Source organism: Bacillus sp. BB51/4 (assembly GCF_008368845.1).
In the GTDB taxonomy this organism is placed as follows: Bacteria; Bacillota; Bacilli; order Bacillales; family Bacillaceae_G; genus Bacillus_A; species Bacillus_A wiedmannii.
Window position 1 is genome coordinate 401760 of record NZ_QOSC01000005.1, and the last position, 115343, is coordinate 517102.

A 115343-nucleotide genomic window follows, 5' to 3' on the forward strand; every position below is an offset into this window, starting at 1 on the left:
GAATGGGTAGAGGCGTCAAGTGAACTTCCTGTTTTCGTGACGATTGCAAGTGGACTGCCAAAAGGAGACAAGCTAGAGTTAATTTTCCAAAAAGGAACTGAGCTTGGGGCGGCCGCATTTTTACCATTTCAAGCATCTCGCTCTATTGTAAAATGGGATGCGAAAAAAGCTGATAAAAAAGTTGAGCGTTTAAGAAAAATTGTGAAAGAAGCTGCGGAACAATCGCATAGAAGCGAAATTCCAGAAGTGCATGCTCCGGCATCATTTAAGCAATTGCTTTCAATGAGTAATGAGTATGATGTATGTCTTGTTGCGTACGAAGAGGAAGCAAAACAAGGTGAGAAATCCAATTTTGCTAAAGCTTTAACGACGATGAAACCAGGTCAAAAACTATTGATTGTATTTGGACCAGAAGGTGGTTTAGCGGAGGAAGAGATTACTACGCTTCGTGAACATAAATTTGTACCATGTAGTTTAGGACCAAGAATTTTAAGAACAGAAACGGCGCCGTTATACGCGTTAAGTGCTGCTTCGTATCATTTTGAATTGATGGGGTGATGATCAATGTCAACTGTTGCGTTCCATACGTTAGGTTGTAAAGTAAACCACTATGAAACAGAGGCCATTTGGCAATTGTTTAAACAAGGTGGATATGAAAGAACTGAATATGAAAAGAAAGCTGATGTATATGTTATTAATACATGTACAGTAACGAATACGGGAGATAAGAAAAGCCGTCAAGTTATTAGACGTGCTGTTCGTCAAAATCCGGATGCGGTTATTTGTGTAACGGGATGTTATGCACAAACATCTCCAGCGGAAATTATGGCGATTCCAGGCGTAGATATTGTAGTTGGTACACAGGATCGTGAAAAGATGTTAGGATACATCGAAGAATTCCGCAAAGAGCGTCAACCAATTAATGCTGTCCGCAACATTATGAAAACACGTGTATACGAAGAACTGGATGTACCTTATTTCACGGATCGTACACGTGCATCTTTAAAAATACAAGAGGGTTGTAATAATTTCTGTACATTCTGTATCATTCCTTGGGCACGTGGTTTAATGCGTTCTCGTGATGGAAAAGAAGTTATTAAACAAGCGCAGCAATTAGTAGATGCAGGTTATAAAGAAATCGTATTAACAGGTATTCATACAGGTGGGTACGGTGAAGATATTAAAGATTATAACTTAGCTGGATTACTTCGTGATATGGAAGCGGAAGTAGGCGGATTAAAACGTCTACGCATTTCTTCTATTGAAGCGAGTCAGATTTCAGATGAAGTAATTAAAGTGTTAGATAAGTCTGAAGTAGTTGTACGTCACTTGCACATTCCATTGCAATCTGGATCTAATACTGTATTAAAGCGTATGCGTCGTAAGTATACGATGGAATTTTTCCAAGAGCGTTTAGATCGATTGAAAGAAGCGTTACCAGGCCTTGCGATTACATCGGATGTAATTGTTGGTTTCCCAGGTGAAACAGAAGAAGAATTCATGGAAACATACAATTTCATTAAAGAGAATCGCTTCTCTGAGTTACACGTATTCCCTTACTCAAAGCGTACAGGAACACCTGCAGCGCGTATGGAAGATCAAGTTCCTGAAGATGTGAAGAATGATCGTGTTCATCGTTTAATTGAACTATCTAACCAATTAGCGAAAGAGTATGCATCACAGTTTGAAGGGGAAGTGCTTGAAATCATTCCGGAAGAGCAATTTAAAGAGGGCGACCGTAAAGGGTTATATGTAGGCTATACGGATAACTACTTAAAAATTGTATTTGAAGGATCAGAAGAGTTAATTGGTAAGCTAGTGAAAGTGAAAATTACGAAAGCTGGTTATCCATATAACGAAGCGCAATTTGTTCGTGTTCTTGAAGATGATGTAAAAAAAGAATCAGCAAGCGCATAAAATGAAACTTTAATGAGTGAGGTTTTTGTTCCTTCCCACTAATTATCAGCCGGATTACTACCTAAGTTCTTTGCTTTTGCTGAATTTTGAGGTGGGGGTCTTACTGCCCGGAAAATAGTGGGATAAAAAAAGCATGCAAACGGAAACGATTTGCATGCTTTCTTTTTTTCGTGGAGAAGTTAAGTACTGAAAAGACAGGTACGTCGAATGAGTAGTTGTTTCGTACATTCCTGCATTAAAAAAGATGTAATGATAAAAATATAGTTGTTTTCAGGGGAAAAGGATAATAGCTATCTACATAGCTTTTGAACAGGAAAGGGCATCTATTCTTCTTTTATTCTGCCAAATAGTTGACCTGAAGTGATAAAATGTATTATAATCGTAAAAGACATGCTGAAGAAGGGTTTCTTTTTGCATGCTGAAATTAGTATGTAAGTGTGATGTTTCGGAGGGAGGGAAAGAGAATGTCAAAAACAGTCGTTCGTAAAAACGAGTCTTTGGAGGATGCACTTCGCCGTTTTAAAAGATCGGTTTCTAAAACTGGTACACTTGCTGAAGCAAGAAAGCGCGAGTTTTATGAAAAACCAAGTGTAAAACGTAAGAAGAAATCTGAAGCGGCAAGAAAGCGTAAATTCTAAGAGAGGGTGTAAGTTATGAGTCTTCTCGGTCGTTTAAACGATGATATGAAACAAGCGATGAAGAATAAACAAAAAGAAAAATTAACCGTTATTCGTATGGTTAAGGCTGCTTTACAAAATGAAGGTATTAAACTGCAACATACTCTTACTGAAGAAGAGGAATTAACAGTTTTAGCTCGTGAAGTAAAACAGTATAAGGACTCCCTCCTTGAATTTAAAAAAGCTGGTCGTGAAGACCTTGTTAATAAACTGCAAAGTGAAATTCAGATTTTAAGCGCATATTTGCCGGAGCAATTAACAGAAGAAGAACTAGCGAATGTAATTAAGCAAGTTATTTCTGAAGTTGGTGCAACTTCTAAAGCAGATATGGGTAAGGTGATGACTGCTGTTATGCCGAAAGTAAAAGGTAAAACAGACGGATCACTTGTGAATAAGTTGGTTATCCAGCTATTAGCATAAAAAAACGTCTCATTTCGTATGAGACGTTTTTTTATGCTTTTTTTCAGTTTGGACGTGATATTACAAGCTCTTTTTTCATACATATGGGATGAGAGGGGGTCTTTTGAGATGAAAAAATTAGAACAAATGAAGAATTGGTTAACAAAGCAAATAGACCTGCCAGTGGATGTGCTAATGGATCTACCTCGGATCACGCTTGTTGGGCAAGTGCATATCTATATAGAAAATCATCGGGGTTTATTAGTGTTTTCAGATAAAGAAGTAAGATTGTTATTAAAGCACGGTCAATTATTAATTAAAGGGCAATCCTTTATTATTAAAACAATCCTTCCAGAAGAACTTTTGCTTGAAGGAATAATTGAGCAAGTGACGTTTTTAGAAAACGAAAAAAAAGAGGAGTGAGGGAAACTTCCATATGTGAAGTTTTTCTTCGTTATTTTCGTGATTCGACCTTACTATTCAGTTTATCTCGCTATTTATGGGCGGTAGAACTCTTTATTTCATTTTCGTACGAGCTATTTTGATAATTAAAGTGAAAAAAGTAGTGTGTATACTTTTGGAAAGGTAGTGGAGATAGTAGATGAAAAATAAATGGTTTATAAAGTGGCTTGGATATGTAAAAGTACGAATTGAAGGTAGAGGTGCGGAACGGTTCGTTAACGAATGTGTACGTAGAAGATTATTAGTTTGGGATGTTAAGAAGATTGCTGATGAAACGTTAGTTTTTTGTATGTTATTACGAGATGTGAAGAAAATAAAACCAATTTATAGAAAAAATGAATGTAAACTATATTTTATTGGGCGTTACGGTTTTCCTTTTTTGAATAAGCGTTTAATTAAAAATAGTGGATTCTTAATTGGTTTTTTAATTTTCTTTTTTGGCATGATTGCATTATCCAATATGGTTTGGAAAATTGAAATTACAGGAGCGAAACCTGAAACAGAATATATATTGATGAAAGAATTGGACAAAATGGGTATTAAAAAAGGAAAATTACAATTCCAAATGCCTAATGTAGAAGATGTACAACGTCATTTGACAGACAATATTAATGCGATTACTTGGGCGGGATTAGAAATAAGAGGAACGACGTACCATTTTAAAATTGTTGAAAAAAACGAGCCGAAAAAAGAAAAGGAACAAAGGCCGCAAAATTTAGTTGCAAAAAAAGAAGCGATTGTGACAAAAACATTTGTTGAAGTAGGAAAACCAGTTGTCTTGAAAAATGACCATGTCGAAAAAGGACAGCTTCTCGTATCAGGGATATACGGTAATGAGGAGAGTCCGACGATTGTTTCGGCGAAAGGTATTGTATATGGAGAAACGTGGTACACATCTGAGGTGAGTGTACCACTAAAGACGCAATTTCAAGTATATACTGGCAATGCATATAATGAGCATTACCTTACATTTGGGAGTGCGAAAATAAAAATATGGGGATTTCAACATGATAAGTATAAACGCTCTCGTACTGAAAGTGTAAAACACGATGTGAAACTATTTGGTTTTACACTGCCGATCGCGTATGAAAAAGATATTGTACGAGAAGAGGAAGAAGCGAATCGGGAATATACAGAAAAACAGGCAATGAAAGTAGCGAAAGAGATGGCTGAAAAAGAACTAAAGAAAAAATTGGATGAACATGCTATGATTGTAAGTGATAAAATTTTGAGTAAAGAGGTTGAGGCGGATCAACTAAAAGTCACATTGCATTATACTGTGATCGAAAATATTGCAGAGCCACAACCAATATCCGAATCCGATATTCAAGGAGACTGAGTAATGGCAGAACAATTAGTAGAAATGAACCAACAATTGGAAAATGCTAACGAAGCAATCGCTCTTTTTGGAGTCAATGATGCTCATTTGAAAGTAATTGAACGGGAATTGAATGTATCGATTGTAACTAGAGGTGAAACTGTTCATGCATCTGGAGCAGTTGAAACTGTGACACTCGTAGAAAAAATCTTACAGCAATTACTTGTTGTTATTCGAAAAGGTATATCAATTACAGAAAGAGATGTTGCGTATGCAATTCAGCTCGCACAACAAGGGAAAATTGCTCAATTTGAAGAGTTATATGAAGAAGAAATCTTTAAAACGGCAAAAGGTAAATCCATTCGTGTAAAAACAATGGGGCAAAGAAGATATATTCATGCAATGAAGAAGAATGATATTGTATTTGGAATGGGACCTGCTGGGACTGGGAAAACATACTTAGCTGTAGTAATGGCTGTGAGAGCTTTAAAGCAAGGGTATGTAAAGAAAATTATTTTAACGAGACCGGCTGTAGAAGCTGGAGAAAGTTTAGGTTTTTTACCAGGAGATTTGAAAGAGAAGGTAGATCCGTATTTACGTCCATTGTATGATGCTTTGCACGATATTCTTGGACAAGAATATACGCAACGTATGATGGAGCGAGGGGTAATTGAAATTGCACCTCTTGCTTATATGAGAGGGCGTACGCTCGATGATTCATTTGTTATTTTAGATGAAGCGCAAAATACAACGGGTGCACAAATAAAAATGTTTTTAACTAGATTAGGTTTTAGTTCTAAAATGGTTATTACGGGGGACCCTTCACAAGTAGACTTACCAAAAGGGGTAAAATCAGGGCTTTCGCTAGCTTCTAACATTTTATCTGGTGTATCAGGTCTTTCATTCATTACATTAGAACAAACGGACGTTGTGAGGCATCCGCTGGTGCAACGTATTATTGAGGCATATGATAAAATGGAATGATCCTATTTGTCAGGATCATTTCTTTTTGTATTAAGGTTGGCGAACGGCATATTTTTTACTATCATAAAAGATAAGAGAAATAAACTATAGGTGCTGGTGTATCAAAATGTTACTTAAAAGTATCGTTGGCTAGAAGAAATGAAAGCTATAAATAGTTTCACTTTATTTCTGGAGAGGAGAAGGTATTGAAATCATGTTAAGATCTGAAGAAGTTTCTAAGTGGTTTCGTAATTTACAACATTCGAAAAAACTAAGTTGGATTTCTTACGTTTTATTAGGAGCAGTGCTGTTTTTTGCACTTATGAATAATGTAAAACCAGAGCAATTAGATGTTGATATGTATTCTATTGCGAAAAAAACAATTCATTCTCCTATTAAAATTGAAGATAAGGTTATAACGGACAGAAAAAAACAAGAGGTCGCTCAAAAAGTTGGGGATCAATATACATATAGAAGTGAATATAAACAAAATAGAGTAGATATTGTAAATGATGTTTTTGCTAAGGTAAATGAAGCAATTCAAGAGATGAAAGCTGCTGGACCTGAAGAGCAAAAAAAGATGACCGATGCAAATAAATTAGAAAAATTGAAGAAGAAGTTGCCATCTAATTTAACAAAGGAATTATCGGATGAGAATTTATTATATTTTATTAATGCAGAACCGGATCAATTAGAATTAGCAAAGAACGCGGCTCTAACGTCTATTAGTGTTATTATGGGTGGAAATATTAAAATGTCCGAAGAAATAGCAGCAAAAGAGCGATTTGTTAATGAAATGAAAAGCCTCAATGTGAATAGTGGATTGAAGGAAGCTGTGAACGCGCTAGGATCATATGCGATTACAGCAAATTATTTTTATGATCCGGCTGTAACGAAAGAGAAGAAGAAAGCGGAAGAAGATTTAATTCCACCTGTTTATATTCTTCAAGGACAAGTTATTGTTAGAGAAGGTGAAACAATTTCAAGTGATATGTATAATCAGTTGAAATTAGTCGGTTTATTAGAGAAAGGTAATAGTTTTCAGCCTTATGTTGGATTAGCAGTGCTCATTGGTGTGTTACTGTACTTTATGCATAAGCAGTTTGAAGTATTTTTACAGCGTAAAAGAGAAGATAGACCGTATATTTTAGCGTATATTACAATTTTATCTATCACGATTGTCTTAATGAAAACGATTAGTTTGTTTCAAAAGCTTGAATATGCAGGAATTGCGTATGTTGTTCCGGTTGCGATGGGAACAATACTTGTAAAACTAATGATTGGCGATCGGTTTGTATTTTTAACAAGTATGATTTTTTCTGTGTGCGGAAGTATTATGTTTAATGAAGGGGTAACAAGTACACTGAATTATAGTGTAGGTATTTATGTGTTGTTAAGTTCATTATCAGTAAGCATTTTCTTAAGAGAAAAAAATCGTCGTACGATGATTTTGCAAGCTGGTATACTCGTTTCTATCTTAAATGTGGTCGTCTTAGCTGCGTTATTATTATTACGTAATGGGAATTTTTCACCTCTTGAAATTGGAACGCAACTATTGATGGCTTCCGTTTCAGGAATTATCTCATCCGTTTTGGCTATGGGGATATTACCGTATTTAGAGAGTGGACTTGGAATTGTATCAAGCATGAAGCTTATGGAACTATCAAGTCCGAATCATCCGCTTTTACGTAGAATTTTGTTAGAAGCGCCAGGAACGTATCACCACAGTGTAATGGTAGCGAATCTTTCTGAGGCAGCGTGTGAAGCGGTTGGAGCAAATGGTGTATTAGCACGTGTAGGGGCGTATTATCATGATGTAGGAAAAACAGTACAACCGCAATTCTTTATTGAAAACCAGATGGGAATTGAAAATCCACATGATAAATTAGATCCTGTGACGAGTAAAGATATTATCATTGCTCATGTAACAGATGGAGTCAGAATGCTCGAAGAATACCATATTCCGCAAGAAATTATCGATATTGCTGGACAACACCATGGTACAACATTACTTAAATATTTTTATTATAAGGCGATTAAAGAAGATAAAGAAAAATATACAGAAGAGATGTTTCGCTATCCGGGATCAAAAGCAACTTCTAAAGAGTCGGCAATTGTTGGTATTGCTGATAGTGTTGAGGCGGCGGTACGTTCTATGAATCACCCAACGCCAGATCAAATTAATAATTTAGTACAAAGTATTATTAAAGATCGCCTGCAAGATGGGCAATTTAGTGAATGTGATTTGACGTTTAAGGAACTACAAATCGTTGGAAAAACGTTATGTGAAACGTTAAATGGTATTTTCCATTCGCGTATTACATATCCGGAACCACCGGAAGAGAAGGAGAAAGAATGAGTTTATTAATTGATTTCATTGATGAAACAGAAGAAGTGAAAGAAGAATATGTGAATTTAATTCGTGAGATATTAGAAAAAGCAGCTCAAATGGAAAAAATAGAGGATGGTGCGGAGTTATCAGTGACATTTGTAGATAACGAACGCATTCGCGAGATTAATCGTGATTACCGAGATAAGGATCAGCCTACTGATGTCATTTCCTTTGCTATGGAAGAAATGGGAGAAGGAGAAATGGAAATTGTAGGTGCAGAGATGCCTCGTATGTTAGGTGACCTTATTATTTCTATTCCGAGAGCGAAAGAACAAGCTGAAGAGTATGGACATTCTTTTGATCGTGAACTTGGCTTTTTAGCGTTACATGGCTTTTTACATTTACTTGGTTATGACCACATGACAGAAGAGGATGAAAAAGAAATGTTTGGAAGACAAAAAGAAATTTTAGAGGCATTTGGATTAGGTCGATGAAAAAAGGAAAACTTATAAATAGTTTTGGATATGCTATAGCAGGTATATTCTTTTGTCTTCGTCATGAACGAAATATGAAAATTCATTATGTAGCCGCAGTCATTGTTATATGCTGTGGCTTTTATTTCCATATTACGAAAGTGGAGTGGATGGTATTACTTATTGTAATAGGAATTGTAATGAGTTTAGAGATGGTAAATACGGCTGTGGAGAAAACAGTAGATTTAGCGACTACCGATATACATCCGTTTGCGAAAATTGCAAAGGATGTCGCAGCCGGATCGGTTTTATTGTTTGCGATAATAGCCGTTATAATTGGTGCTATTATCTTTTTGCCGTATGTGGTATAGTTGCATTCCAAAGCTTTTATGAAGCTTTGAAAGTGCTGTAAAGGCCTTTAATAAGAGAGTGTATCTTATTCACAGCTGTGGACAGGAAGGATGCGGGAATATGAATAGTAAACAATTAATTCAAGAAGCAATCGAAGCGCGTAAACAAGCGTACGTACCATATTCTAAATTTCAAGTAGGTGCAGCATTATTAACACAGGATGGAAAAGTATATCGTGGATGTAATGTTGAAAATGCATCATATGGTTTATGTAACTGTGCAGAAAGAACAGCTTTATTTAAGGCGATTTCTGAAGGAGATAAAGAGTTTGTAGCTATTGCAGTTGTAGCGGATACAAAGCGTCCGGTACCTCCTTGTGGAGCATGCCGACAAGTTATGGTAGAATTATGTAAACAGGATACGAAAGTATACCTATCAAATTTACATGGTGACGTTCAAGAGACTACAGTTGGAGAATTGTTACCAGGAGCATTTTTAGCGGAGGATTTACATGAATAGAAAAGGTTATAAATCAGGTTTTGTCTCTATTATTGGCAGACCGAATGTTGGAAAATCTACATTTTTAAATCGTATTATCGGCCAGAAAATTGCCATTATGAGTGACAAGCCACAAACAACTCGTAATAAAATTCAAGGCGTATATACAGAAAATGATTCACAAGTAATTTTCATTGATACACCAGGAATACATAAACCTAAACATAAATTAGGCGACTTCATGGTGAAGATGGCTCAAACGACATTAAAAGAAGTTGATATTGTTCTGTTTATGGTCAATGCAGTTGAAGGATTTGGTCGTGGTGAGGAATTCATTATTGAGAAATTAAAAGAAACGAAACAACCAGTATTTTTAGTAATTAATAAAATTGACCAACTTCATCCAGAGCAATTATTAGAGTTAATTGATCAATACCGTAAACTATATGAATTTGCAGAGATTGTACCAATTTCTGCATTAGATGGCAATAATGTGGATGCTTTAATTGGAACAATTAAAAAATATTTACCAGAAGGACCGCAATACTACCCAGATAATCAAGTAACGGATCATCCAGAGCGATTTATTATTTCAGAGCTTATTCGTGAAAAAGTATTACATTTAACACGTGAAGAAGTGCCGCACTCTGTAGCGGTTGTTATTGATGCAATTCAAAAACGTGAGGGCGGAGCGGTTTATATAAACGCAACGATTGTTGTTGAACGTGCATCACAAAAAGGAATTATTATAGGTAAGCAAGGAAAGATGTTAAAAGAAGTCGGTAAGCGAGCTCGTTTTGACATTGAAGCATTACTTGGTTCTAAAGTATTTTTAGAAGTATGGGTAAAAGTGCAAAAAGATTGGCGTAATAAAATGTCTCAGCTTCGTGATCTTGGTTTCCGCGAAGACGAGTACTAAAATAGAGTAAAGCTGTAATCAGCGGATGTTTTGTTCATCCGCTGATTATTGGTTTTTATGAGTTTTGATAAATTAGGAAAAATTTTTCTCACATGAAAATGGACAAAATGGGTCAATTTAATAACAACAAAGGAAATTGGTTTATAGGCTACGCTTATTGAGAAAGGTGGATTCTTATGCTAGATTTTACCTGGAAGTTTTTCTCCAAAACAGGAAGCATTGAAACGTACTTGCTTTTGAAAGAAATGGAAAAAGACGTAAACGATGAGATGGATCAACATGAAGAGGAGCTAGCGCATCTAGACTCTCCAATTTCTTGACCCGTTTTGTTCAAACCTTGGATGGTGACGAACATGTTTCAAAAAGTTGAGGGCATCGTTATCCGTACGACAGATTACGGAGAAACGAACAAGATTGTTACAATATTCTCAAGAGAATTGGGTAAGGTAAGTGCAATGGCAAGAGGAGCGAAAAAACCGAAAAGCCGGTTAGCATCTGTTTCGCAACTTATGACCCATGGTAATTTTCTTATTCAAATGGGATCTGGACTTGGAACTTTGCAACAAGGCGAGATTATTTCAACTATGAAAGAAATTCGCGAGGATATATTTTTAACTGCTTATGCATCATTTATTGTTGAGTTAACTGATAAAGCAACAGAAGATAAAAAACATAATCCATATTTATTTGAAATGTTATATCAAACGTTGCATTATATGTGTGAGGGTGTTGATTCAGAAGTATTATCATTAATTTATCAAACGAAAATGCTTCCGGTATTAGGGATGCGCCCGTACTTTGATACATGTGCGATTTGTCATCAAGAAACAGATTTTGTCGCCTTCTCTGTCCGGGAAGGCGGTTTTCTGTGCTCGCGTCATGCTGAGCAAGACCAGTATCGTATACCAGTGGGAGAAGCTGTTCATAAATTATTACGTCTTTTCTACCACTTCGATTTACATAGACTTGGCAATGTATCGGTGAAGGATAGCACAAAAAAACAAATGCGTTTAGTATTGAATACATATTATGATGAATATTGCGGGATTTATTTGAAGTCAAGACGTTTCTTAGAACAACTTGATAAGTTTCAAATATAATTTGGGGCCGTATACGGTCCTTTTTACATCCTATCTTTTTCAAATAGCATATTTAGTATATAATATTTAAGAGATAGTATAACTTTTTTCGTTGTGCATTAAAGGTGGTGATTATCATAGAGCTGAATAAACGGCAAGAACATATCATTCAGATTGTAAAAGATCACGGTCCTATTACAGGGGAGTCAATTGCTGCGCAATTAGGATTAACACGTGCAACGCTAAGACCAGACTTAGCAATTTTAACGATGGCTGGTTATTTAGAAGCGCGTCCACGCGTAGGTTATTTTTATACGGGTAAAACCGGGGGGCAGCTATTATCTGAGGCTGTTAAGAAAATTAAAGTACAAGATTATCAATCTAGACCAGCTGTAATTGATAAAAATGTATCAGTATACGATGCGATTTGTACAATGTTTTTAGAGGACGTAGGTACCTTATTTGTTGTAGATCAGGCGATTCTATTAGTTGGTGTTGTGTCTCGTAAAGATTTATTAAGAGCTAGCCTTGGAAAGCAGGATTTAACCTCTCTTCCGGTTAATATTATCATGACAAGGATGCCAAACATTACGATGTGTCGTAGAGAGGATTCTTTATATGATATTGCGATGGAATTAATAGAAAGACAGATTGATGCGATGCCGGTTGTGAAAGATACGAAGCAAGGTTTAGAAGTGATTGGACGAATTACAAAAACAAATATTACACGTGCGTTTGTAAACTTAGTAAATAACGAATAAGTGTAATTTGTTTAAAGTGAGGTAATATAATGGATAATAAAATCGTATATGTCGTATCTGACTCTGTTGGAGAAACGGCTGATTTGGTTGTTCGAGCAGCGATGGGGCAATTCCCATTTGCTCCTGATATTAGACGTGTACCGTATGTAGAAGATACAGGGACATTAAAAGAAGTGATTTCGATTGCTAAGAGCAATCAAGCGCTTATTTGTTTTACGTTAGTAAAGCCTGACATGCGTCAGTATTTAGTGACAGAGGCTGCGAGAGAAGGCGTAGAGGCATATGATATTATCGGGCCTCTTATCGATCAAATTGAAGAAATTACAGGGCAAGTACCAAGATATGAGCCGGGTGTTGTTCGTAGATTAGATGAAGAATACTTTAAAAAGATTGAAGCGATTGAGTTTGCTGTAAAGTATGATGATGGTAGAGACGCGCGTGGTATTTTAAAAGCAGATATCGTGTTGATTGGGATTTCGCGCACATCAAAAACACCACTTTCTCAATATTTAGCTCATAACAAACGTTTGAAAGTTGCTAATGTACCGCTCGTACCAGAAGTAGATCCGCCTGAAGAGTTATATCAAGTGGCTAAAGAAAAATGCTTCGGTTTGAAAATTACGCCAGAGAAGTTGAATCATATTCGAAAAGAGCGATTGAAATCACTTGGACTAAGTGATGGTGCAACATATGCCAATATTAATCGTATTAAAGAAGAAATTGATCACTTTGAGAATGTAGTTGGTAAAATAAATTGTCAAGTAATTGATGTATCGAATAAAGCGATTGAAGAAACAGCCAACATTATTGTGAATGCAGTGCAAAACCAAAAATTGTTTTAGCACATTTACCAAAGGTGAATGTGCTTTTTTCGCTCGTGAGAAACACAATACCTGTTGATTTCGTAATAGATTATAGCGGAGTGGTTATACTTATATTCTTCTGTCTTTTTATTATGCTAAAGGCAGGGTTTCGTTATCCTGAAATAGAAGATGAAAAAATAAAGGGATATGTAGCGTAGTTGAAGAAAATATATTATAATAAAAAATTGTGATAAAAACCTATATTTTACGTTTAGACTTTAATTTTTCAGAATAAACTAGGGATAGGATTTACGAAAAGACATGTAATTACGTTAAATCGACAAAATCTATACAAGAAAACGCACATTATGGAAGGATTCGCAGAAGGGATGTAGAATACAGAAATATGCAAAACATCAATATCGTATTAGTTGATGCAGATGCATAGCCTGTGAATGCTGAAAACTGTGCAAGTTGGAACGAAAGTTCATGTCGAAATTTTGTTTGTCACATCGTATGCTCATCGTTTAAGGAAGAAGCAAGGGAAATTGGATCTATGTAGATACTGAATAAGCTAAAGTTGATTTTTTATATGTATCAACATGCAAAAAAAACAGATCTCGTGATCACATAGGATATGGTGCTTGCTAGTCTTCTTGTAAAAAAGTGTATATGTATTGTCTCCAGGAGGTACATTTGTAACAGGTGAGCAAATGGATACAATTTTATATAGTAGGTACGTATCTGCGAAATTACGCAGAAAAGGGCCTACAAAATCGTTTGATAACGTGATCGACAACACTTTCTAATAAGTTTAGAAAAAATATTGTCGAATTATAAAGGAATTTTTTAATTTTTATCGAATACAAAATACGACACGGAGATGGATTTATGGGGAACAGAATTCCCGAAGAAGTTGTTGAACAGATTCGGACGTCATCAGATATTGTAGAAGTGATTGGTGAATACGTTCAACTTAGAAAACAGGGGCGTAACTATTTCGGCCTTTGTCCATTTCATGGTGAGAATTCTCCTTCATTCTCTGTTTCATCTGATAAGCAAATTTTTCATTGCTTCGGATGTGGAGAAGGTGGAAATGTATTTTCCTTTCTAATGAAAATGGAAGGATTGGCTTTTACCGAGGCTGTTCAAAAGCTAGGTGAAAGAAATGGAATGGCGGTTGCAGAGTATACATCAGGGCAAGGACAACAAGAAGACATATCTGATGACACTGTCATCATGCAACAGGCTCATGAACTTTTGAAAAAGTATTATCATCATTTATTAGTAAATACAGAAGAAGGAAATGAAGCACTTTCGTATTTGTTAAAACGTGGTATTACGAAAGAGATGATTGAGAAGTTTGAAATTGGTTATGCGTCACCTGCTTGGGATGCAGCAACGAAAATTTTACAAAAAAGAGGTTTATCGCTGTCTAGTATGGAACAAGCTGGTCTTCTCATAAGAAGCGAGAAGGATGGTAGTCATTATGATCGCTTCCGTGGAAGAGTTATGTTTCCAATCTATACGTTACAAGGTAAAGTGATAGCGTTTAGTGGAAGGGCATTAGGAGATGACACTCCGAAATATTTAAATAGCCCTGAAACACCGATTTTTCATAAAAGTAAATTGTTGTATAACTTCCACCAAGCGAGGCCGTTTATTAGAAAACGTGGGCAAGTGGTCCTTTTTGAAGGGTATGCCGACGTAATGGCTGCGGTAAAAAGTGGTGTGGAAGAAGCTGTCGCGACAATGGGAACAGCTTTAACTGAAGAACAAGCAAAACTTCTGCGACGTAACGTTGAAACTGTTGTTCTTTGCTATGATGGTGATAAAGCAGGGCGAGAAGCAACGATGAAAGCAGGGCAATTATTGCTAAAAGTTGGTTGCCAAGTGAAAGTTACATCCTTGCCAGATAAGCTTGATCCTGATGAATATGTGCAACAATATGGGACAACTGCTTTTGAAAATCTTGTGAAATCAAGTATAAGTTTTGTTGGTTTTAAAATAAATTATTTGCGTTTAGGGAAAAATTTGCAAGATGAGTCTGGCAAAGAAGAATATGTGAAAAGTGTTTTAAAAGAGTTATCGTTGCTACAGGATGCGATGCAGGCAGAATCATATTTGAAGTCATTATCGCAAGAATTTTCGTATTCAATGGAAACTCTTTTGAATCAATTGCACCAATATCGCAAAGAACAAAAGGTACAGCAAAAACAAGTAAAGCAGGTTTCTAAGCCGTCTCAAATTGTTCAAACAAAACCGAAGTTAACAGGTTTTGAAAGGGCAGAAAGAGAAATTATTTATCATATGTTGCAAAGTCCAGAAGTGGCTGTTCGTATGGAATCCCACATAGAAGATTTTCATACAGAAGAACATAAAGGGATTTTATATGAACTATACGCATATTATGAAAAGGGAAATGAACCTTCAGTCGGAACATTTTTAAGTTGGCTCTCTGATGAGAAGTTGAAAAATATTATCACTGATATTTCGACGGATGAATTTATTAATCCAGAATACACAGAAGAAGTGTTACAAGGCCATTTAGAGACGCTCAGCCGTCATCAAGAAAAACTTGAAAAGATGGAAATCATCTTTAAGGTAAAACAAATGGAAAAAACAGATCCTGTAGAGGCTGCTAAATATTATGTAGCATATTTACAAAATCAAAAAGCGAGAAAATAGCTTTTTTGATAAATTTTTAGTATAATGAATGTTTGTATCTCGCGTAAGGAGGGGAACAGATGGCTGACAAACCAGCTCGTTCTAAACAAATTGAAACTGAAATGACCCTTGAGCAAGTGAAAGAACAACTCACTGAGCTCGGAAAAAAACGTGGCGTTCTTACATATGAAGAGATTGCAGAACGCATGAATGGATTTGAAATTGAATCCGATCAAATGGATGAATACTATGAATATTTAGGTGAACAAGGGATTGACTTAGTTGGTGACAATGATAACGACGAAGGTCCTAATAATCGCCAAATTACAAAAGCGGAAGAAGAATTCGACCTTAATGATTTAAGTGTACCACCTGGGGTTAAAATCAATGATCCTGTTCGTATGTATTTAAAAGAAATTGGTCGTGTAGATTTACTATCTGCAGAAGAAGAAATTCGACTTGCAACGCGTATTGAAGAAGGCGATGAAGAAGCGAAACGTCGTCTTGCAGAAGCAAACTTACGTCTTGTAGTAAGTATTGCAAAGCGCTACGTAGGCCGTGGTATGCTTTTCTTAGACTTAATCCAAGAAGGGAATATGGGTCTAATTAAAGCGGTTGAAAAGTTCGATTATCGTAAAGGTTTCAAATTTAGTACGTATGCAACTTGGTGGATTCGCCAAGCGATTACACGTGCGATTGCAGACCAAGCACGAACAATTCGTATCCCAGTTCATATGGTTGAAACGATTAATAAGTTAATTCGTGTACAACGTCAATTACTACAAGATTTAGGACGCGAACCATCTCCTGAAGAGATTGGTGAAGAAATGGATCTTGCTCCAGAAAAAGTACGCGAAATTTTAAAAATTGCACAGGAGCCAGTTTCTCTTGAAACACCGATTGGTGAAGAAGATGACTCCCATTTAGGTGATTTTATTGAAGACCAAGAAGCAACATCGCCTGCGGACCATGCAGCGTATGAATTGCTAAAAGAACAATTAGAAGATGTGTTAGATACACTAACAGATCGTGAAGAAAATGTTCTACGTCTTCGTTTTGGTTTAGATGATGGACGAACTCGTACGCTTGAAGAAGTTGGGAAAGTATTCGGCGTAACGAGAGAACGTATCCGTCAAATTGAAGCAAAAGCACTTCGTAAATTAAGACATCCAAGCCGTAGTAAGCGTCTTAAGGATTTCTTAGAATAGGCTACTTTTAAGTTTACTTCACCTTTGTGAAGTAAACTTTTTTATTTTGTTAACTTTTGTTAAACTTTAGCTATCGGCAACGATTACAATTTCTTGTAATTTATTTTACAGAATTGTCTTTTGATTTGCAAATGCTCATTTTTCGATTTTTCGATTAATTTTGTGTATTCTATACAAAAATATATGTAGAAAAGTGAAAAATATGATGAGAAACGTTAATAATTATCGAAATAATAAGCGATATAACAATAAAAAACAATAAACTGAATTTATGGAATATTTTTAACGATTAGTAGTTTACTCTTTTCTGATAGAACGTTTTCAAGTACAATGGAAATGACTGAATCATCTAACTATTTAGGGGTATAGAGGGGGGAGAAGAGATATGAAACGTAATCCGCTGATTCCGTTCGCTCTTATTGCAGCATTAGGTATTATCGTTATGTTTGTATTTTCATTTCAGGGGCTAAATAAATCTAAAGAGTTAGCTGATGCAAAAAATGGTGGGAAGCCAGCACAAACAGCATCAAAGCCAGAGGATATTGTGAAGCAAAGCTGTACGAGCTGCCACGGTGACCAGTTACAAGGGGCAGTAGGACCTAATTTACAAAAAATTGGTGGGAAACTTTCAAAAGATGAAATTAAAGAAATTCTTTCGAAAGGAAAAGGAAATATGCCTGCCAATTTAGTTCCAGCTGATCAAGCCGCTAAAGTAGCTGATTGGTTATCGAAGAAAAAATAAAGTTCCGTATGACAAGTCTTTTGCTTATGCAAAGGGCTTGTTTTTCTATATTTTCTAAAATACGATGAGTGATAGAGAAGTGAATTGTTTTTATAGGCTTGCAACAACTACTATAAATTCATTATCATGGAGACAGACTGACAAGAGAAGGAGTAATGGAAATACATGAATGAAGTAAAGCTTTCAAAACGATTAGAAGAAGTAGTGCGTGAAATACCGGTAGGATCTACAGTAGCTGATATTGGATCGGATCATGCGTATTTACCGTGTTATACAATTATAAATAATATTGCTACAAAAGCAGTTGCTGGAGAGGTTGTAGATGGCCCATTTCGCTCTGCACAAGCAACTGTAGCTGAAAGTGGCTTACAAGATAAAATAGATGTGCGTAAAGGGAATGGATTAGCTGTTATCGCGCCAGGAGAAGTAGATGTAATTACGGTTGCTGGAATGGGCGGAGCGTTAATTCGTGACATTTTAGAAAGTGGTAAAGAAAAATTAGAAGGAGTAACTCGTTTAATTTTACAGCCGAATATTGCAGCGCATCACATTCGTGAATGGTTTATTGAGAATGGATGGGAGCTTATCCATGAAAAAATCGTAAAAGAAGATGGGAAAATTTACGAGATTTTAGTAGGCGAGCGAGGAAACATCGCGGTGCCTTATTCTGAGAATAAACAAGCGGAATTATTTATGGGGCCATTTTTAATAAAAGAAAAAGGTGAAGCTTTCGTTGAAAAATGGGAAGGGGAATTAAAAAACTTCCAAAATATTTTAAAGCAGTTAGAACGTGCGGCTGATTCTGAAGAAACAAAAGCGAAGCGTGCGGAAGTAGAAGCGAAAATGAAAATGATACGGGAGGTTTTATCATGAGTAAAATTCCAAATGGCCATGAAATTATTTCTTTATTTGAAAGTATGTATCCGAAGCATTTGGCGATGGAAGGAGATAAGATTGGCCTGCAAATTGGAGCGCTTAATAAACCCGTACAACACGTATTGATTGCGTTAGATGTAACGGAGGAAGTTGTGGATGAAGCAATTCAATTAGGGGCGAATGTCATTATTGCGCATCACCCTTTAATTTTTAATCCGTTAAAAGCGATTCATACAGATAAAGCGTACGGAAGAATTATTGAAACGTGTATTAAAAATGATATTGCCATTTATGCAGCACATACAAATGTGGATGTTGCTAAGGGCGGGGTAAATGATTTACTTGCTGAGGCGTTAGGATTGCAAAATACAGAAGTTTTGGCACCGACATATGCAGAAGAAATGAAAAAAGTTGTTGTGTTTGTGCCAGTAACTCATGCAGAAGAAGTACGAAAAGCATTAGGAGACGCAGGTGCTGGTCATATCGGCAATTATAGCCACTGTACGTTTAATAGCGAGGGTACAGGCACGTTTGTACCTCAAGAGGGAACAAATCCTTATATCGGGGAAACTGGGCAGTTAGAACGTGTAGAAGAAGTGCGAATCGAAACGATAATTCCAGCTTCACTACAGCGAAAAGTGATTAAAGCAATGGTAACGGCACATCCATATGAAGAAGTAGCATATGATGTGTATCCACTTGATAACAAAGGTGAAACATTAGGGCTTGGAAAAATAGGATATTTACAAGAAGAAATGACACTTGGACAGTTTGCGGAACATGTAAAGCAATCATTAGATGTGAAGGGCGCAAGAGTTGTTGGGAAATTAGATGATAAAGTGCGTAAAGTGGCTGTACTTGGTGGCGATGGTAACAAATACATCAATCAAGCTAAATTTAAAGGAGCGGATGTATATGTAACAGGTGACATGTATTATCATGTTGCTCATGATGCGATGATGCTCGGTTTAAATATAGTTGACCCAGGACATAACGTTGAAAAAGTAATGAAGCAAGGTGTACAAAAGCAATTACAAGAAAAAGTGGATGCAAAGAAATTCAATGTACACATTCATGCTTCGCAATTACATACAGATCCATTTACATTTGTATAAGAAAAATAAAAACCGTTGCTCGTATAGGCAACGGTTTTTATTATTGTTCTTTTTTCACTTTTACACGAGGTAATATTTTTTGTAACGGTACTTTTCGAACTCTCTCCCATGTAGCGGGATTCATTGGATCATATTGATCTAAGAAAGCGATAACTTCTTTTGTAATTGGAGTTGGAGTAGAAGCACCTGCTGTAACAGCTACGTTTTCTACACCTTGTAGCCACTCTAATTTAATCTCACTTACGTCTGCAACGCGGTATGCTTTCGTACCAGCGATTTCTTGTGATACTTGTGCTAAACGGTTTGAGTTGTTACTTTTCGGATCACCGACAACAATTGTTAAGTCTGCAACATCAGCTTGTTTAGCGACAGCTTCTTGGCGAACTTGAGTTGCTAAACAAATTTCCTTATGGAATTCTGCTGTTGGGAATTTTTTCTGAATGTCCTCCATTAAATGTTGAACATCCCATTGGCTCATCGTTGTTTGATTTGTAACTAAAATTTTATCTGTTGGAATTTCTAATGTTTTTAAATCATCAGCTCTTTCGATAAGGTGAACGATGTCAGGTGCAATACCAACTGCGCCTTCTGGTTCTGGATGATTTTTTTTACCGATATAAATGACATGGTAACCTTCAGCTTTCTTTGCTTCAATAAGATCATGTGTTTTTGTAACATCTGGACAAGTGGCATCGATTGTCGTTAAACCTTTTTCTTTTGCACGTTGTTTAACTTCTGGAGAAACACCGTGTGCTGTGAAAATAACAGTACCAGATTCGATTTTATCTAAAATTTCTAATCGACTTGGACCGTCTAACGTAATGATGCCATCTTCTTCGAATGCATCTGTTACATGTTTGTTGTGAACAATCATACCTAAAATATAAATAGGTCTTGGTAATGATGTATCTAATGCGGCGTTACGTGCAATAACCATCGCGTCCACAACACCGTAGCAATAACCACGAGGGGAAATTTTAACAATTTTCATATGAGTAATCCTCTCCTTCTAAACAAGGGATACTTTTGTGCATAGTCTTTTACATTATAAAGGAGGAATGGATAGAAAACAAAGGATTGTTACACATATAGTTTTGGTTTTGTTGCTATTTTATGAACAGGCTCCTCTCGTAATTCTTTTTCTATGACAGGCTCAATCACTAATTTTTTTCTTTTTCTTTTTTTTTGTGGAGGAGGCGGAGTTGCTACCTCAACCTTTTCTGTTATGTCTTCAGTTGGATTTTCAGTTGGATCTTCTTCCGTACTTTTTCCAGAGGTGAGGATTTTAACAATGCTTGGTAGGTTACGCATAATAGGACCGTACTGTTCGACGACAGGGCTTACAGATTGAACGACTTGGGATACTTTTTCAATATTGTTTATCATATTAGTTGGATTCGAAATTAAATTTGCAAAAAAACTGCCGATGCCGCTACTTGATGCTGCTGTAGTTGCTGCACCGCCGCGCGTTTCATTTGATTCATACATTTGAGGGGGGGGCATTTGCTCTGGATATTGCTGCATGTATGGTTGATATTGTTGTGAGTACTGCTGCGGGTATTGCTGTTGGTATTGGTATTGTTGTTGATATGGGGGCGGCGGTTGTTGGTGCATCATTGGCGGCGGTCCATCCATTTGTCGATAAGGTGGAACCATTTGCATGAAAGGCTCGGTTGGATCGTGTTTTTTAAAGAGTTTAGCAAGGAAACCTTTCTTTTTTTGCGCCATCGGTGGTAGCTGTGGAATTGGATATGGTGTATAAGGTTGCTGTCCTTGATTCGGATACATTTGCCTTGTATGGGATTTTGGAAACATGTGAGAAATCCTCCTTTCTTCAGTTAGGTATATACACATACAATATGCAATAAGAGGGAAGAAGGTTAGTTTTTGAAGTAAAAACCTAAACTAAAGATGGATTTTACTTGTAGATTTCGATATAATGTAGACTTGGCTGATTTGTGCGCGCAGTAGAAATTTAGAAAGAAGGTGTAACTTATGACACAACAAACTTTTACACAGTATGATTTTAAACCATTTTTAATAGATGCAGTTCGTGAACTACGCTTTACAGAGCCGACAGGAATTCAAAAGAAAATTTTCCCGGTCGTGAAAAAAGGTGTAAGTGTAATTGGACAATCCCAAACAGGTTCTGGGAAAACACATGCATACTTACTTCCTACATTGAACAGAATTAATGCAAGTCGTGAAGAAGTACAACTTGTTATTACAGCGCCTACTCGTGAGTTAGCACAACAAATTTACGAAGAAATCGTGAAATTAACAAAGTTTTGTGCGGAAGATCAAATGATTACAGCACGTTGTTTAATTGGTGGAACTGATAAACAACGATCAATTGAAAAGTTGAAAAAACAACCTCATATTGTAGTTGGAACACCAGGACGTATTAAAGATTTAGTAGAAGCACAAGCATTATTTGTTCATAAAGCAAATACTATTATTGTCGATGAAGCAGACTTAATGCTTGATATGGGATTCATTCATGATGTAGACAAAATTGCATCACGCATGCCTAGAAACTTGCAAATGCTAGTTTTCTCTGCAACAATTCCTCAAAAACTAAAACCGTTTCTGAAGAAATATATGGAGAATCCAGAGCATATTCATATCAATCCAAAACAAGTTGCGGCTGGGAATATTGAGCATTATTTAGTACCTTCTAAACATCGTAACAAAATCGATTTAGTGAACAAAATGTTGCTACAATTTAAACCGTATTTAGCAGTTGTTTTCACGAATACGAAGAAGATGGCGGATCAGGTTGCTGACGGATTAATGGAACGTGGCTTAAAAGTTGGACGAATTCACGGAGATTTATCACCGCGTGATCGTAAAAAAATGATGAAACAAATTCGTGATCTTGAATTCCAATATATTGTTGCAACTGATTTAGCAGCACGTGGTATTGATATTGAAGGAATTAGTCATGTTATTAACTACGAACTTCCATCAGATTTAGATTTCTTCGTTCACCGCGTTGGAAGAACAGCACGTGCGGGGCATTCAGGTATTGCAGTGACGATTTATGATCCAGCAAACGAAGAAGCGTTAGATAGTTTAGAAAAACAACGTCATATTGAGTTCAAGCATGTAGAGTTACGCGGAGATGAGTGGGCGGATTTAGGTGAACGTCGTCGTCGTAAGAGCCGTAAAAAACCAAATGATGAACTTGATGTTATGGCAACGAAAGTTATTAAAAAGCCGAAAAAAGTAAAACCAAACTATAAACGTAAACTTGCAACAGAACGTGATAAAGTGAAGAAAAAATATAGCAATAAAAAAAGATAAGGGGAGCCCCCTTATCTTTTTTTATCCGGATATTTGCGGGATAATAATCGGTGGGGAATGGAAAAACACTGATTAAAGTTTCGGTGTAGCTAGTTACAATTTGCGTAGTGTTTTAGGAACAAACAATTCGCTACATATTTCTACAAATTATGCTATCATTATATCTATTGTATATTGAAGAGGTGATTGTATGTTAAAGATTGGATCTCATGTTTCTATGAGTGGTAAGAAAATGTTATTAGCAGCAAGTGAAGAGGCTGTTTCATACGGTGCAACGACGTTTATGATTTATACAGGTGCACCGCAAAATACACGAAGAAAACCAATTGAAGAATTGAACATAGAAGCAGGAAGAAAACATATGGAACTAAACGGTATTGAGGAAATTATCGTACATGCGCCATATATTATTAATCTTGGGAATACGACGAAGCCAGAAACATTCCAATTAGGTGTAGACTTCCTTCGCATGGAAATTGAAAGAACATCGGCATTAGGTGTAGCGAAACAAATCGTTCTTCACCCAGGTGCGCACGTTGGTGCAGGAGCAGATGCTGGTATTCAACAAATTATTAAAGGGCTTAATGAAGTATTAACGCCAGAGCAGACGGTTAACATTGCGTTAGAAACGATGGCAGGAAAAGGAACAGAATGCGGTCGTAGCTTTGAAGAAATTGCAAAGATTATTGATGGTGTAAAATATAATGAAAAATTATCAGTATGCTTTGATACGTGTCATACGCACGATGCAGGATATGATATTGTAAATGATTTTGACGGCGTATTAAATGAATTTGATAAGATTGTTGGTATGGATCGTTTGCAAGTACTTCATATTAATGATAGTAAAAATGTATGCGGCGCAGGAAAGGACCGTCATGAAAATATCGGCTTCGGTCATATCGGTTATAAAGCGTTACATCATATTGTGCATCATCCGCAGTTAATGCACGTACCAAAAATCCTTGAAACGCCATATGTAGGTGAAGATAAAAAAGATAAGAAGCCGCCATATAAATTAGAAATCGAAATGCTGAAAAATGGTACTTTTGATGAAGGGATTCTTGAGAAAATTAAAGCGTAATAAGCAATAAGGAGGGGATTTTCCCCTCCTTATTTTAGTAGTTGCTGAAATAAAGTATTTACTTGTTGGGCAGTAGCAGGGGAGGTTACTTTTGCTATTTGTTTTAAGAGCTCTAGCCGTTCGTCATTATCGTAAATGTTAATATTCTTTCCTTTCATAAGTAAAACAATTTGATCCGCTTGTGCAGTCGTAATAGAAACTTCATACTCTTTACTATATTTCAATAACTCTTTTGTAGAAATATGATTTAATTTTTTATTTACAAGTTGTTTAATGAGGTTCATTGAGTTATCCTCCTTCACACGTTCTTCTATCGAAATATATGAGTACGTAGCTTGTACATATTCGTATAGAGTTTCTTTTTTCATGAGAAAAAGAAGCGTATGTTATAATATAAGGACAAAACTATAGAAAAAGAGTATAAGGAGGACTTATGGAACAAAAGCAACACCGAAAAGAAAGTGTTATCCATCTTATTTATCGTTTAGTTATGATTATTTTTGGGGCAGCATGCGCAGCGGTAGCGATTGAACTATTTTTAATGCCAAATAAAATTATTGATGGTGGAATTATTGGTATTTCTCTTATATTAGATTATCTTACTCCTAATATTTGGTGGTTAAGTTTCTCTACTTTAGTCGTTATTCTCAATATCCCATTTATGTATTCAGGTTATAAGCAAATCGGAAAAACGTTCATGTTATCTTCGGCGTTCGGTATTGTAGCTTTAGCGTTTATTGAATCAACGTTACATGCTGTTCCGCCATTTACAACAGAGCCGATTTTAGCAACAGTGTTTGGTGGTCTTATTTTAGGTATTGGTGTAGGGCTCGTTATTCGCCATGGTGGATCAATGGACGGAACAGAAATTATGGGTATTTTATTAACGAAGAAATTACCTTTCTCTGTTGGCGAATTTGTAATGTTTGTGAACTTATTCATTTTTGCATGGGCAGCATTTGTATTTGGTGTTGAACAAGCTATGTATTCTGTTATGACGTACTATATCGCATTCAAAACAATTGATACAGTCATTCAAGGTTTAGATGAAACGAAAGCAGTTTTAATTGTATCAGATCAATATGAGGAAGTATCAAATGCGATTTTGCATCGTCTTGGTCGTGGAACTACAAAGCTTGTAGCGAAAGGCGGTTACACGGATAAAGAAAAAGAAGTTATTTATGCAGTTGTAACGCGTCTGGAAGTGACGAAGTTAAAATCAATTGTGTATGAAATTGATGCGAATGCGTTTGTTACGATTATGAATACACAAGAGACAAATGGTGGCAAGTTTAAATCGGCTATCCACTAGAAAATTTATCCAGTAAAAGCCCTCGCCAATCGTTGGGGGATGGCCTCATCTGATTAAGGTTTCATTTTATAGGAATATTTTTCAAAAGCAGAGAATTTTTCTCTGCTTTTTGTTATAATAGTAAGGTTTCTTGAAAAAATTGATATATTTTAGGCAGATTGGTTTACAACTATAATAAGCTGTACTATAATTCAAATAGATATAAATCGGAATCATTCTGAATTAAAATAGGTGAGATGCTATGAATAATATATTAGAAATAGAAGGATTGTCATTTCGATATGAAGATCGAAATGTGTTAGAAGATATTAATTTGCAAGTTCCGAAGGGAGCTTTTTTAGGTTTAGTTGGGCCAAATGGTTCTGGGAAATCAACTTTGCTAAAATGTTTATTAGGCGTTTTAAAGCCAAAACAGGGAAGTATTCGTTTGTTTGGTGTTGACAGTAAGAAGTTTAAAGAATGGAACAAAGTTGGTTATGTGTCGCAAAAGGCAAATAGCTTTAATTCTGGTTTTCCCGCCACTGTTTTTGAAGTTGTATCAATGGGACTCGTTTCGAAAAAAGGGCTGTTTCGCTTTTTCACGAAAAACGATAAGGAAAAGGTAGAAAAAGCGATTGCTGATGTAGGGATGAGTGCGTTTCAAGGGCGCAATATCGGAGAACTTTCTGGTGGACAACAACAGCGTGTATTTATTGCTCGTGCGCTCGTTAGTGATCCTGAATTACTTATTTTGGACGAGCCTACTGTTGGAATCGATGTGAAGAATGTAGAAAGTTTTTATGAGATATTAGAGGATTTAAACAAAAGGTTAGGAATCACATTAATTCTCGTTACTCATGATATGGGAGCTGTTACTGAGAAGGTAACACATGTTGCATGCTTAAACCAACATCTACATTTCCATGGAAATGTAGAGAAGTTCCGAGAGTTAGAAGATGCAGAAATGTCCGTCTTATATGGACATCATGTTCATCGTTTAGAACACGAGCATGAGCATCACGGGAGGATATAATGATACAAGATTTTTTACAATATGACTTTTTACGGAACTCTTTATATGCAGGGATTTTAATAGGACTTGTTGCGCCGCTTATCGGTGTATTTGTTGTCATTCGCCGAATGTCGCTTATTGCGGATGCTTTAAGTCACGTGACATTATCGGGTATTGCTGCAAGTTTACTACTAGAAAAAACAATTTTCACAGGAGGATTTTTAAATCCGTTATATATGGGAATGATTTTTTCTATTGGTGGGGCGTTACTAATTGAAAAATTACGTACTGTATATAAACATTATCAAGAATTAGCAATTCCGATTATTCTTTCAGCAGGAATGGGGATTGGGGTTATTTTTATATCACTTGCAAATGGATTTAACACTGATTTATTTAGTTATTTATTTGGGAGTGTAAGTGCTGTAACAAGTACGGATTTAATAATCATCGGCATTGTAGCAATTGTTGTTATTGTAACGATTACTTTATTATACAAAGAGTTATTTTTACTATCGTTTGATGAGGAATATGCTGTATCAACCGGTTTGAGTGCAAAGTGGATTCACTTTATTTTCATTATATTGGTTGCTCTTGTTATTGCAGTATCAATGCGTGTAGTAGGGGTTCTTCTCGTATCATCATTAATGACGTTACCAGTTGCAGCAAGTATTCGTATTGCAAATGGATTTAAACAAACAATTTTCTTTTCCATTTTATTTGGTGAAATTGCAGTAATTGGCGGAATGTTTGCTTCATATCAACTTGATCTAGCACCAGGTGGTACAATTGTTATGATAGCAGTTCTTATTTTAATTGGTGCGATTTTATGGAAAAAGAAAAAAACTGCATAAAGTAGGGATAGATATGAATCTAACAGAAGCTTTACGCCTAATGAAAGATAAAGGATACAAACATACTGGGAAAAGGGAAGAAATGCTCAGGTTATTTGCAGCTCACAATCGTTATTTAACGGCGAAAGACGTTTTAGAGCATATGAAGGATGATTATCCAGGTCTTAGCTTTGATACGATTTATCGTAACTTAACGGTGTTTGCTGAAATCGGTGTTTTAGAACAAACGGAATTAAATGGTGAAAAACATTTTCGTTTTACATGTTCTATTATGGAACATCATCATCATTTTATTTGTTTAGATTGCGGGGGGACGAAAGAGATTACTTCCTGCCCGATGGATTTTATGAATAAAGATTTTAACGGTTATGAAGTAACCGGGCATAAGTTTGAAATATACGGCCGTTGTCCAAAATGTGTAAAATAAGAACTCGTCGGTTACATAACTGACGAGCTTTTTTACGTAAAAAAGAAGGTTGCCCACAAATATTGTGGCAACCTTCTTTTTATTGTTCTTGTGTTTCTTTTTCTTTTTCTCGTTCAGCAGCCATTTCAGCAGCAATTACATCGATTTCTTTTTTCAGTTCTTCTACCATTATTTCTTCTGGTACTTTACGAACAACTTGCCCTTTACGGAATAATAATCCTTCTCCACGTGCACCGGCAATACCGATATCAGCTTCACGAGCTTCACCAGGACCGTTTACAGCGCAACCAAGTACTGCAACTTTAATTGGTACTTTTAGTGTAGAGATGTATTCTTCCACCTCGTTAGCGATGCTAATTAAATCAATTTCAATACGACCACAAGTTGGACAAGAAATAAGTGTTGCTGCATTAGATGCAAGACCGAATGACTTTAATAGTTCACGCGCAACTTTTACTTCTTCAACTGGGTCAGCACTTAATGAAATACGTAGTGTATTTCCGATGCCTTTATTTAAGATTGCGCCAAGACCAGCGGCACTTTTTACAGTTCCGGCAAATAATGTTCCGGATTCTGTAATACCTAAATGTAATGGGTAATCAAAAGCACGAGCAGCTTTTTCGTATGCTTCAATTGCTAAGTTAACATCAGAGGCTTTCATAGATACGATAATATCGTGGAAATCTAAGTCCTCTAAAATTTTAATATGATGTAGGGCACTCTCAACCATACCATCTGCAGTTGGGTATCCGTACTTTTCTAAAATGTGACGTTCTAATGAACCTGCGTTTACACCGATACGAATTGGAATACCGCGTTCTTTTGCCGCATTTACAACAGCTTCTACTTTATGGCGACGACCAATGTTACCTGGATTGATACGTACTTTATCAATGCCGCCTTCAATTGCTTTTAAAGCAAGACGATAATCAAAATGAATATCAGCAACAAGTGGAATGTTGATTTGTTTTTTAATATCAGCAATAGCATTTGCTGCGCGTTCGTCTGGAACAGCAACACGGACAACTTGACAGCCAGCTTCTTCTAAACGTTTAATTTCAGCAACTGTTGCTTCAACATCATGTGTTTTTGTTGTTGTCATACTTTGTATAATTAATTCATTATTACCGCCAATTGTTAAATTACCGACTTTAACTGGACGTGTTTTTGTACGATGAGTCATTTCATTCACGAATAGATCGCTCTCCTTATAAAAGAAGTTTCTTATTTAGTCCCTCATATCAATGAAAGTATACGTGATACAGGGCTATAGAAACCGAAGTGCTCGGTTTCACTTTTACTATTGTATCAGCGCCTTTATGTAATTGACAAGGATTAAGTGATTGCTCATTGATATAACGGGAATTTATAAGACTTTCCAATTTGTATTTTTGTAGCAGATGTACTTTTGTTTAGTTGTTTAAAGTCATCAATTACCTTTTCAATGGAAGGGATTTTTTTCTTATTAATTTGTTCGGTAATAGAAAGAACTGTCTCACCTGTTTTGACTTCAATTGTTTTATAAGTTACATCTGTTTCTTTTTCTGCTTTGTTCTCTTTATTTTGTTTTGTATCTGTATTTTCTTGCTTTATCGTTTGGGCCGCGGTTGTTTTTTTATATGAACTTAACATCGGTAAAGTGCCGATTTTTATATCGTAATAAAATATATAACCAAGAACAAGCACGAATAAGAATATACCTAATCTTTTCATATTCTTCACTCCTTTGCTAGGAATATATGCTTGTCCAAAAAAAAAATGCCTATTTAGGCATTTTTTCGTTTTTATTTTTCTTTCGGTTTTGGAACTTCTTTAATCGTTAAGTAAAGAACAATTAAAACAACTGCGATATAAATAAATGTTGAACCAGGTACAACGATTTTGAATAGATCCATAATCATAAAGAAGATTGTTGGGATTGTGTAGCTGTATGCAGTTAACGTCCATACTTGCTTATAAGATAATTTACGTTGACCACTCATAGCAGAACCTATAAACGCAAGTAAAGTAATTCCTAAGAAAGTAATAAACAATTGGAATAGGTATACTAACACGCCGATAACGGCTAGTAAAATTGGATAAATACTATCGAATACAGAAATGAAATCTTGTAAATCTTTCTTCTCAAGAGATGTCCCTAATAAATCATTATAGGAGTATGTTTGTGTTTGACCATTTCCTATAGAAACTACTTTATCTTTTAAAATAAATAAACCAGTTTTGTTTTTATATGTTTCTATATCTGTTGTATTGGGATCAAATACGAAAAGAGCATCTCCTTCTTCCTTTTGAATAGGTTGTTCAATATCTGCTTTTAGTTCACCGTTTTCGATTTTAAAATCAGGTAAATCTTTTTCAATCGCTTGATTTACCATGCTGACACTATCTTGGATAAAGCTGCCGTAAAAGAATGTTCTTGGAATAGTAGTGATTAGACAAAGTAGCATAATATACAAAATGGTTTTTCCGATTTTTTGAAAACGGAATAGCGCCATATCTTTAGGCGAATATACGCTTTTTGCTAATTGGGTAAATATGGACATAGATTCACTTCCTTTATGTATGTATAAAATCATTGTAACGTAGGAATCTAGAGAATCTCAAGATATATTATATTTACATATAGTGGAGATAACTAAATTTCTTTTTATTAATTTTCTTCTTTTATATGAGAAAAATACAATTGACACTTTTCTTTGCCATATGGTAAATTTATCTTACATTTCTTAAAGGATATATCCGATAGGAATTCCTTTATTTGATATGTTGTTACATACATAATTGTGGACCCTTAGCTCAGCTGGTTAGAGCAGACGGCTCATAACCGTCCGGTCGTAGGTTCGAGTCCTACAGGGTCCATATCCATTTCGCATGTTTATTATGTCAGTGGGAAGCTTCCTTGTAGAAGGGAGCTTTTTTTACGGAATATATGAGCATTTTAATTGAAAAGAAGTGGGATTTTTGCTACGTTAATGATAGCAAGACAATGTGATTTATTTGTTTGCACCCTATGGCAATTAGGGTAGAATGAAGTTGTATGTCACTTAAGTGGCAATACATAAACTGGGAGGAATATAACAATGGCAAAACACGAATTACCAAATTTACCTTATGCGTATGATGCTTTAGAGCCTCACTTTGACAAAGAAACAATGAACATCCATCATACAAAACATCATAACACTTACATTACAAACTTAAACGCTGCTTTAGAAGGTCATGCAGAATTAGCTGACAAAAGCGTAGAAGAATTAGTTGCAAACTTAAACGAAGTACCAGAAGCAATCCGTACAGCAGTACGTAACAATGGTGGCGGACATGCTAACCATACATTCTTCTGGACAATCTTATCTCCAAACGGCGGCGGACAACCAGTAGGCGAACTTGCAACTGCAATTGAAGCGAAATTCGGTAGCTTCGATGCATTCAAAGAAGAATTCGCAAAAGCTGGCGCAACTCGTTTCGGTTCTGGTTGGGCTTGGTTAGTAGTAAACAATGGTGAGTTAGAAGTAACAAGCACGCCAAACCAAGATTCTCCTCTAACTGAAGGTAAAACTCCAGTTGTAGGTTTAGATGTTTGGGAACATGCTTACTACCTAAATTACCAAAACCGTCGTCCTGACTACATCGGTGCATTCTGGAACGTTGTAGATTGGAACGCTGCTGAAAAACGTTACCAAGAAGCAAAATAATTGTAATAACGATAGAAAAAGCTAGGAGAATGCTCCTAGCTTTTTTCTATGCTTTCCTTTTACATAATTGGGCTTGTCTTTGGAAGACTAGAACATGAAGTAAAGGAGAGTTGTGTATGAAGTGGAAACATATAATTGGTGACGTTGAAGTGAATCGGGATTTAGTGTTGTTGCTCCTTATTGGAGGTTTATACACGCTCGCAATTTCTTTATCGAATACGTTTGTTAACATTTATTTATGGAAACAAACACAAAATTATGTGAATCTTGGCCTGTATAATTTGGCCAGCGTTGTATTACAGCCTCTCACATTTCTTATAGGTGGGAAATTAGCGAAGCGTATTGATCGCTCAATCTTGTTACGAATAGGCGTAGGCACGTTAGCTATTTTTTTTATCGTTGTTTTAGTAGCGGGAAAAAGCGCTTCTCACTATATTTTATTAATGGGGGCTCTTTTAGGAGTCGGATATGGTTTTTACTGGCTCGCGTTTAACTTATTAACATTTGAGATTACAGAACCAGAAACAAGAGATTTCTTTAATGGGTTTCTTGGACTTCTTACATCCTTCTCTGGCATGATTGGACCGATAGCAGCTGGATACACAATTTCACGTATGGAAAAATGGAGTGGCTATACGGTCATATTCTTTCTTTCGTTAGTGTTATTTGCAATTGCTGTTATTTTAAGCTTTTTTGTATCTAAGAGAGAATGTGAAGGACGGTATGAAATTGTACAAGTATTGAAAGAGCGGCAGATTGATAAAAATTGGGGAAGAATTACACGTGCTCATTTTTTCCAAGGGTTGAGAGAGGGAACGTTTATTTTTGTGATTTCCGTGTACGTGTATTTAGCGACGGATAGCGAACTCGCCTTAGGAAAATATAGCTTAGTAAATTCTGCTGTATCATTTGTATGTTACTACTTAGTCACTCGTATGTTAAAGAAAGAGTGGCGGAAAAAAGCAATTTTGCTTGGAGGCATTATTTTATATGCTGTCGTATTTTTAGTTATATTCAACGTTACATACGCAAAATTACTTATTTATGCAGCGTGTATTGCGGTTGCATACCCTATTTTGCTTGTTCCGTACGGGTCCATGACATATGATGTAATTGGCAGAGCGAAAAATGCGAGAGAGTGGCGTGTAGAGTATGTAGTTGTCCGAGAATTATGGTTAAATGCAGGAAGAATTTGCTCGATTTTAAGTTTTTTATGTGCTGTACTATTCTTTCCGCCCGAAAAAAGTTTACCTTACTTATTATGTATTTTAGGTGCAGGACATTTTCTTATTTATTTTGCAGTTAAAAATGTCAAATATGATGAGGGAAATGCAAGTAAAACAAGTGTTGTAACGCAAGCAAATGCGCAGAATCAAACAGAACCAGAAGGTTAACTTCTCGGTTGTTTTATGCTAGAATAGAAAAAGATGTAAGACAGCAGTGAGGACACCTGTATGAAGGTGTCCCTTTCACATTACATAGCTGTTGGTAGAGGGGGTTTGTATGAGCAAGAAGCAGAAACAACAAAAGAAAAAGACTCACGTTCCTTTTCGGTTAAACGTGCTGTTTTTCTGCGTGTTTTTAATGTTCTCCGCGGTTATTGTAAGGCTAGGATATGTACAAATTGTTCGCGGTGAGGAATATAAGAATGAAGTGGAGAGGAAAGAGAACTCGACGATAAGTAATCCTGTGCCACGTGGGAAAATATTTGACCGTTATGGGCGAGCTGTAGTAGATAATGCAGCTGTACGTACGATTACATTTACAAAAATGAAAGGGTCAACTGCAGAGGCTCGCTTAGAAACAGCGAAAAAGCTGGCAGATTTGATTGAAGTACCGACAGATAAATTAACAGATCGTGATAAAAAAGATTATTGGCTTGCTATTCATAAAGAGGAAGCGAAAGAAAAAATTACGAATAAAGATCGTCAAGAGTTTAAAGATAAAAAAATTGACGATAAAGAATTAGATGAGCGTCAACGAAATCGCGTGACAGAAGAAGAAGTGAATCAATTATCCGCAAAAGATTTAGAAATACTAGCGATTAAAAGCAAAATGGACGGCGGATATGCGATGACGCCACAAGTCATTAAAAAGGATGCTACAGAAGAAGAATATGCGATTATTAGTGAAAATCTAGCAGCATTACCGGGTGTAGATACGAATGTTGATTGGGATCGGAAATATGTTTATGATGATTTATTCCGAAGTGTACTTGGCGGGGTGTCAACGTCTGATGAAGGTTTACCGAGAGAAAGACTAGATTACTATCTTGTTCGTGATTATAATCGAAATGAACGAGTAGGAAAAAGTTATCTTGAACAGCAATATGAAGATAGCCTACATGGTACGAAAGCGGAAGTGAAAAATATTACAGATAAAAATGGTAATATTTTAGAAACGATTAATGTATCAAAAGGGCAAAGTGGTAATGATCTGAATTTAACAATTGATATGGAATTACAAAAGCGTGTAGAAGAAATTATCACTAAAAGTTTATTGAAATATAAAGGTGGGCAACCACTTTTAGATCGTGCATTCGTTGTAATGATGAATCCGAAAAATGGTGAAGTTTTATCTATGGCAGGGAAACAGTTAGTGAATGAAAATGGTGAAACGAAAGTACAAGATTTCGCATTAGGAACAATGACAAGTTCTTATCCGATGGGATCGACTGTAAAAGGCGCTACAATACTTACTGGATATCAAACAGGCGCTATTCAACCAGGTTCGGTTCAACTTGATGAACCAATTGTATTAAAAGGACCGCTAAAAAAATCGTCTTGGAAGACGATGGGATATATTAATGACCTTACAGCGTTAAAAATGTCTTCAAACGTTTATATGTTTAAAACAGCGATGAATATTGCTGGTGTTCCTTATGTACGAGGCGGTACGTTAGATATAAAACAAAAATCATATGATACGATGCGTTACTATTTCGGTCAATTTGGACTTGGTGTAAAAACTGGCATTGATTTACCGAATGAAACGGCTGGACAAAGAGGTAGAACAGATCATATGCCAGGTTTCTTATTGGATTTATCAATTGGACAGTATGATACGTATACACCACTTCAATTAGCACAATATGTTTCAACAATTGCAAATGGTGGTTACCGTATGCAGCCGCAAGTTGTAAAAGAAATTCGTCAACCGGCAGTGAAACAAGATGAAGTTGGAAAAGTGGTTCATTCAATGGAACCGAAAGTACTAAACCGTGTAGATATGCCTGAATCACAAATTAAACGTGTTCAAGAAGGATTTAGACAAGTATTTAACGATACTGGTGGTACAGCTACGAAATACTTTACAGGTGCACCATATAAAGCTGCTGGTAAAACAGGTACAGCTCAAACTGTGTATGGCGGAGATAAAGAGATTGGTAGAAATGCAAAAGGTGAGCGCAAAGAGACATATAACTTAACGTTAGTAGGTTATGCGCCATTTGAAGACCCTGAAGTAGCATTTTCTGTTGTTGTACCTTGGGTAGATGATAAATCAGGTATTAATGGATATATTAGCCGTGACATTATGGACGCGTACTTTGATTTGAAAAAGGTAGAAAATGGCGAAGCTACAAAAGATGAAATAGATAAGAAAAATAAAGAGCAAGATGATGAATAAAAAAGTTGTAAAAAAAGCACACTATCTGAAAAGATAGTGTGCTTTTTTTTATGGTTCATGCATACGTTTTAATAAAGTGGACAAGCATATCATATCGGGAAATTAAGGGACCTTGCAAATGATACGTATGCATTTCCCTATGGAGGATAAGGATTTTATGGACCAATCATTAGTGAAGATGAATGGTGGCTACGGATTAGAATTTCACCTAATGTTGATTCTTGTGGAACTTTACAAAACTTTTACAAACAATTAAAACCGAATTAATAGTTTAGCAGTATTCTTATATCTGTAATCCTGTTATTTCCGGTTACTTCTAGGAGGAAGAACACGTGAAATGGATAAGTGCATCGATTAAAGTTTTCATATTGTCGACATGTTTCTTTTATGTTGGCACGTCTACTGCATTTGCTGTGAATGAAATGGGAGAAGTGAGAGTTGATGGATCCTCAACAGTTTTTCCTATTATAGAAGCGGTAGCGGAGGAATATACAAAGGTGCATCCAAACGTGAAAATTTCCATCAGTGTTTCTGGAACAGGAGGAGGATTTAATCGTTTCAGTAAAGGAGAAGTAGATATAAATAATGCTTCGAGAGCAATGAAACAAGTGGAAGAAAATGAGATGAAAAAAAACTCCATTCAGTTTACACCGTTTGAAGTCGCTTACGATGGCCTTACGATCGTTGTGAGTCGCCAAAATACTTGGGTAGACAATATGACGGTAGACGAGTTACGTCTATTATGGAGTGAAGATGGAAGCGAAAAGCGATGGTCACAAATTCATTCATCATGGCCACGTGAACAGGTGAAGTTTTATGCGCCAGGTGTAGACTCTGGTACGTATGATTATTTTCAAAATGTCATCTTACAAAATAGTCGCATTGTAAAAAAAGTCTCTTTGTCTGAAGATGATCAAGTTATTATGCAAGGGGTAATGAATGATAAAAATGCCATTGCTTTTGTAGGATATGCTTATTATATGGCCAATCGAGATAAGGTGAGAGCAATAAAAGTGAATGGTGTACTTCCGACGAAAGATACCATTCAATCAGGTAAGTATAAGCCATTATCTAGGCCGTTATTTGCTTATGTAAATGATGCATCTATCCGAAATAAAATGAATGTAGCAAATTATATTGAGTTTATGATTCAGCATGTAGGTAATCTTGCTGAAGAGGTTGGATATGTAAAATTACCAAAAGAAAAATACAATGAACAGCTGCGGATGTTAACAGAAATAAAAAGGTAATGTCAGGGTGGAAAGGGGTTTTCATCTTTGGCTCATAATGACAAAAGTCAAATTACATTTTCTGTACAACATTTGATTGAAAGAAATACAAAACAAAGAAAAAAAACGCAGCGAATCAATCGAATCGTTCCATTATTACTAAAAATAATTGCTAGCGTGTCTATTGTAACGACACTTGGAATTATTTTCACATTGGCAAATGAAACATTGATGTTTTTTCAAAAAATACCATTACACTCCTTTTTGACGGGAAAAGAATGGTTACCTTTTTTTGAAGATCCTAAATTCGGTATATTACCACTTATATGTGGAACGTTCCTTGTAACAGCAATTGCCATGTTCGTAGCAATTCCTATCGGTTTAGCGTGTGCTGTATTTTTAAGCGAATATGCTTCAAACGGTGCAAGGAAAGTATTAAAACCGATGTTAGAACTATTAGCAGGTATTCCGACAATTGTATATGGTTTTTTTGCATTAACAGTTGTCACACCACTTTTACAACGGATTATACCAGATTTACAGTTTTTTAATGCGATTAGTCCAGGTATTGTTATTGGCTTTATGATGATACCTACAATTGCATCTCTATCTGAAGACGCGATGAGAGCTGTAGCGAAAGGAACGAAAGAAGCTTCGTTAGCACTTGGAGCAACTCGGTTTGAGATGGTAAAACAAGTCGTGTTTCCTTCGGCTTTTACAGGGATTATGGCAGCGATCATATTAGCTGTTTCCAGGGCAATTGGTGAAACGATGATCGTTGTAATTGCAGCGGGATCTACACCGAATGTATCGCTCGATCCGACACACTCTATTCAAACGCTAACAGCCTATATTGTGCAAGTGAGTTTAGGTGATGCTCCGCACGGAACAATTACGTATTACAGCATGTATGCTGTAGGCGCAACTTTATTCTTATTTACTTTTATCATGAACATCATTTCGCAGTCTATTATGCGCCGCTTTAGGAGGGTGACATAATATGCGAATGTTGAATCATAAAAAAATACAAGAGAATATGGCATCACGCTTTTTAAAAGACCGAGTTTACAAATTGTTATTTTATATAGCAATTTTGTTTTCAATAGTAATACTGCTTATTTTACTTTTTCAAATTTTTGAAAAAGGTATAAGTTACCTTTCGTTAGATTTCTTTACAAACTTCGCTTCGCGTAATCCGAAAGAAGCTGGGATTGCTGCAGCTTTGTCAGGAACAATATTATTTATGAGTATTGTTATACCAGTCTCTTTTATATTTGGAGTTGGAACTGCTCTTTATTTGGAGCAATATGCGAAGGAATCTATATTTAAAAAGGTAATAGAAATTAATAATCAAACGTTAGCAGGAGTACCTTCCGTTGTATTTGGATTACTCGGCTTAACTATTTTTGTATATGCTCTTCATTTAGGTGAGAGTATTATTGCGGCGGCACTGACGATGAGTTTACTCGTTTTACCGACAGTTGTTGTAGCGAGTCAAGAAGCGATACGATCTGTACCAAGTTCATTATTAGAAGCCTCTTACGGATTAGGTGCTACGAAGTGGCAAACGATGTATCAAATTGTATTGCCATCTGCTTTCCCAGGAATTATAACGGGTTGTACGTTAGCGATATCAAGGGCGATTGGAGAAGCGGCACCGCTATTAGTTATCGGGGCACTTGCATTTGCAAATTATGTTCCATTTAGTATGTTTGATAGATTTACAGTTTTACCAATTCAAATTTTTAATTGGATGAGTAGACCGCAAGAAGAATTTCAGTATGTAGCAGCTGCTGGGATGATTGTTTTGTTAGGTTTATTACTCTTTATCAATATATTTGTCTTATGGTTACGAAATCGAAAATAAGTTGGAAATGGATGAAAGGGGAATTCAAATGGTAGCAACAGTAGTAAATGTACAGGTGAAAAACGAGGAGAAAATCGAGACTGCACCAAAGAAAGTAGTATTTGATACGAAAAACTTAAATTTATGGTACGGAGAAGACCATGCTTTAAAAGATATTAACTTAAGCATTCATGAGAATGAAGTTACAGCAATTATCGGGCCAAGTGGTTGTGGTAAATCAACGTACTTAAAAACATTAAATCGTATGGTAGAGTTAGTACCAATCGTGCGAACTACAGGTGTAATTGAATACAGAGAGCGCAATATATTTGAAAAATCATACCCAGTTGAAGAATTAAGAACTCATGTGGGAATGGTGTTCCAAAAGCCAAACCCATTTCCGAAATCTATTTATGAAAATGTAGCATATGGCCCGAAAATTCATGGTATTCGTGATAAAAAAACATTGGATGAAATTGTTGAAAAAAGTTTACGTGGAGCAGCGATTTGGGATGAGTTAAAAGATCGTTTGCATGATAATGCATACGGTTTATCTGGTGGACAGCAACAGCGTCTATGTATCGCACGTTGTTTAGCAATTGAACCAGACGTTATTTTAATGGATGAGCCAACATCGGCACTAGATCCAATTTCAACATTAAAAGTAGAAGAATTAATTCAAGAGTTAAAGAAAGACTTTAGTATTGTGATCGTAACGCATAACATGCAACAAGCGGCACGTATTTCAGATAAAACTGCTTTCTTCTTAAGTGGAGAAGTTGTGGAGTATACAGATACAAATAAATTATTTACGACACCTTCAGATAAGCGTACAGAAGATTATATTACAGGCCGATTCGGTTGATATCGTTGCAAGGATAAGAGTAAATACCCTCTTAACAGAGGGTATTTCTTATTTTTACCTCATTTAATTAGAGAAGTAATACTTCTCCTATCTTAAGGCTTATTACAAGTAGGCTAGGTAGGAGATCTATATATAATGGCACATAATATTGAGGGGGAAGAAACGATGGTAAGAGAACAGTTTCAATGTGATTTAAAAATGTTACAGCAAAAGGTGATTGAGCTTGGAGAGCTAGCGAGGGAAGCTTTATTGCTTGCTATGGAAGGTCTTCATAAAAGGGATGTAGAGAAAGCGTTAGAGGTAATAGATGGTGATTATCGTATGGATAATTTAGAAGAGGAAATAAATGACCTTGCGCTTATGCTTATTACGAAGCAGCAACCTGTAGCAAGTGATTTAAGAAGGATTTTCATTTCAATTAAAACAGCGACAGATTTAGAGCGTATTGCAGATCATGCTGTTAATATTGCGAAATCAACAATTCGTCTCGGGGAAAAAGAGGTGGTTGTGAGTTTGCACAATCTTGATGAAATGTTTGCAATTGCAAATAAGATGCTACAGTTAGCGCTAGAAGCATATGAGCAAGAAAATTTAACTTTTGCGAAACAAATTGCCGAAATGGATGATTCAGTTGATGAAATATATGGGAAAGCGATTCGTGAATTTATATCTTCAGTTCCAGAACAACCAGAAGCAATTACACAAATTACACAATTATCCTTTGTGGCGAGATATATCGAGCGTGTAGCAGATCATATTACAAATATTGCTGAAAATATTTTTTATTTAGTAAAAGGAAAGCATTACTTATTAAATGAATAAAGAAAAAGGCAGGTGAAACATCACCTGCTTTTTTTAGTCAAAACATGACAAAAAAAGCTCGTTGTTTCCTTTAGTTTATGATGATAAGATGTATCATAATATAATGGAAAAAATAGGACATATATGTTGTTCACTTATTAAGGGATATTTTACTAAGTTAATGGTAAGCGCTTTCTTTTGTGGTGTTGAAAAGGTACATGTATATAGACAGTTTTACCGCCTGTAAAAGCCCGAGTGGTCAGGGCTAATAATCAGTGGGAGATGCACAAAATCCCTACTAATTAAAGTTTCATTTTATACTGCTAGTTAATGCGGGGTAGATAATATACATATCGTATATGAAGTTACTGATCATTATATAAGTGGAGGCTGAAGTATATGAAGGGGGTTATTTTAGCTGGAGGAAAAGGACGACGCCTTAGACCATTAACATGTAATACTCCAAAGCCGATGTTACCATTATTAGAAAAGCCAGTTTTGGAATACAATATTGAATTATTACGTCAGCATGGTATTCGTGAAATTGCAATTACTGTTCAGTATATGAGTACAGCCATTAAACAATATTTTGGTGACGGTAGCAAATGGGGAGTTAACTTGTACTACTTTGAAGATTCTCCCCCGCTTGGAACCGCAGGGAGTATTAAACAAGCGGAAACATTTTTAGATGAAACGTTTGTTGTGATAAGCGGGGATGCGTTAACTGATTTTCAATTATCAGAAGGAATTATGTTTCATGAACAAAAGAAAAGAATGGTAACTATGTTTGTAAAGGAAGTAGAAAACCCACTCTCATTCGGTTTAGTTGTAATGAACAAAGAACAAGAGGTTACACGATATATAGAAAAACCTAGCTGGAATGAAGTAGTCTCTAATATTGTGAATACAGGTATATATATTATGGAGCCAGAAATTTTTTCTTACATACCGCCCCGAGAGTTTTTTGATTTCAGTCAAGATGTGTTTCCGCTATTGGCAAATAAGAACGCGTTATTTGCATATTTGTCAGAAGGTTATTGGTTAGATATCGGTACATTTGATCAATATCGACAAGCACAATTTGATTTGTTAACGAAAAAATTGCAAGTACCTATTCCTTACACGGAAGTATTGCCGATGGTATGGATGGGGGAAGGTGTGACGATTGGAAAAGGAACGAAAATTCACGGTCCTTCTTTTATTGGAGAAGGAGCAAAGATTGGTGCTGGAGCTGTAATTGAGCCATACTCTATTATCGGGAAAAATAGTGTGGTTTCAAGTTATTCTCATCTTCAAAAAAGTATTGTTTTTGCAAATGCGCACATTGGTCAGTATTGCGAGCTATTAGAAACGACCATAGGAGAGCATACAATGGTGGAAGATGACGTTACACTGTTTCAAAAAAGCATTGTAGCGGATCATTGTCATATAGGGAAAAGTACGGTAATTAAGCAAAAGGGAAAACTATGGCCATATAAGGCGATTGACAGCTATTCAGTAGTAGGATCGGCTGGTGTTCAAGAAAGTGAAAAGAGTGCAGGATGGTTGCAAAAAAGCCGCATTGTAGGAAGAGGTAATGTTGAAATCACTCCTCAATTTATTGTGAAGGTTGCGATGGCGTATGGATCTCTTTTTGCCAAAGGAGAAAGTATATTAATTGGGAGTCAAGAACATATAGAAACGACTTCTTATAAAAATCTCTTTCTTCATGCGATTCATGGTATCGGGATTCATACGATGGAATGCAAAGAAATAAATGAGTCACTTTTTCAGTATAGCATTCAGGATTTACAATGTGCAGGTGGGGTTTTCATTCAAGTGGAAAACGAAAAAGAGGTTGTTATAAAGTTATATGGTAAGGAGGGGGTACAATTAACGTATAAGCAGCAAAAAGCGATAGAACAAGTATATATGTCTGAGTCGTTTTATTACGTATGTGAGAAAGAAATGGGGCGGAATAAGCTAGTCCACGTTTCTTTACATGATTATATAGAGGCTGTATTAGAGCGCGTTGATATTGAGAAAATACAAAAACAAAAGTTTCATCTTCTTATTAATAAGAGGAATGATATGTTACAACATTTACTGATGCTCTTTTTACAAAGGCTCGGATGCACAGTTACATGGATTTATGCGGGCGAACAAAAGGATCATGTGAAAGCTTTGATGAAATCAAGCAAAGCAAATATGGCACTTATGTTTTCAGAGCAAGGAAATTATTTCGAGTTATATGATAATCATAGTAATATTTACCAAGGAACAGATTTTGAAGAGGTAGATATTCCAGATTTATTACTTGAATCAGCAGGAAATATTTACCCGATGTCTTTGAAATTAGGAGAATGTTACCTTCTATTTTATACGCAGGATGAAAAAAAGTCGTTTCAAGCGAGATGGAAGCGAGATATTTTATATCGAATTGGAAAATTATTCGAGTTAATAGCATTGCAGGGGAAAACATTTCTCAGCATAGTAGAGCAATCACCGCCGCTTTATCTACTTTGTGATGAAGTTGTATGTTCATGGAATGAAAAAGGAAAAGTAATGAGGAAATTATTGGCTGATATGGAAAGAAAGGAAGAAGGTATATTTGAAGGAGTACAGTTCAAATATACCGAAAAAGAGTGGTCTTATATCGTTTCTGACACAAAACAACCGAAATTTTTAGTGTATTCGCATGCCAGAAACCCAGTAATAGCAAGGGAAAACATGAAAAATCTTATAGAAAAAATTAGACAATATCAAAAGGTGTAGAATTTTTATTTTAAAAGTGGTATTATAGTATAGTCTGATTTAAGTTATTAGTACTGGAGGGAATAAGAATGCGTGTGAATATTACTCTAGCATGTACAGAATGCGGAGATCGTAACTATATCTCAAAGAAAAACAAACGTAACAACGCTGAGCGTATCGAGCTTAAAAAGTATTGCAAGCGTGACAAGAAGTCTACGTTACACCGTGAAACAAAGTAAGCAGTAGGAATATTTTCCTACTGTTTCTTTTTTTATTCGATTCCTCTGTTAAAAGTGATACACTATCATCGTAGAGCAAAGTATCACTGTGAGGGGGAAAGTGTGTGAGAGAAGAGAAAGTACGTTTACGTAAACAAATAATAGAGCACATGAATTCTTTATCAGAAGAACGGTATACAACTTTATCAGAGCAAATTGCATTTTCGTTGTATGCGCAAAAAGAGTGGGCTGAAGCTAAAACAGTTGGAATCACTCTCTCAATGGAAAATGAAGTGAATACATATGCTATTATCGAAAAAGCTTGGGAAGAAGGAAAGAAAGTTGTTGTTCCAAAGTGTAATAAAGAAACACGAACGATGTCTTTCCGGCAAATTAGTAATTTTGATCAATTAGAAATAGTGTATATGAATTTACGTGAACCAATTCCAGCGCGTACGGAAGAAGTGAATGCAGATGACATTGATCTTCAAATCGTGCCAGGTGTAGCTTATACAGAGCGAGGAGAACGGATTGGATATGGCGGTGGGTATTATGATCGTTATCTCTTGCATTATAAAGGGAAAACGCTATCATTAGCTTATAGTTTTCAAATAGTAGAACATATTCCAGTAGAGCCGTTTGATAAAAACGTAGAAAAAATTATTACAGAAAAAGGAACAATGGTTAAAAATGGGCTTGTATAGACAAATAAAAATTGACGAGACTTTTTCTTCTTGATTATAATAAAATATGTGAACGTTTTCTTATTATAATTTTTTATAGTAAGTGAGCATAGAGGGTGATAAAATGGTATCTATTTATGATATTCAGCAATTGCTAAAGAAATTTGGTACGATTATTTATACGGGTGATCGAATTGCAGATTTACAATTAATGCAAGATGAATTGCGTGAATTAAATCAATCACAGTTAATCGATCCACAAGACTATCAAACAGCTTTATTTTTATTGAAGCAAGAAATTCAAAAAGAGCTAAATAAGAATTAGATAAAGGTAGGTAAGCAACATGGAAGAGAAATGGTTAGTTGGGGTTGACCTTGGTGGTACAACAATTAAATTAGCATTTATTAATGTGTACGGTGAAATTTTACATAAGTGGGAAATCCCTACGAATACAAATGAGCAAGGAAAACATATTACGCTTGATGTAGCGAAAGCTATTGATAAAAAGTTAGAAGAGTTAGGTGAATTGAAAAGCAAGTTAATCGGTATTGGTATGGGAGCTCCTGGTCCTGTACACGTGGCGTCTGGAATGATTTATGAAGCGGTCAATTTAGGATGGAAAAACTATCCGTTAAAAGATTTATTAGAAGTAGAAACAGGATTACCTGTTGTTATTGATAATGATGCAAACTTAGCAGCGCTTGGTGAAATGTGGAAAGGTGCTGGTGAAGGAGCAAAAGATTTAATCTGTATGACACTTGGCACTGGTGTTGGTGGTGGTGTAATCGCCAATGGTGAGATTGTACACGGCGTAAGCGGAGCTGCTGGTGAGATTGGACATATTACAGTAGTTACAGAGAATGCTTTCCCATGTAATTGCGGGAAGTCTGGTTGCTTAGAAACTGTAGCATCTGCAACGGGTATTGTGCGTGTTGCTATGCAAAAAATACAAGAGACTAATAAAGAGAGTGTTCTACGTTCTATGTTAGCAGAAGAAGGGCGTATTACATCAAAAGATGTGTTTGAAGCACTTGGACAAGGTGACGAGCTAGCAGGCGAAGTAGTAGAAAAAGTAGCTTCTTATTTAGGGTTAGCTGTAGCGAACCTTGCTAGTACGTTGAACCCAGAGAAAATTGTTATTGGCGGGGGCGTGTCTAAAGCTGGAGATGCACTATTAGAGCCAATTCAACGTTATTTCGAGCAATATGCTTTCTCACGTGCTGTAAAGAGCACAAAGTTAGCGATTGCAATACTTGGTAATGATGCAGGTGTTATCGGAGGAGCTTGGCTTGTAAAAAAGCACAAATACGAAGCGAAGATGGTATAAGTTGTGAAATATGAAAAGAGGAAGGGGAAACCCTTCCTCTTTTTGTGTGAAATCTTGATGAAGAATAACATGTAAATGAATTAAGCTGCTGGTGGGTACCCGTTATATAGAACAGTCATGATCGTAAACCATCCGAAAACGAGTACAGTTGCAATTGCAAAGCCGCCCGCGAATAAGTTTTTTTCGCGAAGAGTTCTAAGCGTAGCGAATACAGCTAACAGAGTGACTAGCGCAAAAATAATAACAAGGCCCATACAATATCCTCCTCTGTCTACCCATTCCTCAATATGAGTTTTTAGAATATTAACTCTTTTATATTGTACATGTTTTAAAAATGATTGTCGAGATAGCATCCTTTCTTTTCCTAAGAGAAAAAAATGTTGTATCATTGAAAGTAAGTTTAATAATTGGAGGAGATTTTCATATGAAATGGATACAAATGCCGTTAGGCCCATTACAAACGAATGCTTATATTTTAACGAATGATCAAAATGAGTGTATTATCTTTGATCCTGGTCACGAAGGAGAGAAGCTCGTTACATATTTACAAGAAGAACAATTAAAGCCACTTGCTGTTTTATTAACACATGCTCATTTTGATCATATTGGTGCTGTTGACGCGGTAAGAGACGCTTTTCATATTCCTGTGTACGTACATAAAGAAGAAGCAGATTGGTTAGGCGATGCAACTGTAAATGGCTCTCAAATTTTTATGATGAATCGCAGTATTACAGCAAAACCAGCAGATCATATTATTAATGCAGAAGGTGCATTAGCAATTGGTTCATTTAATTTTGAGATTTTTGAGACGCCAGGACATTCTCCAGGCAGTATTTCTTATTATTGTAAAGAGGCGAATGCTGTATTTTCTGGTGATGTATTGTTCCAAATGAGCATCGGAAGAACAGATTTACCCGGTGGAAGTTTTGCTGAATTGATTGGAAGTATTGAAGAAAAATTATTTGTATTACCAGATGAAACAGCGGTGCTATGTGGACATGGTCCAGAAACAAGCATTGGTTTTGAAAAAGAAAATAATCCATTTTTACAGTAAGGAGCTAGTATGGAGATGGAGCTCATTTTAAAAGAATGGATGGAGAAAGAGAAGGATTATTCAATTTCATATAGTACGTATATGAACCTCGTATTGTACACAGAGGGACATGGCTATTATATGAAGGAACGTGAAAAAATTGGAAGACAAGGGGATTTTTTTACGAGTAGCAACGTATCCTCTGTTTTTGCAAAAACATTTGCTAAGTTTTTTATTCGTCTTGTTGAAAATGGTGAAGTTGCTCCGAATATTTGTGAGATTGGTGGGGGAACAGGAAGGTTTGCCTATGATGTTTTACAAGAGTGGAAGCAAGTATCTCCAAAAACCTTTATTGATTTAAACTATTCAATGATTGAAATGAGCCCTTTTCATAGAAACTTACAGCAGAAAAATCTTTGTTCGTTTTCTAATGTGTCGTATTATACGTCGCATAGTGAAATGGGAGAATCATTCGAAGGGATTCTTTTTTCGAATGAGTTATTTGATGCATTTCCTGTTGAAGTAATTGAGAAGAGAAATGGAATATTGTATGAAGTACGCATTACGTACACAGAGGAAGGGAAACTCGCAGAAGTATGTAGACCGCTACAGAAAAATATTGGTCGATACTTATTGAAATATAATATTCATCTTGCTGAAGGTCAGCGTTTTGAAGTGCCACTTGCGATGGAAGAATATATAGTAGAAATTGCGAAATGGTTTCAACGAGGTGTATGTATTACCGTTGATTATGGATACACAAAAGAAGAATGGATGCAGCCTGCACATCAAGAAGGAAGTTTACGAGGATATTACGAGCATAAGTTAATCCGTAATCCTTTAGAGCATCCAGGTGAAATGGATCTTACTACTCATATTCATTGGGACGAACTGAAAGAGATGTTTAGCCTGCAAGGCATGAATATAGTATGGCATAAGAAGCAATCTGAGTTTTTGTTAGCAGCAGGAATATTAGATCAGCTTACGGGTCACCAAGATCGAAATCCTTTTTCTGAAACTCAAAAACAAAATCGTGCAGTTCGTTCTATGATTTTGAGCGGAGGATTAGGGAGTGCATTTGATGTTGTGATACATAAGAAACATATGCAACAGTTACACTTGGATCAGTATTTGAAAATATAAAAAAACAAGACACAGCATATTTCTGTGTCTTGTTTTTTAATACGACTTTTTAATTATGTAGCATCATATATTTCCTCTCATGATATATATTTATATTAAAGATATGAGATAAAAAATATAAAATACGCCCTTTTTCTCTGTTTATGAGCTCTTAACCTAATAATACGCGAACGAGTTGAATAATTGTCTCGTTTTCTACTTTGTAATAAATTTCCAATCCTTTTCTTTCACTTGAAACGATTTTAGCACTTTTTAATTTTGCTAAATGCTGTGAAATTGTAGATTGTGGCATGTTTAAGCCAGTGTACATTGTTGAAACGTTGCTTGGACCACGTTCAATTAATCCTTTTACAATACATAAGCGAACAGGATGAGCAAGTACTTTCAATAATTCTGCATTGCTTTCATATAGTTCTATTTCTTTTTGAAAGGTTTCTAACATGTTCTTTTCCACCTCCGTGTGAGCTGTTATACCATACTATACATACCAAAAAATTAAAGAAAAGGAAACAGTTGTTGCAGAAAAAAAGTCCTAAAGTAAAGAAATTGTAAGAAAAGAGACCCTGATGTAAATAAAGTAGATAAATTTGCATGGTTTTGTAAAATGACATTTTTGGACGAAAATTTCGATGCGTTTTAAAAATTGAAAGATATAGATATATTTGTAACACAATTTTATCATGATTTTCTTATTCTTTCAAATGAATATACAAAATTTTTAAAATAATAAGAAAAAGGAATTATAATGTTATATATAGAATATAAAACAGGTTAAAAGAAAGGAAGCTGAATATAGTCAGCTTCTTTATGGTGATAACAAAATATTTGAGTATAGCTGATAAATTTTAGAATTACCAAGACATTAGTTATATATTCTAGAGTTCATCTTTTATCAGCTTTAAAAATCTGCGGTTCCATATGTTCTCATAAAAATCAATTGTCTCTTTTGCGGACATAAATGGATTATTTAACGTAGAGGTTGCTTTCTGTACCATGAAGTTTTCGTATTCTAGTCCATGGGAAAATTTAATCGTAGCATCCATACAGTACTCTGTTTTGGCACCACAAAATTCAATACGGTGTACAGATAATTGTTCTAAAATCTCTTTCAAGTTTGTTTTATAAAATGAATTGGCATGTGTTTTTCTTACAAAAAAATCTTGTTCCTGAACATCTAGATCAGCATGAATAGCCCAAAGTTCTTTTTCGGGTACTAAATCATCGTCACAATGTTGAATAAAAATGATTGGTTTATTTGATTTTCTGTATGAAGAAATTCTTTTATTTACTTTTGTAAGTAAATTTTGTAAATCGAATAAATGCTCTTCGCTATAACATACTCCATTTTGTAAATCGATAACGATTAAAACATCTGCACAAGTATCCATTATTTTTGCCCCCTTTTTTACTTCTTAATATATCAATTAATTCATTATTTAGAAATAGATGGTGCTCTTTTGTTTTTTTATGGACTATACGAAAAGTAAAAAATATACTTAACGGTATAAAAAAGAAGATATGAAAACTTAATTTCATATCTTCTGTTCGTTCTATGCATTTACAGGTTCTTCTACATAAGAAAGGGCATTTTCAAAATCGGATATTAAATCGTCAACATTTTCAAGGCCGACGGATAACCGAAGTAATGAATTAGAAATCCCTCTTTCATCACGAGCTTCTTGCGACAGTGCTGCATGTGACATTTTAGCTGGGTAGGAAAGAATCGATTCGACAGCTCCTAAACTAACTGCAAAGACAGGTAATTTTACTTTTGATAAAAATTGGCGGAGTGCGTCTTCTGATTGTAAAGTGAAAGATAGGACAGCTCCGGCTGATGTAGCTTGAGATTGTTGAATATCAAATCCAAGATGTGTTTGTAAGCCAGGATAATAGACATTTTTAACTTTAGCGTGCTCTTGTAAATAATGTGCAATTTTATTGGCGTTTGCAGCTGAATGCTCAAGACGTACATGCAATGTTTTTAGACCGCGAAGTACGAGAGAACAATCTTGAGGACCTAAAATAGCGCCGAATGCATTTTGTAAAAATCCAAGTTTTTGAGCGAGTTCGGCATCTTTTACAACCGCTAATCCGGCAGTAACATCACTATGACCGGCAATGAATTTTGTAGCACTATGAAGAACGACATCGGCGCCAAGATCAAGTGGTTTCTGGAATAGTGGTGTCAAAAATGTATTATCAACAAAAGTAAGGGCGTCAATAGATTTTGCAAGTTTAGAAACAGCACGAATATCTGTCACTTTTAAAAGTGGATTAGAGGGTGTTTCCACATAAAAGAGTTTTGTGTTTGGCTTAATGTTTTGCTTTATTTCTTCTACATTTGTCATATCAACAAATGTATGTGACACACCGTAACGGGAGAGCACTTCAGTTATAATTCGGTAAGTTCCTCCGTATACGTCTTCTGAAATGAGTACGTGATCGCCTTGTGAAAGAAGGAGGAATGCAGTAGAAATCGCTGCAATTCCTGATGCGAAGGCAAATCCCTTTGTTCCTCCTTCTAATAAAGCAATGATATCTTCAAGAGCTTCACGAGTTGGATTACCAGAGCGACTATAGTCATATTTTCCGAACGTATCTACATCAAACTGGTGGAATGTTGATGTATTATAGATGGGAACGTTAACAGCTCCTGTTTGCGAGTCATGTTTATATTGGTTGTGCAGTAAGAGTGTATCTATAGAATAACTCATATTCTTACACCTTCTTTTACAAGTTTAATGGCTTGCTTTAAGTCTTGGATTAAATCGTTACTATTTTCAATGCCAACGGAAAATCGCAGAAGACGATTACATACACCGTTTGCTGTTCTGATTTCTTCAGGAATATCAGCGTGTGTTTGCGTTGCTGGATACGTCATTAAACTTTCAACACCACCAAGACTTTCAGCAAATGTAATTAAGGATAAAGATTGTAAGAATGGATTAATCCATGTTTCATCTTTCAGACGAAATGAGATCATGCCGCCTCTTCCAGGATAAAATACATCTGTCACCCCGTCTTCATCATTTAAATAAGCAACAACTGCTTTTGCATTTTCTTCATGTTGTCTCATGCGAAGCGCTAACGTTTTCATACCACGAATTAATAGCCATGAGTCAAATGGACTTAAGACCGCACCAGAGGCATTATGATAATGAGCGATTTCCTCACAAAGTTCCTTTCCTTTTGCAATGACAAGTCCGCTTAGGACATCGTTATGTCCCCCTAAATATTTCGTTGCGCTATGAAGTACAATGTCGGCACCTTCTGTTAATGGCTGCTGTATATAAGGCGTATAGAATGTGTTGTCTACAATAAGAAGTAGTCCGTGTCTTTTCGCTACAGTTGCGACAGCGGCAATATCAGTAACTTGCATTAACGGATTAGTTGGAGTTTCTATGAAAATAGCTTTCGTTTCAGTTGTGATAGCTTGCTCAATTTGTTTAATAGATTGTGTATTTACGTATCTACATCGAACATTCCACTTTTTTTCGTGCTCAGAAAATAATCGATAAGTGCCCCCGTATAAATCTTCAGATACAATAAGTTCGTCTCCGGAACGGAATAGGGAAAGGACGAGGAGAACAGCTGCCATCCCTGAACTACAGGCATAACCTTGTTCACCGTACTCTAAATCTGCGATTGCCTGCTCTAAAAGACCGCGAGTTGGATTGCCAGTTCGTGAATAGTCAAAGCCAGTAGAGTTACCAATTCCTTCGTGACGATAAGCAGTTGAAAAATAAACAGGTGGGTTAACAGTTCCTGTTGTAGTTTCGCTCCGGTTTCCGATTTGTGCTAGTTTTGTTTCAATAGTTGACATGTGAAAATTCCTCCTTTTTAAATTAACAATTAAGTGAATGTAAAATAAAAAAAGCCTTCTAAAGAAGAAGGCTTTCGGTTTGAATAGAGTCTTCTTCTCATCTGTCAAATCTTTCACAATTTGCTGGAATTAGCACCTTATTAACAAATGTTAATGGTTGCTGAGGCGTCAAAGGGCCAGTCCCTCTACCTCTCTAGATAAGAATGTTCGTATGAAATTTTATTATGTTTTTAACTTTACAACAAAAGATAATTGAATTGCAACTTTATTTTAAATAATTTTTATTTTTCCGCAAGTGTCATTGACTTTTGCATTTGTGCATGCTAAATTTATTAAAAAATTAACAAACATTGTTAAAAGGGGAACGTATTTCCTTTTAGCTACATAAATAAAATAATAAAGACAAACTCTTATTGAGAGCGGTGGAGGGAAAGGCCCTGTGAAACCCGGCAACCTTTAAACGAAATGTTTGAAACGGTGCTAATACCTGCAAAACGAATGTTTTGCATAATAAGAGGAGGAACAATTATGTCCCCCTCTTCAAAGTGAAGAGGGGGTTTTTTATATTGATAGAAATGAGGGAGATTTGTGAAATTACTAGATTTATTATCAAAAGGAATTGTAATAGGTGATGGTGCGGTTGGGACGTTATTACATTCACATGGTTTGCAAAGTAGTTTTGAAGAATTGAATATATCTGATCCAGATTTAATTATATCGATTCATAAACAATATGTAGCTGCTGGGGCAGATGTGATTCAAACAAATACGTACGGAGCAAATGAAGCGAAATTACGTATGTATGGCTTAGAGAATCAAGTTGTTCAAATTAATAAAGCGGCAGTGAAGATTGCGAAAGCATCTGTTACAGATAGAAATGCAATTTTAGGGACAATTGGTGGTATGAAACATATCGGAGCTGTTACGACAACTGATATGGAGCGAGAATTTATGTTACTGGAACAGGCAAGTGCATTACTAGAAGAACAGGTTGATGGACTGCTATTAGAGACTTTCTATGATGAGTTTGAATTACTTCATGCTGTTCAGGTGTTACGAAAACAAACGAATATTCCAATTGTAGCTCAATTAGCGTTACATGAGGCAGGTACGACTCAAAATGGAAATGATGTAAATGAAATATTAAAACAGCTTTTAGATTACGGTGCAAATGTCGTTGGATTGAACTGTCAACTAGGGCCACTTCATATGACGGAAGCTTTTAAAATGATATCGATTCCTCAAAATGGCTACTTGTCAGCATATCCAAATGCAGGTCTCCCGAATTATGTGGAGGGACGCTACGTATATGAGGGAAGTCCGGCTTATTTCGAAGCGATGACACCGAAATTTATTGAGCAAGGTATCCGGTTATTGGGTGGTTGTTGTGGCACTACTCCAGAACATATTGAAAGTATGAAACGTGCTACTCTAAATATTACGCCTGTAATAGAAAAGGATACGATTCAAAGACCGAAAGTAGTTCATACACATGAAAAACGTTCGAAAGCTCATGTCACTTTAGCAGAGAAAGCAAAAAAACAAACGACAGTAGTAGTGGAATTAGATCCACCGAAAACGTTAGATACGCAGCGATTTTTTGAAGGAGCAAGAGCATTGAAAAGAGCTGGTGCAGATGCTATTACTCTAGCAGATAATTCATTAGCATCGCCTCGCATCTCGAATATGGCAATGGGGGCATTATTAACGAAGCACGATATTCCGGTATTAACGCACTTAACGTGTAGAGACCATAACGTCATCGGACTACAATCTCATTTACTAGGCCTATCAGCATTAGGTATGGAAGAAGTGTTAGCTTTAACTGGGGATCCAGCACGCGTTGGTGATTTTCCAGGTGCCACTTCTGTATATGATTTGTCCTCTATTGAGCTCATTAAAATGATTAAAGAAATGAACGACGGGCGCTCGATTTTAGGGAAATCAATTGGTCCAGCAACAAGGTTTTCAGTGGGAGGTGCGTTTAATCCGCATGTAAGACATTTAAAAGCAGCGGTTAAGCGAATGGAACGGAAAATAGATGCTGGAGCGGAATATTTCTTAACTCAGCCAATTTATGATATTGCGTTAATTGAAGAAGTGTATGAAGCGACAAAGCATTTGGAACAACCTATTTTTATTGGGATTATGCCATTAATAAGTAAAAGGAATGCAGATTTCCTTCATTTTGAGGTACCGGGTATTACACTACCTGAAGAAATAAGGGAGAGAATGGATGGACATGAAACGAAAGAGGCAGCAATTGAGGAAGGAATTCTCATTTCACAAGAATTAATCGATGCGGCGATGAAGTATTTTAACGGCATTTATCTTATTACACCATTTCTAAAATATGAAATTACAGAACATCTTGTTAAATATGTGAGAGAAAAGCAAGAAGTGAAAGAAGGTATTAACTGATGAAATGTATAGAAGAAAAATTACAAAATAACATCTTAATATTAGATGGTGCAATGGGAACAATGATCCAGCAAGAGGACTTAACTGCGGAAGATTTCGGAGGAGAAGAGTACGAAGGCTGTAATGAATATTTAGTAGAAACAAGGCCTGATGTCATTTTAAAGATTCATAAAGCTTATATTGAAGCTGGAGCGGATATTATTGAAACAAATACATTTGGGGCGACGAATATTGTATTAAGTGATTATGAGTTGTCTCATTTAGATGAGGAATTAAATGAGAAGGCAGCACGTTTAGCGAAGCAAGCGGTCAAAGAAAGCGGGAAGGAAGTATATGTTGCGGGAGCAATGGGACCAACAACGAAAGCGATTAGCGTTACAGGTGGTGTGACGTTTGAAGAATTAATTGAAGCCTATACACGGCAGGCTAGAGGCTTATTGAATGGCGACGTAGATGTATTACTCGTTGAGACGAGTCAAGATATGCGTAACGTGAAGGCTGCTTATATTGGAATTCAAGCAGCTTTTGATGAGCTAAATAAAATTGTACCTATTATGATTTCGGGAACGATCGAACCGATGGGAACGACTCTGGCTGGGCAAACAATTGAGGCTTTTTACTTATCAGTAGAACATATGAAGCCATTATCTGTTGGATTAAACTGTGCGACTGGTCCAGAGTTTATGAGAGACCATATTCGTTCACTATCTGATTTGTCGGAGTGTTACATTTCTTGTTATCCAAATGCAGGTCTTCCTGATGAAGATGGACATTATCATGAATCTCCATCTTCTCTCGCTGAAAAAGTGAAGCGATTTGCTGAAGAAGGATGGGTTAATATTATCGGTGGTTGTTGTGGCACAACACCAGAACATATAAAAGCAATGAAATCCGCGTTAGCTTCTCATAAGCCGCGTGAACACCACGAAAGAGCTGGACACGGGGTTAGTGGATTAGAGGCACTTCAATATGATGACTCTATGAGACCATTATTTGTTGGTGAAAGAACAAACGTTATTGGGTCACGTAAATTTAAACGATTAGTAGCAGAAGGGAAATTTGAAGAGGCTGCTGAAGTCGCAAGAGCGCAAGTGAAGAAAAATGCTCATATTATTGATATTTGTATGGCAGATCCTGATCGCGATGAAATAGAAGATATGGAAAACTTCTTGGCAGAAGTTACGAAAGTGTTAAAAGTACCGATTATGATTGATTCAACAGATGAAAATGTGATGGAGCGAGCTCTTACTTATATTCAAGGAAAAGCTGTTATTAACTCAATTAATTTAGAAGATGGAGAAGAACGATTTAAAAAAGTGACGCCGCTTCTTCAGAAATATGGTGCTGCTATTGTTGTAGGAACAATTGATGAAGATGGTATGGCGGTTAGTGCAGAACGAAAACTCGAAATCGCGAAAAGAAGTTATGAGTTATTGACGACGAAATATGGTATACGCCCGTCAGATATTATTTTTGATGCACTTGTATTTCCTGTAGGTACAGGTGATGAAGAATATATTGGTTCAGCGGCAGCGACGATAGAAGGAATTCGCCTTATTAAAGAAGCCTTACCAGAGTGTTTAACGATTTTAGGTGTAAGTAACATATCTTTTGGTTTACCACCAGCTGGCCGAGAAGTATTAAATTCCGTCTTTTTATATCACGCAACGAAAGCAGGATTAGATTACGCGATTGTGAATACGGAAAAATTAGAACGGTATGCGTCAATTCCAGAGGAAGAAAAACGTCTTGCTGATGCACTACTTTTTGAAACGACGCAAGAGACGTTAGAAGAATTTACAAATTTTTATCGCGCGGCAAAAAAGAAAGATGTCGTTACCCAAGAAAGATTAACTCTTGATGAAAGGCTGGCAAATTACATTGTAGAAGGTACGAAACAAGGGCTACAAGAAGATTTAAGTCTCGCACTTACAGAAGGGAGAAAACCTTTGGATATTATTAATGGCCCACTTATGACAGGAATGGATGAGGTGGGACGATTATTTAATAATAATGAGCTTATCGTTGCCGAAGTATTGCAAAGTGCTGAAAGTATGAAAGCTGCCGTAAGCTATTTAGAGCCACATATGGAATCTAGCGAGAGTGCGAAAAAGGGGAAAGTATTATTAGCAACTGTTAAAGGTGACGTACATGATATTGGGAAAAACCTCGTTGAAATTATTTTATCGAATAACGGATATGAGATTATTAATTTAGGAATCAATGTTCGTTCGGATCGAATTGTTCAAGAAGTACAAGAAAAGAAGCCTGACATTATTGGTCTTTCTGGTTTATTAGTAAAATCAGCGCAACAAATGGTAACGACTGCTGAAGATTTAAAAGCTGCAAATATTGATGTTCCAATCGTTGTAGGCGGGGCAGCGTTAACGAGAAAATTTACAGAAAATCGTATTTCACCATCATATAAAGGGCTCGTATGTTATGCGAGTGATGCGATGACTGGTCTTGATATTATTAATAAGCTTCAAAAAGAAGAAGAGCGTGAGAAGATGAAACAAGATAAAAAAGAGCGTCATCTTCATATCGTAAAAAAAGAGGAGAAGAAAGTAGAAATTCCAGCAGTAATTGAGCCATTAGCGAAGGCAGAGGTTATGATACCTGATTCAACAAAACGAATTGTATTACGTGATATCCCAGCCCTCCATCTCGCTCCATTTTTAAATAGACAAATGCTACTTGGACATCACCTTGGATTAAAAGGAAATGTGAAGAAGCTTTTGCGAGAGGGAGATAAGAGAGCACACGAATTAAATGATTTAATAGATGAATTATTGCAGGAAGGACAATCTTGGTTAAAACCGAAAGCGGTGTATCAATTTTTCCCAGCGCAAAGTGACGGACAAAACATTGTAATATATGATCCAGAAGATCATACGCGTGTTATAGAGCGTTTCACATTCCCAAGACAAGGAAAAGCACCATATCGTACTTTAGGTGATTATTTACGACCAGTTGGAGATGAGATGGACTATGTTGCTTTCCTATCTGTTACGGTTGGGGAAGGCGTTCGGGACATTGCTGAAGAGTGGAAGGCGAAGGGGGATTATTTACGCAGTCATGCCATTCAATCGTTAGCGCTTGAACTAGCAGAAGGTCTTGCTGAAAAAACACATATGCTCATTCGTGATCGCTGGGGTATTCCAGATTCACCAGAACTGACGATGGAAGAACGTTTCCGTACGAAATATAGAGGGATACGAGTATCTTTCGGTTATCCAGCATGTCCAGAACTTGCAGATCAAGAAAAGTTATTTCGCCTTATTCATCCAGAAGAAATAGGTATTTCATTAACAGAAGGATTTATGATGGAGCCAGAAGCATCTGTGACGGCTATGGTATTTTCTCACCCTGAGGCAAGATATTTTAGTGTATTATAGTGTAGAAGGGGGAGACGTATGAAGAAAATAGTCTTTACAGGTGGTGGTTCGGCAGGGCATGTAACACCTAATTTAGCCATCATTCCACATTTACAAGAACGGAATTGGGATATTTCTTATATTGGTTCTCATCAAGGAATTGAGAAAACGATTATAGAACAGGAAGGCATTCCGTACTATAGTATTGCAAGTGGAAAGCTACGTCGTTATTTTGATTTAAAAAATATAAAAGATCCTTTTCTTGTAATGAAGGGTGTTATGGATGCGTATGTAAGGATTCGAAAACTAAAACCGGATGTGATTTTTTCAAAAGGTGGTTTCGTATCTGTACCAGTCGTAATTGGAGGCTGGCTAAATAGAGTCCCTGTTTTATTACATGAATCTGATATGACGCCAGGACTAGCAAACAAAATTGCGCTCCGTTTTGCTTCGAAAATATTTGTTACATTTGAAGAAGCTGCGAAACATTTACCGAAAGAAAAAGTAATCTATACAGGATCTCCTGTACGTGAAGAAGTGCTAAAGGGAAATCGTGAAAAAGGTTTAGCGTTTTTAGGTTTTTTACGTAAAAAGCCAGTTATTACAATTATGGGAGGAAGTTTGGGCGCAAAGAAAATTAATGAAACGGTTCGAGAAGCGTTACCAGAACTTTTGAAAAAATATCAAATTGTTCATCTTTGCGGAAAAGGTAATCTTGATGAAAGCTTACAAAATAAAGAAGGATATAAACAATTTGAATATATACATGGAGAACTGCCAGACATATTAGCGATAACAGATTTTGTTATTTCACGTGCGGGCTCTAATGCCATTTTTGAGTTTTTAACATTGCAAAAGCCGATGGTTTTAATTCCGCTATCGAAATTTGCAAGTCGTGGAGATCAAATACTAAATGCAGAGTCTTTTGAAAGACAAGGATATGCTTCCGTATTGTATGAAGAAGATGTGACTGTGAAATCACTTATAAAGCATGTCGAAGAATTAAATCAAAATAATGAGATGTATAAAACAGCACTAAAAAAATATAATGGAAAAGAAGCAATTCAAACAATCGTTCAACATATTTCAGAGGCATGATGAAACAATCATGTCTTTTTTAGTAGGATGAAAGATTCCAAGGATTGATATTTTTATGTTACAATAACAAATGGATTAGTAGGGAAATTCCAATTAATGAAGCGTGAAAATACGAATGGATTAGGAGTGACTGTGTTGGAGCTAAGTCTCTATGAAAATACTGCACTTATTATATGCTTTGTGTTGTACGTTGGTAGTGTTATTGTTTATATTTCAAGGAAATTTTCGCAAGAAAGAGAGCTTGAAAAATCAGAAATAACAGCTGAACTAGAAATGTTAGCTGATGAAAGTTATAAAAAGAAGAAAATAAAAGAAGAGCATGAAGAATCCCATCATTTAAACGCAAATAAGTTTTAAAGATGGGGATTTTTTTTTTGAAGTCGTTCTTTAGTTCTTTATTATGTTTATAGCAAGTAACGCTAAAAGGAGTTTCCCGTACATAATGAAGGAGTGTATATAAATGAATTTTTATGTCGCCTCAGGATTCCAAAATAAACATCTTGTACGTTCTATAGCAAATGAACTGAAACATGCAGGATGGCACCATACATATGATTGGACAAGAAACGAAAGAGCAGTGAATCAAGATCAATTAAGAGAAATTGGTCAGGCAGAAAAGAATGCTATTAAAGAAGCGGATGTCTTTTTACTTATATTAGATGGCGGAAACGGGAGCCATACAGAGTTTGGAATGGCGATTGCGCTAGAGAAAAAGATATATGTATATCATGAAAGAAACCCGCTTCAAACAACGTTCTATCATTTGCCAGAAATAAATATTTTTGAAGGAGATGCAACTGAATTTGCATCTTATGTTATGAATCATGTGAAATAATAATAACGACCTAAAAGGTTATAAAGGTGATCTTTTGGGAACAGTGATGATAAGAAACGTATATAAAGGAGTATATAATATGAAATTAGAAAATGGATGGGAAACGAGCTTTTTAGAAGTTGTACAAAATAGTGAATTTAAGAAAGGGGCCGTTCTTAGTCAATTGCTTTGTGAGGACAGTGAAGAAGTAGAAGAGCTTGTGGATGATTACGGATATGAAGAGATTATTGAACGCGAACATGATGATGAATTAGCAGAAGTTTTAGGTGAAGAACTTTTCGATGAGATGGAACGACACGTATTCTTATCTTCACAGCCAGAAGAAAAACTTATTTCATTCGTAAATGGATTAGGTTTTCATGTGTTAGATTGGATCGTTCTTCTTGAAACAGAATTTGGCATTGATAGTGTACACTTTACGTCGGACGCCGTGAAAATGTTAGAAAAGCGCTTTAGACAATTTCCATACATAGAGGATAAGACGATATTTGATATGACATTTGGAGAAGCAATGGATGTATTAGAATCCATTACAGGATTACAACTGAAGGAAAAGATGAACGTATAATGTAAAAAAAAGAACGTGATATTCTCACGTTCTTTTTTTTACATTATAATAATTTTGTCATCTAGTTTTGTTTGTCCGCTAAGAAGTGCGTTTAAATATTCCACTTTTCTTATACAGGCCTGTATATGTCTTTCAACCTCTTGTAACTCTGCTTGGTGATGTGTTTCAATCGGATGAATTTGTACGTTGAATTTTTCAAATTGACTACTATATGTTATTTCTGCATAGCCGCTCATAATATCCATTTCGTTATGAAATAAAAATTGTTTCGTTTTGTCACAGAATGATACATTCTGAAAGCCATATACTTTTAATGCGTCAATTACTTTTTTAATCATTTTTGTATTCATTTTTTTAACCCTCTTTGCGAAGTTCTACTTATATATTATAACATAAAAAATTACATAGAAAGCGCTTCCAAGTGTATTTTATTATAAACTTTACGTTTCAATCACAAAAATGAAACAAAGAAAAAATAATTGTAAAGAAGGGAGGACTCTTTTATTGTTTCGTCATATATATAGAGAAATAGTGCAAGGAAAGGAAAATTTCCGAATTTGAGTTCGTATTTCAAATTTAAGCGCAATAAAAGAGGTGAGAGACTTGAACTTTGATATTGTAGGACAAAAAGCATATATAAAAGATGGACCGCATCGGAACCGAATTGGAATTGTAAAGAACAGCGAGACAAAATTAGAATCGCAGTTTGCTATTGTAATTGGAGAACAAATCATTGATGTAGAGCTAAAGGATATCGTGTTAGTTGGAGTAGACGTAGGACAATTTCATAAATGGTGCGAACAAAATGGTTATTTGTGAGAAGGACGGGCTGTGAGATAATGAAGTATATTTGAGAAAAGAGAATATGTTATTGTATTCTCTTTTTCTATGTGTAAGGAGATAGAAATGAAGTATAAAGAACGAGATTTCACATTGGAGTTAAAAGAGCAACTAGAAGAGTTTTTAGTAGAAGTATAAAGCGCGGTTTTTATAAAACCTTACAAAAATGTAATTTTTATAAAAATCAGAAAAGATATATAATTCATTTATAATTATCTATTCTAATATACAGGTGGTGTTTTACCATGGCTGAAGTAATTGGTAGAGCTTTACTTATAGTATTTGAGACAATATGTTATACCTTATGTATAAAAGAAAAAGAGGAAGATGAAAAAAACTAAAAAAGGACGCTAACAGTTTTTGTTAGCGTCCTTTTTATTATGAAGCAATTTCACCAGTTTTTGTATCATCTTGATTGTACGTATCTTGATCTAATTCACCAAGCCATTTACTAGAAATAAGACCTGCTGTCATAGAACCACTTACGTTAAGAGCTGTACGACCCATATCGATTAATGGTTCAACTGAGATAACAAGAGCGACAATACCGATTGGTAAGTTCATTGTAGATAGTACGATTAACGCTGCGAATGTTGCACCACCACCAACACCGGCAACACCGAATGAGCTAATAGCAACGACAGCGATTAAAGTTAAAATAAATTGTGGTTGTAATGGATCGATTCCTACAGTTGGAGCGACCATCATTGCAAGCATTGCTGGATAAATACCTGCGCAACCGTTTTGTCCGATAGATACTCCAAATGATGCTGCGAAGTTTGCAATCCCTTCGGAAATACCAAGCTTTTCTTTTTGCGCTTCAATATTTAATGGCATTGCACCAGCACTAGAGCGAGATGTGAATGCAAATGTTAATACAGGGAACACCTTTTTTAAATATTGAATTGGATTTAAACCAGATAGAGCAATTAATAATAAGTGGATAACGAACATTACGATAAGTGCCACGTAAGACGCTAACACGAAGTTACCAAGTTTTAAAATAGCATTAATGTCGCTACCAGCAACTGTTTTTGCCATAAGAGCTAATACGCCGTATGGAGTAAGACGTAAAATTAATGTTACCATACGCATTACGATTGCATATACAGCATCAAGCATTTTCTTAAATAGTTCTGCTTGTTCTGGATATTTTCGTTTTACACCTATAAAGGCGATACCGATAAAGGCTGCAAATATTACAACAGAAATTGTTGATGTTGGACGAGCTCCTGTTAAATCAAGAAACGGATTTGTAGGTAACAGCTCTAATAATTTATCTGGAATTGTTGTTTTTTCAATAGAAGTAAATCTTTCTTCAACTAGTTTCAGACGAGCAGATTCTGCATCACCTTGTTGCAGGCCTGTTGCAGATACATCAAATCCTGCACTTGCGGCGATACCGACAGCTGCAGCGATTCCTGTAGTAAGAATTAAAATTCCGATAATAAGACCACTAATTTTACCAAGGTTTTTCGTTAACTGTAATTTTGTAAAGGCTGAAATAATAGATACTAAAATAAGTGGCATAACGATCATTTGAAGTAATTTCACATAACCGTTACCGATCAAGCTAAACCAAGTATTTGATTCAATAATTACTTTAGAAGTTGGCTCATAAATAAATTGTAATATAAGACCGAATATAATTCCGACTCCTAAAGCAGTAAATACACGTTTATTAAAAGATACATGCTTACGTTGCATATAATATAATACGCCAACTAAGATGATCATGACTGCAACGTTAATTCCGACAAGCAGTGTATTCATGTTGATTCCCCCTAATTCCAATCTGTTATATAGAATATAAGGTAATAAAACCTATAAGTCAACTAGGAAATTGCGGAATTAAAAAAAGATGGCAAAGTGCCATCTTTAATGTCCAGCTCCAGGGACAAGTAAAAACGTCGTGTAGTATGTAAATCCTATGAAGAAAACAGTTAAATATGCCCCGAATACGTATATATACATACGCTCTGTTAAATTTAAATAGCTTAAAAGTACGAAGAAACCCGTTTGTCCTAAAAATAGTAGTGCAGCCTGTTGCATATCCCCTACATAAAACATAACCGAGAAAATTCCAGTCCAAAAGCCGAGAACGCGAAACATGCGCTCCATGCCATCTCCCTCCTTTTCTAAAAAAAGTAAACCTCACCTCATTATAGTTCATTTTTCTTACTATTGTAAATATTCGTTCATATAAAAAGAAGCCAATTATAATTGGCTTCTTTTTATATGAGAAAATTAAATTGTTAGTTTGTAATTACAAGATTTACATCCATCTAGTAGACTATCATTTCGTGTTAATTCCGTGTTAGGGAATAGGATTTCAAAAATCCCTTTCATCATATCTCCGTGCATATTACAAATTTCAGTTGGGTGATGAACAGCAACTTCTTTAAATGGACAATTGTGTACATCGTAGAAAATTTTCGTTCCATCTGCACTTAATTCAAATGCAGGTGATAAACCAGCTGTTGAGAAAGCTTCTTTTGCAATTTGGACTTTTTGCTCTACTGTTAAAGCATCTTCGTTCACATGTAAACGCTGCATATGTTGTTGCATTAACTCGGCCCCGAATTGTTTTCCTGTTTCGTATAGCGCTTTTTCACCAGCGGCGCCAAGACTAAGTAAAGAATTAAATGCTATTCTTGCTAACAATTGATAATCGCGGAATGGAAATTGTAATTGAATCACATCTTCAGATAATACATATAATCTGCTTGGTCTTCCGCCTTTTCCAGTTTTCTTTGTTTCCGATTTCAGCATATGAACATCTTCTAATTTAGATAAATGTAAACGCGCTACGTTTGGATGAATGTCGAACTCATCTGCAATTTCTTGTACAGTTACGTAACTATGTTTTTGAGAAATATATTTATAAATGTAATAACGAGTTGGGTCAGATAATACGCCTGTAATTTTTAAAGCTTGTTCCATGAGGATCTCCACCTTTATCACTTTATCCAAGATAATAACATTATAATACAGATAAACTTCCATATAGGTAATTTCAGACAATAATTCGGAAATTGTTCATAATTTCACAAACATATTTTTCCTTTTCTCTCTAGTGAAAATGTAAAAATACCGATTTTTCAGATGGATTTTTTCATGCTATATACATAGTGGGGAGGGAAAAATGATGAATGGAATTGAAAGCTTTGCGAATATGATTTTGAAAGAGGCGTGTAGGGTACAAGCTTCGGATTTACATATTGTGCCCAGGAAGAAGGATGTAGTGGTTCAACTGCGTATAGGAAAAGATTTAATGACGAAACACTGTATCGAGAAGGAATTTGGAGAAAAACTTGTTTCACACTTTAAATTTTTAGCATCCATGGATATAGGGGAGAGACGGAAGCCACAAAATGGTTCACTGTATTTACAAATGGATGGACAAGAAGTGTATTTACGCCTTTCCACGCTTCCAACCGTATACCAAGAAAGTCTCGTTATTCGTCTTCATTTACAAGCATCTATCCAGCCGTTATCTCATCTTTCGTTATTTCCAAGTACAGCGAAAAAACTACTCTCTTTTTTACATTATTCCCATGGATTACTCGTATTTACTGGACCGACTGGTTCTGGAAAGACAACAACAATGTATGCATTATTAGAGGTCATTAGAAAAAAGAAAACACGTCGCATCGTTACACTGGAAGATCCAGTTGAAAAAAGAAATGACGATGTATTACAAATTCAAATAAATGAAAAAGCAGGTATCACATATGAGGCAGGATTAAAGGCTATTTTACGTCATGATCCAGATATTATTTTAGTCGGTGAAATTCGTGATGAAGAAACAGCGAAAATCGCTATAAGAGCAAGTTTGACTGGCCATTTAGTAATGACGACACTGCATACTAATGATGCGAAAGGGGCGATACTCCGATTTATGGATTTCGGTATAACGAGGCAAGAGATTGAACAATCTTTATTGGCTATAGCTGCACAGCGACTTGTCGAATTGAAGTGTCCGTTTTGCAAAAGAAAGTGCTCAACTTTATGTAAATCAATGAGGCAAGTAAGACAAGCGAGTATTTATGAGTTGTTATATGGATATGAGTTAAAACAAGCGATTAAAGAAGCAAACGGGGAATGTGTCACGTACAAGCACGAAACATTAGAATCTTCGATACGAAAAGGATACGCTTTAGGATTTTTAGAAGAGGATGTGTATGTTTAAGAAAATATGGAGTTTAAGTGATCAAGTTGTATTGCTGAAACGACTAGGAGAACTATTAGAAAAAGGATACTCCCTTTTGCAGGCATTAGAATTTTTACGGTTTCAATTACCTTTAGAAAAGAAAGTACAAATGCAGCGCATGATTGATGGATTAAAAAATGGAAAAAGTCTACACGATTCTTTTCATCAATTAAAGTTTCATCAGGAGATGTTAAGTTATTTATTTTATGCCGAGAAACATGGTGATATTTCTTTTGCATTGCAACAAGGGAGCGCACTTCTTTATAAAAAGGATAAGTATAGGAAAGATATGATGAAAATAATGCAGTATCCTATGTTTTTGGCGCTCTTTTTACTAATCATGATTTTGATTTTTAATCGCATTTTATTACCACAGGTTGACATGGTATATAGTTCATTCGGTTCCACAGCACCGTTATTTACAGAACAAATATTAAGTACAATTAAGCTACTACCCTATCTTATTTTTAGCACTATTTTTATCGTTATGATTGGCTGTAGTCTATATATATTGTACTTTCAAAAACTCCCGCATATGAAGCAGGTAAAAATTAAGCTTTGTATCCCCCTCGTAAAAAAATTTCTTATTTTAAAGCATTCACATTATTTCGCCACTCAATTGAGCGGTTTATTACACGGCGGACTATCAGTACTTGAGGCTCTAACAATAATGATGGAGCAACATTATCATCCGTTTTTTCAATATGAAGCGGGCCGAATTGAACGTCAATTAATTGCGGGAGAACCGTTGCAATCTATTATTGCTAAAAGCGGATATTATGAGGAAGAACTTTCTTATATTATTACGCATGGACAAGCAAACGGTAATTTGGCGATTGAATTAGGTGACTATAGCGATCTTATTATGGAAAAAATGGAGCAAAAAGTTAAACGTATGTTAGTGATCATTCAACCAATTTTATTTACGTGTATTGGGGGAATAGTCGTTCTTATGTATTTAGCAATGATTATGCCAATGTTTCAAATGATGAATTCTATTTAGGAGGCATTTACATGCAGAATGAAGAAGGGTTTACCCTTTTAGAAATGTTATTAGTTATGGTCGTCATAACTGTATTATTACTATTAATTATTCCGAATGTAGTTACACAGCGTTCATCCGTCGATGGAAAAGGATGTAAAGCCTATGTGAAATCTATAGAAGCTCAAATACAAGCATACCATTTACAACATAATAAAATTCCCTCGCTAAAAGAGCTAAGGGATGCAAAATATATTACAGCTGATGAGTGTCCGAATGGTGAATCCATTCATATTTCAAATGATGGCACAGTAACAACTGGGAAACTGTGAAACAAAAAGGTTTTACTCTTTTAGAAATGCTACTCGTTCTATTTGCAATTTCTGTACTAAGTATGGTCACGTATTTTAACGTACATTCATTACATGAAAAACAAAAAGTGGAGCAATTTTTAAGACAGTTTTCAAACGATATTTTGTATATGCAACAATTAGCGATAAACCGTCAAAAACACTATACATTACGATGGTATAAAGATAGACATACGTATTATATAGGGGAGCTAAGTGAGAATCTTACTATCATTAAAAGAGAATATGATAGCGATATACAAATTGATTTGAATACTTTTCCGAATCCGATGACATATAATCCGAGTGGAAATATTAATAGAGGTGGCACTATTTTACTTTCGTATCGAAGTTATAAATATGAGATTGTATTTCAGCTTGGGAGAGGGAGATTTACGTATCGTGAAATGTCAAAAAGGGTCAGTGATGGCTGAGATGCTTGTAGCATTAAGTATAGTAATGATGGCAGTATCTTTACTACTTCCGCAAACAGTATTGGTTATGCAAGAACGAAAAAACATACAAATTCGTTATAAAGCATTTGTATTATTAAAAAGGGAAGCAGCTTTATATATGTATGAGAATGGGGCGAAACGACCGCAAGAAAAAGTCGTAAACGGAAATGTATATTACACATATTGGGGAGGAAATGAAGTTTGTGCTATGTGGAAAGATGTGAAAGGAAGAATGATGGAACAATGCTTTTATGCAGGAGAAAAAATAAATTAGAAGTTGGGTTTACATTAATAGAAATGATTGTATGTTTTTTTCTGTTATCACTGTTCTTTTTACTCTTACCACGTTTGAATTTTATTGGAATAGAAAACAACCAATCAAAAGGATTAAATAATTGGGAATGGGATGTGTTTATAGGACAAGTACAGTTAGAGTTTCGTGAAGTATCTTTTGTAGAAAAAATAGTCCCTGAAAATAAAGATAATCTTTTGCGCTTCCGTCTTCGCACTGGAGATGAAGTGACGTATGAAAAATTGAATAATCATCTTATAAGAAAAGTGAATATGCGCGGAAGAGAAGTTATATTACAAAATGTTGAAATGGTTTCGTATGAAGTAACACCTCATTTGCTCTTTATAAATGTGAAAGATATGAGTGGGAAAATATATGAAGGTGTAGCTGTAAGATATAGCGAAATGGAAATAAATACATGAGAAACCAAGCTGGATTTACGATGCCAGGAACAATCATTTTTCTTGTATTATTAACTTCGTTCTTTGTATACGAAACGAATATGTTGCTTATAGATAAAAAATTTTATATTGAAATAGAGCAAAAGTTTGTACTGGAAGAACTACTAAATCGATCTATTACAAATATAAAAAAAGACTTACAGCAAAAAGAAAAGGAAGATACTTTTTTCTTTCAATATGAAAAAGGCGAAGCAAGTGGGAATTACGTCTTTGAAAACGATGTTATACTCGTTTCGTTGCAGTGCAAAATAAAACAAGAAGTTTTCTACAAGGTTAGTTTCCGGTATAGAAAAAAGGATGAGAAAATATTCGATTGGATAGAAGGATAGTATGTGAAATATATGGATAAAACCATAATTTCTTATTTTAAAATAGGTTATTTTTTTATAGGAAATGGATAAATAAAACAATTGAAAGTTTAAATTTTCTCAAAAAAGAGAAAGGTAGAAAGAATATGATATATTCAAGCTATCCAAACATATTTTTTTAGGGAGAATAGGGAAATGACAAATAACAATCAAATAGGTGAAAATAAGGAACAAACTATTTTTGATCATAAAGGAAATGCAATTATGACGGAAGATAGGGAAATACACATTATTTCAAAATTCGAAGAACCTCTTATTGTCGTATTAGGAAATGTATTAAGTGATGAAGAATGCGACGAATTGATTGAATTGTCTAAAAGTAAAATGAAACGTTCTAAAGTTGGTTCATCACGTGATGTAAATGATATTCGAACGAGTAGCGGTGCATTTTTGGAAGACAATGAGCTTACTGTAAAGATTGAAAAACGAATTTCATCTATCATGAATGTTCCTGTAGCACATGGAGAAGGATTGCACATTTTAAATTATGAAGTGGATCAACAATATAAAGCGCACTATGATTATTTTGCGGAACATAGTAGATCAGCTGCTAATAATCGGATCAGTACGCTTATCATGTACTTAAATGATGTAGAAGAAGGCGGAGAAACGTTCTTCCCGAAATTAAATCTTTCTGTGCACCCTAGAAAGGGAATGGCAGTATACTTTGAGTATTTTTATCAAGATCAATCACTAAATGAGCTTACGTTACATGGAGGGGCACCTGTAACGAAAGGTGAGAAATGGATTGCAACGCAGTGGGTGAGAAGAGGCACTTATAAGTAAAAACGTGTATGTGACGTTTTGTTCTTCATTGTACAAGGAGAACAAAACGTTTTTTTATTAAATAATGTAATCTTTCGTTATAATAACAAATAATAACGGATGATTGAGAGGAACGAACATGAAATCTATATACATAACCGGTTATATGGGAGCTGGGAAAACAACAATTGGAAAAGCGTTAAGTAAAGAACTTCATATGGATGTTGTCGATACAGACCAAAAAATTGAAGAGAAGCAGGAGAAGGCGATTCGTAATATTTTTGCTGAAGAAGGCGAAATGGCTTTTCGGGAATATGAAAGTGAAATGTTACGTTCACTCCCCAGTTGTAATGTCATTATTACAACTGGCGGCGGAATCATTGAGCGAGAGGAAAACCGAAAGTGGATGAAGGAGAATGGAACTGTCGTGTATTTATATTGTGATCCACATCTAATTGCAGAAAGGCTTCGCGAAGATACGACACGTCCACTATTTCAGAAGAAAGATATAGAGGCATTTGTGACGAAATTTGAATCGCGCCGAGCTTATTATGAAGAGGCTCATATTCATATCGATACGACGAATAAGTCTGTAAAGCAAATTATGAATGAATTGAAAGAAAAGATTAATGCATAAAAAAGTGGACATACTAATCAAGTAGAGGTGATGATAATATGTCTACTAATGATTATGTTCGCTTTGTGACACAGCAGTTTGTGTCGTATATGGATGCTCCAAAAGAAGATCGTAAACAAAAGAAAGAACAACGCCGTGCTGAAAAAGAGCCATTTATGAATAAGTGGTTTGGTGTTATGCCGCTTAGTGCTGCTTTGTTTTATCGAAACGTAAAAAATAAAAGAAAAAAATCAAGTTAACGATTTCGTAATATGTATAGCAAAATGAAAATCCCCTAGTAGCATCATACTACTAGGGGATTTTTTATTTACTGCACGGATTCCTTTTCTTCTGTAACGGCATGTATTTTATTGTTTACCCAGACAAATCCAATTCCGATACAAATGGAAATGCCCCACCCAACAGCGGTCATAATTGCTCTCATTTCACCATAGCCATCTACACCGAAAACAGAGATGAAATAAATTTTTAAGAAGCTTTTTAATATGAATTGTAGGCCGAAAAATAGCGTTAAGTATTGTAGTGCTGGATAGATGCGACTATCACGATACAGTTCACGACTTTTATCACGGTCATGGCCTTGCAATGCGGCAATATCTGCTGCGAAATATAACATAAGTGGTTTTTTTATAAAAATGGTACATATAACGATAATACCGAGCACGATGTGATAATACGCATCGTTCCATAACATTCGTTCAGCTGATCCAGATAATAGGTCTACCGTTGTATTAGAAATGAGTGTAATTAAAATAAAGAATCCTGTTACGTTAAACTGTTTTTCTTTTTTAAAGGTATACAGTGTATAAATAATCCCCGGAACAGAGGAAAGTAACATCGCGTAATAAGGGTCGATATAAGGTTTTGCGAATTTCCAAATGAGGAATGGGATTACGAGATAAAAGACAAGATCCAATATAGCTTTTTTATTTTGATTCATACATGGCCTCCTTAAGTCATACATATATTTTATAATATAATTTCTGAAAATTATATAAGGTTTAGTGGGAAAAGCAAAAGTATATTCATATTTGAGGTATTGGTAGATTGAAAAATTGCCCCTAGCGTAGTAAGTTTTTTTAGTATATAATAAAGGAAACGCTTTCATTTTTTGGTTTGTTCACAAAATGGACGGAAAATCACATAGTTACTGTCGATATGTTGCTTTATAATGAAACTAATTAAATATACATGCATACAATATTGTGAAATAAATAACATAAATAATCTATATAAATGTAAACGTTATCAAAATAGAGAGGTGGAAACAATGAGTAAATTTTTCTTCAATCATAATCCAGCAACAGTAGAGGATGGAAGGCTTGTTAAGTATGCTGAAATTATTTATGGAGAAGGTGGCCGTTCTGTATTAGAAAATTTAATGGTGAAGGCATCTATCAGATTGCGTGATCGTTATCCGAATAAATCTGACGAACAGATCTCGAACCTCGTAAATAAAGGCATCCATGATATGTTTCGAAAATATGTGAGTGAGTAAGAGTAGCCGATGGCTACTCTTATTTTTTTTGCATAAGGATGGTGCCTCTAGCTGAAAATAAGGGTGTATTTTGAAAGATATAAAAGGAGTGAAACAGATGAGCAATGGAATTGGCCGTTCAAAAGAAAATCTTCCAACTGATGCAAATCATGTGAGTGCAAAGGATCGTGCGTATCAAAAACGTATGGCAAAGCAAAAACAACAAGAGCGTAATGGCGATAGAGGATAACGCAAAGTAAAGCTCCTTCTAAAACAGAAGGAGCTTTTTAAGATAGAAAATGATTCGCGGTAACATAAAAAAGTCCACCGTTAATAATTTGCACTGTAATGCGGGGTTCATACTGTTCTTGCAGTGCTTGTTTTTCAATTTCATAGCTTTCAGGAAGTTCATCACTTTCTTCATAAAAACGATTTAAAAGGTCCAAATCGTGATTCCAGCGCACCCTTGCTTCTTTCGCCCACGTATGGTCATCTTCTGCAATAATGCTTTTTAAAGCATCCTCTATACGTTGTAAACCGCTTTGCGGTTTAATGATAGGCGAGAGCGTAAAACAAAAGTCAGGTATTTTCGGTGTGAGTTTAATTTTAGCTAATGTTTCATGAAAGTTTGCAATCATTGTGCCAGAAATAAGATGAATTCCAATGGAGTGGAGGATATCTTTTTTTCGATCACATTGATAGGAAACTTTAATATTTACACCGAGCCACGGATGGAGCGGTGTATGTGTCGCCCCGCTATGCCGTACTTCCTCATATAAACGTATGTAAGACCCTAATTCTTTTGTCGTTTGAAAAATTTGATGAAGACGTGGTGAACCGTAGTGAATAAGCTCGCCATCGTTTTCTTCATTTTCTGGATTTGTAATAAGGGTAAGGCGCATCGGATTCGGTACGCCTCCTGTTTTCTCAAGATAGTGCCAATAAAAAGGGCGGTTCATTAATAATTTATCCATCTCAATTGTTAACTGCACGTCTAATAATTGAGGAGAACGCTCTAAAATTTCGCAGTTATTCGCCTCGAAAAAATTATATAAGTAATTATGAATTTCATGTTGCTGCATAGCCTTGCACCTCAGCTTCATTTCGTTTCGCGAAGTCGATAATAGATGTTAAGTTTTCCATCTTAATTCGGATTTCTCCTTCGCTTTTTGATTGCGCAAATATTTCTTGAATGTGCGCGTCGATGTTTTTCATATTAATTCTCGTTAAAATTTCATCGAGTTCACCGATAACACGCTCGAATAAATTGATTTTTTCATATAACAGTTTCAAAATATGTTCTTCAACAGTGTGTTTTGTAGCTAAGTTATAAATATGAACATCATTCTTTTGACCAAGACGGTGAATACGTCCGATTCTTTGTTCAAGGCGCATTGGGTTCCATGGTAAGTCGTAATTGATCATATGGCTACAAAACTGTAAGTTAATCCCTTCACCACCAGCTTCAGTTGCAATTAACACTTGCGCACGGTTTTGGAAAAGTTCCTTCATCCAATCTTTCTTCCCGCGTTTAAACCCACCGCGGAATGGTACGGAAGAAATACCGTGTTGTTGTAAAAACCATTGTAAGTACATTTGTGACGCTCTATATTCTGTGAAGATGATGACTTTATCGTCAATTTCTTTTATAAGCTCTAGAGCTTTATTCGCTTTTGAGTTAAAAGGAATATGATTAATTTTGTCCATTAGCACATCAATATGCGGGTCTTTTATGTAATGTTCATTTTCCTTCTGTCGTTTTTCTACATGTTTTTTTAATGAATAGTAAACAGCCTCACGACTACTGCACGCTTCCCGTTTTAAAGTTAACGATGAGAAAGCGGATGTGAAGGCATCTTGTCCTCTCCAATTTTCAATATCATTATATAAAGCTTGCTCTTCTTCATTAAACTCAACAAAAATTGTACGTACATGTCTCTTTGGCCAATCAATTCCGGTATTATGACGCCGATTTCGGACCATTACTTTGTTAATAAGAGCTTTTAAATCTTCATCAGATTCGGCAGAACGATTTTTTGAAGCGTAATATTCTTCAAAGTTGGATTGATTGCCTAAATGTCCTGGTTTTAATAAAGAAACGAGGTTGAAAATTTCATCAATCTTATTTTGAACAGGAGTAGCAGTTAATAATAAACAAAATTTCTTTTTTAATCGTTGTGCAAATTCATAGTTTTTTGTTTTATTATTTTTAAGTTTATGTGCTTCATCGATAATAATAAGGTCATATTCTAAGTTCAAAACGATATCACGATGCGGTGAACGTTTTGCAGTATCAATGGATGATACAATCACATCGGCTTGTTCCCATGAATAGCTTTTCTTTTGGGCTACAGCTGGAATGAAAAACTTTGTATTTAGTTCGTATGCCCATTGTGATACGAGAGAGGCCGGGACGAGTATAAGTACTTTTTTCACAAGGCCACGGACCATATATTCTTTTAAAATAAGTCCAGCTTCAATCGTTTTCCCAAGTCCTACTTCATCTGCTAGAATCGCTTTGCCATTCATTTGTTCAATGACATTTTGAGCCACTTCTAATTGATGAGGAAGCGGTGTGAAATGAGATAAATGTTTCGGTGCTTGTAGTCCATCGAAAGTAGGAACAAGTAACGATTTTTCTGTTTCATAAGCTAAATGGTATAAATCCCAGTTTGTCCAAGGGCCATCTTCGTCAATTCTATTTAAAAAATTGTTTTGCCACGTCCGATCTACGGAAATATCGACATTCATTATGACTCTCCCACCTTTTATAAACTAAAGTAATTATTAAAAAAATCTTTATTATATAAGCCTTGTAATAAGGCTCTATTACACTTGCTGAAAGTTAAAGAATAGGAAAAGATAAAGGGCTAAATTTTGAAAATTGTATTTAATAAGATTAAGAATGAAAAATTCTAAATTATTTTTTATGCTAGAATATTGATGAAATATAGCGAATAATGTTAGGATAATGGTGTGAAATGTGTGGAATCTTTCGTATTTTATCCAAGAAAGTGATTTTTTATTTACGCTTTCATAAAAAAATATAATGAGATTCCGTATATCCTATCTTTTCAGAGTGAAAATGTTTAGATATGGCGAGCAACTTTTATTGATTTGTCAAAGCATAAGGGGGAGAGAGCATGATTACATTACAACGTACACCGTTATTTGATGTATACGCGAAGTATGGTGGAAAAACAATCGACTTCGGTGGTTGGGAATTACCAGTTCAATTTTCAAGCATTAAAGAAGAACATGAAGCTGTACGTACGGCTGCAGGTTTGTTCGATGTGTCTCATATGGGAGAAGTTGAGGTAAAAGGTGTAGATAGTTTAGCATTTTTACAACGTGTTGTTACAAATGACGTTTCTACCTTAAAGGTAGGAGGCGCACAATATACAGCTATGTGCTACGAAAATGGTGGTACAGTAGATGATTTATTAATCTACAAACGTGGTGAAGAAGACTATTTATTAGTAATCAATGCATCAAATATCGAGAAAGATTACGAATGGTTAGCTAGCCATGTAATTGGCGATGCGACAGTAGTCAATGTTTCTAGTGAAGTTGCACAGCTTGCAATTCAAGGTCCAAAAGCAGAAGGCATTTTACAAAAAGTTGTGTCAGAAGATTTGAAAGAAATTAAGTTCTTTAAATTTAAAAACGATATTCTTGTAGATGGAATTCCAGCACTTGTATCTCGTACAGGTTACACAGGTGAAGATGGATTTGAAATTTACTGTAAGAGTGAAGATGCTGCAAAACTTTGGGAGAAACTTCTTGAAGTTGGAGCAGAAGAAGGCTTAAAAGCATGTGGTTTAGGTGCTCGCGATACACTTCGATTCGAAGCAACATTACCACTTTATGGTCAAGAATTATCAAAAGATATTACACCGATTGAAGCTGGCATCGGCTTTGCGGTAAAACCAAATAAAGAAGCAGACTTCTTTGGAAAAGAAACGTTAAAAGAGCAAAAAGAAAACGGTGCGCCTCGTAAATTAGTCGGCATCGAAGTAATCGAACGTGGAATTCCTCGTACACATTACCCTGTATTTATTGGAGAAGAAAAAATCGGGGAAGTAACGAGTGGTACACAATCTCCAACGTTAAAGAAAAGCATTGGTTTAGCACTAATTGATGTAAAATACGCAGCAGTTGATACAGAAGTAGAAATTGAAATTCGTAATAAACGCGTCAAAGCAGTAGTTGTTCCAACACCATTTTATAAACGTTCAAAGTAACGGGGAGAGGGGTAGATTTCATGTTGCATCGTTATCTTCCAATGACAGAAGAAGACAAAAAAGAAATGTTACAAACGATCGGCGTTCAAACGATCGATGAGTTATTCTCTGATATTCCAGAGAGTGTTCGTTTTAAAGGGGATTTAAAAATTAAAGAAGCAAAATCAGAGCCAGAGCTTTTAAAAGAGTTAACTCAAATGGCTAGTAAAAATGCTAACTTAAAAGAATACGCTTCTTTCTTAGGAGCAGGTGTATACGATCATTACGCTCCAGTAATTGTAGATCACGTTATCTCTCGTTCAGAATTTTATACAGCTTACACGCCATACCAACCAGAAATTTCACAAGGGGAATTACAAGCGATCTTTGAATTCCAAACAATGATTTGTGAATTAACAGGAATGGATGTAGCAAACTCTTCTATGTACGACGGAGGTACAGCTTTAGCTGAAGCGGCAATGCTAGCAGCTGGCCATACTCGCAAAAAGAAAATTCTTGTATCTAGTGCAGTTCATCCAGAATCAAGAGCAGTACTTGAAACGTATGCAAAAGGTCAACATCTTGAAGTTGTTGAAATTAATCATAAAGATGGTGTAACAGATTTAGACGTATTACAAAGTGAAGTAGATGATACAGTTGCTTGTGTAATCGTTCAATATCCAAACTTCTTCGGACAAGTTGAAAAATTAGCTGATATTGAAAAAATCGTTCATCAACAAAAATCATTATTTATCGTTTCTTCAAATCCATTATCATTAGGCGCATTAACACCACCAGGAAAATTTGGTGCTGATGTTGTAATCGGTGATGCACAACCATTTGGTATTCCAACGCAGTTTGGTGGACCACACTGTGGTTACTTTGCAACAACGAAAGCATTTATGCGTAAAATTCCAGGACGTCTTGTTGGACAAACTGTAGATTCAGATGGTAAACGTGGATTTGTATTAACGTTACAAGCACGTGAACAGCATATTCGCCGTGATAAAGCGACGTCTAACATTTGTTCAAACCAAGCGTTAAATGCATTAGCAGCATCAGTTGCAATGACGGCACTTGGTAAACAAGGTGTGAAAGAAATGGCACGTCAAAACATTTCTAAAGCACAATATGCAAAACGTCAATTTGAAGCGAAAGGCTTCACTGTAACATTTGCTGGACCATTCTTCAATGAGTTTGTTGTAGATTGCAAGCGTCCAGTGAAGGAAGTAAACGATGCATTATTACAAAAGAATATTATCGGCGGTTACGACCTAGGCCGTGATTATAAAGAGCATGAGAACCATATGCTTGTAGCAGTAACTGAGCTTCGTACAAAAGAGGAAATTGACACACTTGTAAACGAAATGGGGGCTATCCAATGAAGAATCAAGACCAAGCACTTATCTTTGAAGTGAGTAAAGAAGGACGCATAGGATATAGCCTACCAAAATTAGATGTAGAAGAAGTGAAACTAGAAGATGTGTTTGAGAGCGATTATATTCGAGGAGAAGATGCAGAGCTACCAGAAGTATCTGAACTTGACATTATGCGCCACTATACAGCACTTTCAAACCGTAACCACGGTGTAGATTCTGGATTCTATCCACTTGGATCTTGTACGATGAAATATAATCCGAAAATTAATGAGAATGTAGCTCGTTTCGCAGGATTTGCAAATATTCATCCATTACAAGATGAAAAGACAGTACAAGGTGCAATGGAATTAATGTACGACTTACAAGAGCACTTAATTGAGATTACAGGTATGGATACTGTTACATTGCAACCAGCAGCGGGTGCACACGGAGAATGGACAGGCTTAATGTTAATTCGTGCATACCATGAAGCAAATGGTGACTTTAACCGTACGAAAGTAATTGTTCCTGACTCTGCTCACGGAACGAATCCAGCATCTGCAACTGTAGCTGGTTTTGAAACAATTACAGTAAAATCAAATGAACATGGTCTTGTTGACTTAGAAGATTTAAAACGTGTTGTAAACGAAGAAACAGCAGCACTTATGTTAACAAATCCTAATACATTAGGTCTATTCGAAGAAAATATTTTAGAAATGGCAGAAATCGTCCATAACGCAGGCGGTAAATTATACTATGATGGTGCAAACTTAAATGCGGTATTAAGCCAAGCGCGCCCAGGAGATATGGGATTTGACGTTGTGCATTTAAACCTTCATAAAACATTTACAGGTCCTCACGGCGGCGGTGGCCCAGGTTCGGGTCCAGTAGGTGTGAAAGCTGATTTAATTCCGTACTTACCAAAACCAATTTTAGAGAAAACGGAAAATGGCTATCACTTTAACTATGATCGTCCAGAAGCAATTGGACGCGTAAAACCATTCTATGGTAACTTCGGAATTAACGTTCGTGCATACACATACATTCGTTCTATGGGTCCAGATGGACTACGTGCAGTAACGGAGTATGCGGTATTAAATGCGAACTATATGATGAGAAGATTAGCACCATTCTATGATCTTCCGTTCGATAGACATTGTAAGCATGAGTTTGTATTATCAGGTCGTCGCCAAAAGAAACTTGGCGTACGTACATTAGATATCGCAAAACGCCTGCTTGATTTCGGTTACCATCCACCGACAATTTACTTCCCATTAAATGTGGAAGAATGTATTATGATTGAGCCGACAGAAACAGAATCAAAAGAAACATTAGATGGTTTCATTGATAAGATGATTCAAATTGCTAAAGAAGTAGAAGAAAATCCAGAAGTTGTACAAGAAGCGCCACATACAACGGTAATTAAACGTTTGGATGAAACATTGGCCGCTCGTAAACCAGTTTTACGTTATGAAAAGCTAGCTCCTGTACAAGTTTAATTAGAGTAACAAAGGAAGAACTCGCTATATGCGGGTTCTTTTTTTTGTATGGAGAATTTGTCCCGCGATTTGTGGGCTGATAATCAATGGGGATGAACAAAAATCCCCCGCTGATTAAAGTTTCACTTTATGCAGAACTAGTGAAGAAAATGTTAAAATTTTATATTTTTTGTTTCATAATGGTGTAAAGAAGTAGTTTCATAGGTGATTTTGTTGAAAAAGTCAGTTTGATAAAAGTATTTATTTTTGTTAGAATTTTATTGAAATTAAGAAGATGCAATGAGATAGGAATGACTCATTTTTATGTATATGTGAAAAAACGAGCAAGTTGGGGGTGAAAATGTGGGATATCGGTGTTATAGAATGATATACCATTTAGAAAACGGAAAAACGATTAAAGATGTAAAAGAATTTTGTTATCGAGATCAAGGAAAAGTATTAGAAAGAGTAGCACATCGTGTAATGGATAATAGAGAAGTGACGGCAATTGATAAGAAAGGAACCATCATTTCAATAGCATGTGAGGACATTGTAAAGGTGGAACTTGATTACATAACAGAAAGTTAACCTTGAGTCATATCGAATTATTCGATACAATATACTGTTGAATGGTGACGAGAGAAGAGAGGAGTTTATTATGGGTAGTACAAGACACTTTTATATGTTTATCTTAGCGTTTGTTCTTGTTGTAGCATTAACGATTTATTTAATTGTTGATAGCACTTGGTACAACACAGTTCATCCGGCTTTCCTTCTGTTTATGTATGTAGGAATTGCGGTAGTGAGTTTTGGAATGAGAGATGAGATGTTAGATCGCTTTGAAAAGTGATACATATACGAAAGACCAACAGGAAAATGTTGGTCTTTTTTTCTTGCCAAAAATAGGATAGTGTGTATATACTGTATATATAAGGTATATACAGTATATACACACACTGGAGGAAAACATGAATATTATTATTTCGAATTCTTCCCAAGACCCTATTTATGTGCAAATAAGAAAACAATTAAGCCAGCTTATTTTAAATGGTGGTTTAAAGGGTGGAGACCAATTACCGTCTATTCGTAGCTTAGCTAAGGAATTACAAGTTAGTGTAATTACAACGAAGCGTGCGTACGAGGAGCTTGAAAAAGAAGGATATATAGAAACTGTTGCTGGGAAGGGGACTTATGTTTCACGTAAAAATAATGAACTACTAAAAGAACAGCGGCTACGTCTATTGGAAAGTAAAGCGGAAGAGGTTGTAAATGAAAGTAAAGCGTTGCAGCTTTCACTTGAAGATTTACAGCAGATGATTGCGTGTTTATATGAGGGGGAATAAGAGATGTTAGAGCTAAAAAACGTTTGTAAAAGTTATCAAGATTTTGCAGTGAAAAATATAAGTTTTACGTTACCACGCGGATATATTATGGGATTTGTCGGACCGAATGGAGCAGGGAAAAGTACGACGATTAAAATGATTATGAATTTAATTAGAAAAGATAGCGGTGATATAAAAATTTTTGGTAAGGACAATAAAAAAGTCGAGAAGGAAATAAAACAAAATATCGGTTTTGTATATGATGAAAATCATTACTACGAAGATTTAACGTGTGAACAAATGAAACGTATTATTGCACCGCTATATAAAAAGTGGGACGAAGAGCAGTATCAATCGTATATGCATAGATTGCAAGTTCCGAAGTATAAAAAAATTAAAGAACTATCAAAAGGGATGAAAATGAAATTTGCGATTGCTATCGCACTTTCGCACCACGCGGAGTTTATCATTATGGACGAACCGACAGCAGGATTAGATCCAGTTGTTCGAAGTGAATTACTTGATATGTTGCAAGAAATTGTAATGGAAGATGAAGTATCTGTATTATTCTCAACGCACATTACAACAGATTTAGAGCGCATCGCAGATTATATTACGTTCATCAATGATGGAGAAATTATATTTACTGGTGAGAAAGATGAACTAATGGAGAACTACGTAATCGTAAAAGGAAGTAATGACTTATTAGACCGAGAAGGAAAAGAATTATTTGTTGGATTACGAAAAAATAAATTTGGTTTCGAAGGTTTAGCAAAGGATAAACAAGCAATTATCGATTGGTTTGGAAATGAGGTTGTACTAGAAAAGCCTACATTAGATGATATTATCGTTTACACCGCAAAAGGGAGAGGTGCCTATGCGTCAGCTCATCTATAAAGATTTGTTCTTTTTTCGGGGGATATGGCCAGTGTATCTTATTATACCCTTTATATTCTTTTTATTTGAAAACGGTGATGGAATGCTGTTTCCTATGAGTTGTTTATTTATAACTCTTTCCGCAGTTATGATATTAGTCGCAATAGATGAACGAAATACAAGTGACATTATTATGAATAGTTTACCGTTAAGCAGAAAGGATATCATAATTGCTAGATATATTTCCTGTGCAATATTTATTGTAGGTGGCATGTTCTCTACGATGTTGGTTGCTTTTCTTATAAGAGGTATCGCTGTTATTGGTGATATAGGTGCATATCATCCTAATTTATACATTGAAATTCCATGGTATGGAGTAGTAAATGGGCTTATTTACGCCGTGTTTTTAGTTGTCACCTTTTACCCTAGTTATTATGGTACAAAATCGAAGATAGTAAGAAGTATAATATCAGCAGCCTCAATAGGAGTGGGTGGGATACTTTGGATATTTATTAGTGATGGACTGAATAAAACAGCACCTTCGTTCATTGAGTGGATTATGAATCCTATGCATGTTGGTATGTTTATAGTTGGAATTATTACATTAGTTAGTATTTACATTGCTTCTATGTTTCTTACAATTAAAATTTATGAAACGCGTGATTTATAGAGAGGAGAATTCAGATGCAACAGTTGATTTTGAAGGAGTTTTTCTTACAGAAGAAGATATTTCCTTTCTATTTTTTAATACCTATGTTATCTATTTTTAAGGATTCCGTTCAACCAATGGGGGTTGCAATAGGATTATTTATAACATGTAGTACAATTATTTATATTTCTTTTTATCATGAGGAGAAAAGTAAAGCAGAAAAAGTATTAGTGAGTTTGCCTATAACGAGACAAGAGATAGTTATAGCTAAGTATATTTCAAGCACAGTATTTATTATGGTTGGTTTGAGTGTAACTTTTATAGTCATAATATTAAAAAATATTTTGTTGGACGGGGATATAGTTATGCCTGGATATGCAGTGTTTTCAGGAATAGTAGCAACTTTGATTTATTGTGTAGTAACGATACCTACTAATTACATTGGAGGATATAAAGCTATTACTGTCTTGAATGTGATTATGATTTTTCCTTTAATGGGTATGATTGGCTTTATGTGCAATATTTTTGGTGATGAAATAATCATGTTAAAAGTACTTCACTCTGAAGATGCTACATTATCAATGAGTGTTCTTGGTATCGGAGTGTTAGTAAGTATAGTCATATCAATGTTGCTCTCAATGAAAATGTTTCAGGAGGCAGAGTTATAGAAGGGGCATTTTCATATTAGGAGGTGTAATACATGATCAAGCAATTAGTTTTAAAAGATATGATGATGCAAAGAAAGTTAGGGTTTGTTTATCTTATATGTTTCTTGTTCCTGCTCATTGTTGATTTTCGTAGTGATAGTTTTTTGATGACGTTTAGCATGTTTGTACCTGCTCTTGGCATGATACTGTCAATGAGTTATGAGGGGAAAAATAAAAGTGAACTGATAGTAAATAGTTTACCGTTTGACCGTAAAGATATTGTCATAGGAAAATACATATTTGTAAGTATTTTAGTTGCTCTAGGTGGATGTTTTTCACTAGTGGTTGGTTTAATACAGCTACAAGATGGGCATATGACTGGATTTATGCTGTGGGGAGAAATTCTCGGAGGTATAACAGGTGGGTTTGTTTGTAGCATAATTGTACTTCCGATTGAATTCTCAGTAGGATATAGCAGTGCAAAACAAATTGCTCCGTTCGCCGGACTTGCGTTGGGGTATTTAAGTGGACTGATTGTAAGTAACGTCTGGTTAGATGTAGAAAATGTTTGGAGCACGAGTCTAGTTGTAAATGTTTGTTTTATAGCAGGACTTATTCTTTTGTATATTATGTCCATGTTGCTTTCAGTTAGCTTGTATAATGAACGTGATTTATGAGGGGAGGAGTAATCGTGAGGCAACTCATAATAAAAGATTTTATTATGCAATGGAAGCATTTAATATGGTGCTTAATATACCCTCTTTTTTTGTATATGACATTAACAGATATTAAAAGCTTTTACGTAATTATGTCAGCTATAATTCCAGTTATAGCAATTTTAAAAACATTTAATGACGATAAAAAATATAATAGTGAAGTAATATTAAATAGTTTACCGATAGCGAGAAAGCAAATTGTGTTAGCTAAATACATAATGGCACTTATTATTTTTATTATAAGTATGGTAGTGTCTAGTCCTGTAGTAATCAATCGATTTGAAGATGGAACTTTTGAATTTATAACGACAACAGTAATTACGATTTCTGGCTTTGTTTTTATATATTTTAGCATTGTTTTACCGATATTGTTTTGGTTTGGCTATAAAAAAGCTTCTTTTATTACGTTTTTCATACTAATAGCACCGACAGCAATTGGTACTATGTTCTTTGAAATCAGCATGGAACAAATTCAACTATACAACAGCGTGTTATTCGTTAGTTCAATATGCATATTCATAGCATCTGTCTTCGTTTCAGTGAAATTGTATGAGAAGAGAGAATTTTAAAAGGTGCCCTATAAAAGGCACCTTCTTCAATAACGACAATATGAAAGTAAGAGTTTATAAACAGAGAGGCTACTCGGTACAACATCTTTTGGAGTATGTAATATAAAGCTGAAAACGATAACGAGAATCAGAAAGAGAAAAAATAAAAATAGGATCTGCTTATGTATAGAATTTTGCATATTATCCACTCCTTTTTTAGGTAGTATGTCCAAAAGAAAGGAGTGTATGAAAAATTTTAGGAGGGGAGAATGATGAACAAAAGAAAATGGTTATATAGAATAGGGGTATTTTTCGTTTCAATCGGTCTCATATTAGCAAATGTTTATTCAGATATACCACCGCTATTTCCTAGTTTGCATAAAGGGATTGGTATGAGCGTTGCTATAATTGGCCTGTTTTGTCTTATCGCATCAAATTTTTATAGAAAATCTAAATAGACGTAAAAAAAGGACAGTTACTCTTTTTCAGAAGTACTGTCCTTTTTAAATAATTTATTCCATAGTTTGGCGATACTCCATATAATGACGATTGCAATGGAGGCAATAATAGACCAAGCAATAGATGCAATTTCAAGTGCCATGCTAGGAAGGAAGGTAAAAATGGATACTACTTTATGAAACAACCATTCTATTATATGAAAACTGATTTGCAATAGAATGACGATCCCGAGTGTAATCCATGCTAACATTTGTTTTCCTTTTTCTTTCCACATGACATTCACCTCACGTTAGCTTAATAGTTTTAAGCCAACAGCGCCGCATAGAATGCAGCTTAAGAAGGCAAGACGACGCCAATCCGCTGATTCACGGAAAATAAGAATACCTAGAAGTGCACTTCCGGCAGTTCCGATTCCAGTCCAAATCGCGTAAGCAGTTCCCATCGGTAACGTGTCCATCGCGAGAGATAAGAAGAAGAAGCTTACGCCGAAGTTAGCGATTAAAATAACTTTTGGTGCCCAGCCTTTCTTTTCAGTGGCTACTTTCATAAAGAGTACACCAATAATTTCACAAATACCAGCTAGAATTAAAAATAACCAAGCCATTTTATGCGGCCTCCTTCGCTTCTTTTTCTTCTGTTACTCGTTTTAGCCCAATTACTCCGAAGAAGATTAAACCGATTAATAAAACTTTTACAATAGAGAAAGGTTCTCCGAAGACGAAAATCTCTGTAAGAACGATCCCACCAGCTCCAATTCCTGTAAAGACTGCGTATACAGTGCCGACAGGTAAATCTTTATAAGCTCTAAATAATAAGACGAAACTAATTGTAATTAATAACGCAACACCAGCCCATTCAAGTGGTGCCTCCGCTTTTTTAAGTCCAATAACCCAAAAGATTTCAATAATACCAGCTATGATTACATAAATCCATGCCATATGTCATTTCTCCTTCCTACCAGTCGTTAGGTAAAGGGCTTAAAAACGACGCATTGCAAAGGAGCAATCCGTCAGTTTGAAAGACCTCGCCAAAATACTTGCCAAGAGGCGTTTAAACGAGTCTCAAAGCGATTTAAACCTGCGAATAGTAGTTCCACCATAAGTCCGTCCAGTAAGCATAGAAAAGCTTCTAGAGCGTCTTTTACTTCAATGTTATGCAGTTCACTTTGCTCGTTTGCCTGTTTAAATATAGGGAATAAAAGTTTTCCGACGTTTTCAATGTGTGCATTCGCTTTTTCGATAATTTGTACGCGGAATGCATCAGGCGGAAAATAAGAAGTTCGTAACCAAAACATTGATTCTTCACTTTCACCAAATCGTTTTGCGTAGCCCTTTAGTAACTGTAAGAGCAATTCTTCAGTAGACGAATTTGAAAATTTTTCGATATCGTCTGTGAAGCTTTGTAAATCTTTTTGAAGAGCAGATTCTAAACATATAAAATATAGCTCTTCTTTTCCTTTAAAGTGTGCGTAAATCGATGGTTTTTTAATCCCAACTTCTTGAGCAATATTTGCCAATGAAGTTCCTTCATAGCCGTAGCGTGCGAAATGAGAAAGTGCTACAGCTTTAATGCGGTTTGCTGTCATTTTCATCCCCTACCTACCGTTCGTTAGGTTCATTATATGAGATGGAAAATATAAAGTCAATAGGTGAAGAGCTGAAAAAGAGCGCTACAGGTAACGCTCTTTTTTTAGACAGTATCTCGCTCAATTAAATGGAATGAAAGCTCTTCTGCCTTCCCGGCAATTTGCTCGCTTTGGATTTGTTTATGGAATAAAGAAAAAGCATGTGAGCCCATTGCGAGACCGGGGTGTTCAATTGTGGAAATTTCTAACGCCTTTGAAATTTCATGATTATCAAATCCAAGGATAGCAAGTTCTTCAGGGACTCGAATGCCATGTTTTCGCGCCTCTGTTAATAAACCAGCTGCAACTTGATCGTTCGCTGTAAAAATAGCGGTTGGGCGATTTTTCATGTTTAAAATGCGATGAAGTATTTTTGCACCATCCTGCATCGTATAGCATTGATGAAAAATCCAATCTGGATGTACCGTTTTACCTTCGTTATGCAGCGTATCAGCAAATGCTTTTTCGCGCTCCATAGAATTTGCACTCGTTTTTCTTGCTAAACAGATTCCGATTTTTTCATGGCCTTTACTGAGTAAATAGGCAGTGCCGAGACGGAAGCCTTCATAGTGATCTACGTAGACGGATGAAATGAGGGGATGCTTTATCTTTTCACATGAAATAATAGGGGCAAATTTCGCGAAAGGTTCAATTTGTTCCCAAGAACTCGTTCGAGAGCAAATAATCATTCCGTCGAATTGTTTCATTTTCATCATTTCAAGAACACGAATCTCTTCGAGGCTATCGTAATTTGTTTGACATAAATTAATGTGATATCCAGCTGTTAACGCTTCGTTTCCGATTCCTTCAATAATTGTACTGAAGTATGGAAGATTAATGAAAGGGAGCATAACCCCGATTGTATATGTTTTTCCCTTTATTAAATGAATAGCATTTATATTTTTTGCATAGTTCAATTCTTCAACAGCATCTAGAACACGCTTACGTTTTTCTTCTTTTACGTAAGGGTGATTATTAAGGACGCGGGAAACAGTTGATATGGATACACCAGCGGTTTTTGCAATTTGTTTTATATTGGCCATATGTATCACCTCTCTCCCTTATTATAAGGGGAAAATAATAAGAATGAAAAAATCTTGACCTGAAAAGCTTTTCACAATCTATGTTATAAACATGACTTCTGTTATTCGCGTAACCTTTTTAGTTGAGCGTGAGAATGATGGGGGTCTTTTTTGCGTCTATAAAAGAGTTTTTGTCAAAATGTGTGAGAATAACGTGGAAAGTTTTCAAAGGGGGAGTTTGTTAATGAAGCGAATATGAATAGCATACAAAGTGAAACTTTAATCAGTCGGGCATCTCCCGCGGGTTATTAGCCCCACCAATCGGGCATTAACGCTTTATTCATAAAGAGAGCGGTATGAAGAAAGGGCGGAAACAAATTGAAAAAAAGAATCATTTGTTTCGTGTTTTCTAGTCTAGTGCTAAGTTCATGTTCGTTTCAGCAAACGATGCAAGAAGAAAAAAACTTTGTGGGAACAACAGGGGGAGCGATGGATCGTGTTACGGATCCTATTCCGCTAAAGGAGCTTCCGAAATATTTTCCAGTGAAATTTAAAGTTCCGGCGTTTTTACCGTATGACATTACGAGTGATGTGAAGGGGGAAGTCAGAACGATTGGGAAAAAGAACGCTGTTTTAATAATTAAATATAAACAGCGGGAGCCAGGTAGAAATGAGTATATTGAGTTAAATGTTGCGAACTTTCCTTATAGTTTTCCGGATCTCGTGGAAGAGAAACGATTTCAAGAACAAATGAAATTGAATAGTGGAGCATTCGCTTATATTAAAAATAAAGATGACTCTGGGCGAGGAGATGAATTCGCTACGCTTATTTGGAAAGAGAAAGGACTTGAATATCAGCTGCTGTATCGTAATGTGCAAGAGAATGATAAAGATGTGATTAAGCAAAATTTATTATACATTGCGAATAATATGGAATGAAAAAACTAGCTGAATGATTCAGCTAGTTTTTGTATGTTATTATTTCTTTTTAATTTTTCCAGTCCACGTTTTAAATCCACCTTGTAACTGGTAGAAATCTTTGTAGCCTTGTTTTTTTAAGTATTGAGCTGCACGACCAGTACGAAATCCGCTTTGGCAGTATAAGTAAACTGGTTGATCTTTGCGAAGTTCTTTATGACGAAGGCGAATTTGTGATAATGGAATGTTACGTGCGCCTAAAATATGTCCTGCAGTATATTCGTCTGCTTCGCGAATATCGATAAGCTGTGCTTTACGGTAGCCAGCGCGAAACTCTTCTTCTGAAAGTGTTTTAATTAATTTTCTCTGATAGAAATACATCCATACAGTGTAGCCGATGAACGCTACGATTACGGCTAATAAAATAATCCAAGTTGTTGACACGGTTCTATCGCTCCCTTTTTTCTTATCCTACTTTCAATATTATAATGCCCGTATGTATTTATGCAACAGATTCATTTGCATATAAGAAGAAATTTCGTATTCTTTCACAAATTTTGTCGAATTTGGTAGACTAGAGAATGTGAAAAATAATTGGTTATATGAGGTGCAGGATGGGAAAAGAAAAATGGTGTTATATTAACTCTGGTCAATGTTCACCGGCATTTAATATGGCGTTAGATGAATGTTTATTAAATTGGCAAAGTGAAAAGAAAATGCCACCAACCATTCGTTTTTATGAATGGGAAGTACCAACATTAACAGTTGGGTATTTCCAGCGTGTTGAAAAAGATATTAACATGGATGTAGTTAACGAAAAGAAATATGGATTCGTTCGTCGTCAAACAGGCGGCAGGGGTGTACTACATGATAAAGAATTAACGTACAGTGTTATTGTGTCTGAAGATCATCCAAATATGCCAAAAACAGTTACAGAAGCGTATCGTATTATTTCGCAAGGTTTATTAGACGGTTTTAAGGCATTAGGATTAGAAGCGTATTATGCAGTTCCAAAAACAGAAGCAGACCGTGAAAATTTAAAAAATCCACGTTCAGGCGTATGCTTTGATGCACCATCTTGGTATGAAATTGTAGTAGAAGGAAGAAAAATCGCAGGTAGTGCTCAAACACGTCAAAAAGGTGTGATTTTACAGCACGGCTCGATTCCGTTAGAAATAGATTTAGATGAATTATACGATCTGTTTTTATTCCCGAGTGAACGTGTAAAAGAGCGTATGAAGAGTATGTTCTCTTCTAAAGCGGTAGCCATTAATGAATTAACAGACCGCACGTTTACAATCGAGCAGTTAATTAAAGCGTTTGAGGTTGGGTTTGAAAAAGGATTAGATGTAGAGCTTGTTCCGTATGAATTAACAGAAGAACAGTTACATGAAGTCCAAACATTAGCAAAAGAGAAGTATGAAAGTAAGGAATGGAATTATAAAAAATAAGAGGTGGCAATTGCCACCTCTTATTTTTTTTATAGTAAATTAAGTACTTTTTCTACTTTGATTCCTTTATCTTGTAAAGAACGAAGGCGATTTACAACGTCCATAATTTCTTTGTCAAATGTAACGCTAATACCTTGGCTTTGTAGTTCTTTTTTTAAGCTTTCAATAGAATCATCTATGTCGATGCCAAGCTCGTAATCTTGACAAACTTCAATTGTCTTTTTCACAAGTTTAACATAATTTTCTTGTAGTTTTGTATTTGTTTCAGTCAAAGCAGGTTGCTTCGGTTTTGCAGGAGCGACCGGTGCTGTCTCTTGCTTTGTAACTGGAGTTGGTGCTGCTTTTTTCACAGGTGCTGGAGTAGATAGTTCCACGGCTGCTTCTACACTTACTGGCTTCGGTGTCGGTACCGGAGTAGGTTTAGATGCTGCAGGTGTTTCTACTCGCGTAACAGGTTTTGGAGCAGGTGTAACTGCTTTTGGAGCTTCTACAACTACTTCTTTTTTCGGAGTAGCTTCTACAACAGTTTCTTCTTGCTCAGCAGCTTCTTTATTTTCTTTGCTCCACATAACGCGTTCAACTTCTAGAGAAACATTATTTTTGTTCATCGCTGTTAATGTAACTTTACCAACTTCAGCGTTCCCAGTGAAATCAACAATTTTATAAATAACACTCTTGTTCCAATCCACGTTTCCGCTCAAAAATAATTCTTCGTTACATTTCGGCGTTAAGCCCTCGATTTTAATTTCTGCGTTTACACCGTTTTCACTATATACCATAATTAGCGAAGCATTTACATCTTCGTCTGCTAACATTAGTTCACGTACCATTTTGCCGGTGCGTACTTGCGTTTTCTTCTTAACTGACATTTAATTTCTCCTCTCAAAAATTCAGTAATAATAAAAAAATCGTATAACGAAAAATAATTGCTCACGAAGATTTATGATACCGATAATAAAAGCATCACGTCAACAATTAACTTTAATTATTTTGCATTTTTCTTATTTTCTTTATGAAATTTTTCAATTTGTAAAATTAGACAGAAGAAAAACAGCCTTTTGAAAGGCTGTTAAAAATTTGATTTTTTGTATAGTAATTTATATAAAACAAAAAATAAGATAGCGATTAAGGCGTTTTGCCAAAAGGTTAGATGATAAATGAGGTAAGGTTGTTTTCTAAAATAAATATTTACGAATATAGCTGAACAAAATGGAGTAGCAAAAGCGAGCCCGAATAGAATTCGTCTTTTCCAATTTATTTTTTGATCAAAGGAGTAACGCTTTAATAAATATAAAATAAGTAGTACTCCTAGTACAATTAGTGAAACAGACAAAGTAGTTCCAGGGATGCTAAAAGGTGGGCTTATTATATCGGTATCTTTTTCAAACAGGAAAATGAAAAGAGAAGCAAGGGCATCCATTCCAAACTGTATAGCAAGAAGTAAGCTAATAACAAAACCGATTAAAGAAGTTTTTTCTAATTTTGTTTGGACAGGCAAAGCTGATATAAGTTCATCGCAATAAGAGCGTAAATCATTTCCAAAAATGTCATAAGCATTTTTATTTTCTGCTTGTGCTTCGATAAGGTGGTCTAATATTTCTAATAAAAGTTCTTCTACTTGATGTTCGGGTACATTAGATAATCGAAGATATACTAGCATATCGCCATAAGCGGTTTCATTTTCGGAAGTTAGAAGCTCACGTTTTTTATTATTCAATTCAATCATGTCTTGTGCATTCATCCCTATCACTCCCCTTGTAATAAATTGTTCACCGTAGTTGAAACCATTCCCCAGCTTTGTTTAAATTCTTCAAGTTGTTCTAATCCTTTAGCGGTTACGTGATAATATTTTCGCTTTGGACCGAGTGAGGAGGCTTTTAATGTTCCTTCAATCAATTTTTCTTTTTGCATACGTAACAATAACGGATATATGCTTCCTTCGCTTACGAATGTAAATCCTTGTTTATTTAATTTTGTACTCAGTTCATATCCGTACACTTCTTCTTGTGAAATGATGTATAGGATGCAACCTTCGAGCAAACCTTTTAACATTTGGCTGTGCATGATTTCACCACCTTTCACTCAGGTAACTTGCGTTGCAAGGTAGCTGTTATCCAAATTATAACATTCAGTAACTTGCAACGCAAGTTACTGAAGTGGAAAACTTTAATGAGTGTTAATTTTTCATCGTTTCCCATACTAACGAGAGGAGGGAAGTATATGAAACCATTTATGCCAAAACTCGTTTACTTTGAACCGAAGGCACTCGAATATCCGCTTGGAAAAGAGCTGTATGAGAAGTTTACGAAGATGGGATTAGAAATTCGTGAAACGACATCCCATAATCAAATTAGAAATTTGCCAGGTGAAAATGACTTGCAAAAGTATCGTAATGCAAAGGCAACACTTGTCGTTGGGGTGAGGAAAACATTAAAGTTTGATACGTCAAAACCGTCAGCTGAATATGCAATCCCGCTCGCAACGGGGTGTATGGGACATTGTCATTATTGCTATTTGCAAACGACACTTGGGAGTAAGCCTTACGTTCGCGTGTATGTCAATCTTGATGAAATATTTGAGAAGGCAAAGCAGTATATGTATGAAAGAGCACCAGAAATAACAAGGTTTGAAGCGGCTTGTACATCAGATATTGTTGGAATTGATCATTTAACACATGCATTAAAGCGGGCGATTGAATTCATTGGAGAAAGTGAGCATGGGCGTTTACGTTTCGTTACGAAATATTCGCACGTTGATCATTTATTAGATGCAAAACATAATGGGAAAACTCGTTTTCGATTTAGTATTAATTCACGGTATGTAATCAAAAATTTTGAGCCTGGGACATCACCTTTTGAAGAACGAATTGAAGCAGCTCGTAAAGTAGCAGGTGCGGGTTATCCACTTGGGTTTATAGTTGCGCCACTTTATATGCATGAAGGATGGGAAGAAGGATACCGTGAACTATTTGAGCGACTGTACAATGCGCTAAAAGATTTGTCGATACCGAATTTAACATTTGAATTAATTCAACATCGCTTTACAAAACCAGCAAAAAAAGTCATTCAAGAGCGTTATCCGAATACGAAGCTTGAAATGGATGAAGAGAAGCGCAAATATAAATGGGGACGATATGGCATCGGGAAATACGTATATAAAAAAGATGATGCAGAAGTATTGGAAGAAACGATTAGAGGATATATTCATCACTTTTTTCCTAACGCAGAAATTCAATATTTTACATGAAAAGAACTTGTATTGGAATGCAAGTTCTTTTTTCTTTTAAATATTTAGGCTTGTTTTCAACTTGTCACGTTATTCTTTCTGGTGTATCATTTTATTGATTGCTTCGTACGGAATGAGCAAAATGAAATTGGATGGAGGAAACCGATGCCTACCCCTAGTATGGAAGATTATATTGAACAAATTTATTTGTTGATTGATGAAAAGGGTTATGCCCGCGTATCTGATATTGCTGAAGCGCTGAGTGTACATCCATCCTCTGTAACAAAAATGGTGCAAAAATTAGACAAAGATGAATATCTAATTTATGAAAAATATAGAGGGCTTGTATTAACATCAAAAGGTAAAAAAATCGGAGAGCGTCTCGTATACCGTCATGACTTGCTAGAGCAATTTATGCGTATTATCGGTTTGGATGAAAGTAAAATTTACAATGATGTAGAAGGAATTGAACATCATTTAAGTTGGGAAGCAATTGACCGCATTGGTGATCTAGTGCAATATTTTGAACAAGATGAGATTCGAGTGGAAACACTTCGTGGCGTTCAAAAAGCAAATGAAGAGAAAAGTAATTAAGGGGGAACGTATGTCGTTTCCTTTTTTATTTCAACCGAAAAGGATGGGGAAATTATGAAAGCAATTATTTTTGATTTTGATGGATTAATTGTGGACACAGAAACAATATGGTTCCACTCTTTCAGAGACGCCGTTCGTGAGTACGGTGGGGAGTTACCTTTAGAGGAATTTGCAAAATGTATTGGAACGACAGATGATGTACTATATGCATATTTAAATGAGCAATTAAAAGAGAAGTTTAACAAGGATGCATTAAAAGAAAAAGTGAAAACTTTACATAAAGAGAAAATGAAAATACCAGAAGCTCGTGACGGGGTAAAAGAATATTTAGAGGAAGCGAAAGAAATGGGATTGAAAATCGCATTAGCTTCCAGTTCATCTAGAGAATGGGTTACTTCTTTTTTGGAAGAGCTACAAATTCGAGATTATTTTGAAGTCATTAAAACAAGGGAGGATGTTGAGAAGGTAAAACCGGATCCAGCACTTTATCGAATTGCGATAGAAGATTTAGGGATTGATCCGTCTGAAGCTGTTGTATTTGAAGACTCGTTAAACGGATTAAAAGCAGCGATTGCAGCAGGATTAAAGTGCGTTGTTGTACCTAATGATGTGACACGGAATTTACCATTTGAAAATCATCATCTTCGAATTGAAAGTATGAAAGTTAAAAGTTTGAAAGAAGTACTACAAAATATAAAAAAAGACCGTATTTCCTAAAAGGAAGCACGGTCTTTCTTTTTGTTTTTTTTGCCTTCAATGACAGTTAAATGGGATTGTTTTCTCTTTCGCTTCAAAGTGGAAGGAGCGCCTTTCTTACCTTTGTCATTAGAAGCGTTTGATTTCAAGAAAGAATTGCTTAGGGGTGCTACATTTTGTTTCCCATGTTTGCGGTTCGATTGTTTCGCTGCACGCTTATAAGAGCTTTGCGAATTTGCAGAACCACTAGAATTTGTAAACATCTTGTATAGCAAATAAAAGATACCGACAACAAGTAACATGTACCCGATATTTCTTAATACACCCATTGGATTTGTAATGACAGATGAAACAAGGCCGAATATTGCTAATCCGATAATAAGCATAACTATAGCGAATGTAAACGAACGACCGTTCATAAGGGACACCTCCTAAAAACATATATTAAAATTAGTATATTAACGATGAGGAAAGGAGTTGAACACCAATTTTAAATAATTATTGTTTGTTTTCTAAACGTAATAATTCTTCAAACGATGCAATGGCTACTTCCACTTGATCATCTGTTGGTTCTTTCGTTGTTAATAGTTGCAGCCATAATCCGGGATATCCAAGTATGCGTAATACTGGAATATCGCGTAATCGATTTGTAAATTGTAACACTTCAAAAGAAATGCCGAGAACGACTGGAATTAATAAAATTCGGTTTACGACTCTGGCCCAAAGTGGATCTGTAGGGACAAGGAAATAAACAAACATTCCAATAATGACTGTAAATATAATAAAGCTACTGCCGCAGCGATAATGAAGGCGAGTTTGTTTTTGCACATTTTCTACAGTCATTGGAAGATTATTCTCATAGGCATTAATTACTTTATGCTCCGCACCATGGTACTGAAATACCCGCTTAATAAGTGGGGTTAAAGAAATAAAGTATATATAGCTCAATAATAGCATGAGCTTAATGACACTTTCGACAATGATTTGCCCTGTATGAGAAGGGAAAATTGGTCTCGTTAATTCAGCTAGTAGTGCAGGAACTGCTGTGAAAATGACTTTACCGAATATGAAAGATAAAACGCCAACTGCTGCAACTCCTAATACCATCGTTAATTTCGATTGTTCTTCTTTGTTATTTGCAATTTGTTCGTCTTCTTCTGGGTGGACATCAAATCGTTCTGAAGCAAAGTTTAAATGTTTTGCTCCATTCGCACTTGCATCCACAATAGCGGCAATCCCTCGTAAAAATGGAATTTTTTTCAGGATAGATAATGCTTTATTACGAACGCGTGGTAATCGATAAAATTCAATCGATTTATCTTTACGACGAACCGCTGTAACAGTATATTCTCTACCGCCAAACATAACTCCTTCTATGACTGCTTGCCCGCCATATATTTGTTTTGACTCTTCTGCCATGTTAACACCAACCTGTATTTGTTTCTCTCTTATGTAGAAAAAGAGGCAATTGTCATACTGGGTTCTGTCATTTTGAAATAAGACAATCACCGAGTTTCCTTTATTTTATCGACAAATACAAGTATATGACAAGGAAAAATGTTACGAGAGTCGGACATTTCTTATTCTTTTTATAGACAAATTTCGCAGTATTTAAACATGGTTCAAAATAGTTTCGGGCATACTATTGAGCGGAGGTGTCGATGTGAGTCAAGAACAATTAGGAACAAGGAATTTTGTACAAATTGGTTTATTTGGTGGAATCTTTTGGGGAGGGATATGGTATTTCCTTCATATATTTTCATTTACGGAAGCAGGACCGAACTATTTACTTTTACCATTTGCCTTTGGAAGCTGGAAAGAAGGGGTATGGGGCAATGTGTCAGGAATTGTTTGTATGGGACTACTTTCGATTTTAATTGCCTTTTTGTATAAAGCGTTTTTGGCAAAGTTTGAAGGAATTATTCCAGGGATGATTTATGGGCTATTTTGGTGGGCGTTACTATTTTTCGGAATGGGATTAATAGCGCCTGCCATTAAAAGTGCACTCCATTTACCGAAAGAAACAATTGTGACGACGGTATGTATTTTTATATTGTATGGTGTGTTTATAGCATACTCTGTTTCCTACGCAGTAAATACGAATAAAGCTGAGCGAGAAGGGGGAGAGAAGACAAACTATTCAAATAAGTGACTCCTATGTTAAAATGTTATATAGATATTTAATATTAAGGAGTTTTAAACATATGAAAAAGGTACTCCTCGTAAACGGTCCTAACCTAAATCGCCTCGGTGTCAGGGAGGTAAATGTATATGGAAAGGGCACGCTAGCGACACTTGAAGCAGATATGAAGCAAGAAGCAGAAACAATGGGAGTGGAGTTAGAATGTTTCCAATCGAATCATGAAGGTGCGATTATCGATCGTATTCATGAGGCGGAAGATATATATGAAGGGATCATTTTAAATCCTGGAGCATTTACGCATTATAGCTATGCGATTCGAGATGCAATTGCGAGCATTTCGATTCCTGTTATTGAAGTACATATTTCTAACATTCATCAGCGTGAGTCGTTCCGTCATGAATCTGTGACGGCAGCTGTTTGTGCGGGACAAATTGTTGGATTTGGTTTTTATGGCTATAAGTTAGCGTTATTTGCATTAATGGAGAAATTGAGGGAGGCATAAAGTAATGGAGAAAATCGAAAGAGTAAGAAGTGCATTTGATGAGGCTGGTATTGACGGTATTTTGTTAACAAATGAACATAGTCGTAGATATATGGCTAACTTCACAGGAACAGCTGGTGTTGTACTGATTTCGAAAAATCGTGCTCAATTTATTACAGATTTCCGTTATGTAGAGCAGGCTAGTAAACAAGCGGTTGGATACGAGATTGTACAGCATGCAGGATTAATCATTGATGAAGTTGCAAAGCAAGTGAAGGAACTGGGAATTCAAAAGCTTGGCTTTGAGCAAGATACTCTTACATATAGTTCTTATTCAGCGCATAAAGAAGTAATCGATGCTGAATTTATCCCAACTTCTGAGCTTGTAGAAAAGTTACGCTTGATAAAGACTGATTCAGAGATTAAGATATTAAAGGAAGCTGCACAGATTGCAGATGCTGCCTTTGAACATATTCTATCATTCATTCGCCCGGGAGTATCTGAAATTGAAGTGTCAAATGAACTTGAATTTTTCATGAGAAAACAAGGAGCAACATCTTCTTCGTTTGATATTATCGTTGCTTCAGGTCTTCGTTCGGCATTACCGCACGGCGTGGCATCTGAAAAAGTGATAGAAACAGGAGATTTCGTTACATTAGACTTCGGCGCTTATTACAAAGGATATTGTTCTGATATTACTCGTACGATTGCAGTTGGTGAACCATCTGATAAATTGAAAGAAATTTATAATATCGTTTTAGAAGCACAATTACGTGGTGTGAACGGTATTAAAGCTGGTTTAACAGGCCGTGAAGCGGATGCGTTAACGCGCGATTACATAACGGAAAAAGGATATGGTGAATACTTTGGACACTCTACTGGTCATGGAATTGGTCTTGAAATCCATGAAGCACCAGGTTTAGCGTTCCGTTCTGATACAGTACTTGAACCAGGAATGGCTGTAACAGTAGAACCAGGTATTTATATTCCAGGTATTGGCGGCGTACGTATTGAAGATGATATCATTGTAACAAGTGAAGGTAATGAAGTAATTACGAAATCACCAAAAGAACTTATTATTTTGTAATATACAGGAGGATTTTTTTACATGATTTCAGTAAACGATTTTCGTACAGGTTTAACAATTTCAGTGGACAATGCCCTTTGGCAAGTAATGGATTTCCAACACGTAAAGCCAGGTAAAGGTGCTGCATTCGTTCGCTCTAAACTACGTAACCTTCGCACAGGATCTGTTCAAGAGAAAACATTCCGTGCAGGTGAAAAAGTAGAAAAAGCACACATCGAAAACCGTCGTATGCAATACTTATACGCGAGCGGTGAGTCTCACGTATTTATGGATAACGGAACTTACGAGCAAATCGAACTTGGTGAAAACCAAATCGAGCGCGAACTTAAATTCCTAAAAGAAAACATGGAAGTATCTATTATGACATACCAAGATGAAGTACTTGGTGTTGAACTTCCGAACACAGTTGAATTAAAAGTGTCAGAAACAGAGCCTGGTATTAAAGGCGATACGGCTTCTAACGTAACAAAACCAGCTACATTAGAAACTGGTCTTGTTGTACAAGTACCAATCTTCATTAACGAAGGCGAAATGCTTATCATCAACACTGGTGAAGGTAAATACGTTTCTCGTGCATAGTAGAAAAGCACTCGTGATCATCACGAGTGCTTTTTTTTATAGGAAATAGGGTAGATAGTAAATAGTAGTGATAATAAAACTAACTAAAACAAGTGAAAGAGTACCCGCCATATATGGAGTGAAAACAATTTGAAATGGTTTTATTTCGCCAGTCTCAACGCCAGTCAGTGTTTTACTGATTGCGTGATCCGTAATGTTGTTTCTATGAGTATTCATAATAATTAACCACATAATTGCAAATATCGCTAAACTTCCAAGGAAAAAGGTCTCCATAAATGACCAACCGACCAATTTTGAAAAAAGATAAATAAGAGCTAATTCTATTACAATTGTTAAACTAATTTTCAATACCTTCATACTTTCCCCCCCTCATTTTGCACATATAGTCAATTTTTTTAAAATGGCGCGATACGATATGTAGTACACGAGATGACTTTAGTTCTATCTCTCATGCTGCATCGTCTATACTCTCCATCACTACTGAATATACCATAATATCCCATTGAACAATACGAATATTCGGACTACGGATAGAAGATAGAGAAATATTATGTTTTTACTTCTGAAATAGACAACCCCTGCATATGGTTGTACAAATATATTCTTTTTCAGCATATAGCATTAGTAACCGTTATGGGAGAAGGTGGGAGAATGAAACAGTGGCTAGCGGCAATGGAAACATCCGTGCTTGTAATGGGGTTACTTCGGTTGTTTTCAGGTAGCGCGGAAATATTCGCCGCTTTGCTTATGCTTTATGTGAATGATGCGAAGAAAGCATTGTTTATAAATGGTATGTTGGCGTTTGTTGGACCGACCGTATTAATTTTAACAATGACAATAGGCATAGCGAGTGTGGCAAGTGAGATTTCTTTCTTGAAACTCTTTTTTCTAGCGCTTGGAATTGGCTGCATTTTTATCGCGTTGTTGAAATAGTAAGTCGAGTATAGTGGGGAGAAGCTGATGAAAGAAGTATTAGAAGTTTTACCGAAAACGATGAAGCGGCTAGTGGAAAGTTGTAAGCAATATGATGCTCTAGAGGAAATTCGTGTTCGAATTGGAAGACCGCTAGAGTGTATTGCTCATGGCGAAGTGTTTTTTTATGACTATATCGTTACAGCAGAGGATGCCATTTACTTATTGAATAAGTTAAGTCAATTCTCAATTTATACGATGGAAGAGGAATTAAAACGTGGGTATGTGACACTTCGAGGAGGACATAGAATCGGCTTAGCTGGAAAAGTCATTACAGAAAAAAGCGCAGTGAAAATGATTCGAGATGTCTCTTCTTTTAATATTCGTATCGCTCGTCAAAAAATAGGAATTGCTGAACCACTTTTGCCGTATTTGTATGAATCACGATGGTTAAACACGATGGTAATTGGCCCACCGCAAACGGGGAAAACAACACTTTTAAGAGATGTAGCACGTTGTATGAGTCAAGGTGTAAGTGCTTCGAAAATTCCTTCTTGTAAAGTGGGGATTGTTGATGAGCGGTCAGAAATTGCAGGTTGTGTGAAAGGTATTCCGCAATATGACTTCGGCACACGAGTAGATGTGTTAGACGCATGTCCAAAAGCTGAAGGAATGATGATGATGATTCGTTCTATGAGTCCAGATATTTTGATTGTAGATGAAATTGGGCGTAAAGAAGATAGTGAAGCAATTATGGAGGCGGTGCATGCTGGGGTTCAGCTTTTTATAAGCGCACATGGATTTTCTTATGATGATGTTGTGAAACGTCCATCACTAAAAGCGGTGCTGGAGCTCGGTATATTTGATAGGTTTGTGGAGCTATCAAAAGCAAGAGGGCCAGGAACAGTTATGCAAGTAAAAGATAAATATGGAAAATCGGTATTACCTCATAGAAAGGCGCAAAGCGTATGGTGAAAATATTTGGTGCAGTGTTAATCGTTGCGGTCAGCACCTTTTTCGGATTTTCATACGCTAAAAGATACAGTGAGAGACCAAGGCAACTTAGATTATTAAAAGCGGCACTTCAATCATTAGAGGCAGAAATTATGTATGGGCACACACCTTTGTCTGAAGCTGCCGAGCGATTAGTGAAACAAATGCCTAAGCCGTTAAATTGGATATTTCAAAGTTTCGCTAGAAGGCTAGAAGGCGGAGAACAAACAGTAAGAGAAGCTTGGATAGATAGTTTGAAAGAAAATTGGAAGCTAACAGCATTTCAACAAACTGAGTACGAGATTTTGCAGCAATTTGGTGAAACGCTCGGACAACATGATCGTGAATCACAACAAAAACATATTCGCTTATGCATTACACATTTAGAGAGAGAAGAAGAAGAAGCGAAAGCATTACAACTGCAATACGAAAAAATGATCAAGAGCTTAGGGGTACTAGCGGGGCTACTTATCGTAATTTTACTACTATAGGAGGGAGAAAGGCGATGTCCATTGATGTTGGATTAATATTTCAAATCGCCGGAATCGGCATTGTTTTAGCTTTTATTCATACCGTACTAAAAGAATTAAAGCGAGAGGATATTGCAAATTGGGTTATCCTTGTCGGTTTTGTCGTTATTTTATTTCATGTGGCATTTTTAATTAATACGCTATTCGACAAGATTAAGAGTGTCTTTCTCTTCCAGTAAAGGAGGCGGTTCGAATCGAAATTATACAAATTGTCGGATTAGGCCTCGTTGCTACGTTTTTAGCGGCTGTATTAAATCAGCATAAATCTAGCATTACGTCGTTATTTATTGTGTTCGTAGGTAGCGTGATGTTTCTTATTTTAATTGATCAAATTCACTCTATTTTACAAATGATTGAGAGAGTAGCGAGTGAAGCGAAAGTTAGCAACGTATATGTAGAAACGTTGCTAAAAATTATTGGGATTGCTTATATTGCTGAGTTTGGAGCACAAATTACAAAAGATGCAGGGCAGGGTGCAATCGCTTCAAAAATTGAATTAGCTGGAAAAATCTTAATTTTAGTAATGGCGATTCCTATTTTGACGGTTGTCATTGAAACTATTCTTGGATTTTTACCGACGGGATAAGGGGGAGTGAATGTTGAGGGGGTTTGGAGCTAAGCTGCTATTTGCTTGCTTCCTTTTCTTTTCTTTACCGGTTGTTGTACAAGCTTCTCCTGTAGAAACAAACGTCGTTGATCAACAATTGGATAAGCTCGGAATTGAAGATGTGAAGCAATTTTGGGACGGGCTTGTTACAAAATATGGAGGTTATTTACCAGAGAGTCAAAAAGGTAGTTTTATGGAGTTTGTAAAGGGAGAAAAAGAAATTTCTATAAAAGAGTGGATGTTAGGTTTATTAAAGTATTTATTTCACGAGCTTGTTGCAAATGGGAAGCTACTTGGAACGCTCATTATGCTTACAATTTTTAGTGCATTGTTGCAATCACTGCAATCTGCATTTTCAAAGAGCAGTGTAAGTAAAATTGCCGATGCTGTTGTATATATGGTACTTATTATTTTCGCTTTAAATAGTTTTTATGTCGTCATGACATATGCAAGAGAAACGATACAAACAATGGTAGATTTCATATTAGCGCTATTGCCAATCTTGCTTGCACTTATAGCAACTGGAGGTGGTGTTGTATCTGTATCGTTTTTTCATCCAATTATTATCTTTTTAATGAACACGAGCGGGCTTTTGATGAATTATATCGTTCTACCACTTTTATTACTTGCAACGATATTAAGTATTGTAAGTACGATGAGTGATCAATATAAAGTTACGAAATTGTCCAAGCTTCTGCAAAACGTTAGCGTTGGGATTATCGGTATTTTTTTAACGATTTTTTTAGGGGTATTATCTGTACAAGGAACAGCGACAGCTGTTGCTGATGGAATCGCTGTGAAAACTGCTAAATTTGTAACAGGGAACTTTATTCCCGTAGTAGGAAGAATGTTTACAGAGGCGGCGGATACTGTTATTAGTGCATCGGGATTATTAAAAAACACAGTCGGAATTATCGGGCTCGTCATTCTATGCTTAATTGTTGCTTTTCCAGCGATTCAAATTTTTTGTATTGCGTTTATTTATAAATTCGCAGCAGCAGTATTACAGCCAGTTGGCAGCGGAGCAATTATTCAATGTTTAGATATTATTGGGCGAAGCATCATTTATGTATTTGCTTGCTTAGCTATCGTATCATTTATGTTCTTTTTAAGTATCACAATTATTATCGCTGCGGGGAACATTACACTTATGATGCGGTAGGAGGTGAAGGGTATGCAATTTGTTACAGAGTGGATTAGAAACATTATCGTTTTTTTACTCTTAGCGACAATGCTTCATCTTATTCTTCCAAATTCAAATTTGCAAAAGTACGTTAAATTCGTTGTAAGTCTATTATTAGTTGTTTTAATCTTAACGCCCCTTTTTAAACTACTGCAAACAGATGTGAATGAAGTAATCGCAAATTTTAATGAAGAGAAGTACGTAGCAGAAGGATCTGTAAAAAATTCAATAGATTCGAAGAAAAAAGAAATACAAGCTCTAACACGTGCATATAGTTTAGAAGAGATGGCTACCAAAATGAAAAAAGAAGTAGGAAAAGAATTCGAGAAAAAGTATGGTATGACAGTCTCTGAAATACAAATAGTCGCAGCGGAAAGTACAGCGGAAGTAAAGTCAGCAAAAGATATTCAAACTGTTGTTGTGACGTTGAAAGAAAAAGAACGTAGTAAAAATGATGCAATCGAAACAGTAAAACCAGTTGAAATTAACACGAAGGAACCTCCGAAAAAAGTAGAAGAAACGAATGTAGAAATGAAAGATTTCTTTTCAAGCAGGTGGCAACTAGAGAATAAACAAATCCAAGTTCAAATGGAAGGGAGGACAGGTAGAGTAAATGGACAATAAAGATAAAAATTCGAAGTTCTCATTTTTTCGAAACTTATTGAATGGGGATGAAAAAGAAAGCAATGAGAAGGGAAAAAAGATAACACCTAAGTTTTTACTTGTCCTACTCATTCTTGGGATTTTGCTTATGTTTTCTAGTAGTCTTTTTTCAAGTAAAAAAGAAGAAGTACCTGTATTTAAAGAACAAAAAACGCAAAACCAAGAAAAAGACGTACCAACTTTTGGACAAAAAAATAATGATAGTATGTCAAATGTAGAAAAGTATGAAAAAGCGTATGAACAAGAATTAAAAGCAGCCTTAGAAGAAATAGCGGGAGTAAAAAATGTAACGATTAAAGTAAATTTAGATTCATCTGAGGAAAAAATATTAGAAAAAAACACAGTGAAACGTTCACAAACAACAGGTGAAACAGATAAGACAGGTGGTAAGAGGGAAGTAGAAGATGAGTCCCTTGATGAAAAGACAGTCATTATACGTGAAGGTGATAAAGAAACTCCCGTTGTTTTACGAACAGAGAAACCGAAAGTACGAGGTGTTCTTGTCGTAGCAAAAGGAGTGGATAATATACAAGTTAAAGCGATGGTAAAAGAAGCTGTAATACGGCTGCTAGATGTACCAGCTCATCGTGTTTCAGTATCACCGAAAAATTGATAGGGAGGAAATAAAGTGTTAAAAAAACAAACGGTTTGGCTATTAACGATGTTAAGTTTAGTTGTTGTACTATCTGTTTATTACGTAACAACTCCTGACAAAATGAATACAGCATCGCCGGCAACAGGTGAAAAGATTGGACAAGAAAAACAAGGTACTGATAAAGCAGTAACAAATGAAGCACCTAAAGAAACGCCAAAAAAAGAAAATACAAGCAAGGAAACATCAAATAAAGAAACAAACAAAGAAACGAACAAAAAAGAGAGTGCTCAAAAAGAAACAAGTAAAAAAGATGCTAACGTAACAGTTCAATCCAGTGATGAAAATTTCACAGCGTTACGTATGCAAATGGAAGATCAGCTAAGTGAACAAAAATCAAGATTACAAGAAGTGATGAATTCAGCAAAATCTTCAGCAACAGAAAAGAGTAAAGCGAAAGATAATTTTGATGCAATTACTACAATGGAAACGAAGCAAGAATTACTTGAGACAGTGATTAAGTCTCAAGGAGGATATAAAGATGCCCTTGTAAGAGCTGATGGAACTGACATTAAAGTAACTGTGAAAGCAGCAAAGCATTCACAAAAAGAAGCGAATAAAATTATACAGCTTGTAAGAAGTGAAGGCGGATCAAAAGATGTAGGTGTGAAATAATAATCCGCGAGGGAATCCCTCGCGGATTATTAGTTTTTACGAATCGGATTGTTTGAAAATAGTTATAGAAAAAAGCTATCATTTTCGATAGCTTTTTTCTGTTTCGTCTTTGTAGTTGTTTTTATTATGTTCAACTCGGAACGGAGAAATACGTTGTGAGTAAAAGATTAGCGGTTCATGGTAATGATGATTACTTTTTCCAGATTTGACGTGGATGAAGAGAACGAATGCCCAGACCATTACGGCAGGTAAGAAGAGAATGAGCCATATCATATGTCCACACCTCGATACGATATATTTTCTACACTTTGAACATACTATTCTTATATGAAGGAATGATGAACGGTGTGTAAACAAAAAAATAATATTTGGTAAAAATATGTTGTTGACTATAGATGAAGTGAAGAGTGGAGCGGTAATGATCTGTTTATTGTGTAGCATTTTGAAAAAGTAAGGAATGTTTTTTAGGAAGTGGTCTTGCCAATTTTGTGTGAAACTTGGTATTATTACTAGGTAATAAATTTTTATTGAAATAATATTTTTACAGGAGTTTCGATTTATTATAAAGAAATATAAATTGGAATGTTTAAAAAATTTATCGTAAGATGGAAATAGCAATTATTTCTATTAGTAAATGAAATACATTTTCTAATAGAGTACATCGTATTTTTACAGTCAATCTAGTTTTAGTGACGAGAATCTGTAAAAACGAGACAAACAAGAGTATGGGAGTGGATTTTACATGTTTAAAATTCAAGAAGTTCGTGAATTAATTAAATTAATTGATAGCTCTAATATTGATGAATTTGAATACAAAAAAGATGGTACGACAATCAAAATGAAAAAGCGTGGTAATGAAGTTGTTGCGGTGCAAGCACCTGTAGCAAAACAAGTCGTGCAACCAGTAGCACCTGTTGAAGTTGAAACAACAGTAGCGGCAGCACAAGTGGAAGTACCAAAACAAGAAGAGCAAAAAGTGGTTCAAAATGAAAACCTACATAAAATTACATCACCGATGGTAGGTACATTCTATTCTTCATCTTCGCCTGATACACCTGCATATGTAAGTGTAGGAGACAGAGTATCAAAAGATTCTATCGTATGCATTGTTGAGGCTATGAAGTTATTTAACGAAATCGATGCAGATGTAGATGGTGAAATTGTTGAGATTCTTGTTAATAATGGACAGCTTGTTGAGTATGGACAACCGCTATTTCTTGTAAAAGCGTAATAAGGGAGTCTTTGTGATGATAAAAAAAGTATTAATAGCCAATCGTGGGGAAATTGCTGTACGAATTATTCGTGCTTGTAAAGAAATGGATATTGAAACAGTCGCAATTTATTCAGAAGCAGATAAAGAGTCACTTCACGTACAAATTGCTGATGAGGCGTATTGTGTAGGACCAACGATTTCGAAAGAAAGCTATTTAAATTTGACGAACATTATTAGTGTTGCGAAGTTAACAGGCTGCGATGCTATTCATCCAGGATACGGATTTTTAGCAGAGAATGCAGATTTTGCAGAGCTATGCCGTGAATGTAACTTGATTTTTATCGGTCCAAGTCCAGAAGCTATTTCAAAGATGGGCACAAAAGACGTTGCTCGTGATACAATGAAAGAAGCAGGGGTTCCGATTGTACCAGGTTCACAAGGGATTATTAAAAATACCGAAGAAGCGATCGAGCTTGCTAATCAAATTGGATATCCAGTTATTATTAAAGCGACTGCAGGTGGCGGCGGAAAAGGTATTCGTGTTGCACGCCATGAAGAAGAGCTTGTAAAAGGAATTCAAATTACACAGCAAGAAGCTAGTACCGCTTTTGGGAACCCTGGTGTATACTTAGAAAAGTACGTTGAAGATTTCCGCCATGTTGAGATTCAAATAATGGCAGATACACATGGAAATGCCATTCATTTAGGAGAGCGTGATTGTACAATTCAGCGCCGCTTGCAAAAACTACTAGAAGAAAGTCCATCACCTGCACTTGATGAAAATGTTCGCAAGCAGATGGGTGATGCGGCAGTTAAAGCGGCGGTAGCGGTTGATTATACAGGTGCTGGTACGGTTGAGTTTATTTATGAATATAGAACGAAAAGCTTTTATTTCATGGAGATGAATACGAGAATTCAAGTTGAGCATCCAGTTACTGAAATGGTAACAGGGATGGATTTAATTAAAGAACAAATTCGTGTTGCTTCTGGAGAAAAGTTATCGTTACAGCAAGAAGAAGTACAATTTAATGGTTGGGCAATTGAATGCCGAATTAATGCGGAAAACCCTGCCAAAAAATTCATGCCATCCCCAGGTAAAGTAGAAATGTACTTGCCACCAGGCGGATTTGGTATTCGCGTCGATTCAGCTGTATATCCGGGATATTCAATCCCACCTTTCTATGATTCGATGGTTGCTAAATTAATTGTTCACGGAAAAACACGTGAAGAGGCAATTGCAAAAATGAAGCGTGCACTCAGTGAGTTTGTCATTGAAGGCGTACATACAACAATCCCGTTCCATTTGCAATTGCTAGATCATCCTGATTTTGTAAAAGGTGAGTTTAATACGAAGTTTTTGGAAGAGCATGAACTTGTGACGCAGTGATACATTAAAGGAGGTTTTTTTTCATGGCTGAACATATGTTAGATATGGGTCAAGATACAACTCTTGGTAAAGTAGAAATTGCACCAGAAGTAATTGAAGTAATCGCAGGTATTGCAGCTGCTGAAGTAGAAGGTGTAGCGGCAATGCGTGGTAATTTTGCTACAGATGTTGTTGAGAAGTTAGGTAAGAAAAATCATGGTAAAGGTGTAAAGGTTGAATTAGCAAACGAAGATATTATCGTTGACCTTTATGTTGTAATGTATTTTGGCGTAGCAATTCCAGTTGTTGCACAAAAGATTCAAGACAACATTCGCCAGGCACTCTTTACAATGACAGGGCTTGAGCCAAAAGAAGTGAATGTTCACATCGTTGGCGTAACATTCGAAACACAAAAAACAGAAATTGAACCAGTGTAAGAATGAAAAAGGTGCCTAGTAACATAGGCATCTTTTTTATCGTTTCATTTCTTCACAAATTAAAACCCTCTAATTATTATACTATTTCAAAAAATAAGAAATCAAAAAGAAGATGTTTCGTTTTTCCAAAAAACGTACATTGTGATAAGATATGGAACTTGAAGTTAATCTTTTTATTATTTTTCAGCCTTGTAACCCGTGTGTGAAACGATAAATTGTGTTATTATCATTGTATTATAAGGTTGGAAAATCAATGAAAACTGTAAGAGTAAGTGAATTGACGGCTTATAAATTATAATAATATAACAAAGCATAAGGAAAGACTTGAAGCATAAAGGAGAGTTACAATGAAACGTAGGACGGCTAGAGAAAGAGCTATGCAAGCATTATACCAAATGGATATTACAGGTGAATTAGAACCGAAAGTAGCGGTGGAAAACACGCTAGATGAAGGTGAAGAAACAAATGATTTTCTAGAATCACTTGTAGTAGGTTTTGTAGAAAATAAAGAAGTAATTGATGAAGCGATTCGTCAAAACTTAAAAAAATGGAAGCTGGAGCGTATTAGTATTGTTGATCGCAGTATTTTACGTGTAGCTGTGTATGAAATGAAATACATGGAAGAAATTCCACACAACGTAACAATTAACGAAGCGATTGAAATTGCTAAAACATTTGGGGATGAGGAATCTCGTCGTTTTATTAACGGCGTTTTATCTAATATAAAAGATACACTGTAATTTCTTTAAGGGGGAATCTTAAAATGGTAGCAGTAATCATCAAAGGAAATGAAGTTGCGGAGAAAAAACGAGCACAATTAACAGAAGAAGTTGTGAAGTTGAAAGAGCAAGGGATTGTACCAGGATTAGCAGTTATTCTAGTTGGAGAAGATCCAGCATCTCGTTCTTATGTAAAAGGAAAAGAAAAGGGCTGTGAACAAGTAGGAATCTATTCAGAGCTAATTGAACTTCCTGAAACAATTACTGAGGAGCGTTTGCTTGCTGAAATCGATCGCTTAAATGGCGATGACCGTATTAATGGCATTTTAGTGCAATTACCTTTACCAAAACATATTGAAGAAAAAGCTATCATTGAAAGAATTTCACCAGAAAAAGATGTAGATGGATTTCACCCAATCAGCGTGGGACGTATGATGACGGGACAAGATACATTCCTTCCATGTACACCGCACGGTATCGTAGAATTAGTAAAAGAAACAAATCTTGATATCTCAGGAAAACATGTTGTAGTAATTGGAAGAAGTAATATTGTCGGCAAGCCAGTGGGGCAATTGTTCTTAAATGAAAATGCAACTGTAACATATTGTCATTCTAAAACGCAAAATATGAAAGAGTTAACGAAGTTAGCTGATATTTTAATCGTAGCTGTTGGACGACCTAAAATGGTAACAGCTGATTATATTAAAGAAGGAGCGGTTGTAATCGACGTTGGTGTGAACCGTTTAGAAACAGGTAAACTTTGTGGTGATGTTGACTTTGACAACGTGTTAGATGTTGCAGGTTACATTACACCTGTGCCAAAGGGTGTTGGTCCAATGACGATCACAATGCTTCTTCATAATACTGTTGAATCTGCTAAGCGTGCAGGTGTCGTTTGTAAATAATTTGAGTCGGCTATGAGGAGAGAGAAATGGAAAAACAATATTTAACCGTTACAGCGTTAACACGCTATATAAAAACAAAAATAGAATATGATCCGCATTTGCAGTCTGTTTGGTTAAAAGGTGAAATTTCCAACTTTAAAAATCATAGTCGTGGCCACATGTACTTTACATTGAAAGATGAAAATGCAAGAATCGCAGCGGTTATGTTTGCGGGTCATAATCGTAATATTAAATTCAGACCTGAAAATGGGATGAAGGTACTTGTGAAAGGGAAAATTTCCGTTTACGAGGCGAGTGGTTCTTATCAAATTTATATTCAAGACATGCAGCCTGACGGAGTCGGAAACCTGCATTTAGCTTACGAACAATTAAAGGTTCGTTTAGAGGAAGAAGGTTTGTTTTCTCAAGTTTATAAAAAAACAATTCCTCCTTATGCTAAAACAATAGGTGTGATTACGTCGCCAACAGGGGCAGCGATTCGTGATGTTATAACAACGATTAAACGTCGTTATCCAATTGGAAATGTTATTGTGTTTCCGGTACTTGTACAGGGGGAGTCAGCAGCTCCCTCAATTGTACAAGCGATTCGTACAGCGAATGAAATGGGAGAGATAGATGTCCTAATCGTTGGGCGAGGGGGAGGCTCTATTGAAGAGTTATGGGCTTTCAATGAAGAAATGGTAGCAAGGGCAATCTTTAAGAGTGAGATCCCTATTATTTCGGCAGTAGGCCATGAAACGGACTTTACAATTGCGGATTTTGTTGCCGATTTACGTGCGCCAACACCGACTGCAGCAGCTGAGCTGGCAGCGCCTAACATTATAGAGTTACAAGAAAAGGTATTACAAAGAACTCTAAGATTGCAAAGAGCAATGAGAGAGTTAGTACATAAAAAAGAAGAAAAACTACAAGTATTGCAAAAATCTTATGCGTTCCGTTATCCAAGACAAGTATATGAGCAAAAAGAAGAGCAATTAGATAGAGCGTTAGAACAGCTTGTTTTAGCGAAAGAGCGCTATATTGATAAAAAGGTAAATCAGTTAAAACAGCTTTCATTTTATTTAGAGAAGCACCACCCAGCTCAAAAAATTATGCAAACGAAGGTAGCGGTTGAAACATTGCAAAAGCAATTGCAACGTGAAATGCAAACATTACTTCAAACGAAAGAATTTGCCTTTGTAAGAGCTGCTCAAAAACTTGAAGCGTTAAGTCCGCTTAAAGTAATGATGAGAGGGTACGGGCTTGTATATGATGAAGAGAAGCAAGTGTTAAAAAGTGTGAAAGATGTCAGCCTTGGAGATGCTGTTTCAGTTCAATTACAAGATGGAATACTAGATTGTAGCGTATCAGGCATAGAGGAGCGTGAATTGAATAATGGAAAATAAATTAAGCTTTGAAGAGGCAATTTCGCAACTTGAGCACCTCGTTTCTAAGCTAGAGCAAGGTGACGTACCTTTAGAAGAAGCAATTTCTTATTTTAAAGAGGGTATGGAATTATCTAAGCTTTGTGATGAGAAGTTGAAGAACGTACAAGAACAAATGGCAGTTATTCTTGGGGAAGATGGAGAGCTTGAACCGTTTACTGCTTTAGGAGATGAAGCATAGTGACTATTGCTTTTGATACTTTTTTGAAAGAAAGTAAAACTTTCGTAGAAGAGAAGCTTGTAAGCTATGCAAATGAATTACAATGTCCAAATGTACTTCGTGAAGCGATGGCATATTCTTTGGAAGCGGGTGGAAAGCGTCTCCGCCCGTTACTTTTATTTGCGACATTACAAGCGTTTGGTAAAGAAAAAAATCTTGGAATAGGTGCAGCTTGTGCTCTTGAAATGATACATACATACTCGTTAGTTCATGATGATTTACCTTGTATGGATGATGATGATTTAAGAAGAGGTAAGCCCACAAATCATAAAGTATTTGGTGAAGCGATGGCAGTTTTAGCAGGCGATGGTTTGTTGACGTATGCTTTTCAAGTTATTATGGCATATGAACAAAAGGAAATCTCTGCTGAAAAAAAAGTAAGACTTGTACTTGAGCTTGCAAAAGCGGCAGGACCAGAAGGAATGGTTGGCGGACAAGTGGCAGATATGGAAGCTGAAGGGAAACAGCTTACGATTGATGAGTTGGAGTATATTCATAAGCATAAGACTGGGAAACTACTTGAATTCGCTGTACTTGCAGGATCGATACTTTCTGATGCCACAGAAGAACAAGAAGAAAAGTTACTTGCGTTTGCAAAATATATCGGCCTAGCTTTCCAAATTCGAGATGATATTTTAGATGTGGAAGGAACCGAAGAAGAGATTGGAAAACCGATTGGTAGTGATGTTTCCAACGAAAAGAGCACATATACGACGTTATTTACTGTAGATAGAGCAAAGGATATTTTAGAAGAAACAATTGCAAAAGCAAAAGGTGCTATTCGTTCCTTGCAATTACAAGATGAATATTTACTATCTATTTGCGATTTGATTGCAAAACGTAATAACTAATATAACAGCGTTTCCATTTGTTGAGTCATTCATCATTTTATGATATAAATGTAGGAAAAGGTTTTTCTTTTCTTGTTATTGGCAAAAATATATGTAGATTACATTGCCGTTATCACTTCGTGTTAGCGGCTATTTTTTTCATCGCCTAAAGAAATATGGTTTATAATAGGATTAGGGCGCAATAGACTGGTTAATTGCAGGACAAGGTGAAAAATAAAAAAAAGATAATTTCTTGTTTTGTGTAAATGTTTTTTATAATATTTGACATGTTGACAGATTATGAAATGAAAGTGAGTGATCCATGTGGATCTAACGCAAATTCAAAACCCTAGTTTTTTGAAAGATATGTCTATCGGTGAACTAGAGGGATTGAGTGAGGATATTCGTAAGTTTTTAATTGAAGAGCTCTCTCAAACAGGTGGACATATTGCACCTAATTTAGGTGTAGTAGAACTCACAATTGCTCTGCATAAATTATTTGATAGTCCGAAAGATAAATTTTTATGGGACGTAGGACATCAATCCTATGTACATAAAATTTTAACAGGACGTGCAAAGGAATTCGGTACATTAAGGCAATATCAAGGTCTATGTGGTTTCCCAAAACGTTGCGAGAGTGAGCATGATGTATGGGAAACTGGCCATAGCTCGACATCATTATCTGCTGCAATGGGAATGGCTCTAGCACGTGATTTAAAGAAAACGAAAGAATATGTTATACCAATCATTGGAGATGGTGCTCTAACCGGCGGAATGGCTTTAGAGGCATTGAACCATATTGGACATGAAAAAACGGACATGATTGTTATTTTGAATGATAATGAAATGTCAATTGCACCAAACGTTGGTGCGCTTCATAATGTACTTGGACGTCTACGTACCGCAGGGAAATACCATTGGGTAAAAGATGAACTAGAGTATATATTAAAGAAAATCCCAGCAGTCGGTGGGAAAGTTGCTGCGACAGCAGAGAAAATAAAAGATAGTCTTAAATATTTACTAGTATCCGGTGTCTTTTTCGAAGAATTAGGCTTTACATATTTAGGTCCAGTTGATGGGCACGATTATGAAAAGTTATTCGAAACGTTGCAATATGCAAAGAAAACAAAAGGCCCAGTGCTTGTTCATGTTATTACGAAAAAAGGAAAAGGTTTTAAACCAGCTGAGAGTGATGTTATTGGAACTTGGCATGGAACAGGGCCTTATAAAATTGAATCAGGTGACTTCGTTAAACCGAAAGAAGTTGCACCAGCATGGAGTGCTGTTGTTAGTGATACAGTACTTAAGCTAGCGAGAACGGATGAGCGTATCGTTGCAATTACACCTGCAATGCCTGTTGGATCGAAACTTGAGAAATTCCAAAAAGAATTCCCCGATCGTATGATTGATGTAGGTATTGCAGAACAGCATGCTACAACAATGGCGGCGGGTATGGCAACGCAAGGAATGAAGCCATTCTTAGCGATTTATTCAACATTTTTACAAAGAGCATATGATCAAGTTGTTCATGATATATGCCGCCAAAATTTAAATGTCTTCATCGGAATCGATCGCTCTGGTTTAGTAGGAGCAGATGGTGAAACGCATCAAGGTGTATTTGACATCTCATTCTTACGTCATTTGCCGAACATGGTACTTATGATGCCGAAAGATGAAAATGAAGGGCAACATTTAGTATATACGGCGATGCAATATGAAGATGGACCAATCGCATTGCGTTATGCGCGCGGTAATGGACTTGGTGTTCATATGGATGAAGAATTAAAGGCGATTCCAATCGGTACTTGGGAAACGTTAAAAGAAGGTACACAAGCGGCTATTTTAACATTTGGTACGACAATACCAATGGCAATGGAAGCAGCTGAGCGTCTTGAAAAGGCTGGAGTTTCAGTAAAAGTAGTGAACGCTCGCTTTATTAAACCGATGGATGAAGCATATTTACATGATCTCTTAGGGAAAAATATACCGATTTTAACGATTGAAGAAGCTTGTTTAATTGGTGGTTTTGGAACGGGAGTAGTTGAATTTGCATCTGAGAACGGGTACCATAGTGCGTTAATTGAACGAATGGGTATTCCAGACCGTTTCATAGAGCACGGTAGTGTAACAAAATTATTAGAAGAAATTGGTTTAACGACAGATGCTGTTGTAGACCGTATTCATACAATGATTCCATCAAAACAAAAAAGGGCGTAACAAATGAGTGCAAAAAAAGAAAGAGTAGATGTACTATTAGTAGAGCGAGGGCTTATAGAAACACGTGAGAAAGCAAAACGCGCCGTTATGGCCGGACTTGTATATGCGAATGAGATGAGACTTGATAAGCCAGGAGAGAAGATCCCACAAGATACAGAGATTACGGTGAAGGGACAAGTTATGCCGTATGTAAGCCGTGGTGGTTATAAACTTGAAAAGGCATTAGAGACATTTCACCTGGATTTACAAGATAAAGTTATGATAGATATTGGTTCATCAACTGGTGGCTTTACAGATTGTGCGCTTCAAAACGGAGCGAAATTATCTTATGCATTAGATGTAGGATACAATCAACTTGCGTGGAAATTGCGTCAAGATGAGCGTGTTGTCGTAATGGAACGGACAAACTTCCGTTACGTGACACCAGCAGACTTAGACCGTGGTTTACCGCAATTTGCTAGTATCGATGTTTCATTTATATCATTAAAGCTTATACTGCCGGTTTTAAAAACAATGCTTATGCCTAATGGGGATGTAGCAGCGTTAATTAAACCACAGTTTGAAGCTGGAAGAGAGCAAGTTGGGAAAAAAGGTATCGTTCGTGATCGAAAAGTACATGAGGCTGTCGTAGAAATGATTGTCGACTTTGCTATAAAAGAAGGATACGACGTAGAAGGTTTAACATTCTCACCAATTACGGGCGGGGATGGTAATATTGAATTTTTAGTTCATCTGAAATGGCATGGTGAACGTGAGAATGGCGAAAATCATTCTCCAGTTTCTGTTGAGCAAGTAGTTACAGAGGCGCATGATGTCCTAAAACAAAAAGGAAAAGGGGAATAACATATGTTGTTCCTCTTTTTGTTGTAATTGTATAATGATTGTAAAAACAATTGTGTACAAGCAACGAATTATAAGTTAACATAAATAAGTGAAGTATACCAATGTTTAAACTATGGTAAGAGATAGTGTGAGGTGCAAATGTATGAATAAAGGTCAGCGCCATATTAAAATCAGGGAAATTATTGCGAACAAAGAAATTGAAACACAAGATGAATTAGTTGATATTTTACGTAATGAGGGATTTAATGTAACGCAAGCAACAGTATCGCGCGATATTAAAGAACTGCACTTAGTGAAAGTGCCATTACATGATGGGCGCTATAAATATAGCTTGCCAGCAGATCAACGATTTAACCCGTTACAAAAATTAAAACGCAATCTAGTGGATTCATTTGTAAAATTAGACACGGCAGGACATATGCTTGTGCTAAAAACACTGCCTGGTAACGCTCATTCACTTGGAGCACTTATTGATCATTTAGAGTGGGATGAGATCATCGGAACCATTTGTGGTGATGATACTTGCTTAATTATTTGCCGTACACCTGAAGATACAGGTGTTGTCTCTGATCGTTTCTTAAATATGTTGTAAAAAAAATCTTGTTTACTTTCCTCTGTAAAGTGGAAAGTGAACAGGATTTTTTTATTGGTTAAAAATGTGAATTCTTAATTGTAATATAATATTTTCTTTGAATAAAATTAGAAAATAGGTGGATTGACCCGTAAAACGAATGTTTGGTACAATGGAGCGGTTAGAAAAGTAATTTATACATACAAACATATAGTTTGACTATTTGAATGAAGAACTGAGAAAAGCCCTTAATAGGGGATTAGTTTATAACGAGGTGAATGGGGCATTGTTATCGGAATTATCGATTAGAAACTTTGCTATTATTGAGGCATTAAATATTTCTTTTCAAAAAGGGTTAACGGTTTTAAGTGGTGAAACAGGGGCCGGAAAATCGATTATTATTGATGCGATTAGTTTACTTGTAGGTGGCCGTGGTTCAGCGGAATTTGTTCGATACGGAACAGAAAAAGCTGAGATAGAAGGGCTATTTTATGTAGAAGATGATAAGCATCCGTGTATTGAAAAGGCAGAAGAGTTGGATATAGAAATAGAAGACGGCATGATTATTTTGAAGCGTGATATCGCTGCAAACGGAAAAAGTGTATGTCGTGTAAATGGGAAACTGGTCACCCTTAGTATATTAAAGGAAATTGGAAAAACACTTGTTGATATTCATGGGCAGCACGAAACACAAGATTTAATGAATGAAGAGCGTCATCTATTTATGCTTGATCATTTTGATGGAGATCGCATTGTTAAACAATTGGGTATATATCAAAATGTATACGCTGACTATGAGAAATTAAAAAAACAGTTAAAATCGTTAAGTGAAAATGAACAACAAATGGCGCATCGCTTAGATTTAATTCAATTCCAGCATGAAGAAATCAGTAAGGCGGATTTAAAGATGGATGAAGAAATTGAATTAACTGAAGAACGATTGCGAATTTCTAATTTTGAAAAAATTTATAAAGCATTAGGCGATGCATATCGCTCATTAAGCGCTGACGGACAAGGGTTAGATAATGTACGAAGCGCAATGGGACAAATGGAGAGTATTACACATTTAGATGAAGTTTATCAAGGAAATCATGATTCAATTGCAAATAGCTACTACTTATTAGAAGAAGTTGCATATCAACTTAGAGAAAAGCTCGATATGATGGAATATGATCCGAAGCGTTTAGACGAAATTGAAACGCGTTTAAATGAAATTCGTATGCTAAAGAGAAAATATGGAAATACTGTAGAAGAGATTTTAGCGTATGCTGATAAAATTGAACAAGAAATTTTTACGATTGAAAATAAAGACGTTCATATTGAAACGACGAAGAAGCAATTAAAGGAATTAGAAAGTGTTATTCTGCAAGAAGCAACGTCGTTAAGTAATATGCGTCATGAGCTTGCAGAGCATCTTACAAATGCCATTCATCAAGAATTAAAAGAATTATATATGGAGAAAACAAAATTTGAAGTGAGAATCATGAAGAGAGAAGGAAATGCTGAAGAGCCTCTTGTTGAGGGTGCCCCGGTAAGACTTACGGCGGATGGCTACGATCATGTGGAATTTTATATTTCAACAAATCCAGGTGAGCCGCTAAAACCACTTTCAAAGGTCGCTTCTGGCGGAGAGTTATCTCGTATTATTTTAGCTTTAAAAAGCATTTTTTCTAAGCATCAAGGTGTTGCATCTGTTATTTTTGATGAAGTGGATACTGGTGTAAGTGGTCGGGTTGCACAGGCTATTGCGGAAAAAATTTATCGAGTATCAGTAAACTCGCAAGTACTTTGTATTACGCACTTACCTCAAGTAGCTTCAATGGCGGATTCACATTTATTTATTCGAAAACAAGTAGCGAATGATCGGACAATTACATCAGTTACCGTTTTAACTATGGAGGATAAAGTAACAGAAATAGCTCGAATGATTTCTGGTGTGGAAATTACAGATTTAACGACAGAACATGCGAAAGAATTACTTACGCAAGCGCATCATTTTAAACAGACAGCAGAGGCTATCCAGTAATGGATAGCTTTTTTTCTCAAATAATGATTTCTTAATTCTTCCGGTTATAAATAAAGCACTGCAAGGAGAGATTAAAAAGTGAAGCCAAGAGGCTGAATGTGGGGTAGGAGCGAGGAGAGTGAACAAATTGAGATTAGAAAGATTTCGCAAAATAATAGGTCTTTGTCTCCTTGTTTCTTTAGTTTTTATTGGGTGTTTTAAACCGCTTCGGACGTTTATTTCATCCCCGAAGCAACTTGTTGTTTTTGAAGGGCAACAATCAGAAATAGCTTCATTACCAGTTTTTCAAGCTTCATCTACAGATCGTCATGTGTTTACAGTAAGTTCCAATGAACGAAAACAAGGACTTATGGTAAATCCTCATCAAAATGGTGAAGCAGATATGGTGTTTCAGCTTGCTGGTTTTCCAGTGAAAAAAGTAAATGTGAAAGTATTGAAAGATTTTAAAGTTATTCCAGGTGGACAATCAATTGGTGTGAAGTTAAATACAAAAGGGGTACTTGTTGTAGGCCATCATTTAATTCAAACTGAAAAAGGGAAAGTATCTCCTGGTGAAACAGCTGGTGTGCAAATTGGAGATATGATTACTGAAATTAATGGTAAAACAATTGAAAGGATGAGTGATGT

135 protein-coding genes, 1 tRNA gene, 1 pseudogene and 2 riboswitches (2 of these 139 cut by a window edge) are annotated in these 115343 nt (G+C 35.9%); of the genes and pseudogenes, 105 read left to right on the top strand and 32 right to left on the bottom strand.

Translation table 11 applies throughout. The features are described 5' to 3' along the window. The 21 genes from DN392_RS04365 to DN392_RS04465 all read left to right on the top strand — a co-directional run. Positions 1-558: the 3' portion of a 16S rRNA (uracil(1498)-N(3))-methyltransferase gene (locus DN392_RS04365; protein ID WP_001190150.1), read on the top strand. It extends 192 nt beyond the left edge of the window; only the last 558 of its 750 coding nucleotides appear in the window; its start codon lies beyond the left edge, outside the window; it ends in the stop codon at positions 556-558. Positions 559-564: 6 nt separating this feature from the next. Continuing rightward, entirely contained in the window at positions 565-1917 is a 1353-nt protein-coding gene (gene mtaB, locus DN392_RS04370; protein ID WP_000108690.1) for a tRNA (N(6)-L-threonylcarbamoyladenosine(37)-C(2))-methylthiotransferase MtaB, read from the top strand. A 464-nt stretch (positions 1918-2381) separates the two neighbouring features. Next, on the top strand, positions 2382-2555 hold the full coding sequence (gene rpsU / locus DN392_RS04375) for a 30S ribosomal protein S21 (protein WP_000048061.1): 174 nt from the start codon (positions 2382-2384) through the stop codon (positions 2553-2555). A gap of 15 nt (positions 2556-2570) precedes the next feature. Then, positions 2571-3014, top strand: coding sequence for a GatB/YqeY domain-containing protein (locus DN392_RS04380; RefSeq protein WP_000054579.1), 444 nt, complete (start codon positions 2571-2573; stop codon positions 3012-3014). A 108-nt stretch (positions 3015-3122) separates the two neighbouring features. Further along, positions 3123-3416, top strand: coding sequence for a sporulation protein YqfC (gene yqfC, locus DN392_RS04385; RefSeq protein ID WP_000732264.1), 294 nt, complete (start codon positions 3123-3125; stop codon positions 3414-3416). 178 nt (positions 3417-3594) lie between these two features. Further along, the gene (gene yqfD, locus DN392_RS04390) at positions 3595-4794 is read left to right on the top strand and encodes a sporulation protein YqfD (protein WP_000792503.1); all 1200 of its coding nucleotides are present in this window, start codon (positions 3595-3597) and stop codon (positions 4792-4794) included. 3 nt (positions 4795-4797) lie between these two features. After that, positions 4798-5757, top strand: coding sequence for a PhoH family protein (locus tag DN392_RS04395; RefSeq protein ID WP_000840500.1), 960 nt, complete (start codon positions 4798-4800; stop codon positions 5755-5757). 193 nt (positions 5758-5950) lie between these two features. Beyond that, positions 5951-8095, top strand: a complete 2145-nt coding sequence (locus DN392_RS04400) for an HD family phosphohydrolase (RefSeq protein WP_000946271.1) — start codon at positions 5951-5953, stop codon at positions 8093-8095. After that, positions 8092-8562, top strand: a complete 471-nt coding sequence (ybeY, locus tag DN392_RS04405; RefSeq protein ID WP_000054689.1) for an rRNA maturation RNase YbeY — start codon at positions 8092-8094, stop codon at positions 8560-8562. The genes DN392_RS04400 and ybeY overlap by 4 nt, the downstream gene beginning before the upstream one ends. Further along, positions 8559-8912: a diacylglycerol kinase family protein gene (locus DN392_RS04410; RefSeq protein WP_000715485.1), complete on the top strand. Its 354-nt coding sequence runs from the start codon at positions 8559-8561 to the stop codon at positions 8910-8912. Before ybeY ends, DN392_RS04410 begins: the two co-directional genes overlap by 4 nt. Positions 8913-9012: 100 nt before the next feature. Then, positions 9013-9411: a cytidine deaminase gene (locus DN392_RS04415; RefSeq protein ID WP_001086293.1), complete on the top strand. Its 399-nt coding sequence runs from the start codon at positions 9013-9015 to the stop codon at positions 9409-9411. Next, the gene (gene era, locus DN392_RS04420) at positions 9404-10309 is read left to right on the top strand and encodes a GTPase Era (protein ID WP_001080239.1); all 906 of its coding nucleotides are present in this window, start codon (positions 9404-9406) and stop codon (positions 10307-10309) included. The genes DN392_RS04415 and era overlap by 8 nt, the downstream gene beginning before the upstream one ends. Positions 10310-10485: 176 nt before the next feature. Then, positions 10486-10629: a YqzL family protein gene (locus DN392_RS04425; protein WP_000883924.1), complete on the top strand. Its 144-nt coding sequence runs from the start codon at positions 10486-10488 to the stop codon at positions 10627-10629. Between the two features lie 33 nt (positions 10630-10662). Beyond that, the gene (gene recO / locus DN392_RS04430) at positions 10663-11409 is read left to right on the top strand and encodes a DNA repair protein RecO (protein WP_000487012.1); all 747 of its coding nucleotides are present in this window, start codon (positions 10663-10665) and stop codon (positions 11407-11409) included. A 107-nt stretch (positions 11410-11516) separates the two neighbouring features. Further along, the gene (locus DN392_RS04435) at positions 11517-12149 is read left to right on the top strand and encodes a transcriptional regulator CcpN (RefSeq protein WP_000583754.1); all 633 of its coding nucleotides are present in this window, start codon (positions 11517-11519) and stop codon (positions 12147-12149) included. Positions 12150-12178: 29 nt separating this feature from the next. After that, positions 12179-12991: a pyruvate, water dikinase regulatory protein gene (locus DN392_RS04440; protein ID WP_000368948.1), complete on the top strand. Its 813-nt coding sequence runs from the start codon at positions 12179-12181 to the stop codon at positions 12989-12991. Between the two features lie 852 nt (positions 12992-13843). Next, positions 13844-15640, top strand: coding sequence for a DNA primase (gene dnaG, locus DN392_RS04445; RefSeq protein ID WP_000528234.1), 1797 nt, complete (start codon positions 13844-13846; stop codon positions 15638-15640). A 59-nt stretch (positions 15641-15699) separates the two neighbouring features. Further along, complete coding sequence (gene rpoD / locus DN392_RS04450; protein ID WP_000764061.1) at positions 15700-16827, top strand: RNA polymerase sigma factor RpoD; 1128 nt, start codon at positions 15700-15702, stop codon at positions 16825-16827. Positions 16828-17212: 385 nt separating this feature from the next. Then, positions 17213-17569: a cytochrome c550 gene (gene cccA, locus DN392_RS04455; protein WP_000828143.1), complete on the top strand. Its 357-nt coding sequence runs from the start codon at positions 17213-17215 to the stop codon at positions 17567-17569. Positions 17570-17734: 165 nt separating this feature from the next. After that, entirely contained in the window at positions 17735-18442 is a 708-nt protein-coding gene (locus DN392_RS04460) for a tRNA (adenine(22)-N(1))-methyltransferase (RefSeq protein WP_001006534.1), read from the top strand. After that, on the top strand, positions 18439-19560 hold the full coding sequence (locus DN392_RS04465; RefSeq protein WP_000036229.1) for a Nif3-like dinuclear metal center hexameric protein: 1122 nt from the start codon (positions 18439-18441) through the stop codon (positions 19558-19560). Before DN392_RS04460 ends, DN392_RS04465 begins: the two co-directional genes overlap by 4 nt. 40 nt (positions 19561-19600) lie before the next feature. On the opposite strand, the gene DN392_RS04470 is transcribed toward DN392_RS04465, so the two are convergent. Continuing rightward, positions 19601-20551 (bottom strand): 4-hydroxy-3-methylbut-2-enyl diphosphate reductase, encoded by a 951-nt coding sequence (locus DN392_RS04470; RefSeq protein ID WP_000706674.1) that lies wholly within the window; start codon positions 20549-20551, stop codon positions 19601-19603. Positions 20552-20640: 89 nt separating this feature from the next. Next, a complete protein-coding gene (gene vrrA / locus DN392_RS04475; RefSeq protein ID WP_000484132.1) occupies positions 20641-21375 on the bottom strand; it encodes a VrrA/YqfQ family protein in 735 nt (244 codons plus the stop codon). Positions 21376-21555: 180 nt separating this feature from the next. Between vrrA and DN392_RS04480 the strand changes: the two genes are divergently transcribed. Next, the gene (locus DN392_RS04480) at positions 21556-22866 is read left to right on the top strand and encodes a DEAD/DEAH box helicase (protein ID WP_000194012.1); all 1311 of its coding nucleotides are present in this window, start codon (positions 21556-21558) and stop codon (positions 22864-22866) included. Between the two features lie 190 nt (positions 22867-23056). Beyond that, the gene (locus DN392_RS04485) at positions 23057-23950 is read left to right on the top strand and encodes a deoxyribonuclease IV (RefSeq protein ID WP_000912443.1); all 894 of its coding nucleotides are present in this window, start codon (positions 23057-23059) and stop codon (positions 23948-23950) included. Between the two features lie 29 nt (positions 23951-23979). Here DN392_RS04485 and DN392_RS04490 read toward each other — a convergent pair whose 3' ends face one another. After that, positions 23980-24234: a DUF2624 domain-containing protein gene (locus DN392_RS04490; protein ID WP_001048965.1), complete on the bottom strand. Its 255-nt coding sequence runs from the start codon at positions 24232-24234 to the stop codon at positions 23980-23982. 149 nt (positions 24235-24383) lie between these two features. On the opposite strand from DN392_RS04490, the gene DN392_RS04495 reads away from it, so the two are divergent. From DN392_RS04495 to DN392_RS04510, 4 genes are all read left to right on the top strand, one after another. Beyond that, positions 24384-25262 (top strand): YitT family protein, encoded by an 879-nt coding sequence (locus tag DN392_RS04495; protein WP_000435955.1) that lies wholly within the window; start codon positions 24384-24386, stop codon positions 25260-25262. A 241-nt stretch (positions 25263-25503) separates the two neighbouring features. Further along, positions 25504-26274, top strand: a complete 771-nt coding sequence (locus DN392_RS04500; RefSeq protein WP_001059648.1) for a metal ABC transporter ATP-binding protein — start codon at positions 25504-25506, stop codon at positions 26272-26274. Continuing rightward, on the top strand, positions 26274-27107 hold the full coding sequence (locus tag DN392_RS04505) for a metal ABC transporter permease (protein ID WP_000613823.1): 834 nt from the start codon (positions 26274-26276) through the stop codon (positions 27105-27107). The genes DN392_RS04500 and DN392_RS04505 overlap by 1 nt, the downstream gene beginning before the upstream one ends. A gap of 13 nt (positions 27108-27120) precedes the next feature. Next, complete coding sequence (locus tag DN392_RS04510) at positions 27121-27534, top strand: Fur family transcriptional regulator (RefSeq protein ID WP_002107670.1); 414 nt, start codon at positions 27121-27123, stop codon at positions 27532-27534. A gap of 79 nt (positions 27535-27613) precedes the next feature. Here DN392_RS04510 and ispG read toward each other — a convergent pair whose 3' ends face one another. The 3 genes from ispG to DN392_RS04525 all read right to left on the bottom strand — a co-directional run bounded on the left by ispG (position 27614) and on the right by DN392_RS04525 (position 30077). Beyond that, a complete protein-coding gene (gene ispG / locus DN392_RS04515; protein WP_075308387.1) occupies positions 27614-28717 on the bottom strand; it encodes a flavodoxin-dependent (E)-4-hydroxy-3-methylbut-2-enyl-diphosphate synthase in 1104 nt (367 codons plus the stop codon). Positions 28718-28881: 164 nt separating this feature from the next. After that, entirely contained in the window at positions 28882-29247 is a 366-nt protein-coding gene (gene yqfZ / locus DN392_RS04520) for a protein YqfZ (RefSeq protein ID WP_000825418.1), read from the bottom strand. Positions 29248-29318: 71 nt separating this feature from the next. Then, positions 29319-30077 (bottom strand): DUF1189 domain-containing protein, encoded by a 759-nt coding sequence (locus tag DN392_RS04525; RefSeq protein WP_000021901.1) that lies wholly within the window; start codon positions 30075-30077, stop codon positions 29319-29321. Between the two features lie 242 nt (positions 30078-30319). Between DN392_RS04525 and DN392_RS04530 the strand changes: the two genes are divergently transcribed. The 14 genes from DN392_RS04530 (at position 30320) to glcK (ending at position 44556) form a co-directional block, all read left to right on the top strand. Beyond that, positions 30320-30393, top strand: a tRNA-Ile gene (locus DN392_RS04530). A gap of 221 nt (positions 30394-30614) precedes the next feature. Continuing rightward, complete coding sequence (sodA, locus tag DN392_RS04535; RefSeq protein ID WP_001052034.1) at positions 30615-31226, top strand: superoxide dismutase [Mn]; 612 nt, start codon at positions 30615-30617, stop codon at positions 31224-31226. Positions 31227-31342: 116 nt separating this feature from the next. Continuing rightward, a complete protein-coding gene (locus tag DN392_RS04540) occupies positions 31343-32620 on the top strand; it encodes an MFS transporter (RefSeq protein WP_000871369.1) in 1278 nt (425 codons plus the stop codon). Positions 32621-32729: 109 nt separating this feature from the next. Then, complete coding sequence (locus tag DN392_RS04545) at positions 32730-34853, top strand: peptidoglycan D,D-transpeptidase FtsI family protein (protein WP_048565715.1); 2124 nt, start codon at positions 32730-32732, stop codon at positions 34851-34853. 332 nt (positions 34854-35185) lie between these two features. Next, entirely contained in the window at positions 35186-36103 is a 918-nt protein-coding gene (phoX, locus tag DN392_RS04550) for a phosphate ABC transporter substrate-binding protein PhoX (RefSeq protein WP_000871256.1), read from the top strand. 27 nt (positions 36104-36130) lie between these two features. Then, complete coding sequence (gene pstC / locus DN392_RS04555) at positions 36131-37081, top strand: phosphate ABC transporter permease subunit PstC (protein WP_000940907.1); 951 nt, start codon at positions 36131-36133, stop codon at positions 37079-37081. Between the two features lies 1 nt (position 37082). Beyond that, positions 37083-37949, top strand: a complete 867-nt coding sequence (pstA, locus tag DN392_RS04560) for a phosphate ABC transporter permease PstA (RefSeq protein WP_001242549.1) — start codon at positions 37083-37085, stop codon at positions 37947-37949. Positions 37950-37977: 28 nt separating this feature from the next. Further along, a complete protein-coding gene (pstB, locus tag DN392_RS04565; protein ID WP_000226689.1) occupies positions 37978-38793 on the top strand; it encodes a phosphate ABC transporter ATP-binding protein in 816 nt (271 codons plus the stop codon). A gap of 165 nt (positions 38794-38958) precedes the next feature. Next, entirely contained in the window at positions 38959-39615 is a 657-nt protein-coding gene (gene phoU, locus DN392_RS04570) for a phosphate signaling complex protein PhoU (RefSeq protein ID WP_033658807.1), read from the top strand. A 378-nt stretch (positions 39616-39993) separates the two neighbouring features. Next, entirely contained in the window at positions 39994-42348 is a 2355-nt protein-coding gene (locus tag DN392_RS04575; RefSeq protein WP_048565714.1) for a sugar phosphate nucleotidyltransferase, read from the top strand. Between the two features lie 68 nt (positions 42349-42416). Further along, on the top strand, positions 42417-42566 hold the full coding sequence (rpmG, locus tag DN392_RS04580; RefSeq protein WP_001265616.1) for a 50S ribosomal protein L33: 150 nt from the start codon (positions 42417-42419) through the stop codon (positions 42564-42566). A gap of 104 nt (positions 42567-42670) precedes the next feature. After that, entirely contained in the window at positions 42671-43249 is a 579-nt protein-coding gene (locus DN392_RS04585; protein WP_001206435.1) for a 5-formyltetrahydrofolate cyclo-ligase, read from the top strand. 103 nt (positions 43250-43352) lie between these two features. Then, on the top strand, positions 43353-43553 hold the full coding sequence (locus DN392_RS04590) for a YqgQ family protein (RefSeq protein WP_000253699.1): 201 nt from the start codon (positions 43353-43355) through the stop codon (positions 43551-43553). Between the two features lie 19 nt (positions 43554-43572). Further along, entirely contained in the window at positions 43573-44556 is a 984-nt protein-coding gene (gene glcK / locus DN392_RS04595) for a glucokinase (RefSeq protein ID WP_000391711.1), read from the top strand. Between the two features lie 80 nt (positions 44557-44636). On the opposite strand, the gene DN392_RS04600 is transcribed toward glcK, so the two are convergent. Beyond that, on the bottom strand, positions 44637-44810 hold the full coding sequence (locus DN392_RS04600) for a DUF2759 domain-containing protein (protein ID WP_000524847.1): 174 nt from the start codon (positions 44808-44810) through the stop codon (positions 44637-44639). Between the two features lie 170 nt (positions 44811-44980). Here DN392_RS04600 and DN392_RS04605 point away from each other — a divergent pair, with 170 nt between their 5' ends. Further along, positions 44981-45610: an MBL fold metallo-hydrolase gene (locus tag DN392_RS04605; RefSeq protein WP_000871245.1), complete on the top strand. Its 630-nt coding sequence runs from the start codon at positions 44981-44983 to the stop codon at positions 45608-45610. Positions 45611-45619: 9 nt separating this feature from the next. After that, positions 45620-46732, top strand: coding sequence for a class I SAM-dependent methyltransferase (locus tag DN392_RS04610; RefSeq protein WP_061672364.1), 1113 nt, complete (start codon positions 45620-45622; stop codon positions 46730-46732). 151 nt (positions 46733-46883) lie between these two features. On the opposite strand, the gene DN392_RS04615 is transcribed toward DN392_RS04610, so the two are convergent. From DN392_RS04615 to metI, 4 genes are all read right to left on the bottom strand, one after another. Further along, entirely contained in the window at positions 46884-47174 is a 291-nt protein-coding gene (locus DN392_RS04615; RefSeq protein WP_000894375.1) for an ArsR/SmtB family transcription factor, read from the bottom strand. A 433-nt stretch (positions 47175-47607) separates the two neighbouring features. Then, entirely contained in the window at positions 47608-48120 is a 513-nt protein-coding gene (locus tag DN392_RS04620; RefSeq protein ID WP_088321530.1) for a cysteine hydrolase family protein, read from the bottom strand. Between the two features lie 162 nt (positions 48121-48282). Next, positions 48283-49446 carry a cystathionine beta-lyase gene (gene metC / locus DN392_RS04625; RefSeq protein ID WP_000122285.1) on the bottom strand — a complete coding sequence of 388 codons (1164 nt, stop codon included), beginning with the start codon at positions 49444-49446 and terminating at the stop codon, positions 48283-48285. Beyond that, entirely contained in the window at positions 49443-50555 is a 1113-nt protein-coding gene (gene metI, locus DN392_RS04630; protein ID WP_088321529.1) for a cystathionine gamma-synthase/O-acetylhomoserine thiolyase, read from the bottom strand. Before metI ends, metC begins: the two co-directional genes overlap by 4 nt. Before the next feature lie 94 nt (positions 50556-50649). Further along, positions 50650-50759: riboswitch (SAM riboswitch) on the bottom strand. 203 nt (positions 50760-50962) lie between these two features. After that, positions 50963-51072: riboswitch (SAM riboswitch) on the top strand. Between the two features lie 71 nt (positions 51073-51143). Here metI and DN392_RS04635 point away from each other — a divergent pair. From DN392_RS04635 to DN392_RS04660, 6 genes are all read left to right on the top strand, one after another. Beyond that, positions 51144-52976: a bifunctional homocysteine S-methyltransferase/methylenetetrahydrofolate reductase gene (locus tag DN392_RS04635; protein ID WP_064056480.1), complete on the top strand. Its 1833-nt coding sequence runs from the start codon at positions 51144-51146 to the stop codon at positions 52974-52976. Continuing rightward, entirely contained in the window at positions 52976-56374 is a 3399-nt protein-coding gene (gene metH / locus DN392_RS04640; RefSeq protein WP_088321528.1) for a methionine synthase, read from the top strand. Before DN392_RS04635 ends, metH begins: the two co-directional genes overlap by 1 nt. 18 nt (positions 56375-56392) lie before the next feature. Continuing rightward, the gene (murG, locus tag DN392_RS04645; RefSeq protein ID WP_000724756.1) at positions 56393-57451 is read left to right on the top strand and encodes an undecaprenyldiphospho-muramoylpentapeptide beta-N-acetylglucosaminyltransferase; all 1059 of its coding nucleotides are present in this window, start codon (positions 56393-56395) and stop codon (positions 57449-57451) included. A 96-nt stretch (positions 57452-57547) separates the two neighbouring features. Next, on the top strand, positions 57548-57808 hold the full coding sequence (locus DN392_RS04650; protein ID WP_000817963.1) for a DUF3966 domain-containing protein: 261 nt from the start codon (positions 57548-57550) through the stop codon (positions 57806-57808). Between the two features lie 103 nt (positions 57809-57911). Further along, the gene (locus DN392_RS04655; RefSeq protein WP_001012499.1) at positions 57912-58286 is read left to right on the top strand and encodes a nucleoside 2-deoxyribosyltransferase; all 375 of its coding nucleotides are present in this window, start codon (positions 57912-57914) and stop codon (positions 58284-58286) included. A gap of 79 nt (positions 58287-58365) precedes the next feature. Then, complete coding sequence (locus DN392_RS04660; protein WP_000764276.1) at positions 58366-58854, top strand: hypothetical protein; 489 nt, start codon at positions 58366-58368, stop codon at positions 58852-58854. 38 nt (positions 58855-58892) lie between these two features. Here the strand turns inward: DN392_RS04660 and DN392_RS04665 are convergent, their stop codons facing one another. Further along, a complete protein-coding gene (locus DN392_RS04665) occupies positions 58893-59204 on the bottom strand; it encodes a hypothetical protein (protein WP_001093232.1) in 312 nt (103 codons plus the stop codon). Positions 59205-59457: 253 nt separating this feature from the next. Between DN392_RS04665 and DN392_RS04670 the strand changes: the two genes are divergently transcribed. Beyond that, the gene (locus tag DN392_RS04670) at positions 59458-59673 is read left to right on the top strand and encodes a DUF3912 family protein (protein ID WP_001008334.1); all 216 of its coding nucleotides are present in this window, start codon (positions 59458-59460) and stop codon (positions 59671-59673) included. A gap of 399 nt (positions 59674-60072) precedes the next feature. On the opposite strand, the gene DN392_RS04675 is transcribed toward DN392_RS04670, so the two are convergent. The 3 genes from DN392_RS04675 to DN392_RS04685 all read right to left on the bottom strand — a co-directional run bounded on the left by DN392_RS04675 (position 60073) and on the right by DN392_RS04685 (position 62637). After that, positions 60073-61467, bottom strand: a complete 1395-nt coding sequence (locus DN392_RS04675) for an L-cystine transporter (protein WP_001094324.1) — start codon at positions 61465-61467, stop codon at positions 60073-60075. 105 nt (positions 61468-61572) lie between these two features. After that, positions 61573-61815 (bottom strand): DUF2626 domain-containing protein, encoded by a 243-nt coding sequence (locus DN392_RS04680; RefSeq protein ID WP_000440719.1) that lies wholly within the window; start codon positions 61813-61815, stop codon positions 61573-61575. A gap of 126 nt (positions 61816-61941) precedes the next feature. Continuing rightward, positions 61942-62637: a helix-turn-helix transcriptional regulator gene (locus DN392_RS04685; RefSeq protein WP_000434122.1), complete on the bottom strand. Its 696-nt coding sequence runs from the start codon at positions 62635-62637 to the stop codon at positions 61942-61944. A gap of 205 nt (positions 62638-62842) precedes the next feature. Here DN392_RS04685 and comGA point away from each other — a divergent pair, with 205 nt between their 5' ends. From comGA to DN392_RS04735, 10 genes are all read left to right on the top strand, one after another. Next, positions 62843-63886, top strand: a complete 1044-nt coding sequence (gene comGA / locus DN392_RS04690) for a competence protein ComGA (RefSeq protein ID WP_001013192.1) — start codon at positions 62843-62845, stop codon at positions 63884-63886. Next, complete coding sequence (gene comGB / locus DN392_RS04695; RefSeq protein WP_000473556.1) at positions 63879-64910, top strand: competence type IV pilus assembly protein ComGB; 1032 nt, start codon at positions 63879-63881, stop codon at positions 64908-64910. Before comGA ends, comGB begins: the two co-directional genes overlap by 8 nt. Before the next feature lie 11 nt (positions 64911-64921). Beyond that, a complete protein-coding gene (gene comGC, locus DN392_RS04700) occupies positions 64922-65221 on the top strand; it encodes a competence type IV pilus major pilin ComGC (RefSeq protein ID WP_061672359.1) in 300 nt (99 codons plus the stop codon). Beyond that, the gene (gene comGD, locus DN392_RS04705) at positions 65218-65673 is read left to right on the top strand and encodes a comG operon protein ComGD (RefSeq protein ID WP_000810391.1); all 456 of its coding nucleotides are present in this window, start codon (positions 65218-65220) and stop codon (positions 65671-65673) included. Before comGC ends, comGD begins: the two co-directional genes overlap by 4 nt. Then, complete coding sequence (locus DN392_RS04710) at positions 65666-65968, top strand: hypothetical protein (RefSeq protein ID WP_000829516.1); 303 nt, start codon at positions 65666-65668, stop codon at positions 65966-65968. Before comGD ends, DN392_RS04710 begins: the two co-directional genes overlap by 8 nt. Further along, complete coding sequence (gene comGF / locus DN392_RS04715) at positions 65938-66408, top strand: competence type IV pilus minor pilin ComGF (protein WP_048562311.1); 471 nt, start codon at positions 65938-65940, stop codon at positions 66406-66408. The genes DN392_RS04710 and comGF overlap by 31 nt, the downstream gene beginning before the upstream one ends. Then, complete coding sequence (gene comGG / locus DN392_RS04720; protein WP_001245749.1) at positions 66405-66776, top strand: competence type IV pilus minor pilin ComGG; 372 nt, start codon at positions 66405-66407, stop codon at positions 66774-66776. The genes comGF and comGG overlap by 4 nt, the downstream gene beginning before the upstream one ends. A gap of 174 nt (positions 66777-66950) precedes the next feature. After that, entirely contained in the window at positions 66951-67601 is a 651-nt protein-coding gene (locus DN392_RS04725) for a 2OG-Fe(II) oxygenase (protein WP_046957539.1), read from the top strand. Between the two features lie 118 nt (positions 67602-67719). Then, positions 67720-68217 carry a shikimate kinase AroK gene (gene aroK / locus DN392_RS04730; RefSeq protein ID WP_000836634.1) on the top strand — a complete coding sequence of 166 codons (498 nt, stop codon included), beginning with the start codon at positions 67720-67722 and terminating at the stop codon, positions 68215-68217. Between the two features lie 38 nt (positions 68218-68255). Then, positions 68256-68456 (top strand): YqzE family protein, encoded by a 201-nt coding sequence (locus tag DN392_RS04735; protein WP_000106081.1) that lies wholly within the window; start codon positions 68256-68258, stop codon positions 68454-68456. 68 nt (positions 68457-68524) lie between these two features. Here the strand turns inward: DN392_RS04735 and DN392_RS04740 are convergent, their stop codons facing one another. Together DN392_RS04740 and DN392_RS04745 are read right to left on the bottom strand one after the other, a co-directional pair. Further along, complete coding sequence (locus tag DN392_RS04740; protein ID WP_001073110.1) at positions 68525-69157, bottom strand: VC0807 family protein; 633 nt, start codon at positions 69155-69157, stop codon at positions 68525-68527. 139 nt (positions 69158-69296) lie between these two features. Continuing rightward, positions 69297-69414, bottom strand: a pseudogene (locus tag DN392_RS04745) (GTP pyrophosphokinase). A gap of 73 nt (positions 69415-69487) precedes the next feature. Here DN392_RS04745 and DN392_RS04750 point away from each other — a divergent pair. Both DN392_RS04750 and DN392_RS30660 read left to right on the top strand, forming a co-directional pair. Further along, a complete protein-coding gene (locus DN392_RS04750; protein WP_000032704.1) occupies positions 69488-69715 on the top strand; it encodes a hypothetical protein in 228 nt (75 codons plus the stop codon). A gap of 97 nt (positions 69716-69812) precedes the next feature. Further along, positions 69813-69944 carry a hypothetical protein gene (locus DN392_RS30660; protein WP_000064669.1) on the top strand — a complete coding sequence of 44 codons (132 nt, stop codon included), beginning with the start codon at positions 69813-69815 and terminating at the stop codon, positions 69942-69944. Positions 69945-69981: 37 nt separating this feature from the next. Here DN392_RS30660 and DN392_RS04755 read toward each other — a convergent pair whose 3' ends face one another. Together DN392_RS04755 and DN392_RS04760 are read right to left on the bottom strand one after the other, a co-directional pair. Continuing rightward, on the bottom strand, positions 69982-70776 hold the full coding sequence (locus DN392_RS04755) for a YqhG family protein (RefSeq protein WP_001183975.1): 795 nt from the start codon (positions 70774-70776) through the stop codon (positions 69982-69984). After that, positions 70763-72445, bottom strand: a complete 1683-nt coding sequence (locus DN392_RS04760) for a DEAD/DEAH box helicase (protein ID WP_001100033.1) — start codon at positions 72443-72445, stop codon at positions 70763-70765. The genes DN392_RS04755 and DN392_RS04760 overlap by 14 nt, the downstream gene beginning before the upstream one ends. 392 nt (positions 72446-72837) lie before the next feature. Between DN392_RS04760 and gcvT the strand changes: the two genes are divergently transcribed. From gcvT to DN392_RS04820, 12 genes are all read left to right on the top strand, one after another. Further along, positions 72838-73938 (top strand): glycine cleavage system aminomethyltransferase GcvT, encoded by a 1101-nt coding sequence (gene gcvT / locus DN392_RS04765; protein ID WP_000631766.1) that lies wholly within the window; start codon positions 72838-72840, stop codon positions 73936-73938. 20 nt (positions 73939-73958) lie between these two features. Continuing rightward, positions 73959-75302, top strand: a complete 1344-nt coding sequence (gene gcvPA / locus DN392_RS04770; RefSeq protein ID WP_000903246.1) for an aminomethyl-transferring glycine dehydrogenase subunit 1 — start codon at positions 73959-73961, stop codon at positions 75300-75302. Next, on the top strand, positions 75299-76774 hold the full coding sequence (gene gcvPB / locus DN392_RS04775; protein WP_000795688.1) for an aminomethyl-transferring glycine dehydrogenase subunit 2: 1476 nt from the start codon (positions 75299-75301) through the stop codon (positions 76772-76774). Before gcvPA ends, gcvPB begins: the two co-directional genes overlap by 4 nt. 363 nt (positions 76775-77137) lie before the next feature. Then, on the top strand, positions 77138-77341 hold the full coding sequence (locus DN392_RS04780) for a DUF3929 family protein (protein ID WP_000639158.1): 204 nt from the start codon (positions 77138-77140) through the stop codon (positions 77339-77341). Positions 77342-77411: 70 nt separating this feature from the next. Beyond that, on the top strand, positions 77412-77603 hold the full coding sequence (locus DN392_RS04785; protein WP_000535935.1) for a hypothetical protein: 192 nt from the start codon (positions 77412-77414) through the stop codon (positions 77601-77603). A 118-nt stretch (positions 77604-77721) separates the two neighbouring features. Then, on the top strand, positions 77722-78096 hold the full coding sequence (locus DN392_RS04790; RefSeq protein WP_001021362.1) for a GntR family transcriptional regulator: 375 nt from the start codon (positions 77722-77724) through the stop codon (positions 78094-78096). A gap of 3 nt (positions 78097-78099) precedes the next feature. Further along, positions 78100-78972 (top strand): ABC transporter ATP-binding protein, encoded by an 873-nt coding sequence (locus DN392_RS04795; RefSeq protein WP_000891319.1) that lies wholly within the window; start codon positions 78100-78102, stop codon positions 78970-78972. Further along, positions 78953-79621 carry an ABC-2 transporter permease gene (locus DN392_RS04800; protein WP_001249420.1) on the top strand — a complete coding sequence of 223 codons (669 nt, stop codon included), beginning with the start codon at positions 78953-78955 and terminating at the stop codon, positions 79619-79621. The genes DN392_RS04795 and DN392_RS04800 overlap by 20 nt, the downstream gene beginning before the upstream one ends. Positions 79622-79635: 14 nt before the next feature. Beyond that, positions 79636-80268, top strand: a complete 633-nt coding sequence (locus DN392_RS04805) for an ABC-2 transporter permease (RefSeq protein WP_088321527.1) — start codon at positions 79636-79638, stop codon at positions 80266-80268. 32 nt (positions 80269-80300) lie between these two features. Beyond that, positions 80301-80924: an ABC-2 transporter permease gene (locus tag DN392_RS04810; protein WP_000595378.1), complete on the top strand. Its 624-nt coding sequence runs from the start codon at positions 80301-80303 to the stop codon at positions 80922-80924. A gap of 14 nt (positions 80925-80938) precedes the next feature. Beyond that, positions 80939-81532, top strand: coding sequence for an ABC-2 transporter permease (locus DN392_RS04815; protein WP_048565709.1), 594 nt, complete (start codon positions 80939-80941; stop codon positions 81530-81532). 251 nt (positions 81533-81783) lie between these two features. After that, a complete protein-coding gene (locus DN392_RS04820) occupies positions 81784-81969 on the top strand; it encodes a hypothetical protein (protein ID WP_001042442.1) in 186 nt (61 codons plus the stop codon). A 17-nt stretch (positions 81970-81986) separates the two neighbouring features. Here DN392_RS04820 and DN392_RS04825 read toward each other — a convergent pair whose 3' ends face one another. The 5 genes from DN392_RS04825 to DN392_RS04845 form a co-directional block, all read right to left on the bottom strand. Continuing rightward, the gene (locus DN392_RS04825; protein ID WP_000265389.1) at positions 81987-82244 is read right to left on the bottom strand and encodes a DUF3975 family protein; all 258 of its coding nucleotides are present in this window, start codon (positions 82242-82244) and stop codon (positions 81987-81989) included. A 15-nt stretch (positions 82245-82259) separates the two neighbouring features. Next, the gene (locus DN392_RS04830) at positions 82260-82574 is read right to left on the bottom strand and encodes a DMT family transporter (RefSeq protein WP_000312377.1); all 315 of its coding nucleotides are present in this window, start codon (positions 82572-82574) and stop codon (positions 82260-82262) included. A gap of 1 nt (position 82575) precedes the next feature. Beyond that, on the bottom strand, positions 82576-82908 hold the full coding sequence (locus DN392_RS04835) for a DMT family transporter (protein ID WP_000312344.1): 333 nt from the start codon (positions 82906-82908) through the stop codon (positions 82576-82578). Between the two features lie 71 nt (positions 82909-82979). Continuing rightward, a complete protein-coding gene (locus tag DN392_RS04840) occupies positions 82980-83561 on the bottom strand; it encodes a TetR/AcrR family transcriptional regulator (protein ID WP_002107720.1) in 582 nt (193 codons plus the stop codon). Positions 83562-83659: 98 nt separating this feature from the next. Next, positions 83660-84637 carry a LacI family DNA-binding transcriptional regulator gene (locus DN392_RS04845; protein ID WP_001273975.1) on the bottom strand — a complete coding sequence of 326 codons (978 nt, stop codon included), beginning with the start codon at positions 84635-84637 and terminating at the stop codon, positions 83660-83662. Between the two features lie 381 nt (positions 84638-85018). Here DN392_RS04845 and DN392_RS04850 point away from each other — a divergent pair, with 381 nt between their 5' ends. Continuing rightward, positions 85019-85555, top strand: coding sequence for a hypothetical protein (locus tag DN392_RS04850; protein ID WP_033658811.1), 537 nt, complete (start codon positions 85019-85021; stop codon positions 85553-85555). Between the two features lie 39 nt (positions 85556-85594). Here DN392_RS04850 and DN392_RS04855 read toward each other — a convergent pair whose 3' ends face one another. Continuing rightward, complete coding sequence (locus DN392_RS04855; protein WP_000108656.1) at positions 85595-85978, bottom strand: rhodanese-like domain-containing protein; 384 nt, start codon at positions 85976-85978, stop codon at positions 85595-85597. Between the two features lie 170 nt (positions 85979-86148). On the opposite strand from DN392_RS04855, the gene DN392_RS04860 reads away from it, so the two are divergent. Next, positions 86149-86985, top strand: a complete 837-nt coding sequence (locus DN392_RS04860) for a lipoate--protein ligase family protein (protein ID WP_000514072.1) — start codon at positions 86149-86151, stop codon at positions 86983-86985. A 29-nt stretch (positions 86986-87014) separates the two neighbouring features. On the opposite strand, the gene DN392_RS04865 is transcribed toward DN392_RS04860, so the two are convergent. The 3 genes from DN392_RS04865 to DN392_RS04875 form a co-directional block, all read right to left on the bottom strand. Beyond that, positions 87015-87854 (bottom strand): hypothetical protein, encoded by an 840-nt coding sequence (locus DN392_RS04865; protein WP_000111931.1) that lies wholly within the window; start codon positions 87852-87854, stop codon positions 87015-87017. A gap of 200 nt (positions 87855-88054) precedes the next feature. Then, positions 88055-88726, bottom strand: coding sequence for a DUF1129 domain-containing protein (locus tag DN392_RS04870; protein ID WP_048565705.1), 672 nt, complete (start codon positions 88724-88726; stop codon positions 88055-88057). A 5-nt stretch (positions 88727-88731) separates the two neighbouring features. After that, entirely contained in the window at positions 88732-89049 is a 318-nt protein-coding gene (locus tag DN392_RS04875; RefSeq protein WP_088321526.1) for a PadR family transcriptional regulator, read from the bottom strand. A gap of 156 nt (positions 89050-89205) precedes the next feature. Here DN392_RS04875 and splB point away from each other — a divergent pair, with 156 nt between their 5' ends. The 3 genes from splB to DN392_RS04890 all read left to right on the top strand — a co-directional run bounded on the left by splB (position 89206) and on the right by DN392_RS04890 (position 91521). Continuing rightward, positions 89206-90231, top strand: coding sequence for a spore photoproduct lyase (splB, locus tag DN392_RS04880; RefSeq protein ID WP_000802113.1), 1026 nt, complete (start codon positions 89206-89208; stop codon positions 90229-90231). 144 nt (positions 90232-90375) lie between these two features. After that, complete coding sequence (gene mntR / locus DN392_RS04885) at positions 90376-90804, top strand: transcriptional regulator MntR (RefSeq protein WP_001143070.1); 429 nt, start codon at positions 90376-90378, stop codon at positions 90802-90804. Between the two features lie 54 nt (positions 90805-90858). Continuing rightward, a complete protein-coding gene (locus DN392_RS04890; RefSeq protein ID WP_000643920.1) occupies positions 90859-91521 on the top strand; it encodes an HAD family hydrolase in 663 nt (220 codons plus the stop codon). On the opposite strand, the gene DN392_RS04895 is transcribed toward DN392_RS04890, so the two are convergent. Continuing rightward, complete coding sequence (locus DN392_RS04895) at positions 91518-91919, bottom strand: SA1362 family protein (RefSeq protein ID WP_001014467.1); 402 nt, start codon at positions 91917-91919, stop codon at positions 91518-91520. The genes DN392_RS04890 and DN392_RS04895 overlap by 4 nt on opposite strands. 79 nt (positions 91920-91998) lie before the next feature. Beyond that, a complete protein-coding gene (locus DN392_RS04900; RefSeq protein WP_000807116.1) occupies positions 91999-92919 on the bottom strand; it encodes a DUF1385 domain-containing protein in 921 nt (306 codons plus the stop codon). A 244-nt stretch (positions 92920-93163) separates the two neighbouring features. On the opposite strand from DN392_RS04900, the gene DN392_RS04905 reads away from it, so the two are divergent. From DN392_RS04905 to efp, 4 genes are read left to right on the top strand one after another with little or no spacing between them, the layout of a single operon-like run. Beyond that, the gene (locus DN392_RS04905) at positions 93164-93652 is read left to right on the top strand and encodes a YqhR family membrane protein (RefSeq protein ID WP_142292469.1); all 489 of its coding nucleotides are present in this window, start codon (positions 93164-93166) and stop codon (positions 93650-93652) included. A 52-nt stretch (positions 93653-93704) separates the two neighbouring features. Next, positions 93705-94145, top strand: coding sequence for a type II 3-dehydroquinate dehydratase (aroQ, locus tag DN392_RS04910; protein ID WP_000757087.1), 441 nt, complete (start codon positions 93705-93707; stop codon positions 94143-94145). Positions 94146-94149: 4 nt separating this feature from the next. Beyond that, positions 94150-95211: a Xaa-Pro dipeptidase gene (pepQ, locus tag DN392_RS04915; protein WP_149237913.1), complete on the top strand. Its 1062-nt coding sequence runs from the start codon at positions 94150-94152 to the stop codon at positions 95209-95211. A gap of 21 nt (positions 95212-95232) precedes the next feature. Beyond that, positions 95233-95790, top strand: a complete 558-nt coding sequence (efp, locus tag DN392_RS04920; protein WP_000626521.1) for an elongation factor P — start codon at positions 95233-95235, stop codon at positions 95788-95790. 36 nt (positions 95791-95826) lie between these two features. Here the strand turns inward: efp and DN392_RS04925 are convergent, their stop codons facing one another. Further along, positions 95827-96147 (bottom strand): hypothetical protein, encoded by a 321-nt coding sequence (locus DN392_RS04925; RefSeq protein WP_064470276.1) that lies wholly within the window; start codon positions 96145-96147, stop codon positions 95827-95829. Positions 96148-96441: 294 nt separating this feature from the next. Here DN392_RS04925 and DN392_RS04930 point away from each other — a divergent pair, with 294 nt between their 5' ends. From DN392_RS04930 to DN392_RS04970, 9 genes are read left to right on the top strand one after another with little or no spacing between them, the layout of a single operon-like run. Further along, the gene (locus DN392_RS04930) at positions 96442-96723 is read left to right on the top strand and encodes a YqhV family protein (protein ID WP_000816054.1); all 282 of its coding nucleotides are present in this window, start codon (positions 96442-96444) and stop codon (positions 96721-96723) included. Positions 96724-96750: 27 nt separating this feature from the next. Further along, a complete protein-coding gene (gene spoIIIAA, locus DN392_RS04935; RefSeq protein WP_064056473.1) occupies positions 96751-97677 on the top strand; it encodes a stage III sporulation protein AA in 927 nt (308 codons plus the stop codon). Beyond that, positions 97671-98186 carry a stage III sporulation protein SpoIIIAB gene (spoIIIAB, locus tag DN392_RS04940; protein WP_000238693.1) on the top strand — a complete coding sequence of 172 codons (516 nt, stop codon included), beginning with the start codon at positions 97671-97673 and terminating at the stop codon, positions 98184-98186. Before spoIIIAA ends, spoIIIAB begins: the two co-directional genes overlap by 7 nt. Before the next feature lie 14 nt (positions 98187-98200). Continuing rightward, complete coding sequence (spoIIIAC, locus tag DN392_RS04945) at positions 98201-98404, top strand: stage III sporulation protein AC (protein ID WP_000020914.1); 204 nt, start codon at positions 98201-98203, stop codon at positions 98402-98404. A gap of 23 nt (positions 98405-98427) precedes the next feature. Next, positions 98428-98811, top strand: coding sequence for a stage III sporulation protein AD (spoIIIAD, locus tag DN392_RS04950; RefSeq protein ID WP_077393170.1), 384 nt, complete (start codon positions 98428-98430; stop codon positions 98809-98811). 10 nt (positions 98812-98821) lie between these two features. Continuing rightward, the gene (spoIIIAE, locus tag DN392_RS04955; RefSeq protein ID WP_000943696.1) at positions 98822-99994 is read left to right on the top strand and encodes a stage III sporulation protein AE; all 1173 of its coding nucleotides are present in this window, start codon (positions 98822-98824) and stop codon (positions 99992-99994) included. 12 nt (positions 99995-100006) lie between these two features. Then, the gene (gene spoIIIAF, locus DN392_RS04960) at positions 100007-100639 is read left to right on the top strand and encodes a stage III sporulation protein AF (protein WP_001161039.1); all 633 of its coding nucleotides are present in this window, start codon (positions 100007-100009) and stop codon (positions 100637-100639) included. Then, positions 100629-101291, top strand: coding sequence for a stage III sporulation protein AG (gene spoIIIAG / locus DN392_RS04965; protein WP_000368870.1), 663 nt, complete (start codon positions 100629-100631; stop codon positions 101289-101291). The genes spoIIIAF and spoIIIAG overlap by 11 nt, the downstream gene beginning before the upstream one ends. 15 nt (positions 101292-101306) lie before the next feature. Next, positions 101307-101945 (top strand): SpoIIIAH-like family protein, encoded by a 639-nt coding sequence (locus tag DN392_RS04970; RefSeq protein ID WP_149237914.1) that lies wholly within the window; start codon positions 101307-101309, stop codon positions 101943-101945. A 78-nt stretch (positions 101946-102023) separates the two neighbouring features. On the opposite strand, the gene DN392_RS04975 is transcribed toward DN392_RS04970, so the two are convergent. Beyond that, positions 102024-102218, bottom strand: a complete 195-nt coding sequence (locus tag DN392_RS04975; RefSeq protein WP_002107729.1) for a hypothetical protein — start codon at positions 102216-102218, stop codon at positions 102024-102026. Between the two features lie 469 nt (positions 102219-102687). Here DN392_RS04975 and accB point away from each other — a divergent pair, with 469 nt between their 5' ends. The 13 genes from accB to spoIVB all read left to right on the top strand — a co-directional run. Next, positions 102688-103176 (top strand): acetyl-CoA carboxylase biotin carboxyl carrier protein, encoded by a 489-nt coding sequence (gene accB, locus DN392_RS04980; protein WP_000472875.1) that lies wholly within the window; start codon positions 102688-102690, stop codon positions 103174-103176. Positions 103177-103192: 16 nt separating this feature from the next. Further along, positions 103193-104545, top strand: a complete 1353-nt coding sequence (gene accC / locus DN392_RS04985; RefSeq protein WP_000592872.1) for an acetyl-CoA carboxylase biotin carboxylase subunit — start codon at positions 103193-103195, stop codon at positions 104543-104545. A gap of 23 nt (positions 104546-104568) precedes the next feature. Beyond that, positions 104569-104961: an Asp23/Gls24 family envelope stress response protein gene (locus tag DN392_RS04990; protein WP_000807630.1), complete on the top strand. Its 393-nt coding sequence runs from the start codon at positions 104569-104571 to the stop codon at positions 104959-104961. A 347-nt stretch (positions 104962-105308) separates the two neighbouring features. Then, a complete protein-coding gene (gene nusB / locus DN392_RS04995; protein WP_000830244.1) occupies positions 105309-105701 on the top strand; it encodes a N utilization substance protein NusB in 393 nt (130 codons plus the stop codon). A 23-nt stretch (positions 105702-105724) separates the two neighbouring features. Continuing rightward, positions 105725-106585, top strand: a complete 861-nt coding sequence (folD, locus tag DN392_RS05000) for a bifunctional methylenetetrahydrofolate dehydrogenase/methenyltetrahydrofolate cyclohydrolase FolD (RefSeq protein ID WP_000226735.1) — start codon at positions 105725-105727, stop codon at positions 106583-106585. Between the two features lie 26 nt (positions 106586-106611). Beyond that, entirely contained in the window at positions 106612-107970 is a 1359-nt protein-coding gene (xseA, locus tag DN392_RS05005) for an exodeoxyribonuclease VII large subunit (RefSeq protein WP_000415269.1), read from the top strand. Then, the gene (gene xseB, locus DN392_RS05010) at positions 107960-108190 is read left to right on the top strand and encodes an exodeoxyribonuclease VII small subunit (RefSeq protein WP_000428423.1); all 231 of its coding nucleotides are present in this window, start codon (positions 107960-107962) and stop codon (positions 108188-108190) included. Before xseA ends, xseB begins: the two co-directional genes overlap by 11 nt. Then, positions 108190-109080 (top strand): (2E,6E)-farnesyl diphosphate synthase, encoded by an 891-nt coding sequence (gene ispA, locus DN392_RS05015; protein ID WP_000150358.1) that lies wholly within the window; start codon positions 108190-108192, stop codon positions 109078-109080. The genes xseB and ispA overlap by 1 nt, the downstream gene beginning before the upstream one ends. 303 nt (positions 109081-109383) lie before the next feature. Then, entirely contained in the window at positions 109384-111276 is a 1893-nt protein-coding gene (gene dxs / locus DN392_RS05020) for a 1-deoxy-D-xylulose-5-phosphate synthase (protein ID WP_000366437.1), read from the top strand. A gap of 3 nt (positions 111277-111279) precedes the next feature. After that, complete coding sequence (locus DN392_RS05025) at positions 111280-112119, top strand: TlyA family RNA methyltransferase (RefSeq protein ID WP_001274750.1); 840 nt, start codon at positions 111280-111282, stop codon at positions 112117-112119. A 142-nt stretch (positions 112120-112261) separates the two neighbouring features. Then, positions 112262-112711 carry an arginine repressor ArgR gene (gene argR, locus DN392_RS05030; RefSeq protein WP_001032581.1) on the top strand — a complete coding sequence of 150 codons (450 nt, stop codon included), beginning with the start codon at positions 112262-112264 and terminating at the stop codon, positions 112709-112711. 265 nt (positions 112712-112976) lie between these two features. Beyond that, on the top strand, positions 112977-114716 hold the full coding sequence (gene recN, locus DN392_RS05035; RefSeq protein ID WP_149237915.1) for a DNA repair protein RecN: 1740 nt from the start codon (positions 112977-112979) through the stop codon (positions 114714-114716). 118 nt (positions 114717-114834) lie between these two features. Further along, positions 114835-115343, top strand: partial view of a SpoIVB peptidase gene (gene spoIVB / locus DN392_RS05040; protein ID WP_002107735.1) — the 5' end (the start) only. It continues 790 nt past the right edge of the window; the window shows 509 of its 1299 coding nt (coding positions 1-509); the start codon lies at positions 114835-114837; the stop codon falls past the right edge of the window.

Coding starts and splice junctions, on each gene's coding strand:
- DN392_RS04740 (WP_001073110.1), bottom strand. CDS start 69,157: ATGAATCAAAATAAAAAAGCTATATTGGATCTTGTCTTTTATCTCGTA.
- gcvPA (WP_000903246.1), top strand. CDS start 73,959: ATGTTGCATCGTTATCTTCCAATGACAGAAGAAGACAAAAAAGAAATG.
- accB (WP_000472875.1), top strand. CDS start 102,688: ATGTTTAAAATTCAAGAAGTTCGTGAATTAATTAAATTAATTGATAGC.
- argR (WP_001032581.1), top strand. CDS start 112,262: ATGAATAAAGGTCAGCGCCATATTAAAATCAGGGAAATTATTGCGAAC.
- DN392_RS04835 (WP_000312344.1), bottom strand. CDS start 82,908: ATGGCATGGATTTATGTAATCATAGCTGGTATTATTGAAATCTTTTGG.
- DN392_RS04860 (WP_000514072.1), top strand. CDS start 86,149: ATGGGAAAAGAAAAATGGTGTTATATTAACTCTGGTCAATGTTCACCG.
- DN392_RS04440 (WP_000368948.1), top strand. CDS start 12,179: ATGGATAATAAAATCGTATATGTCGTATCTGACTCTGTTGGAGAAACG.
- comGA (WP_001013192.1), top strand. CDS start 62,843: ATGAATGGAATTGAAAGCTTTGCGAATATGATTTTGAAAGAGGCGTGT.
- DN392_RS04810 (WP_000595378.1), top strand. CDS start 80,301: ATGATCAAGCAATTAGTTTTAAAAGATATGATGATGCAAAGAAAGTTA.
- spoIIIAF (WP_001161039.1), top strand. CDS start 100,007: ATGCAATTTGTTACAGAGTGGATTAGAAACATTATCGTTTTTTTACTC.
- aroK (WP_000836634.1), top strand. CDS start 67,720: ATGAAATCTATATACATAACCGGTTATATGGGAGCTGGGAAAACAACA.
- DN392_RS04820 (WP_001042442.1), top strand. CDS start 81,784: ATGAACAAAAGAAAATGGTTATATAGAATAGGGGTATTTTTCGTTTCA.
- spoIIIAB (WP_000238693.1), top strand. CDS start 97,671: ATGGTGAAAATATTTGGTGCAGTGTTAATCGTTGCGGTCAGCACCTTT.
- splB (WP_000802113.1), top strand. CDS start 89,206: ATGAAACCATTTATGCCAAAACTCGTTTACTTTGAACCGAAGGCACTC.
- DN392_RS04470 (WP_000706674.1), bottom strand. CDS start 20,551: ATGAAAATTGTTAAAATTTCCCCTCGTGGTTATTGCTACGGTGTTGTG.
- DN392_RS04840 (WP_002107720.1), bottom strand. CDS start 83,561: ATGAAAATGACAGCAAACCGCATTAAAGCTGTAGCACTTTCTCATTTC.
- rpsU (WP_000048061.1), top strand. CDS start 2,382: ATGTCAAAAACAGTCGTTCGTAAAAACGAGTCTTTGGAGGATGCACTT.
- DN392_RS04480 (WP_000194012.1), top strand. CDS start 21,556: ATGACACAACAAACTTTTACACAGTATGATTTTAAACCATTTTTAATA.
- DN392_RS04675 (WP_001094324.1), bottom strand. CDS start 61,467: ATGAATACACTGCTTGTCGGAATTAACGTTGCAGTCATGATCATCTTA.
- gcvPB (WP_000795688.1), top strand. CDS start 75,299: ATGAAGAATCAAGACCAAGCACTTATCTTTGAAGTGAGTAAAGAAGGA.
- DN392_RS04545 (WP_048565715.1), top strand. CDS start 32,730: ATGAGCAAGAAGCAGAAACAACAAAAGAAAAAGACTCACGTTCCTTTT.
- DN392_RS04755 (WP_001183975.1), bottom strand. CDS start 70,776: ATGCAGCAACATGAAATTCATAATTACTTATATAATTTTTTCGAGGCG.
- comGF (WP_048562311.1), top strand. CDS start 65,938: ATGCTTTTATGCAGGAGAAAAAATAAATTAGAAGTTGGGTTTACATTA.
- DN392_RS04930 (WP_000816054.1), top strand. CDS start 96,442: ATGAAACAGTGGCTAGCGGCAATGGAAACATCCGTGCTTGTAATGGGG.
- DN392_RS04620 (WP_088321530.1), bottom strand. CDS start 48,120: ATGGATACTTGTGCAGATGTTTTAATCGTTATCGATTTACAAAATGGA.
- DN392_RS04795 (WP_000891319.1), top strand. CDS start 78,100: ATGTTAGAGCTAAAAAACGTTTGTAAAAGTTATCAAGATTTTGCAGTG.
- DN392_RS04805 (WP_088321527.1), top strand. CDS start 79,636: ATGCAACAGTTGATTTTGAAGGAGTTTTTCTTACAGAAGAAGATATTT.
- gcvT (WP_000631766.1), top strand. CDS start 72,838: ATGATTACATTACAACGTACACCGTTATTTGATGTATACGCGAAGTAT.
- DN392_RS04760 (WP_001100033.1), bottom strand. CDS start 72,445: ATGAATGTCGATATTTCCGTAGATCGGACGTGGCAAAACAATTTTTTA.
- DN392_RS04600 (WP_000524847.1), bottom strand. CDS start 44,810: ATGGGCCTTGTTATTATTTTTGCGCTAGTCACTCTGTTAGCTGTATTC.
- DN392_RS04685 (WP_000434122.1), bottom strand. CDS start 62,637: ATGGAACAAGCTTTAAAAATTACAGGCGTATTATCTGACCCAACTCGT.
- DN392_RS04415 (WP_001086293.1), top strand. CDS start 9,013: ATGAATAGTAAACAATTAATTCAAGAAGCAATCGAAGCGCGTAAACAA.
- DN392_RS04655 (WP_001012499.1), top strand. CDS start 57,912: ATGAATTTTTATGTCGCCTCAGGATTCCAAAATAAACATCTTGTACGT.
- DN392_RS04500 (WP_001059648.1), top strand. CDS start 25,504: ATGAATAATATATTAGAAATAGAAGGATTGTCATTTCGATATGAAGAT.
- xseB (WP_000428423.1), top strand. CDS start 107,960: ATGGAAAATAAATTAAGCTTTGAAGAGGCAATTTCGCAACTTGAGCAC.
- DN392_RS04525 (WP_000021901.1), bottom strand. CDS start 30,077: ATGTCCATATTTACCCAATTAGCAAAAAGCGTATATTCGCCTAAAGAT.
- DN392_RS04710 (WP_000829516.1), top strand. CDS start 65,666: ATGGCTGAGATGCTTGTAGCATTAAGTATAGTAATGATGGCAGTATCT.
- DN392_RS04680 (WP_000440719.1), bottom strand. CDS start 61,815: ATGGAGCGCATGTTTCGCGTTCTCGGCTTTTGGACTGGAATTTTCTCG.
- DN392_RS04575 (WP_048565714.1), top strand. CDS start 39,994: ATGAAGGGGGTTATTTTAGCTGGAGGAAAAGGACGACGCCTTAGACCA.
- DN392_RS04495 (WP_000435955.1), top strand. CDS start 24,384: ATGGAACAAAAGCAACACCGAAAAGAAAGTGTTATCCATCTTATTTAT.
- metC (WP_000122285.1), bottom strand. CDS start 49,446: ATGAGTTATTCTATAGATACACTCTTACTGCACAACCAATATAAACAT.
- recO (WP_000487012.1), top strand. CDS start 10,663: ATGTTTCAAAAAGTTGAGGGCATCGTTATCCGTACGACAGATTACGGA.
- DN392_RS04485 (WP_000912443.1), top strand. CDS start 23,057: ATGTTAAAGATTGGATCTCATGTTTCTATGAGTGGTAAGAAAATGTTA.
- pstB (WP_000226689.1), top strand. CDS start 37,978: ATGGTAGCAACAGTAGTAAATGTACAGGTGAAAAACGAGGAGAAAATC.
- era (WP_001080239.1), top strand. CDS start 9,404: ATGAATAGAAAAGGTTATAAATCAGGTTTTGTCTCTATTATTGGCAGA.
- cccA (WP_000828143.1), top strand. CDS start 17,213: ATGAAACGTAATCCGCTGATTCCGTTCGCTCTTATTGCAGCATTAGGT.
- DN392_RS04510 (WP_002107670.1), top strand. CDS start 27,121: ATGAATCTAACAGAAGCTTTACGCCTAATGAAAGATAAAGGATACAAA.
- DN392_RS04895 (WP_001014467.1), bottom strand. CDS start 91,919: ATGAACGGTCGTTCGTTTACATTCGCTATAGTTATGCTTATTATCGGA.
- murG (WP_000724756.1), top strand. CDS start 56,393: ATGAAGAAAATAGTCTTTACAGGTGGTGGTTCGGCAGGGCATGTAACA.
- dnaG (WP_000528234.1), top strand. CDS start 13,844: ATGGGGAACAGAATTCCCGAAGAAGTTGTTGAACAGATTCGGACGTCA.
- yqfD (WP_000792503.1), top strand. CDS start 3,595: ATGAAAAATAAATGGTTTATAAAGTGGCTTGGATATGTAAAAGTACGA.
- DN392_RS04925 (WP_064470276.1), bottom strand. CDS start 96,147: ATGAAGGTATTGAAAATTAGTTTAACAATTGTAATAGAATTAGCTCTT.
- comGG (WP_001245749.1), top strand. CDS start 66,405: ATGAGAAACCAAGCTGGATTTACGATGCCAGGAACAATCATTTTTCTT.
- DN392_RS04650 (WP_000817963.1), top strand. CDS start 57,548: ATGAAGCGTGAAAATACGAATGGATTAGGAGTGACTGTGTTGGAGCTA.
- DN392_RS04785 (WP_000535935.1), top strand. CDS start 77,412: ATGGGTAGTACAAGACACTTTTATATGTTTATCTTAGCGTTTGTTCTT.
- DN392_RS04875 (WP_088321526.1), bottom strand. CDS start 89,049: ATGCACAGCCAAATGTTAAAAGGTTTGCTCGAAGGTTGCATCCTATAC.
- DN392_RS04830 (WP_000312377.1), bottom strand. CDS start 82,574: ATGGCTTGGTTATTTTTAATTCTAGCTGGTATTTGTGAAATTATTGGT.
- mntR (WP_001143070.1), top strand. CDS start 90,376: ATGCCTACCCCTAGTATGGAAGATTATATTGAACAAATTTATTTGTTG.
- DN392_RS04605 (WP_000871245.1), top strand. CDS start 44,981: ATGAAATGGATACAAATGCCGTTAGGCCCATTACAAACGAATGCTTAT.
- pstA (WP_001242549.1), top strand. CDS start 37,083: ATGCGAATGTTGAATCATAAAAAAATACAAGAGAATATGGCATCACGC.
- ybeY (WP_000054689.1), top strand. CDS start 8,092: ATGAGTTTATTAATTGATTTCATTGATGAAACAGAAGAAGTGAAAGAA.
- DN392_RS04460 (WP_001006534.1), top strand. CDS start 17,735: ATGAATGAAGTAAAGCTTTCAAAACGATTAGAAGAAGTAGTGCGTGAA.
- DN392_RS04615 (WP_000894375.1), bottom strand. CDS start 47,174: ATGTTAGAAACCTTTCAAAAAGAAATAGAACTATATGAAAGCAATGCA.
- glcK (WP_000391711.1), top strand. CDS start 43,573: ATGGAAGAGAAATGGTTAGTTGGGGTTGACCTTGGTGGTACAACAATT.
- DN392_RS04890 (WP_000643920.1), top strand. CDS start 90,859: ATGAAAGCAATTATTTTTGATTTTGATGGATTAATTGTGGACACAGAA.
- DN392_RS04900 (WP_000807116.1), bottom strand. CDS start 92,919: ATGGCAGAAGAGTCAAAACAAATATATGGCGGGCAAGCAGTCATAGAA.
- DN392_RS04610 (WP_061672364.1), top strand. CDS start 45,620: ATGGAGATGGAGCTCATTTTAAAAGAATGGATGGAGAAAGAGAAGGAT.
- spoIIIAC (WP_000020914.1), top strand. CDS start 98,201: ATGTCCATTGATGTTGGATTAATATTTCAAATCGCCGGAATCGGCATT.
- DN392_RS04660 (WP_000764276.1), top strand. CDS start 58,366: ATGAAATTAGAAAATGGATGGGAAACGAGCTTTTTAGAAGTTGTACAA.
- rpmG (WP_001265616.1), top strand. CDS start 42,417: ATGCGTGTGAATATTACTCTAGCATGTACAGAATGCGGAGATCGTAAC.
- efp (WP_000626521.1), top strand. CDS start 95,233: ATGATTTCAGTAAACGATTTTCGTACAGGTTTAACAATTTCAGTGGAC.
- spoIIIAA (WP_064056473.1), top strand. CDS start 96,751: ATGAAAGAAGTATTAGAAGTTTTACCGAAAACGATGAAGCGGCTAGTG.
- yqfC (WP_000732264.1), top strand. CDS start 3,123: ATGAAAAAATTAGAACAAATGAAGAATTGGTTAACAAAGCAAATAGAC.
- DN392_RS04845 (WP_001273975.1), bottom strand. CDS start 84,637: ATGGCCAATATAAAACAAATTGCAAAAACCGCTGGTGTATCCATATCA.
- DN392_RS04395 (WP_000840500.1), top strand. CDS start 4,798: ATGGCAGAACAATTAGTAGAAATGAACCAACAATTGGAAAATGCTAAC.
- DN392_RS04400 (WP_000946271.1), top strand. CDS start 5,951: ATGTTAAGATCTGAAGAAGTTTCTAAGTGGTTTCGTAATTTACAACAT.
- DN392_RS04725 (WP_046957539.1), top strand. CDS start 66,951: ATGACAAATAACAATCAAATAGGTGAAAATAAGGAACAAACTATTTTT.
- DN392_RS04750 (WP_000032704.1), top strand. CDS start 69,488: ATGAGTAAATTTTTCTTCAATCATAATCCAGCAACAGTAGAGGATGGA.
- DN392_RS04410 (WP_000715485.1), top strand. CDS start 8,559: ATGAAAAAAGGAAAACTTATAAATAGTTTTGGATATGCTATAGCAGGT.
- spoIIIAG (WP_000368870.1), top strand. CDS start 100,629: ATGGACAATAAAGATAAAAATTCGAAGTTCTCATTTTTTCGAAACTTA.
- DN392_RS04800 (WP_001249420.1), top strand. CDS start 78,953: ATGCGTCAGCTCATCTATAAAGATTTGTTCTTTTTTCGGGGGATATGG.
- yqfZ (WP_000825418.1), bottom strand. CDS start 29,247: ATGAAAAGATTAGGTATATTCTTATTCGTGCTTGTTCTTGGTTATATA.
- DN392_RS04505 (WP_000613823.1), top strand. CDS start 26,274: ATGATACAAGATTTTTTACAATATGACTTTTTACGGAACTCTTTATAT.
- DN392_RS04780 (WP_000639158.1), top strand. CDS start 77,138: ATGATATACCATTTAGAAAACGGAAAAACGATTAAAGATGTAAAAGAA.
- DN392_RS04490 (WP_001048965.1), bottom strand. CDS start 24,234: ATGAACCTCATTAAACAACTTGTAAATAAAAAATTAAATCATATTTCT.
- DN392_RS04425 (WP_000883924.1), top strand. CDS start 10,486: ATGCTAGATTTTACCTGGAAGTTTTTCTCCAAAACAGGAAGCATTGAA.
- DN392_RS04590 (WP_000253699.1), top strand. CDS start 43,353: ATGGTATCTATTTATGATATTCAGCAATTGCTAAAGAAATTTGGTACG.
- DN392_RS04975 (WP_002107729.1), bottom strand. CDS start 102,218: ATGATATGGCTCATTCTCTTCTTACCTGCCGTAATGGTCTGGGCATTC.
- DN392_RS04870 (WP_048565705.1), bottom strand. CDS start 88,726: ATGAATGCACAAGACATGATTGAATTGAATAATAAAAAACGTGAGCTT.
- rpoD (WP_000764061.1), top strand. CDS start 15,700: ATGGCTGACAAACCAGCTCGTTCTAAACAAATTGAAACTGAAATGACC.
- sodA (WP_001052034.1), top strand. CDS start 30,615: ATGGCAAAACACGAATTACCAAATTTACCTTATGCGTATGATGCTTTA.
- DN392_RS04665 (WP_001093232.1), bottom strand. CDS start 59,204: ATGAATACAAAAATGATTAAAAAAGTAATTGACGCATTAAAAGTATAT.
- pepQ (WP_149237913.1), top strand. CDS start 94,150: ATGGAGAAAATCGAAAGAGTAAGAAGTGCATTTGATGAGGCTGGTATT.
- spoIIIAE (WP_000943696.1), top strand. CDS start 98,822: ATGTTGAGGGGGTTTGGAGCTAAGCTGCTATTTGCTTGCTTCCTTTTC.
- DN392_RS04540 (WP_000871369.1), top strand. CDS start 31,343: ATGAAGTGGAAACATATAATTGGTGACGTTGAAGTGAATCGGGATTTA.
- DN392_RS04465 (WP_000036229.1), top strand. CDS start 18,439: ATGAGTAAAATTCCAAATGGCCATGAAATTATTTCTTTATTTGAAAGT.
- DN392_RS04790 (WP_001021362.1), top strand. CDS start 77,722: ATGAATATTATTATTTCGAATTCTTCCCAAGACCCTATTTATGTGCAA.
- metI (WP_088321529.1), bottom strand. CDS start 50,555: ATGTCAACTATTGAAACAAAACTAGCACAAATCGGAAACCGGAGCGAA.
- metH (WP_088321528.1), top strand. CDS start 52,976: ATGAAATGTATAGAAGAAAAATTACAAAATAACATCTTAATATTAGAT.
- DN392_RS04990 (WP_000807630.1), top strand. CDS start 104,569: ATGGCTGAACATATGTTAGATATGGGTCAAGATACAACTCTTGGTAAA.
- mtaB (WP_000108690.1), top strand. CDS start 565: ATGTCAACTGTTGCGTTCCATACGTTAGGTTGTAAAGTAAACCACTAT.
- aroQ (WP_000757087.1), top strand. CDS start 93,705: ATGAAAAAGGTACTCCTCGTAAACGGTCCTAACCTAAATCGCCTCGGT.
- DN392_RS05025 (WP_001274750.1), top strand. CDS start 111,280: ATGAGTGCAAAAAAAGAAAGAGTAGATGTACTATTAGTAGAGCGAGGG.
- xseA (WP_000415269.1), top strand. CDS start 106,612: ATGGAAAAACAATATTTAACCGTTACAGCGTTAACACGCTATATAAAA.
- folD (WP_000226735.1), top strand. CDS start 105,725: ATGGTAGCAGTAATCATCAAAGGAAATGAAGTTGCGGAGAAAAAACGA.
- DN392_RS04735 (WP_000106081.1), top strand. CDS start 68,256: ATGTCTACTAATGATTATGTTCGCTTTGTGACACAGCAGTTTGTGTCG.
- comGB (WP_000473556.1), top strand. CDS start 63,879: ATGTTTAAGAAAATATGGAGTTTAAGTGATCAAGTTGTATTGCTGAAA.
- DN392_RS04865 (WP_000111931.1), bottom strand. CDS start 87,854: ATGTCAGTTAAGAAGAAAACGCAAGTACGCACCGGCAAAATGGTACGT.
- ispG (WP_075308387.1), bottom strand. CDS start 28,717: ATGACTCATCGTACAAAAACACGTCCAGTTAAAGTCGGTAATTTAACA.
- comGC (WP_061672359.1), top strand. CDS start 64,922: ATGCAGAATGAAGAAGGGTTTACCCTTTTAGAAATGTTATTAGTTATG.
- nusB (WP_000830244.1), top strand. CDS start 105,309: ATGAAACGTAGGACGGCTAGAGAAAGAGCTATGCAAGCATTATACCAA.
- DN392_RS04825 (WP_000265389.1), bottom strand. CDS start 82,244: ATGTGGAAAGAAAAAGGAAAACAAATGTTAGCATGGATTACACTCGGG.
- phoU (WP_033658807.1), top strand. CDS start 38,959: ATGGTAAGAGAACAGTTTCAATGTGATTTAAAAATGTTACAGCAAAAG.
- accC (WP_000592872.1), top strand. CDS start 103,193: ATGATAAAAAAAGTATTAATAGCCAATCGTGGGGAAATTGCTGTACGA.
- vrrA (WP_000484132.1), bottom strand. CDS start 21,375: ATGTTTCCAAAATCCCATACAAGGCAAATGTATCCGAATCAAGGACAG.
- DN392_RS04380 (WP_000054579.1), top strand. CDS start 2,571: ATGAGTCTTCTCGGTCGTTTAAACGATGATATGAAACAAGCGATGAAG.
- DN392_RS30660 (WP_000064669.1), top strand. CDS start 69,813: ATGAGCAATGGAATTGGCCGTTCAAAAGAAAATCTTCCAACTGATGCA.